Source organism: Sphingobacterium corticis, assembly GCF_042684745.1.
Lineage (GTDB): Bacteria > Bacteroidota > Bacteroidia > Sphingobacteriales > Sphingobacteriaceae > Sphingobacterium > Sphingobacterium corticis.
Genome location: NZ_JBHUMA010000003.1, coordinates 1 through 115343, shown reverse-complemented (window position 1 = coordinate 115343; position 115343 = coordinate 1). Strand labels below are relative to the sequence as shown.

The window sequence follows — 115343 nt, the reverse complement described above, 5'->3', positions numbered from 1 at the left end:
GAGACAAACCAAGCTCCTGCGCGATTAAGATTTCGTGCGACATAAATTAAATAGAATACGTGCGAATGCGGTTTACGCTAGCTTGCTATCAGTTTCACTGTTATTATCTGATGATGCTGTCTCCGCAGGATTAGCAGCGGTTGCACTATGCGGATTATGCTGAAAAGTTCCAGCTGGAGCCGAAAATTTTGGCAAATTAGATTCTGGTTTCTTTTCGATGGATTCTGTTTCCGACGATGCTGTTTCTTCCGTTTTAACCGGTTCGTAGGCACGCATTTCTTCACTTACTGTTGCCGCTACCGGCGAAGATGTGGCAGCTTTGCTTTTTGCAGGCTCCTCAACATCCAAATCCTTTTCGAAATTGTTTATTTGGTCAGAAATTTCTCTTTTGATACCGTCGGAAGCATCTTTGAATTCGCGAATTCCTCTACCCAAACCACGCGCCAATTCTGGCAATTTCTTTCCCCCAAACAAAAATAGGATAACAATGACGATTAACATCATCTCTTGTGTCCCAATGTTTAAAAACGCTAAAGTCATGTTGCTATTTCCTAATGTTAAAGTGCTAAGGTAAGCAAAAAGTAAGAACTATAATCAGGTTTCCCTGTAAAGATATTGTAGCGCTCGCGCTGTGTAAAAGTTAATACAGCGATTCCACCGCTTCTGATTACCTTTGCTCAAATTTTTGTTATGTTCGCTTCTATCCGCAAAGAGAAAGCATTTTATGCTAGCACCATGGCTTTGGCCGCGCCAATTGTCATTTCGCAATTGGGACATACGATGGTGCACACCGCCGACACGATAATCGTGGGTCAATTTGCTGGGCGGATTCCCCTAGCGGCCGTTTCGCTGGTACACGCGGTTTTTATGGTGGTTTTAGTAATTGGCTTAGGAATCGCTTACGGTATCACACCATTAATTGCGCAACATAATGGAAAAAATAATTATGGGGAATGTGCTAAATTGCTCTCCAATAGCTTGTGGCTAAATGTGATTACTGGAGTTTTACTGTTTTGTGCGGTTTATTGGGGTTCTATGTATGCCATGCAGCACACGGATCAAGATCCTTTGGTAGTAGAAACGGCGAAACCGTATTTGTTTATTTTAGGATTATCGATCCTGCCGTTGATGGTGTTTAATGCTTTCAAGCAATTTACGGAAGGTTTAGGTTTCACGCGCCAAGCGATGAATATTACCATTTGGGGAAATGTATTGAATATTATTATCGCGATTATATTGGTTCGCGGTATGTTTGGTTTTCCAGCAATGGGCATTCGTGGTGTGGGAATTGCTACGCTGATCGATCGTGTTTTGATGATGGTCGTTATGGCAACTTATGTATTAAAATCAAAAAACTTCAAACGTTACTTAGCTGATTTTTCTCTTCGATTTATAGAGCGCACACGTATGTGGAATATCTTCAAAATTGGTGCGCCGGTAGCCATGCAATACGTGTTTGAAATTGGTGCTTTTGCAACCGCAGCACTCATCGCCGGAAAGATTGGTGCTTTGCAACAAGCGGCGCATCAGGTCGCCATTACACTGGCGGCGATGACGTATATGATGGCCAGTGGAATTGCTTCCGCGGCGACCATCAAAACCGGAAATGCCTTCGGAACCGGAAACTTCTATCGCTTACAGAAGTTTGCTAAAGTTTCTTATCGGTTGGTTTTGGTATTTATGATCTTTTGGGCAATTGTTTTTGCATTGTTTAATCGCTATTTACCGTTCATTATCACGCAAGATACTGCCGTAATCAGCATTTCGGCCGGATTACTTTTGATTGCAGGCATGTTCCAGCTTTTCGATGGCACGCAGGTGGTTGGTTTAGGCGTTTTACGCGGAATGGGCGATGTCAACGTGCCGACGGCCATTACGTTTGTAGCTTACTGGATTATCGGAGTGCCGAGTGCTTACCTGATGGGAATAACGTTGGATTGGGGCGTTCAAGGGATTTGGTACGGACTTACGCTGGGTTTATTGTCTTCTTCCGTACTTTTATATTGGCGATACAAAACGATTATTGTTCGTAAAATAACTACGCCGGCTATTCTATAAAAGCCGGCGTAGTTATTTCTTAATATAGTATTAAACTCGGGCGCTCTACACGTCACGGTCAACATCCCAGTTCTCTAAATAATCTGCAACGCGTTTGATGAACGTTCCACCTAATGCCCCATCAATCACGCGGTGATCGTATGACATCGTGATGTACATAAAATGACGAATACCGATTAAATCTCCATCAGGCGTTTCGATTACCGCCGGCTTTTTCTTGATCGTACCAACGGCTAAAATCGCGGCTTGCGGTTGATTGATAATCGGCATACCGAAAATATTTCCGAACGCACCAATGTTGGTAAAGGTAAACGTACCGCCTTGGGTATCATCTGGCTTCAACTTGTTTGCCCGCGCACGCTGCGCCAAATCATTTACTGAACGACTAATGCCAACCAAACTCAATTGATCGGCATCCTTAATTACCGGAACGATCAAATTTCCATTTGGCAACGCTGTTGCCATACCGATGTTAATATGTTTACGACGAATAATGTTATACCCGTCAACAGAAACGTTGATCATTGGAAAATCTTTCAGCGCTTTAGAAATAGCTTCGATGATCAATGGCGTAAACGTTATATTTTCACCTTCGCGTTTCTTGAAACCTTCTTTTACTTTGTTTCTCCAGTTCACCAAATTCGTTACGTCCGCTTCTACAGCAGAAAAAACGTGCGGTGATGTATGCACGCTTTGTACCATGTGGTCAGCAATCAACCGACGCATACGATCCATTTCGATGATCTCGTCGCCATCGCCGCGTGGAACTGAAACCGGCTTGCTCGCTTTTTTGTTAGATTCTTGCGCTAAACCTGCCTGCGACACTCCAACATTTTTCGTTGCTACATCTTCTGCATTTTGGCTTGTCGACGATTTAATCTCATCACTATTTTTAGCGGATAGATACCTCAACACGTCATCCTTCGTTACGCGACCGTCCGCTCCGCTACCTTTCACTTGATCAAGATCTGCCAACGAAAGGCCTTCTTCTTGCGCAATGCTACGAACCAACGGAGAATAAAAACGATCGCTATCTCGATGGGTAGAATGCTCGACGTGTGCTTGCACCAGCTCAGCTTCAGCCAATGCACCCAATCCTGGCGCTTCAACCTTTTCAGATTCTACGTCCGCAGTTTTCGGATTTATATCTTCAGGAACGACCTCTTGTTCTATCGATATTTCCTCAGCAAGCTCAACCTTACCGTCGATTTCGATGATCGCGATAGCATCGCCTACTTGCACCACATCGCCTTCTGTGTACAATTTTTCTTTCAACACGCCGCTCACCGGAGCAGGCACATCTGAATCCACTTTATCGGTCGCTATTTCCAATACCGCTTCATCTTCTTGAATTGTATCTCCAACCTCCTTCAGCCAGTTCGTAACAGTTGCTTCCGTTACGCTTTCACCCATTTTAGGAAGGATAAGTTTATGCAATGCCATGATGTATTCCTTTTAGTTGATCACGAATATAGCTAATAATAATAAATTTGGCCGATCACAAAATATAATATTTCTAGATTGCCCTTTTGCAAAATATTACACCGTACTGTTTTGATCTCTTACAACTTCCCATAATAGCAATAAACTATTAGTGGTAGCTCTTTCAATGTTAATTGCACGGTCGTTATGAAAATGAAACAACCTTGCTAGGACACCTTTAGGAGATGCTACTGCAATCCAAATTGTTCCAACAGGCAAATCTTCCGTTCCACCATCCGGACCAGCCAATCCGGAAGTCGCGACTGCATAATCGACATTCAAAGCAGTTCTCGCTCCTATTGCCATCGCTTTTACCACAGGTTCGCTAACCGGCCCGTATGCTGCTAGATCTGTCTCGCTCACGGATAACAGATTCATTTTAATCTCGTTTGCATAAGAAATTATCGAACCTTTGTACACATCCCCTGATCCGGGCACGCTCGTTATTCGCGCGGCGATATTTCCACCTGTACAACTTTCGGCAGTCGCCAAAGTTAACTTTCGAGATGCCATCTGCGACAGCAAAGCGCTTTCCATTTCTACGTTACCAAAGGAAACGAACGCATCATCCACACGCGTTTTTATGCGTTGCGCAAATTCTTCTAACTCCTTATTCAGCACACTCGCATCCGATCCTGTGCCTGTCAATCTCAATCGAACGATTCCCAATTTGGGCAGGTACGCTAAACGAATATGTTCGGGCAGTTCCGCTTCGATATCGGCGATGGATGTTGCTAAATGCGATTCGCCAACTCCGGCCGTTAAGATGTAACGATTTTCGATAAACCCTGTTGAAGTACGCTCCGATAAGCGTGGTAACACATGCTCGCTCATGATATATTTCATTTCGAACGGCACTCCCGGCATAAATATGAATACGACATCTTTATGCTTAAACCATAAACCTGGCGCTGTACCCACTGCATTGAAAAGCACTTCTCCATCTGAAAAAACGTCCGCCTGCATTTCGTTGATGGCTGGCATTTCTCGGTTTCTCTTTGAAAAAATAGATCGCACATGTTCCAGCACTTTTTGATCGCGCACAAGCGAAGTTCCAAAATATTCAGCGGCTGTTTTTTTCGTTATATCATCTTTCGTTGGACCTAATCCGCCGGTCACTAAAACAACTTCTGCCCGTGTTTGCGCCTGCTCGAATGCTTCCACAATAGCTTCCTGCCGATCAGCAATCGTGGTAATCTGCACTACAGACAAATGAAACTGCAACAACTGCTGCGCCATCCAAGCCGAATTGGTATCAACAATTTGGCCTTGCAATATTTCATCACCAATGGTGATGATTTCAATTTTTGTAGCCATAGGTCGGAGTTTTTAGGACTAGAATATGTAATGACTTTGCCGCTTCATAAGCTTCAAGTCTTGAAGAATAGAAGCCTTTGCTCGGATGGTAAAGTTATAACTTTGGAATTGACCGATTGGAACCCATGAAAACGACATTTCCCAACAATGGAGATCACGATAAATGCTGAATTGCGGAATGACGACCTGCATTTGTCCAAAATCATATCCTCCATTAAACTGTACTTTCCATTTCGGTGTAACGTTAAAATCTCCATGAAGCTGAACCGTACTAGTGATATTACTACCCATCCGAAGGTCTTCGGTTCTGAAAACGCTGGCGTAATTAAAACTAAATGATCCGGAAAGGTTCCACGGAATATTAAAATCTACGAAGGCATTTGGATCACGGCTCACGCGCGCCAAGGCATCTGCTTGCTCCTGCGTCATGTTTGGCATATTATTCCGCAAGGAGTCCACGTTATTATTTCTGCTTTTGGACGCATCCGGATTAAAGCTGTAATCAAACGACAATCCAAAACTTTGCAATCGCGCTAATTGCCCTTCTCTGATTGCAAATCGGTTTACCTTTCGTCCGGTTACCTTATCGTAGGTGTATGGATCGAATGATCCATTAAAATTTAAGTTGATCTTTTCATTAAAGAGTGTTGTCCGACCGGAAAAAGAGATATTGGATAGCTTGAGCGAATCCGCAGCGATATTATAATTACCACTAAAAGTTAAGCCCTGTAAGATTGGGATTTTCTTTATTCCTGAACCAGTAGTGTCCTTATCGGATCGAATCTTAGCCTCAATATTATTATCTATTGAAAAGCCGATCCCCATACTTCTTCCCGCTCCAGGTGTGCCATAGATTCCATCTTGAAAGATGGAGTAACGACTAGATAACCCCTGCGGATTTACATAATCGCGATAAAAACCATATCGCGGATCACCGAAATCTGGGCGATAGTTTAGGTTGACAGATGGCGTTACCACGTGACGAATAGCTTCGATGTTTCCAATTTTCGGGTACTGCCCATATACTTTAGTGGAAAGTCCGGAAGAAATGGAGTAATCATAGGCCCGTCTAAAGCCTGATATCGTATCGCGTACTTCGGTAAATCCAATTTGGTTGTTTTCTAATCGATTTCGAGTGCTTTGAAAATACCAACGCTCCGTATAATTAACAGCGGTGTTGAACTGGAAATACTTCATCACCTGCAAAGACAACGCAATAGGAATGGTATGTTGAAATCCATTGGTAAAATTTTGTAGCGTTTCTTTTCGGAACAAAAGAGAATCGCTCGTTACCAATTTATTCTGTCCTTGTACACTGTACCCAACGGTGATGCGTTCGTACCATTTTTCGCCTGTGCTCTCACCAAATTTAAACGGATTGAAGGTAGAAACGTTCAAACTGAAGGTCGGTAAATCCAAATTGATTGCTCCGGTACGAATATCCTGACGATGTCCCAAACTGGATGTAAAATTGACCTTTCCGTCAGCAAACACCTTCCCATAACTGATGTTGGACGACATATTGTTCTGCGTCAACGCTTGGAAGTTAGCCGTTCCGTTTGCCGCCGTATTTCGGAAGTATGAACTTGTACCAAAGTTAACTGATGCAGAAAAAGACGTTCCGGGATTGGCTTCCTGGCGTTGCGTGTGATTCCACGTTACATTGAAATCCTGCGCGCGGTTGTAACTTGGCGTTCCCTCTATTCCAGTCGGAGTGGATCCATAACGAATATTAAATCCACCATTAAATTTATAATTTACGACGTACTGCGTACGAATGGATGCTTCGAAGGCACCTTTGGAAAAAATGTTTGATCGAATTTCGGAATCCCAATAATCGTTGAATGTCAAATACCAGCCCAAATCACGCATCGCAAAACCACGACTGGCATCTTCACCAAATGAAGGAAACAACATCCCAGAGGTCGGTTTATCTTGTTTTGGAAAAAAGCCAAACGGAATTGCCAAAAACTTCATTGGTATATTCTGCACAACCAAATAAGACGGCCCGGCGATAATTTGATTTTTCACCACCAATCCTTTGGAAATCTTAATACCGAAATGGGTGTGCGGCTCGGGTAAATCACAGGTGCTATACAGACCATCGAACAAAGACATTTCCTCGTAAATATTTCGACGTACAACACGCGCTTGAATATACGCGCCATCCATCTCGGTCATCACGCCGAAGGTTTTCGGGATCTGCGTTTTGTAATTATAGATTAAGGAATCCACTGCAATAGGACCTTCGCCCGGCATAATAACGACTGGACGACCTATATATTTATCGTTGTGATCGCGCACGCCGGAAGCAAATAGAAGATTTGTGTTTCGATCTAAACGGATATAATCCGCTGCCAACTCAAAATCTTGGTATTTTACTTTTGCTCCGCCGTAAAGATGCAACCGGTTTAAGCTAACTTCATTAACCGACGAATCGTTCGCAACAATAGTGACAACAGTTTCCAAATCACTTTCAGCGTCTTTCATCACGACCGTATCCTGACCAGTTGCGTCACGAAAATTATTCTGAACCGTATCCGTAGAAACAACCGAAGTATCTCTTGCTGGGATGGTATCCAACACAGGTTTTACATCCTGCGCATTTGCGAATAAAACATTCACAAACAAAAGGATAAGCACACCAAAAAGAGAAGTAGTCGCTCTCAAAATAAAATATGAATGTTACTTTTGTATTAATTTGATTATTATGACGGCAAAAATAGTCAAAAAACCGAAAGAATGCCTGATTTTAACATTCTAAACTGAATGCTATTTATGCGCTTCTTTACGGTAAAAACGAAGGTATGGAGAAACATTAAACAGATGGGTTTGCAAAAAAATGTTAAATTTTTATATATCGTGGTTTTCGCACTGTGCCTATTGGGTACAAACTCCCTAATTAATCGTGCGAAAGCACACCGAAAAACACTCAAAGTTTCTACCGTTCAGGAGCGAACTGTCAAACCTTTTTCTTTGGTAGTCATTGATCCCGGTCATGGTGGTAACAAACTTGGTGCCCAAGGGAGAGTATCTTTGGAGAAGGATATTGCATTACAAGTTTCGATAAAATTGAAGGAACGAGTAGAAAAAGAAATGCCAGGTGTCAAGGTATTGCTCACCCGAGAATCGGATATTGACGTGCCCTTTTACGAGCGCACGGCATTAGCAAATAAGAATCATGCAGATTTATTTATCTCCATTCACTGTAACTCGGCCGATTCTGAACGTCGTGTTAAGGGTAAAAATGGTAGATATACTACGCAATTAACACGTAGGCCTAATGTCAAGGGCACAGAAACATTCGTTTGCGGATACAACAGAATGGCGCAGCAGGATGTTGCAATTCGCGAAAATGCCGACATTTTACTTGAGGAAAATTACAAAGAAAACTATAATGGTTTTGATCCGAATGACCCTTCTACGTACATCGTATTCTCGCTAATGAAACGTCGTTACCGAGATCAGAGCATTAAATTGGCAACTATGATGCAGGATGAATACGTGCAATCGGGACGCGAAAATCGTGGCGTACAAGAGCTTTCTTTAGCGGTTTTAGCCACAGCAGGAATGCCTGCAGTACTTACAGAAATTGGCTTTATCAGCTCGCCTGATGAAGAAAACTTCATGTTGTCTTCAGCTGGCCAAGAAGAGATTGTAAACAATCTGACTACGTCAATAAAACGTTTTAAAACAAGTATGGAACGTTAATTGATAGGCATGATCAGCGTTTACCCAATATTTTACAAAAGCAATTTATAATTCATTACAGTTCGATGATTTCATACAATACTTTTATCTCCTTTTTGAAAACAACTAAATCGTTATTTCTTTTATTTTTTCTATTCATCAGCATTTCATTCTTCGGCAGTTTTCAAGATCCAGTAAGTGATAATCCGCCACAAGGTTTAAAAGTGATCGTACTGGATGCGGGCCACGGAGGGAAAGATCCTGGCGCTGTGGGTGCAAGATCAAGAGAAAAGGATGTGGCGCTACAAGTTGTGCTTAGTTTGGGAAAAAAAATCCAACGCGATATGCCTGGAGTCAAGGTTATTTACACGAGAACCGGAGACACCTATCCAAAGTTGTATGAACGCCCCGCGCTCGCAAATAGTAATCACGCTGATTTATTCATATCTGTGCATTTGAATTCTGCCGGACGATCGGGACGTAGTGCTAGAGGAACAGAAACTTTTGTATTGGGTTTCAATAACATGGTGAATCAGGACGTCGCAATTCGTGAAAATGCTTCCATTTTGTTAGAGGATAATTACGAAGAGAATTATGGAGGTTTTGATCCAAACGATCCTTCCACCTATATTGTTTTCCAATTAATGAAGCGTCAATATCGAGACAAAAGCATTAAGCTCGCGAGTTACATGCAAGCAGAATACACGCGTTCCGGTCGCATTAATCGTGGGGTTAAAGAATTGCCGTTAGCAGTTTTGAAAACTGCAGGAATGCCAGCAGTTTTAACAGAGATTGGATTTATTAGCAATTCCGAAGAGGAACAATACATGATGTCCGGTAAAGGACAAGAGGAAATTGTAGAAAATCTGTACAACGCGATAAATACCTACCGAAAAAACCTGTAACGCTAAACTTTTATTATCTTAGAGCGTTAACAGATAAAAGGATTGAATTTTTCGCCAATATTTAAAGGTCACATATTTTGAAAATTTCCAACGAAACGAAAGTCGGCGCGCTAACAGCAATAGCGATTGCTTTGCTATTTATAGGTTATAGTTTTCTGAAAGGAAACGATGTCTTTACTTCTGAAAACACCTATTATACCGAGTACAACAATGTAGACGGACTTTCCGCATCCAAACCTGTAATGGTAAATGGTTATCAAATAGGTCGTGTTTCCAGTTTGAAAATGCAGGAAAACGGAAAGATTCGTACAGAATTTAAAATTAAAGGCGATTACGAGATTCCTTCTAATACGGTTGCGCGGATTGTAAGTGCGGATTTATTGGGGAGCAAAGCAATTGTCTTCGATTTAGGAAATAGTACAACCATGGCACGCGATGGAGATCCGCTGTTGTCGGATATTCAGGCCAACCTTATGGAAAAAGTGGAGCCGTTGCAGCACAAAGTGGAGAACTTGGTGGTAAAATTGGACTCCGTTTTATCTGCCGTGAATACAGCACTGGATGATGAGTTCCAACGCGATTTCAAACAGAGTTTACGCAGTATATCGGTGTCATTGAGCAACGTAGAGAAGATAACAAACGATGTGGAAGGTTTAGTAGGTTCTGAACGGATGCGTTTAGCACAAATTATGATGAACTTAGAATCCATCACTACGAACTTCAAGAAATACGACGGACAAATTAATTCGATTTTGGGCAATTTAGATACCATGTCCAACAATTTGGCACAAGTTGAGATTAAAGAAACGGTCGATAACGCCAATAAAGCGATGCAGGAAGTGCATGCAATCACTCAAAAAATTCAGAATGGCGATGGATCGTTGAGCTTATTAATTAACGATGATAAGTTATACAACAACTTAAACAACGCTTCCTTGAATCTAGACAACTTGGTGAAAGATTTGAAAGAAAATCCGGGTCGCTACCTTCGTTTAAGCATTTTTGGTAAGAAAGATACGAAGTAAGTTCGCAAAGAATTTACAGCAAATAAAAACGGGTTGTTTCTTATCGGAAACAACCCGTTTTTATTAATAACTGATTAAGTTCCTAAATTGCTTTTTCTTACTTCGTTCTAGCTGGGCGAACTTCAATCTTACTTGGCAATACGTTGGGATTCATTTGCAATAGATCGACGACCATTTCGCCTAAATCTGATGGCTGAATCTTCCAAGCATCTTCCTCACTAGGAACATGATCATTGAAGTGCGAGGTGACCGAACCCGGCATAATGGTGGTGCATTTGATATCGTAGGCACGCAAATCCAACATCGCAGCTTGCGTGAAACCTACAACGCCAAATTTCGACGCATTGTAACCAGCTCCATTTGCGAAGAAATTAGTTCCTGCCAATGAAGCAAGAGAAATGTAGTATCCTTTATGCGCTTTTAACTGATCTACGGTTGCTTTCAATGTATGAAAAACACCCGTAAGATTAGTATCTATCATAGCATTCCAATCTTCCAGCGACAATTGATCTACCGGAGCAAACTTTCCAACTCCTGCATTAGCAATCACCACATCCAATTTACCGAACTTTGTCACAATCTGTTCTACCGCTTTCACTTCATCTTCAAAATTACTGACGTTGGATTGGATAGCTAAGACATTATCGCTTCCCAACAATGCTTTTGCCTTTTCTACATCCTCTATGTTGCGGCCTGATATAGCTACCTTTAGTCCGCTTTCGAGCAGTACTCTGGCAATACCGAAACCAATCCCTTTGGTTCCGCCAGTGATATACGCCACTTTATTTTCTATGTTTTGCATGTGCTGTGTTTTTTGATTTTGGATACGAGTTTTTGCTATTTAACCTTCTAAATAGCCGTATATCCTCCGTCCGCGATGTAATACGATCCCGTAATAAAAGATGCTTGATCGGAACTTAAGAACAAAACGAGATTTGCTACTTCTTCCGGTGTTCCTAACCTATTCGCAGGTGCTTTAGCAGCAATCGCATCTTGCATTTCCTGCGTCAAATTATCCTCCAGCAACGGGGTCAGAATGTATCCCGGACCGACGGCATTGCAACGAATATTTTGTTTCGCATATTCTGCAGCAATGTTTTTAGTTAATCCGACAACGGCATGTTTCGTGGCTGTGTAAGCACTGCTCATTGGCGCCGCAACGGTACCGTGAACCGATGCAATGTTTACAATATTTCCTCCACCATTCTTTGCCATTTGTGCTAGCTGATATCGACATCCATAAAATACACCATTCAAATTCACATTAATGACTTTATTCCATCCGTCAATATCGTATTCTCCGGTAAGCTGTGCCGGCCCACCAATACCCGCATTATTACAGGCGATGTCTAATCTTCCAAAGTGTTCTACCGTAGTAGCTACTAGTTTTTCATTATCTTCCGCACTGGAAGAATCCGCTTTTACGAAAATAGCATCGCCGCCAGCCGATTTTATCTTGTCGACCACACGTTTTCCATTCTCTTCGTTGATATCCGATACGACAACTTTTGCTCCGTTTGAAGCAAAAAGCTCTGCAATAGCCTGTCCGATTCCAGATCCGGCACCAGTAACAATAGCTACTTTTTCATCTAATCTAAACATAATATGATCTTTTAAATTCTAAATAAAGTAACCCACTTTTTGTTTCGCTAACAATCAGCTTTTGTCAGAAAAAGTTAAAAAAACAGTATGCTGAGGTTGGATTCAAAACCATGATTAGGTCTAAGAAATGCACATTTGTTTTCACTATTCAGATACTTTAGCTGTTTTAAATGTTTGGTAAAATTCGCCTTTTATCCAACGATCTCGAATGATATCGTTCAGGCTTTTGCCGATAATATAATCACCATTTTCGGTATTTAGGATGATTACCATGTTGTCGCGAATTTCCGTTGTAAATTTCCCACTTTTCGATTCTTGCTGCGATTTGTTGCTCATAGCTAAGAATGCAACACTTGCTAATAGTAGTCCGATTAAAATGGACTTTACATCTAATACAATTTTCATTTGATTGAGTTTTTATTGAACAATATAATGAAAGGTGCGATGATTTTCATTTTAAAGAACAATTATAAACGCGTCTTTGCGAGCCTAAAAAATCATTGACGGCACGCCATATTATAAAGTAACGTATCAATAAATTCACACATTGATTCGCTTAAAATAGAAGGGATTCGCTTTAAAACAGTCGGCCTGCATAAAACTTACGCAGGCCGATATGTTCGTTTGTTATGTTACGTTGTTTACAACGTTTCGCTTAACCATTTAAAGAATTCACGTTGCCAAACTTGCGCATTATGACCAGATAACACCCAGTGATTTTCGTCCGGCAGATATAACAAACGACTTTTTATTCCGCGCAGCTGCGCTGCTTGAAATGCTTCCAAACCTTGGCCAATCGGCACACGATAATCTTTACCGCCTTGGATTACGAAGATTGGCGTATTCCACTTTTCAATATGTTTGATCGGGTTGAAATCGTTGTACGTTTTTTCATTCGCGGCATCCCAATACGGGCCGCCTAAATCTTGGTTCGCGAAGAATAATTCTTCCGTGGTTCCATACCAAGAAACCATATCAAACAATCCGCAATGCGAAATGAACGATTTGAAACGACCTTCGTGTACTCCCGCTAACATAAATACCGAATAACCGCCGTAACTCGCACCAACAGCACCTAAACGATCGCTATCGACGTAGCTTTCTTTGGATAGATCGTCAATCGCGGATAAGTAATCACGAATAGGCTGTCCGCCCCAATCGCCGGAAATATCTTCATTCCATTTTACGCCCCAGCCCGGCATTCCGCGACGGTTTGGCGCGATAACAATGTAACCTTGCGAGGCAATCAACTGCAAATTCCAACGAATGGAGTACGATTGCGTAACGGCCGATTGCGGTCCACCTTGACAATATAGTAAAGTCGGATATTTCTTTGTTGGATCGAAATCCGGCGGATAAACTACCCAAGAAAACAAATCTAAACCGTCCGTTGCTTTCGTGAAGCGACCTTCCACTTTTGTTTCTGCGATACTGGCATAAGCTTCATCATTTACTGTGGTAATTGGCGTCAGTTGGCGATTTTTAAAATCGTAGCGATAAATCTCGGTTGCGCGTGTTAAGCGCGTAGAACTTACTACCAAACCGCCATTATATTCCCCGACGATTCCCGTAATATCAAATTCGCCTTCACTTATTTGAATAATCTTCGGCTTGCTCTTTGCTGATAGCGATTTTGCCACAGCCAACTCAAATAATTGTACGGTTCCTTTTACGGGCGCGGTAAAGTAGATTTTCTTACCATCTTTGCTCCACACAAAGGAATTTACCGTGCCATCCCAATGTGCGGTCAGGTTAACGCGCTGTTTGGAATCGTTGCTCGCGATGATGATAATGTCATTCTTGTCCGCTTCGAAACCATCTTTTTTCATGCTCAACCACGTTAACCGATCGCCAGCGGAATTGAAAGTTGGATTGGTATCGTAACCATTCATTCCTTCTGTCAGATTAGTGACTTGTCCGCTCGCCAAATCGTGACGATAAATATCAGTGTTCGTGCTTTGTGCATATTCTTTACCGACACGCTTTTTGGCGACATAAAGCACCGCTTTGCTATCGGGCGACCAAGCAAAATCTTCCGCACCACCAAATGGCGCTTGCGGACTGTAGAATGGTTCACCTTCCAGTAAATCTTTCGCTTCGCCTAATTTCCCGTCAGTATAGCTTGCTACAAAAGGATGTGCATAGCGCCCGTCGTTAAACGTATCCCAGTGCCTAAAATCCAAATCATCGTACACGTAAGCATTGCTTTTTGGCAAATCTTTGTATTTATCTGGCCCGTGTGTAGGTGTGATTAGCACAGATTGACTGTATAGAATGTGCTTCTTATCAGGAGATAATTTCACATTCTCCAGCTTTCCTTCTGTATGCGTGATTTGTATTTTGTTGTTCCCGTCGCTAGCCATTTTCCAAAGATCACCCTTGAATAAATAGATAATTTCGCCTTGAGCGGTGATATCTAAAACACTTTCGCTTCCTTTTTCATTCGTAATTTGCTGTGGAGTTCCGCCCATTACCGGAATTGAAAACAGATGACGTTCGGTGCTATTTGATTCCAAATCGTAATTCCCGACTCCGTAAATCAAGTGTTTTCCATCAGCAGTAAGTTGCTCCGCAGAAACACGGCCGAACTTCCACAGGCCTTCGGCAGTCAATGGACTTTTTTCGGATGTTAATTGATTCACGGATTGATCTTTTGTTCTTTGAATACGCATTGGTCCATCTTTACGATTTTGAGCTTGCCCGAAGGAAATACTCATTACCATTAAAGCACCAAGCATGGTTTTGTTGTATATCATTATTGTTGTGTTTCTATTTAAATGATCGGCTTATTCTCCTTGGATCAACTCGCGAGCATGTTGAAGCGCTGCATCGCCCGGTTTCGAACCGCTAAGCATTTTGGCCACCTCTAAAACGCGTTCATCTTGGTTCAGTGCCTCGATTCTCGACAAAGTACGTTCGGCTTGATCTTCTTTGTACACTTTGAAATGGCGTTCACCTTTGGAAGCAATTTGCGGCAAATGCGTAATCGCTACAACCTGCATGTGATTAGCCAAAGATTGCATCACCTCGCCAACTTGGAGTGCAACTTCACCAGAAATTCCGGTGTCTATTTCATCGAAAATAATCGTTGGCAAAGCAGAACTTCGCGCCACCAAAGATTTTACCGCCAACATTACACGCGAAAGTTCACCGCCTGATGCGACTTTATGAATTGCCTGCGGCGATTGTCCTTTATTGGCGGAGAATAAAAAGCTGACTTTATCCGTTCCGTAAGCATTAAACGGTTGATCTTTTATCAATTCGATTTCCAATACCGCATTCGGCATACCCACTTTCAGCAAGGTTTTTTCTATTTCCTTTTTTATTTGTGGAACAATCTTCGTTCGGCTGTCCGACAGCTTTTGAGCCGCTTTTTGCACTTCACTTTCGCTTGTTTCTACTAGCTTTTTCAGCGCCAGCACCTCGGCTTCTTGATTGGTTAATGATTGGATTTTTTCACTTAACTCATTTCTCAAACCGATTAATGCTTCCACATCCGCCACGCGATATTTCTGCACCAAATTATATAAAGTCGATAAGCGCTCAGAAACAAAAGCTAATCGCTCTTCATCCACAGAAACCGTTTGTTCTTGAGTAGCCAATTCTGCAGAAATATCCTTCAACTCAATAATACTGCTGTCTAAACGTGCCAGCAAATCATCACCGCCGGTCATGTAGGACGCAATGCGCTGTATCTCGCTAAGGGATTCTTTTAAGCTTTGCAAGGCATTCTGTTCGCCTTCTTCTAAACTCTGAACTGCATTGAGCAATCCGCGTTTTATATCCTCCGCATTCTCCAGCTGACGCTGTTCCGACTCCAAATCTTCCACTTCATTTTCAATCAGTTGAGCCGATTCCAGTTCATTAACAACAAATTGATTGTAATCCGCCTCCGCATTAGATTGCGCAATTCGTTCTTCCAATTCGCGAAGCGCCGAAACATTTCCCTTATAAGCTTTTAGCTTTTTCGTGTAATCTGCATTTGTTGCTGCATTATTAGCTACGCTATCCAATACCAAAAACTGAAAATCCTCGGTGTTGATTTGGTTGGTCGCTTGCTGCGAATGAATATCGATCAATCGCTCGCTCAACGCTTTCAGCACTTGCAAGGTAACTGGCGAATCATTCACGAACGCACGCGATTTTCCTTCCGAACTGACTTCACGACGAATAATGGTTTCCGCTTCATAATCCAAATCTTGTTCATCGAACAAATCCTTCAATGCATAGTTGCGCACATCGAAATAACCTTCGATAATACATTTACTACCTTCGTTGAACACGTACTTCCCTTCTACCCGATTACCAAGAATCAGCCCAAGCGCACCCATAATAATGGATTTACCGGCACCCGTTTCCCCTGTAATGATATTCAACTTTTCATCAAAATCGATATCCAAGGAATCTATCAAAGCATAATTTCTAATCAAAAGCTTACGTAGCATGCGTCGTCCGGTTATTGTGTATTCAAAGATAAAAAGGATTTGTCACATCCGCTCCGATGCGAATACGTAATGTACCGAAAATTCCTATTTTTGTATGATGCCTGATTTTACCGAATCCTTATCGCGCTACATACCAAAGGACGCTGCTCCCATTATTTCGCAGTGGATTATAGACACCGGTTGCCGTTTTAAGGTTTCTCGATCTAGAAGCAGCAAATTGGGCGATTACCGGGCACCATTTCAGGGCAAAACACATCAAATATCGGTCAATCACGATCTCAATCCGTATTCATTTTTAATCACAACCGTGCACGAGTTTGCTCATCTGAAAACCTATACGCAACATCAGCATCGCGTAAAACCACACGGCACAGAATGGAAGAAAAATTTTCAGGATTTGATGCAGCCTTTTTTGAAGTTGAATGTGTTGCCGAATGATGTTACCGTTGCATTAGTAAAGTATATGGATAATCCGGCAGCTTCCAGTTGTACCGACTTGAATCTCTTTCGGGTTTTGAAGAAATACGATAGCGAATCGGCTGCGAAATCGAATCTGGTTACGGTAGAATCGTTGGATTTGGACAGCGTATTTTCGTTTAAAAACGGACGAGTGTTCCAAAAGAAAGAAAAGCTACGAAAACGTTACAAATGCGTAGAGCTTGCTACTGGACGCATTTATCTCTTCCATCCTATCGCGGAAGTCGTTCCAGCCTAAAAAGCAACGAGCATCAGTTCTCATTTCTTTGCAGAAGCCTTATATTTGGTTATGCACAAAACATTAACCTATGCCGCGCTAGCGTTTATTTCGTTTGCATCTTGCGACCGCAGCGCGCAAAAACACGATACGGAAGGTTTAGATTCCGCCGCTTTATCTGCCATTTCGGAAGATAGTTATCGCGCTCATGTAGCCAAATTATCGTCGGATGAATTTCTAGGCAGAAAGCCCTTTACAAAAGGTGATACCTTAGCGGTGAATTATATCGAAGAACAATTTAAAGCGCTCGGTTTAGAACCCGGAAACGGTGATTCTTACTTTCAAGAAGTGCCGATGGTGCAAATTGATGCGAAACCGACCAGCGATACATGGACATTTTCTAGTGCAAAAGGATCCGTGAATGCGAAATATTTGGATGATTTCGTGGTTACGAGCCCGCAACTTTCCAGCGACGTACAAGTAAAAGATTCGGAGTTGGTTTTTGTTGGTTTTGGTATTGTAGCACCGGAATTCGATTGGAACGATTATGCTGATATTGACGTAAAAGGTAAAACGGTGGTCGCCATGGTTTCAGATCCAGGAAGGTACGATAAAAACCTTTTCAAAGCGGATACTATGACCTATTACGGTCGTTGGAACTACAAATATGAAGAAGCCGCACGCCAAGGTGCTGCTGGAGTAATTTTGATCCATGAAACGGAAGCAGCAAGCTACGGATGGAATGTTGTCCGTTCGGGTTGGTCAGGACCGCAGTTGAGTTTAGTGCCGGAAGAAGGCGCTAAAAATGTTGATTTCCAAAGTTGGATAACCACACCGATTGCGAATCAATTATTTGCGATCAGTGATCTAGATGCCGACGCATTGGAAAGCGCAAAGAAACCGGGATTCAAGCCAAAAGCAATGGGCATTCGTACATCCATGAGCTTGAAAAACCAAACGAGAAAATCTGCTTCGAACAATGTGATAGCTAAGCTTAAAGGATCGAAACGTCCGGAAGAGGTCGTTATTTACACCGCGCACTGGGATCACTTGGGCGTTGGCGAAGCCGAAAATGGCGATGCGATTTTTAATGGCGCTATCGATAATGCAGCAGGTGTTTCTGCGTTGTTTGAGATTGCAAAAGCCTTTCAAGCAGCCAAAGTGAGACCGGAGCGTTCGATCGTTTTTCTTGCCGTTACGGCGGAGGAAGAAGGCTTGTTAGGTTCGCAGTATTATACAGAACATCCTATTTACCCATTGGACAAAACCGTTGGTAACTTGAATATGGATGCATTTAACGCAGTTGGAGCAACCAAAGTTGTTTCCATCGTAGGACGCGGACAAACGGAATTGGAGGATTATGTAGAAAAATCAGCTAAAAAGTTTGATCGTATCGTGATGGATTCGGGAAGTCCGTCTTCGGGAGGATTTTACCGTTCGGATCATTTCAACTTTGTTAAAGTTGGCGTTCCGGGATTATTTATGGGTAGCGGAGGAGATTATTTGGATGCAGACACCGTCGCGCTTAACAAACGTAAAGAAGCATTAGCAGGAACTTATCACACCGTCCGCGACGAACTAAATGAACATTGGGACTTTACCGGAATCTTGGCAGACATTCGTTTGTTCTTCGATATCGGTTACACGTTGAGTATGGAAAGTACTTTCCCTAACTTCAAAAGTAAATCAGAATTCAAAGAATTAGGCGACAAACGATTATCAAAGTAGTATATTTGCCGTCGAGATAATGTAATTTATATTTATAATAACGGGAATGAAACATCTACACTCTACAGTTGCTGTGGTATTGCTAATTGCTTTGCTAGTATCTATTGTGCTTACGCTAGTTAATTACTTAAAATATCGTCCGTACAACAGAAAAATTGCGTTGATTGGTTTGATCAGCGGACACATCCAGATGCTCATAGGAATTACCTACTTCATCACACTTCAATACTACAGCATGTTTTCGGGAGCAGTGATGAAAGACAGCTTGTTGCGCTTCAAAATCATTGAGCACCCACTTATGATGTTATTAGGTGTAGTTGCGATTACCATAGGATATTCAAAAGCAAAGCGAATGACCGACGATTGGAAAGCAAACCAAACTGTATTCATTTTTTACCTAGTTGGTTTGGTATTTTTCCTTTCTCGTATTCCTTGGTCAACTTGGTCTTTATTCGCATAAATGAAAATTTAAAAAGCAAAATATATGAGCGATCAAACAGTGTTTGATCGCTTTTTTGTTATATTAGATAGCAGCTAGTTAAGCCAACACCAATCCTAGTTAACGAACCATGCCAGAAGAATACGTTGAAATTATCCTAATTGACTTGCTTTTGCTGATCGTTTCGTTCGCTTTGTATTTCTTTCCGGCGAAAAAGATCAACTTCATCTATGGCTATAGAACGACTCGTTCGATGAGAAATCAGATAAACTGGCAATTATCGCAACGTTATTTCGCCAAGCAATGGATTTGGGTTGTGCCAACGGTTATGCTCATACAACTTGCTCTCATTTTCTTGACGGATTTCGATTTTGGAAAGAATAATCGTAATTTATTGCACATCTCGATGGCGATCTATTTTGTCGGCTCGATCGTTTGTATGTTTCGAACAGAACGAAAACTAAAGCAGAACATTGATTAGCAGAAAAGGTTGTTAATCAGAAAAGGTGCCGTCGGGCACATAAAACATTTCCAATTCTTTTTTATCGCGAATATTCCTGCAAGAACCGTTTTGCAGCAAAGTAATTTTCGTCGCAATATCCAGCATATAACGATAATCGTGATCAGAGATTACAATGCCTTTTTTATCGTGAAGATGGAGGATTTGAGCACAAACTTCATCCTTCATTATAGGAGAAAGTCCAGAAAATGGTTCGTCTAGCAACATAAATGTCGCAGGCTGATGCAGAATTAACATAATTTCTAAAAACCGACATTCTCCGCCAGATAAGTCGGCAACCAAATTGTCCAGCACGGGCTTAAGAATGGGATGCGACATTATATTTTCTTTCCCGCGATCGTCAGAAATCATGAGATCGATGGCTTTGCGTACGCGCATGGAGGTAAGCAGAAACCTGTCTTGCGGAAGATAACAAACATCTTTCGATTCAAAAGCGTTAGTAATTCTTTCGCCGTTCAAACGAATGTAACTATGATGCGCCTTCAGCGATCCAAACGCTACTTTCATCAATGTTGATTTTCCGCAGCCATTCCGTCCCACTAGCGCCAAAACATCGCCGACGCCGCAAGCTAAATAACCTCCGGTCAAAATATTACGTTGACTATTGTAAGCGAATTGAACGGAATCCACGTAGAACTCCTTTTCTCGTTTCTGATTTGTGATAGCTTTCATAAATCGAAACTTGGATGAAATAGTAGCGTCAGCGCATAAAAAATTCCGCTGAATAGCATGTTAATTCCGAAAGCTCCGAGATGCAAACGCACCCGGCTAAACCCCAAATTGTAGTAGAAATACATGCTATTTTGCTCGAAAATTCGAACCAACCCAGCCGTTAATAAATAGCCAATTGAACCGAATACAAAAGGATAAGCGGATAAAGAAGCAAGCAGGAGAACCAAGCCTAAGCTTAGAAAAACATTAATTAAAAGAATGGTTTTATAAAAATGCCAATAGATGCGCATGGTTAGTCTATCGTCGATTCCTCGACAATATACACATCTTCGTTGGTTCTTTTCATTTTGTACTTTTCGCGCGCTATTTTTTGAATAATGTCCGGATTGGATTTGACATCCTTAATAGCAGTCGAAATGGTGGAAATTTCATTGGTATAATATTCCTTTTCCGCTTCCAACTTATTACGTTCCTGCTGATAATTGTATTGAGTCGTCAGGTCGTAACGATCGAAAAAAGCCATCCAAGCTACGAAAACCGCAACCGCAATGATATATTTATTTCGAACCACGTTGATAAAACGTTCCATAATCACAAAGATATTATTATCCCATTAAAATGAGTGAGTTGAAGGAAATTCTTTTCAAAATTTTTCCTGATAAAAAGTTTGGCAAAACCACGAAGTACTCAGCGAAGCTAAATCAAGACTGCATTCCTCTTTGCTATCCTTCCTCAGCAATCCTAAACAAAACCAAACTCGCTACGCTCAAACAATGTTTTGTTCTTAACGGATTGACTTTCGGTCGGACGACGCAATCGGAACGCTAGGTCGATTATTCGTTCAAGGAAGTTTGTGCTTTACCGAAGCAAATTAATGAAGTAACGAGGTTCCGAGTTACGGAGTGCCACTATCTTGTGCACCCACTCTCCATCTTATTAAAATGCCGCATGAGCGGATTGGCAGTAGTACAGGGATGCACGAAAGTTGTTGCCAATACGGTAAGCGGCGAGTTTTGCATCCTTTTGCGGTCAAAAGGATGATGGCCGCCCGCCATAGAGGGCATAGTTGGAAGATATCTTTACAAACCACGAAGTGCTCACCATAGGTAATCAACAGCTTGCCCCCTATTAATCCTATCAACTTTACTAACTCATTATCAACTCCTTAACCACTTAACACCACCACTACAACCACATAAAACCAAAAAAGCTACAACCGCACTTTTGTACAGCTGTAGCTTTTTAGCATTAATAGCTTAAAAAAGGAATTAACCTTTTTTCGCGTATTTGAAATCGCTTCCGATATATTTCGCGTTGCTACCCAATTCTTCTTCAATGCGAAGCAATTGGTTGTATTTCGCGATCCTGTCTGATCTTGAGATCGATCCAGTCTTGATCTGACCACAGTTCAAAGCAACTGCTAAATCAGCAATCGTATTATCTTCTGTTTCTCCAGAACGGTGTGACATGACCGAAGTATATCCGTTATGTTGCGCCAAAGAAACCGCGTTGATTGTTTCTGTCAAAGAACCGATTTGGTTTACTTTTACCAAGATTGAGTTTGCTGTATCTGTATTGATACCTTCTTGAAGACGTTTTGTGTTGGTTACGAATAAATCATCACCTACCAACTGAACGCGATCACCGATTTTTTCGGTCAACAATTTCCAGCCAGCCCAGTCATCTTCACCCATACCATCTTCGATAGAAATGATCGGATATTTCTCTGTCAATTCTGCCAAGTAGTTTACTTGCTCTTCTGTGGTACGAATCGCACCAGTAGCACCTTCGAATTTCGAGTAATCGTATTTACCGTTTTCGAAGAATTCTGTAGAAGCACAATCCAAAGCCAAGAACACATCAGAACCAGCTTTGTAACCTGCTTGCTCGATTGCTTTCAAAACCGTTTCGATTGCATCTTCCGTACCATCAAAAGTTGGCGCGAAACCACCTTCGTCACCTACTGCTGTAGATAAGTTACGGTCGTGCAAGATTTTTTTCAACGTGTGGAAGATTTCTGCTCCCCAACGCAATCCTTCAGAGAAAGAAGCTGCGCCAACAGGCATAATCATAAACTCTTGGAACGCGATAGGTGCATCCGAGTGAGAACCACCGTTGATGATGTTCATCATCGGGATAGGCAATGTGTTTGCATTCACACCACCGATGTAGCGGTACAATGGTTGACGGCTTTCTTGCGCTGCCGCTTTCGCTACTGCCAAAGAAACACCCAAGATTGCATTTGCGCCTAAGTTTCCTTTGTTTTCGCTACCATCTAACGCGATCATAGCTGCATCGATTGCATTTTGTTCGAAAACATCAATACCTTCTAACGCTTTCGCGATTTTAGTATTTACGTTTTCTACTGCTTTCAACACGCCTTTACCTAAATATTTTGCTTTATCACCATCACGCAATTCAACCGCTTCGTGGGCTCCAGTAGATGCTCCGGAAGGAACCGCAGCACGTCCAACAAAACCATTTTGTGTAGTTACATCAACTTCAATGGTTGGATTTCCGCGCGAATCTAAAATCTGGCGCGCGTGTACATCAATAATTAAACTCATTTTTATTGTATATGGTTATCTAAAAATATGCGTTCACACATAGTGTATCAAAAACACTAAGATACATAAACTTACCTTATTTTCAAAGATAGGAATTCTAGCGTGCTCGCGAAGCATTAACACAAAGATAACGTGCTAATTATCGTAAAATTTTAAAATCAGGTAAAACGTTTAAGCTTGAAGAGTTTGGACAAATTCTTTAATCGCTGTTGATGGATCAGGCGAGCGCATGAAATTTTCGCCAATTAAAAAGCCCGAGAAACCTACTTTTTGCAATGCTTTGATCGTTTGTGGATCAGAAATTCCGCTTTCCGAAACCTTAATATATTGATCCGGAATTCGCGAAACCAAATAGTAAGAATGATCTAGGGAAACCGAAAAATCTTTCAGATTACGATTGTTTACGCCGATTGCATCGATGGTATCAAACAGGCTACGCTCTAATTCTTCCTGATTATGTACCTCCAGCAAAACGCTCAAACCCAACGAGTGCGCGTACGTTGACAAAGTTTTGATTTCTTCCTCCGTCAAACAGGCAGCAATCAAAAGAATGATATCTGCGCCGTAAGCTTTTGCTTCGGTAATTTGATAAGCATCCACAATAAATTCTTTGCGGAGAAGCGGAATTTGCAATACTTCGCGCGCCGCGGTTAAATCGTCCAATGATCCTTGGAAGAAATCTGAATCTGTTAAAACTGAAATAGCCGATGCGCCAGCCGTTTGGTAGCCTGAAACTACTTCTTGCACCGTCACATCGCCATTGATCAATCCTTTCGAAGGAGAAGCTCTTTTAAATTCGGCAATAATTCCGGTTTTTTTGTCATCCAATATAAAATCGCGCAAACGATAACAGGTTCTTCCGAATAGTGGATATTGTTGCAACTCTTCTTCGGAAACTTTTGCTTTAGCATCGGCAACTTCTACTTTTTTTCTTGCTATAATCGTATCTAAAATCGTCATGTTTTTCTATTAAAAATTAGGAAAGCCAATTCGCAATAAGTTGTCGACCGTTATCCGTTAAAATGGATTCCGGATGAAACTGCATACCGCGCACATCGTATTCTTTGTGCGATAGCGCCATGATGATTCCATCTTTATCCACAGCGGTCACTTTCAAACAATCTGGAAGATTTTCTGGCGAAACTGCCCAGGAATGGTAGCGTCCGATCTGCGAATCAGCAGGAAAGTTTTGGAACAACCGTTCTTCCGAATCCACGACCTCAATGCCGGTAGCTACGCCGTGCAACGGCTTTTTCATGTTAAACAAAGTACCGCCATAAACCTCGGCAATAGCTTGTTGTCCCAAACAAATGCCCAAAATCCGTTTGCTGGCTCCGTAACGACGAATCACATCCATCAATAATCCAGCTTCGCTTGGAATCCCGGGACCAGGCGATAGTAACAGGTTATCGTATTGCTCCACATCGTCCAATGTAAACTTATCGTTTCTGACTACCTCATATTCGCGCCCTAATTCCTGCAACAAATGCACCAAATTGTAGGTGAAGGAATCGTAATTATCAATGACTAAAATTTTATTATTGCGCATATTGCAAAGTAGTTTCTGGTGTTTCGTTTTCGATTTCTGAGCCTAAAACGGCAGCTTTAGCCATGTAGACTATTTTTAATTCCACTAACTCCGCAATACGTTGTTCAATGGTTTGCAAAGAATCCATCACATGATCTTTGTTTTCGCAGTATTCTAATGGTCTGATCATAATGTTTCTGCTAAATCTAACGCGCGACGCAATGCCGCAATTTTATTATTTACTTCTTGTAGTTCACTTTCCGGATCGGAATCCAATACAATTCCTGCACCTGCCTGATAATGCAACACATTGCCTTTGCTCAAAAAAGAACGAATCATTATGGCGTGGTTAAAATCGCCATTGAATCCCATAAATCCGATCGCACCGGAATAAAAGGAGCGTTGCAAACCTTCATAACGATCGATTAGCGTTAGCGCCATGTGTTTTGGTGCGCCAGATAATGTTCCGGCGGGAAATGTATCACCAACTACATCGAACGGATTGGAATCTGCATGCAACTTGCCGGAAACTTTGGAAACTAAATGGATGATATGTGAATAATATTGTGCTTCCTTGTAGGATTTTACCTGCACATCCGTGCAATGACGACTCAAATCATTTCGTGCCAAATCAACCAGCATCACGTGCTCCGCAGATTCTTTGGGATCTTCCTTCAATTGCTCCGCGATCTTTTCGTCCAATTCCATATCGCCCGTGCGTTTGAACGTACCTGCGATCGGATAAATCGTTGCTTCGCCCTTGCGAATCGTTAACTGTGCTTCTGGCGACGAACCGAAAATTTTGAAATCACCATAATCGAAATGGAACAGATAAGGCGAAGGATTTACAGATCGCAAAGCGCGGTAAACGTTGAATTCGTCGCCCGAAAACCCAACCGAGAAAGCGCGCGAAGGCACGATCTGAAAGACATCACCGCGTTGGATATGTTGTTTCATGGTTTTAACCAAATCACGAAACTGATCGTCCGTCATATTAGAGGTTTCTGCAGCTTGCTTTTTGAAGTCGTATTCTGGGAAATTGCGGTTTTGAATAATGTATTCCATCCGATCTAAATCCGACTGCTCATCCGCCAGTAAGTTCTCAAAAAGGAAAAGCTGATTTCGGAAATGATCGATAGCGATTACGTATTTATATACATGATATTGCATGGGTGGAATATCGCGTTTTGCATCTTTTTCCACCGTAAGCTTAATGTCCTCATAATGCTCAACCGCTTCGAAAGAAAAATAACCAAACAAACCGTTTGATATCAAGTTGATGTCGGCTGGCGCCTCCGATTCAAACGCATCGCGGAACGCAGAAACTTCTTGCTTGAGGTTGATTGGATGGAGCGCTTTGGTTTCTTTGGGTTGATTAGGGTAATTGATATGCAAACCTTCCCGATTAAGCACAATGCCGGCGATCGGTTGGCAACAAATATAACTGATGTTGTTATCGCGGCTTTGGTATTCCGAACTTTCCAACAATAAGCTATTTGGAAACACATCGCGCAACCGCAAATAGATACTGACGGGCGTGGTCGTATCCGCCAATATCTGTTTGTAATTCGTTTTAAAATTATACTTCATAAATGCAATATTCTGACTACGTATGATGATACAAAAAAGAGGCCCGACATCTGTGTCGGGCCTCTTCTAAATAGGGTATATTTTTATGTTATACACACCAATAGTTATGCTTCCCGACGCTTTCTGCCTCAGGCCACCACCATAATTGATATGTGCTATTGTTCAACATTATAGAACAAATATAAAGTTATTTCCGGAATAACATCATTTTCAATAAAATATTTTTTTCGACCCACATTCACCAAACAAATTCGGTAACTTACGGTTATACTAAGTGTCAATACAACACTGACTCGGCGCCAAGTAAGTGCGTTCCAACACCCAAAGAGTCGAGGTCAACACCATCTAGCATGAGTCCAAAAAACAGCAATAAAGTCATTATCGTATCCAACAGGTTACCTGTAAAAATTGAACGCAAGGAAAGCGGATTGGTTATTAGTCCAAGCGAAGGCGGATTGGCCACCGGCTTGGGATCTATTTATAACGAGGGAAATAATATCTGGGTCGGATGGCCGGGCATTATTCCGGAAAACGAAGAAGAGAAATCATTTATCACCGATGAACTTCGCGAGCTCAATTTGGTTCCGGTTTTCCTTACTGAAGAAGAAATTTTGGGTTACTATGAAAGCTTTTCTAATGAAGTATTATGGCCCATTTGTCATTATAGTCCAAGTTATGCGGTGTACGATTCCGATAACTGGGCAACGTATGTACAAGCCAATGAAAAATTTGGACAAATTGTTCGCGAATACCTAGAACCAGAAGATACCGTTTGGGTGCATGATTATCAATTGATGTTGTTGCCCAACATTCTGCGAAGACAGAATGAAAAATTGTCGATTGGGTATTTTCAGCATATTCCGTTCCCACCGGACGAAGTTTTTCGTAGCATCCCCTGGAGAAACGAATTGCTTTTAGGTATTTTGGGAGCAGATTTAATCGCGTTTCATACGTTTAATGATGCACAGCACTTTCTTGATGCCTGTACGCATATATTGAATATTCCGATTCGAAATAATTATTTGCAAATCCGTGGTCGAAGCGCTTATGTGGAGGTTTATCCGATGGGCATTGATTTCGACAAATTCAACACTTTATCGAAAGACGCGGCGGTAAAAGAACGCGCTACTGAAATCAAACAGTATTTCAAGCAGCGAAAAATCATCCTTTCAATCGATCGATTGGATTATAGCAAAGGTATTATTCAACGGATCAAAGCTTTTGAGGAATTGCTCAAAAATTATCCTGAATTGCGCGAACAGGTAGTTCTTTATATGCTCGTGGTTCCTTCGCGTGATAAGGTGAAACAATATAAAAAACTACGCGACGAGATTGATCGTCGTGTTGGAAATATCAACTCGGTATATGGTTCTACGGATTGGACGCCAATCGCCTATTTCTACAACTCCTACCCTGTCGAAGAACTTTCGTCGTTATATGTTGCGGCGGATGTTTGTTTAATTACGTCGATTCGCGATGGAATGAACTTAGTGAGCAAGGAGTACATTGCCAGCAAGGAAGAGACTTCTGGTGTTTTGGTGCTAAGTGAATTAGCTGGCGCGGCGAAAGAGCTGATTGATGCTGTGCATGTTAATCCAAATTCTATGGATCAAATCAGCCACGCATTGCATTTTGCGTTGCACATGTCGGAGGAGGAAAAACTCAACCGCATGTCCGCGAACTTTGAATTAGTCAAAAAATTCAATATTCACCATTGGGTTGAAATATTCTTCGCTCGAATGCGTGAAATCAAAATTCAACAGAAAAAGGAGTTTGCGCGTAAAATTCAGCCTGAACATAGCGAAGGAATTACCGAAGGTTATCGAAAAAGTCAGAAACGCATCTTCTTTCTAGATTACGACGGAACGCTTATTGACTTTCACAACGAAGCGGACAAGGCCGTTCCAACGGAGGAAGTTTATGCACTATTGGACACCTTACATAATGACCCCAATAACACCGTGTGTATCATCAGTGGTCGTCCACATCAGACCTTGGAAAAATGGTTTGGTGACAAAGGTTATACACTAGTTGGAGAGCATGGTGTTTGGAAGAAGCTTCCCGGCGAAGCTTGGCGAAGCAAATCAAACCTTTCCGACCGTTGGAAACCTGCTGTAAAACGGATTATGAATAAAATTACCAACCGAACAGCAGGTTCGGCGGTGGAAGAAAAGGAATATTCGATGGCATGGCATTACCGCAAGGTGCAATCCGGTTTAGGTCGATTACGCGCGCAAGAATTAATGGATAGTTTGCGTTATTTAATTCCGCACCATGGTTTACAATTGTTGTACGGCGATAAGGTGATTGAAGTAAAAAACAGCGAAGTTAACAAAGGAAAAGCGGCCATTAGTATTGTTGATAAATTACAGCCTGATTTTGTTTTCGCCATGGGCGATGATGCCACCGATGAGGATATGTTTTTGGAACTTCCTACCGAGAAAACGGTTTCTGTGAAAGTAGGCAGTAAAAAGTCCGCCGCGAAATATTATGTCGACAGTCAACAAGATGCTATTCGCCTATTACATTCTATAGCGGATTTAGCAAATAAATCAATCCACCAGTCTTAAAATCATTAACATAAGAAAAAGCATTATATGTCGCAAAAGCATCGTTACGAAAGCGGTATAATAGGAAATTGTTCCTACATCGCGCACATTGGAAAGGACACGAATGTGAATTGGCTGTGTTGGCCATCTTTCGAAGATTCTTTCATTTTCGGTTCCCTATTAGATGACAATAAGGGCGGAGAATTCTCGATTCGACCAACGAGTGAAATCACCCAAAGTCGCCAATACTATGTAGATAATACCAATATCTTATGCACGGAAATCCATAGCGAGGACGGAGCATATCGCATTACTGATTTCGCACCTCGTTTTGAGCAATACGAGCGTTATTACAAACCGCTAATGCTGATTAGAAAGGTCGAACCGCTTTCTGGGCATCCAAAAATCCGCGTCAAATGCGAACCTACATACGATTACGGAAAGCAAACGTTCAAAAAAGATCGAGGTAGCAATCATGTACAATATCATTCGGAGGAAACGAATTTGCGATTGGCGACCAATATGCCGATTAGCCATTTTTTCGAGAATGAAGTTCCATTTCTATTGAATCAAACGGTTTATTTGATTCTAACTTATGGAAGTCCGTTTGAGGCGCCGATTGAGCGAACTGCAGAAGAATTTCAAACACGTACACAGCAATATTGGCAGAAATGGATTAAGAAAGCTTCCATTCCTACTTTTTATCAAAAGGAAGTGATTCGCTCCGCGCTGGTTTTGAAACTGCATCAATACGAAGACACCGGAGCAATTATCGCAGCAAGCACGACGAGCTTGCCGGAACATCCGGGATCGGGAAGAAACTGGGATTACCGCTATTGCTGGTTGCGCGATAGTTATTATGTGCTTACCGCATTGAGTCATATTGGACAATTTGAGGAGATGGAGAAATATGCTTCCTACATTGCTAATATTACGCACATGGATATGGACCGGCTGCAACCTTTGTACGGTATTTTTGGTCAACATAAATTAACTGAAAGCACGTTAGACTATTTGGACGGATATTTAGGGAACCAACCTGTCCGCATCGGAAATCAAGCGCACGAGCATATCCAGAACGATGTCTACGGTCAGGCATTGATTGCCTTGTTGCCACTTTTAACGGACAGCCGATTCAACCACGAATTGCAAATCAATGTTCGCGAATGGACGACCTTTATTTTGGAGAAAATTGGTGCTACAATCGATGAGTTGGATGCTGGAATTTGGGAATTCCGAAATTTCGAGCAACGCCATTGTTATTCCAACCTATTCCAATGGGCAGGAAGTACCGCCGCACTAAAAATTGCTCGGATTTATGGTTTCGATGATATTGCAGAAGAAGCTAGAAAGTTAAAAAACAGGGCTGCTGAACATATTGAAGGTTGTTTCGACGAAGAAAACGAAGTGTACACCAATGCGATCGGCAGTGAGAATTTGGATGCCAGCACCTTGCAGCTTATCATGATGAATTACCTGGATCCGGCGAGCGAAAAGGCGAAAAAGCATTTGGAAATTCTCGAAAAGGAATTAAAAGGCGAGAATGGATTGTTTTATCGCTACCTACATAAAGATGACTTTGGCAAGCCGAAATCAACTTTCCTAGTTTGTGCATTTTGGTACGTAGAAGCTTTGGCTTGCGTTGGTCGCGTCGACGAAGCAAAGGATATTTTCGAGAAGTTGATGCAATATAGCAACCATTTGATGTTGTTTGCGGAAGATGTAAGCGAAGGTGACGGCAGTCAATGGGGAAATTTCCCACAAGCTTATAGCCACGTAGGTTTGGTAAATGCCGCATATCGTATCGCGATTAAACTCGATCAACCTACATTCTTCGAGAAAGAGTAAGTTTGAAACTGATCTATAAATCATAAAGTTTGGTTGCTCTATTGCGAGCAACCGAACTTTTCAAAAAATTAGAATATGGATTTTAAAGTTTATAAATTTCTACATACCTTTGTATCCCAGTAAATGAAAGAAAACCTCTATCTGTCTGACGCCTTCACATCAATGATTTTCATTGATTACATACTAAATTAATTTGCGGCCCATTTGGGCTTTTTTTATGTATGCAAGGCAAAGCGAAAGAGGAAATTAAATAGTGTTTAACCATAGTTATTTTATACAACAATGACCAACTACAGCAAATTACCCGCGGTACTAGTACTGGAAGATGGCACCGTTTTCCACGGAAAGGCTGCCGGAAAAATTGGAACTACCACTGGCGAGATCTGTTTTAACACCGGTACAACTGGATACCAGGAGATTTTTACAGACCCTTCTTATTATGCGCAAATCATGGTAACGACCAATGCACATATAGGTAATTATGGTGTAGATGAGGATGATACCGAATCTAAAAAAATCCAAATCGCTGGTTTAGTTTGTAAAAACTACAACGTGAATTACAGCCGTAAAATGGCAGATGGTTCGATTCAAAACTATTTCGAAGAAGAAAATCTAGTTGGTATTTCGGACATTGACACACGCTCTTTGGTTCGTTATATTCGCGATAAAGGTGCAATGAATGCGATCATTTCTTCGGAAAACTTGAATGTGGAAGAATTGTTGAAACAACTTTCGGACGTTCCTTCGATGGCTGGTTTGGAATTGTCTTCTTTAGTAACGACAAAAGAGCCTTACTACTACGGTGACGAGGAAGCTTCAACACGCATCGCTGTATTGGATTTAGGTATCAAGAAAAATATTTTGCGCAACTTCGACGCACGTCAGGTGTATGCTAAAGTATTCCCTGCTAAAACATCTTTCCAAGAGATGGAAGCTTGGGGCGCAGATGGATACTTTATCTCCAATGGTCCTGGCGATCCTTCTGCAATGGATTACGCGATCAATACCGTGAAAGAAGTGTTGGCGGCAGATAAACCGATGTTCGGAATTTGCTTAGGTCATCAAATCTTAGCTTTGGCAAACGGCATCCGTACAGAGAAAATGCACAACGGTCACCGTGGAATCAATCACCCGGTTAAAAACATCATTGCTGACAAATGTGAGATTACTTCTCAAAACCATGGTTTCGGTGTGATTCGTGAAGACATTGAGAACTCTGACAATATCGAAGTAACACACATCAACTTGAACGACGATTCCATCGAAGGAATCCGTGTGAAAGGCAAGAAAGCATTCTCGGTACAATATCACCCAGAATCTTCTCCAGGCCCACACGATTCTCGCTATCTATTCGATGATTTCGTTGCGATGATCAAAGGATAAGAAAGCTTCAATAAAAGTTTAAAAGCGGTAGCAGAATTGGATTCTGCTACCGCTTTTTTGGTTGGTGAGGATTTTGCGGGAAGATAGTGGATAGATCAGCCATTATCGGTTTGAGAAAGGTTGATAAAACAAAAACGGGCGTTGAAATTTCAACGCCCGTTTGCTTTTAATTGTTATTTAAGCTAGTTGCTTAGATTTCGTTGTTAGACGATCTTTCTGCTGTCGGAATAGGAAACACGTAACGACTATCCGTTACCGGAACAGATTCACCAGCACCAACCGAATTAATCGGATCATTGCGTCGTTGCAAATCTGGAACTCTAAATCCTTCTCCCAATAACTCAATACGTCTTTCCAATAATATAGCATTAACTACACTTTCGCTAGTTGTTAATCCAGTAAAAGTGTAACCAGCATCGGAACGACTACGAACAGCTTGCAATAAAGCCGTAGCGCGTGTCAAACTACCAGCTTCCGCTTCCGCTTCAGCCACATTTAACAAAATTTCCGAATAACGAATTACAGGAACCCAATCAATAAAAGGAGAAACGCCGGCCCATTTTGTTAAAAGCTTCAGCGAACCATTCGTTTGATCAGCTGTTAAACTTGCTCTACGAGCGTCGGTTGCCGGCCAAGCTGTTGTATTTGCAAAAATTCCCGCACCAGCTGCATTCAACGTATATTCCATGTTACCCGAACCTTGATTGTAGCAAAAACCCAATTGGTTTTGAGTTCCCGGAGGATTGATTTCCGCCATTGGGAAAGAAAGAATACTTTCTGTCGTGTTATATGTTCTGAAAACGTTAACAACATTTCCCTGTAGCGCATGGTTTACTCCTGTCGGAGCAGAAAACGGTGCTGCAGCGGAAACAATTTTGTTTCCTTCTGTGATCACATCTTCATAACGTCCCATCGCTAACAAAACACGCGTTTTCAACGCGATAGCAGTGTTTTTATGCGCACGGATCGTATTATTCGTACCTTGCTCTTCCACCAAACCTTGTTCTGCATCATTTAAATCTGCTAAGATTTGTGTGTAGATTTCTGCAACGGTGCTTGAAGGAATGTTATTATTGTCTTGATTTGTTTCCGCTTGCAAACGAAGTGGAATTCCTTTCGATGCACCGTTATCTAATGTATAAGGTTTAGCAAACAACTGCACCAACGCATGATAACACAATGCACGTACGAATTTCGCTTCAATAAGGCTAAGCATTCATCACTAGGAAAAATAATACAATAAAAAAGCTGATCTCTTCAGAAATCAGCTCTTGAAAATCATAGCATCAATCAGTCTAAATGACTGATTGATGCACAAATAGAGTTATTTTCGAACCCAGACACGAGTCTGTACAGGAATTATCTCTTGACCATTGTCTAATGTTACTAAAAACATAAATGCTATCTCTACTTGAGTAGCAGTAGTACTATTGATAAAACTCTGTATCAACGTATTATTCGCTGCATTTTTAGAGCGAAACTCGGCAATGGTCGTAGTGAAAGTTGCCTTTGTGCCATTCCCAGGAATTGGTGAAGCGATGTAGGTCGCCGCACGCACGCCGCCTGCATTTATACTTGTCGCACCACCACTTACGCGAGTAATCGAAGTGATCGTTCTACCAGAACTCTCAGGTATAGATAGCGTGAAGCTAATATTTCCATCGTTAATTGGTACAATAATGTATGGATTGAAACCATGGGTCGTAGCACCGTCAAATGTAACAGGAATCTCCGGCCTATTATCAGAATAAAACTCCGTATAGTCTTTTTCGCACGAACTCATCATAATTACCAAAAGAGCCGTAAGTGTTATGATTAAATTTCTCATATTCAAATCTTTCTAATTAGTTTGCATCCCACCATACTGGCACATTGGACTGCGGTGCTGCACTGCCTTGTGGGAAGTTTGGATTACGTTGTTGTTCTGTAAATAAGTAAATCAATCGTACCGGTCTAGTACCATCAATACCTTGAGCATTTTGGTGTTCCGATAATGTCGGGTAACCAGTTCTTCTCCAATCATTCCACTGCTCCAATCCATTTGAGAATAACGCAATATATTTTTGATTGATAATTTGCTCGATACGTTGTTCAGTAGAACCTGCTAATGTAACAATGGTTGGATTAGCCACGAAATAAGCGTCGATATCAGCCGTTGCTACACCTGCATCCTGCATAGAGGCACGAATACCTCTTTGATATAGTTCAGATGCATTACCTGCCACTCCAAAACGAACTACAGCTTCCGCTAAGATGAATGCTGTTTGGGCATTCGTCAATAATCTAACCGGTCCCTCGCCTCCGACTCCAATCGCATAATTATTATACACTGATCTTGTTGCAACTGCTGGCGGTGTTCCTCTAAAACCATTATCTATTGTGACATAGTTACTTGATGGACGAGTGATATACAAAGGCAAACGAGGATCATTAAGTCCTTGAAGTTTATTAACAAATCTAGTACTGATCATGAGCTCATTCTGAAAAGAAGAGTTTCTAGTCAGCGTCCATAAAGGAGCTTGACTACCTACTTGACCTCCGAATCGAACCGCCAAGTTTTGATCATTAGCATTGATATAATTGTTACGTGCAACAACCTCGTCAATAACTTGTTTAGCTATTTGGGGTTCTATGGCACTGATTTGCATCGCCAAACGTAACAACAATGAGTTACCCGCACGCTTCCATTTTGCTAAATTTCCACCGTACACGATATCACCACTTCCAATGGTTAAGACACTCTCCTTATCAAGATCTGCAAGACCTTCTCTTACTAAATCAAACAAACTTTGAATACCTTGAGCTTCATTTCCAAGATAAATATCGCGTTGCGTATCAATTCGAGGTGTAGTGACTTCCATATCTCCTAAAAGAGCTTCAGAATAGGGAACATCACCCCATGCATCAGTTGCCATCGCAAAGGTGAAAGCCATCATTATTTTACCAACTCCAGCGTATACGGGGCTATTGGCTTTATCGGCTTCTTCAACCATTTTTTTGTAGTTGATCAATGCTCCACCATAGATCTCAAAAGACCATTGATTGCCAAAACCACCGCCATTGATCTCGTAAATATCGTAGGAGGCCGGACTCCCAGAGACACCAGCGGTAACACTCATGATCGTGGAAGCAAAACGGTTCAATTCATTCGAATTTGCAAATGCTGTTCCAGAAAGCCCCACTGGTAAAAGTGTAGCAGCCGGAACTTCTAGAGGATTATTTGGAGTATCATTGACATCCAAAAAATCACTGCAGGATGTCGCCGATAACGCTAAAGCGACAAGCGATAGCTTAAATATTTTATGTGTTATAATTTTCATGTGTTTTCAGATTAGAATGAAGCCCGAATATTAAATCCATAGTTTCTAGTAGTAGGCACACCATTTAAGTCCAAGCCTTGTACATTTCCTGCACCTTGAGTATTGACCTCAGGGTCTCCTGGGAAACCTGGAGCGAACATAAATAAGTTACGACCGCTGAACCCAAAGGAAACTTGGCCAAATGGTGAATTTTCTAACACTCTTGCTGGCAAACTGTAATTAATGGCCAATTCTCTAAGACGGTATGAGGTTGCATCAAATACTGCCGCTTCTGAAGCGATACCTCCCAAACCTGCCCAGTAAGATTGAGCTGATATTTGAATATCGTTTGGTCTATAGCCTGTTACATTTCCGCTTCCATCTTTAACTTCGATCACACCAGGAAGAATCCTTGGTTGAGTACGATCAACACCCGTCAGGTCAATATGACCTGCAGAACGCATATCCACTTGGGTGAATGAAAAAAGCTGACCACCTTTTTGAATATCAACTAATGCCATCAAACTAACACCTTTGTAAGTAAATGTATTCGAGAAACCCAATGTATAGTCTTTCTGAGGATTGGCAACAACACGGTTTCCGATTCCTGGTTGAAATAATCCAGTAGCTGGGTTAATCAAAAGATCGCCATTTTCATTTCTAGGAGTTTGCGTACCTACAATTACTCCATAAGGATATCCTTCTGCGATAGAAGGTGCTATACCAGTGAAAGAGTTAATACCTGGAATTACACTACTAGTCAATTCAGAGCCTCCAACCGGTTCATCGCCAAAGATAGAATAAACATTATTTCGAATACGAGTAAAGTTCACATTCATATTCCAGCTAAAGTTGGCATTACGAATCGGATAACCGCTTAACAATACCTCAATACCACGGTTGGTCATTTCTCCAATATTGGAAGTACGCGTATTGAAACCAGATGAGTTAGCAACTGCCACATTAAAGATTTGGCTCGAACTACGTGTACTGAAGTAAGTAAAGTCTAGGTCAATACGGTTATTAAATAAACCAAACTGTGTACCCACTTCGAATGAAGATACAAACTCAGGTTTCAAATTCGGGTTACCAATACGGCTACCGATTGCAAAACCAGGGATACTGGATCCGCCAACGTTCAATGGAAATTGAATACTGGCAGTATTGTTACCAAATGAGCTGATACTATAAAGTGTCGTAAGCAAGTAAGGATCTGCGTCACGACCTACACGAGCGGCATTAGCGCGCACTTTCCAATAAGACAATACATCTGAACGTAGACTCTCCCATGCCGTAGTTGGGACAAAACTCAACGAAGCCGATGGATAGAAATAAGTATTGTTGCTAGTTGGTAATGTAGATGATTTATCTGCACGGCCTGTCAATTCTAAAAACAAATAGTCATTGTAGCCTAAACTTAACTGCGCATAATGTCCAACTAATCTTCTACGGAAACGATTAGAATAAGAACCTGTAAATACAGAAGCGTTAGCGACGTTGTCAAATCCGAACATGGATAAACCACTAGACACAACGCCAGATTCGCGAGAGTCTCTGCTGTTAAGATTCTGACCTAATAATAATGTCGCATTTAATCCATCTACAAAAATATCTTCTTGCTTAGCTGTGATCATCAAATCTCCATTTAATTCAGAACGGAAACGGTTATCGGCATCAATCGCACCAAGCGGAGCGCGAGCGGCACCAATTCGTAAGACTTGTCTACGTTGATCAAAATACGTATCTCCTGTTACACGGTAGCTTACATTTAACCAATCGCTTATATCATAACCAATATTCAAATTACCAAATACGCGATCCACGTCTGATTCAAAGAATTCATTCTCAACACTCCATAATGGACTGTTTTGACCAGGAAGAAAATACTGACGCTCTCCTGCAGCATTTAGAAGTGGTGTACCATTTAAGTCGTAAGAGACCGGTACACGTGTAATCTGTCCAAAAGCACTACCTCCGTTGCCCATTGTAGCTCCGCGCTGGCTGGTTTTGGAATAAGTGAGCGTTCCGCCAATAGAAATTCCATTATTCAAAACGCGGTTTCCACCTACATTAGCAGTATGCCTGTTGTATTTTGATGTAGGTACGATACCATTTTGGATAGTACTTGATAAACCTGCTGCAAAGTTACTCTTCTCATCACCACCTGCGAGATTTACAGAGTTCTGATAGAATGCACCTGTGTTGTAGAAATCACGAATGTTGTTTGGATAAGCTTGATAAGGAACTGTTAACCCAGTACCTCCTTGGATCACCTCATCCATCGTACCGAATGCAGGTCCCCAAGAGTTTGTACTTTGGTTATTGTAAATATTATTTGCTCCTTGTCCGTATTGAGTTTGGTACTTTGGCAAATATGCTACATTCTGAAAGTTAGCCGATGAATTTAAGGTTACTTCAGTCTTTCCACGCAAACCTTTTCCAGTTTTGGTCGTAATCATCAAAACCCCAGCAGACGCACGTGAGCCATAAAGCGCAGATGCTGCAGGACCTTTCAATACAGAAATAGACTCAATGTTATCTGGTGGAATATCATTCAAACGGTTAGAAGGTTGCGAACCAAACAAAGTGTTTTGGCTATTATCCGTATCATTACTAAAGATAATACCATCTACTACGATTAGGGGTTGGTTATTACCACCAAATGACGTGACACCACGGATGTTGATATTTGTAGAAGATCCTGGCTGACCCGATGAACTTGAGATATTGACACCGGCTACTTTACCTTGCATAGAGTTTAGTACGTTAGTTTCTGATTTCTGAACTAGGTCGTCTCCGCCTACGCGTTGCGTAGCGTATCCAATTGATTTGGCAGTGCGTTGGATCCCTTGTGCTGTAACCACGACTTCTTCAATGGCTTCATCTTCACCCGCAAGCTGAACATTAATTACACTACGATCACCAACAGTAACTGTCTGAGACGTATGACCAATAAGAGAAAAGCGCAAGACAGAACCATTTGTTACATTGACGGAATAATTTCCACTTCCGTTTGTCTGAGTGGATGTCGTTGACCCAACGACTGTGACGGTAACAGAGCCCAGCGGATCTCCGCCTGACACAGATGTCACTTTACCAGTTACGGTTCGATTTTGTGCATTCGCTATCCCAATAAATAGGGTACAAAGCACAAAAAAACTGAGTAATTGTTTTTTCATAAGTGTGTGTGTTTAGTTAATATTGGCCAATAATAGAATTAATATTTGACAATGCAAAAAAATGTTAAAACGTTGTAAATACTCGACTTTGGAACATTTATTGCAAATATGTCTCCCGCAGTAGTTTTTCATCAGCTATTTTTCGCTATTTGAAAATTTTGAAACCACTTTTATGTAAATATGTTATAAAAATAAATTTACATTTTTTTCTTACCATCCTATTTTTGTAAAGAGAAAACAAGAATTTTCCACTTTTGCATCCAGATTTGCAGAATGTAAAGATATAATTCGTCGGTATTATGAATTTATCTAAGACAACCTCGTAAATACTTCAAAAAAACAATTCTCTATTCCCTCCGAATTAAAAAATATTTGCACTTCTGGTGCTACACCTTAATAAACAATAGTTAACATAAAACACTTCAAAGAAATAAAAAGTCAGCATTTGTAATCAGTAAAACGTTTTTGCAAATGAATTTGTATTGCGATATCGCAAATAGGTAATATATTGTAGTATACATAAAAAAGCGTCGCTGACCGTTTGGCCAGCGACGCTTCTTGTAAATTAAAAATACTATTATTTATTCCGAGCCGTCATCAGAGTCTACTGCGTCTTCGCCTTCCGGAGTTGCTTCAACCGGATTTTGATCAGCAACAGTTAATGCATTATTCGTATTGATCTCATCTTCTGGGATAGCAAACAAAAATTTATTGGAATTCGCTGGTAGTGTTAAAACATTTGGCGCAAAATTACTACCGTCATTTCCGTTCAGATTATCGCCTCCGTGATTGCCCGGTCCAGCAGGACGGTTTAACCCACGACCAAGACGTTTAACGTCCAACAATGCAAAACCTTCACCCCATAATTCGATCTTACGTTGCAATAGAATTTCGTTCAACAAAGCTCCACCAACGAAAGTCGTTGCGTCGTAAGCAGCATATCGCTTCGAAACTAATGATTGCAACGTTTGGGTAGCTGCTGCAGCCGCGCCAGTGCGCGCTTCTGCTTCTGCTTTGATCAGATACATTTCACTCAGCCGCATAAATAAATAATCAGACGCCCAATTACCCGCTTGACGTAATTGAAACTTTAATTGACTGTATATTGGCAAGCTAGAACTTGCTACATCAGCGAATAAGGTTTTGCGTACATCTCCTGCTGGAATGCGATCATACAAGGACTTAGTGATTTTCTTCTGACCACCAAGAGCAGCATAGCCTCCCGCGGCAGGACGATTGTCCATGTGTGAGTAAAAGGACGCGAAAATCGTTGATTGATCAACAATCACTTCAGTTCCCCACATCCATTCTGGAGCAGTTAACGTATTGAAGCCTGACGCATTATATTGTGTGGAATCCATCAAGCTCAGCGCACTTGAAGTAATCGCACGTTGCGACATATCCAGAGCAACATTGTAAAACGATGGATCCAAAGCACCATATTGTAAAGCTGCTCTAGCATGAATACCCAAAGCTGTCGCTAAATTGATATGCGAACGGTGAATTCTCGTTTTCCCATCTAACAAAGTTTCCGCTTCCTCCAAATCTTGAAAGATTTGAGCATATACTTCGGCAATAGTTGCTCTTGCTTTTCCTTCTTCGGTTGGCTCCGTATAAATTGGAACACCAGGACCTTGCAATCCACCGTGGCCGAAGAAATTTACTAAATAATAGTAAGAATGCGCACGCAAAGCCAACGACATGCCGCGAATGTTTTCTTTATCTTCGGCTTCGCCTTCCAAATCATCTAAACGAGAAAGAATACGATTCAAGTTTCCGATAATTCTATAATAATAGAACCAAGTGCGATCAGGACGTTGTCCGCTTCTAATATTGCTTAATCCTGAATAGTTATAATCTGTATTGAACCAAGAATATCCTTGCGTGTGCACAACCATGTCCTCGCCCATCAAATCGGAAACTAAGTCATACGATTTTTGACCGAAATTCCCGTGATTGGTCAGGGAATTGTACATACTGCGGTAAACGCCATTCAAGACCACCATTGCACCATCCGTGTCTACAAAAACCTCTTCCTCGGGCACACTAGATGTTGGTTCAGTTTTAAGATAATCCTTGTTGCAACCTACCATCGCTAACGACACAGCAAGAATCAAGGAGTATATATATTTGTTATTTCTAATCATGTCTTTCTTTTTATAAACCTATGGTTACACCAAAAGTAAAGTTTCTCATTGCTGGAAACGTAAAATCAGAAGTTCCTCCGAATGAACGTTGTGGATCCATTCCCTTGCGAGAAGTGAACAAGAAGGCATTGTCGACGTTCGCAAATACCCGAAGACGTGATAAGCCTGTATTTTCCACCCATTGTTGCGGGAAGTTGTAACCCAATGTGATGTTCTTGATATTTACGTAAGATGCATCGAATAAGAAACGGTTGGACTGTGAGTTTCCTGCTGCACTTGCATCAATCGCATTTTGCAAACGAGGAACATCCGTAATATCGCCAGGTTGGGTCCATGCATGTAAAATATCAGTATGCCATGCGGATCCGTAGCTTCCTTGATGCATCAAAGCAGCGTAGTTACCATCGTAAAACTTACCTCCTAATTGAGAAGTTACCAAAACAGATAATTCGAAACCCTTATAGGCAAATGAATTGGTGATGCCACCGTATAAATCAGGAATCGCAGAACCTTGCTCATACAATGTTGCTTGATTCACATCGGTAGTTGTTTCACGCTCTCCGGTAGCGACACCATCTGCACCAATAACATCTCTATACCAAAGTGCGTCACCTGTAGCAGCATCAACACCTGCGTAATCTCTCAAATAAAACTGATAAACGTCGGAACCCTCATAAAGACGTTTTGTACCACTGACAATACCGTTAGCGCGATTTCCCTCTGCTAAACGTGTAATTTTATTTTTGTAATGGCTCAAGTTTAGATCAACTCTCCAGTTGAACTCTCCGTTGCGAATAGCGTTATATCCCAATTGCAATTCGATACCGCGGTTATACATCGTTCCAACATTTCGCCATACGGAGGCACCACCGGTAGCTAAGCCACCAGTCGATAGCGCTAAAGGAACGTTGAACAATAAGTTGGAAGATTCCCTATGGTACCATTCTACGCTACCATCCAAACGGTTATCAAATAATCTAAAATCTAAACCAACGTTGAAGTTTCTGTTTTTCTCCCAAGTCAAACCGCTGTTTGGCAAACTCCCTAACAATACTCCAGGAAGGTTCGCATTGTTCCAACCGAAATCGTACAAACTTTGCCAAGCATAGTAATTATCGATGTTGCCATTCATCGGGTTTTCAGAGTCTCCTTCATCAGAAGAACGCGTACGTTGAACACCTTCATTACCTTGTTCACCGTAACTCGTTCTTAATTTCAGATCATTTACCCAACTAACATCTTGCATAAAATCTTCGTTGGAAATACGCCATCCTGCACCTACGGAATAAAATGTACCCCATTGATTGGTCGACTCGCCAGCTGCTCCAGGAAAGAACCGCGAAGTACCATCACGACGAACTGATCCTGACAATAAATAACGCTCTTTGTAGCTATAGGCAACTTGTGCGAAATAACCTTCGATGCGGTGATAATCCTCGTACGACGTCGCTCCTTCTAAGGTTGCCCCAGGCGCTAGTTGTGGATTGCCTGGAAAGGGAAATCCTGTGCGCGTAGCTAGGTTAAAGTTGTTTGTACTTTTGTAGTTCTCGTGACCGACTAATGCATTCAAATAATGATCGTCTCCAAAGTTCTTATCGTACGTCAACACTTGATTGAATGTGTATGTCAAAGCACGCATTTGAGTTTGCGTAGAACGACCAGCGACATTTGCCGCGTCGCCAAATTCAGGATTTTGAAAATCAATACCTAAGCGGTTGAAATAGTTACCACCCAATGTTGTTTTGAAAGAGATGTCTTTTGTAATATCCGCCTCCAAATACGTGTTAAAGTTTAAATTGCCTGTTTTTCCCGAACGTTCATCGAGGGCTAATGAACCAACTAAGTTGGAGTTACCTGCATAAGGACGAGCACCCATTTGAGATGGAACACCCCAATCTAAAGCGCGTTCTCCAGTACGTGGATCGATAACGAAAGCACCATCGTTCTCGCGTTGCCAAATCGGATAAATAGGCCCCATAATACGTGTATAATAGAATGGATTTGTCGTTGACGTACCACCGCTCGACATATTTTGTTGGTAACCTAGAGCTCCATCTGTATTCAAGCCCAAACGCAACCAATCTTTAACCTTTGTGTTTACATTTACACGACCAGTAAAACGCTCGTATCCTGTGAATTTTACATAACCAGGTTCATTTAAATAACCCATCGAAACGTAATAATCACTTTTATCCGAACCACCACGCACGTTTAAATTATAATCCTGACGGAATGCTGGTGCAAACAGTTCGCGTTGCCAATCATCTTGATATAGGATTCGTGCTGCCGGATTAAATGTTCCGTTTGGTAACACAACCTGATTATTTGCTTGATCTGTAGCATTGTAAACAACACCTGCAATTAAGTTATTCGAAGCTGCTTGTCCAGCTGCTTCTGGAGTAGGAAATTGCTCGTTTTCATCACGAGTTCTCAAAATACGATTATATGTAGCTTGCCACATACCCTCGTAATATTGTGGGATATCAACACGGTCATATTCTGGGATAGCACGGTTTGTGAATCCGGTACGCGCGGTCAAAGTCAATTCTGGATCACGATTCGTTCCGCTTTTGGTTTTAATCATGATTACGCCATTTGCCGCTCGAGCACCGTATAATGCAGTCGCCGCAGCATCTTTTAAAACCGTAGCACTTTCAATATCATCCGGAGAAATAGATACGGCTGAACCTACATAAGGAACGCCATCGACCACATATAGCGGACTAGAATTCGCATTGATAGATCCAATACCGCGAATACGCACATCCGTGCTAGTTCCTGGCGCACCGCCTCCATTGGTGGATTGCACGCCTGGAGCAACACCTTCTAATGCTCGAGTAAAAGAAGAAACTTGTTGACGCTCAAAATTCTTCGAAGAAATTGTTGACTCAGAACCTGTAAAGGCGGTTCTACGAATCGTTCCATAAGGAACTTGAACGACAACTTCTTCGATTTCTTCGCCGCGAGAGGTCAGTTCAACATTGACAACCGCTCGGCCGTTTACGGATACATTCTGTGAATCAAATCCCAAGTAGGAAAAACGTAATACAGCATCAGCTGCGGCGTCGATAGTGAATGATCCTTGATCGTTGGTTTGCGTGGCAGAACCACCAACAACGTTGACGGAAGCGCCACTAATGGGCTTTCCATCACTAGCTGCTGTTACTCTACCAGTAATACGATTACTTTGTGCCCATGCTGTACCCGTAAAGATAAAACATAGCAAAAGCAAGCTCAATACTTTTTGCTTCATAGTGTAATAGTCTGTGTGTTTTAATAGTCAGAAGGGTGCAAGTTTAACAAATTTTTAACTCGTAAAAAAATGTTAAATAAGAAACTGTCTTTTCGATAACCAAAGTCGAAAAGTCATCACTGCATTATGAACTGGATAATTTTCGCCAAAACATCGTGTAACTGCACACTGGACCCAAATTATGTCGAACACTGAATTCAGTTATCGTAAAGTTTTACTTTTTCGATTTTAAGAGATTGCTTTGTAACAAATCAAAAACTTAGGTTACTTTGTTAATGCCATTTTTCAGCTACCTTTGCAGCATGCGATTTGATATTATAACGGTTCTCCCTAGTTTGTTGGAAAGTCCTTTTGCGCATTCTATTTTGCAGCGCGCACAAAAGAAAGGCTTAGCTGAAATACACGTACATAATTTGCGCGATTATGCTTCGAACAAACAGAAATCTGTCGATGATTATCCCTATGGTGGTGGTTCGGGCATGGTGATGCAGATCGAACCTTTTGCGAATTGTATTGAGAAATTAATGGCGGAGCGCCATTACGACGATGTTATTTACATGACTCCGGATGGAGAAACCTTAAATCAGGATATTGCAAATGGATTCTCTTCTAAAGAGAATATCGTCATCTTGTGCGGACATTACAAAGGGATCGATCAACGCATACGCGATATATTTGTCACGAGAGAGATTTCGATTGGCGATTACGTATTATCGGGAGGAGAGTTGCCTGCGGCTATTTTGGTAGATTCCATTATTCGTCTTATCCCGGGCGTACTTTCTGATGAAACCTCCGCGCTATCGGATTCCTTCCAAGATGGTTTGTTGGATGCGCCAATTTACTCGCGGCCTGCGGAATGGCGGGGACATCAAGTACCGGATATTCTATTGAGTGGAAATGAAGCGAAGATCGCTGCGTGGAGACACGAACAACAGCTTAAACGCACATTGGAACGTCGACCGGATTTATTGGAAGATTCGGAATAATCTCCAGCTATAGAAAAAAGTCCCGCATCAATAAAAATTTGATTGCGGGACTTTTTTATTCTACAGAAAATATGTTGAATGCGCTATTGCACAAGCTTGAAAATATCGTTTCCGAAAACGAAGATCATTAGTGCCACTAGAATGAAGAAACCAACCATTTGCGCACGCTCCAAAAACGTGTCGCTCAAAGGTTTACCTTGAATCATTTCTATTAATAAAAATACCACATGACCACCATCCAGCGCCGGAATCGGCAATAAATTCATAAAGGCTAATGCCATCGAAATCAATCCGACCAAACTCCAAAAGCGAGCCCAATCTACTTCCGTTCCAAACATGGTTGCAATACCAACCGGCCCGGATAAGGCTTTATCTGCTTTAAGGTCGCCGCTGAATATTTTCCCAAAACCCTTGATATTATCCGTGATGACGCCAAACGCCTTACTTGCTCCCAAAGGAAATGCTTCCAAAAAGCCGTATTTGTAGGTTACAATAGGCAAATTGATCTTACTCATATCATATCCAACCCCAATTGTACCTTCGTTAGAAACTGTTCCCGTTAAAGTTAGCGGCTGTCCATCGCGAATCACACCGATTTCTACCGGTTTGTTAGACTGAGAAGTCAATATGCTGGAAACCTGATCTTGGAATTGAACCGCTTGTTGGTTCACGCTCACGATACTATCTCCAACTTGAAAATTCATTTTCGCAGCTGGATTATCTGGAACTATTTGCGCAACGGAAGTAATACGAATGCGTGGTTGCACAAACTCATTTCGTTTATGTTCAGCTACCATATTACCCATATCGGCAGGCATTTGCAAATCGACCATCGCGCCGTTGCGCTCCAAAGTGAGCGTTGCACCGCCGAAAAGCACATCCGTATTCAAAACATCTTGCTGGAAGTTTTGAGGAACTACACCGTTAACTTTAATAATCCGATCTCCCGCCTCAATGCCTACCGCTTTTCCAACAATTCCGGGCACAACGCCATCCGTCAATTTGGTATTATCATAATCGGTTACGCCATAGCTGAAGGTCAGCATCCAGAATACAAAAACGCCAACGATAACATTCACAATAATTCCACCCAACATCACAATCAGACGCTGCCAGGCAGGCTTTGATCGAAATTCCCAGGGTTTCGGTTCTTCTTTCAATTGCTCGGTATCCATGGATTCATCAACCATTCCGGCAATCTTCACGTAACCACCTAATGGCAACCAACCGATTCCATATTCAACACCTTTGTGATTAAATTTGAAAAGCTTAACACCCCAAGCATCGAAAAACAAGTAAAATTTTTCTACTTTAATACCGAATGCTCTCGCGGCCAAAAAATGCCCCAATTCATGCAAAACGATTAATAAAGACAGTCCTAAAAGAACCTGCCCGATCATTATTAAAATACCCATTGAAAATATAAAATCATTTATTCATTAAAACCTCTCCGAGGTCATACATTTCTACACAGCAATATAAACGACAATTATTGCAAAAAAGTCTGCGCAACGCGCCGAGCTTCTTGATCACATTGCAGATAATCGTCCAGCGAGCTGAGCACTTGTTTACCAATGATAGACAGCGTTTTTTCAATCACATCGCTCATTCCTAAAAAGGAAACACGATCCTCCAAAAAAGCAGCAACCACTACTTCATTGGCTGCATTCAATACGCAAGGCTGATTGCCTCCCTGTTCCATAGCGCTGTATGCCAGCTGCAAGTTACGAAAGGTTTCCAAATCCGGCTTATGAAAATCTAAACATCCATATTTTGCGAAATCAAATCGCTCAAATTGGTTGGCGGCACGCTCCGGATAAGTCATCGCATATTGGATAGGCAATTTCATATCTGGAAGTCCAAGTTGTGCTTTGATGGATCCATCCTCGAATTGCACCATGGAATGAATAATCGATTGCGGATGCACCACCACATCAATTTGGTCGGCACGCAAATCAAATAACCATTTCGCTTCTATCACTTCCAAACCTTTGTTCATTAGCGATGCGGAGTCAATGGTGATTTTAGCGCCCATGCTCCAGTTCGGATGTTTCAGCGCTTGCGCTTTCGTCACTGTAGCTAAGAAATCGCGACCTTTGCCTCGAAACGGACCACCAGAAGCGGTGAGATAGATTTTTTCAATTGGATTCATCTCCTCGCCGACCAAGCATTGAAAAATAGCCGAATGCTCAGAATCAACGGGAAGCATTTTGACGCCGTGTCTCTTCACCAATCCCATCACCAATTCGCCCGCCACCACCAAGGTTTCCTTGTTTGCCAATGCGATATCCTTGCCACATTCGATCGCTTTGCAAGTCGGTCCTAATCCGGCGGAGCCAACAATAGCGTTTAAAACTAAATCAATTTCTGGATCTTGAACAACTTCCAACAACCCTTCTTCGCCAGTCAATACCTGAACATTCAATTTGGCGAGTTGTGATTTAACTTGTTGCAGTTGCTGGTGATCAGCAATAACCACATATTTGGGTTGATAACGCAGCGCTTGTTGCACTAATAAGTCCACATTTTTCCCACCGGAAAGTACACTTATTTTAAAGCGATCTGGGAAAGCATCAACTACCTCCAACGCTTGCGTTCCAATACTTCCGGTAGCGCCTAAAATGGCAATATTCTTTTTCTTCAAATCAGCAAACCTAAATTATATTGTCCAACAGGGACGGATCATCACTACCTGCGTAGTTCTTCATCATATCTACGTAAACCACCGACATTACGATACTTACCATGGGAATCATCACAAAGGAATTGATAACACTGAATATCTTTGCTACCAATACATAGCCAAAATATTCCGCACTTACCATCAGTAAATGAGTGAATGCTACTGCTAGCACAATCAATGCCAAACGAATTACATTTCCGCGCGTTAATGCTAAACTAAACTTGTAGGCACGAAAAGTACTGGCTTTTTGTTCGATGATGAAAAATGGATAAAAGATAGTTCTCAACACCACTGTTAACATCACCAAACCTGTTAAAATCGGATGAATCTCATTACGTACCGTATCGATTCCCAATCCTAAATACAAAAGCGGAAAACATAATACATACATCAGCAGATAAACAATTCCCGCTAAGATGGAGTAAATAATTAGCCCAATAATGTATTGCGAAAATTGCCAAAATGTGGGAAGATACCGCAGCAAACCGATCGAAGGTTCTTCTTTCACAATGTGAACCGCACGTTTAAGCAACACCAATTGCAAGCTGAAGTACAAAAATACAAACAGCAACAGCATCGAAACTTTGAACAAGTCCGAGTACTCCACAAAATAAATAGACAAAATGGTGGACGAATTCGACACCAAAAAAAGCAGTAAACACAGCCCGGCAATAGAAATGTAATGTTTACTTAGAATGCCTATGCTTCGCGTAAAAACTTCATTGGCTCGGAACGTACTTTCCTTTAAAAATTCTATCATTGCTTAAAATACGCTACAACTTACTTCAACGCTTCCGGAACGGGCTTTTCTAGTAAATATTCGTAATAGAAACGCACACGCTCTTTAAAATCATACCCAGATTTACGACGCTCGAAACCGTGCCTGCTACCTGGATAAATCATAAATTCAAATGGTACGTCACGATCCGTCAATGCATCTACCAATTGAATGGAGTTTTGTAAATGCACATTATCGTCCAAATCGCCATGCAACAAACGAAGTCCACCTTTGTATTGACCGACATGTGTTAATACCGATCCCGATTTGTATCCTTCCGGATTATCTTGCGGCGTATCCATCCAACGTTCTGTGTAATGTGAATCGTACAATTCCCAGCTTGTAACTGGAGCTCCCGCGATACCGTAATCGAAGTTATCGGCACCTTTTGTCATGGCCATTGCAACCACATATCCACCATAGCTGTGTCCAGTGATTAACAACTTATTTTTAGCCACGTAAGGTTTAGCTTTCAGCCATTGTGCGATTGCCCCGTAGTCGACCATTTCCCAGTGACCCAAATTCCGGTGCATCAAAGAAACACCTTCTTTACCAAAATGTCCGGAAGCTCGGTGATCACATTCGATCTGAATAATGCCTTCGTTTGCCCAATACTGTTTTGCTGTGCCTTTCCACGTATTGCGAACGCTACCAGCATCCGGGCCACCATAAACACTCATAATCACTGGATAGGTTTTGCTCTCGTCGAAATCCCTTGGATAAGTTATAATTACAGGTAAATCGTATTTTCCGTCTGCGGAAGGAATCGTAAAGTATTCCGTTTTGCCGACGTTATATTGGTCAAAATCTACTGATTTACTGTCCTCCAATTCACGAACGATCTTTCGATTCACATCTACCAAAGCAACTTTAGTCGGTGTTTTCACGTTCGAATATTCCGTGATGAAATGCTTTCCGTTCGGAGAAACTTGTACACGATGCGTATAATCGCCGAAGGTTAAGCGTTTGAATTTTTTACCGTTAAAATCTACACGATACAAATCCGACGTCGCAGAATTCTCTTTCCGTGCATTAAAATAAAATACTTTATTTTTTTCGTCGATATGGGCAATCGAACTGACTTGCCATTTCCCCGACGTCATTGGATTAACCAATTTACCGTCCAATGTGTATAGGTAATAGTGCGCCCAACCAGTTTTGTCGGACTTTAATATATAATGTTTGTTATCGGCTAGATACGTAATACGCTCATCGTGATCTAGGTTGATCCACGTAGGTTGTGTTTCGTCGTAGGTGGCGACTTTTGCACCATCGATTGGATTAACCTGATAAAACTTCAAATTCGTTTGGTCACGATTCATCCATTGTACCATGATGGATTTACTGTCGAAACTCCAATAAGGTTGTCCGAAATATTGATCGTCTTTCTCATTGAAATCTGCCCAAACAACCGAAGATCCTTCTACTTGCACAAAACCTACTTTTACTTCCGGATTTTTGTCACCCGCTTTGGGATAGCGTGTTTTTTCAACGTAGCCATGTTGACCAGGCGAAGCGTAAATCGGAAACATCGGCACTTCCGAATCGTCGAAACGCATAAATGCCAAGCGTTTGCTATCTGGCGACCACCAAAATGCTTTGTAATTCGTAGAACGACCTAAAATTTCCTCGTAATAAACCCAAGATGACCAACCGTTGTAAATGACATCTGTTCCGTCGTTTGTATAGCGGATTTCCTTTCCTGAAGCCACTTCCACCGCATACAAATCATTATCGCGCGTAAATGCGACGTATTTTCCATCCGGCGAAAGCGTCGGATTTTTTTCTTCTTTATCTGGCGATTGCGTTAATTGTTTAGACTGACCGTCTACAAACGTGATGACTACATCTTTGTCCTTTACCGCAACCTGAGTAGACTGATCTGCAGGGTAACTATAAGCGCTCTCGACTCCCGTTTTTGCGTTCACTTTCGAAAGGCCATTTTTATCATTCACGATATAGTGATCGGCATCTGCCCAGCCTTTATATTGTCGAATTGTTTTTGTCAACGAAGGTTCCTGACCCCAAGACTGCGCAAAATTTAACGTTTTGGTTTGTGCATTAGCTCCACCGATCGCTATAAAACATAGCGCTAGCGTAGCAAAAGATGACCACTTATACATATTGAAATTTTAAGTTATGGTACGAAAATAGAAAAAATTAATGCGCTAATGATAGCATTCGACAAATATCTACACAAAAAAAGCCACACCGGCTAGGCGTGGCTAATATCTTTTAGGGAAAGATCACTTAGAAAGAGAAGTTTTCTTTAGCTCCATATGTTCCGGTACGCTCAAAAGTTTCCTCTTCTTGCGGACCTTCATATCTTTTTTCTACTACCTCTTGGTTGTTTTTGATATAACTTACGACATCTTGCAAACCTTCAGCGAATTTTTCAAAGTCCTCTTTGTAAAGGAAGATTTTATGTTTGATGAATTGTCCGTCCTCGAAACGTTTTTTACTTTCTGTAATCGTCACGTAGTAATCGTTTGATCGAGTAGCTTTGACATCAAAAAAATAAGTGCGTTTTCCCGCTCTCACCTTCTTTGAAAATACCTCTTCGCGCTCTTTGTTTTCAAAATCTCCCATTAGATTAGTAAATAAATTAAGTTTATCCTTTATTTTATGCTATAAATATATAATAAATAAAATGATACTCCCAAACTTGGCTCTAAAAAAACCAAATAATTTTTTACATATTCGCGATATTAAAAAGGTACTATAGTTTACTTCTGCAGATTATTTTACCGAGTAATTGCGCGCATTCGCCGAAAAAATAACCTATGATGCCTAGTTGCACTCGTGTAGCGTCTTATTTCACACTAGTTTTGAAGCATCAAAGGAATTAAAAACACCACGTCATGAGCACAAAAAAGATGAATAACGACAACCGTCCGCCAAAAACGAATAACACCACAAATTTCGCTGGTGCGTTCATTATATTTTTTGGTTTAGCACTACTATTCAAAAACATGAATATGGACGTTTTTCCGAATTGGTTGTTCGGATGGGAAATGATACTGATTGTCATTGGTTTGGTAATCGGTGTAAATTCCAAATTTCAGAAGAAATCTTCTGTGGTATTAATCGCTATCGGTTCGATTTTCTTGCTAAAAGATATCATCGGTGTGTCGTTCGGAAAATTTATTATCCCGGCAGTGGTTATTGCGGTAGGTGTCTATTTGATCAAGCGCAACCGTGTAGCTCCACAACCGCCACAAGGTCCTAAAGATCCGGAAGATGAGTTCGATTGGGATAAGCGCGTCGATCATTTCTATACCGTGGACAACGATTACCCAACCGAAAACACGGAAAGCCACAAACCTGTAAATGCTTCGGCATCTACAGGTTTCAAGGGTTCTTATGGAAACTTCGCTCCGCATCATGAAAGCTACTTGAAGGTGGACACGATTTTCAGTGATACGAAAAAAGCGTTGTTAACAACGAATTTTTTGGGCGGCACGATTACGAGTGTTTTCGGAAGCACAAAGATCAATTTCCTACAAGCGGATATCAAACAGCCCGTTGTGTTGGATACCTTTCAACTATTCGGCAGCACCAAAATTATTATTCCAGCGCATTGGCAAGTATCCAGCGATGTCGCATCGGTTTTTGGCGAATTGGACGATCGCCGTCCGATGATGGATATCACGACAGATAAAAACAAAAAAATATACATAACAGGAACTTCTATTTTTGGTGGGTTAACCATCAAAAACAGCTAATCGTTTTATGCAAAACACGCAATATCCTAAATCGAAAAAATGGCTCATCCACACCTCGTCGTGGATTATTTGCATTTTGTATTTCCTGCTGGTGTACGGACTACTGTGGTGGGTAAAAATTCCTTTTGAAACTATTTTATATGATGGCGTCATCAGTGCGCTCGTGATTACCGGAACATCATACCTTATTTACACATCGTTACAATTTTATTTACCTAAAAATAAACAGTTTTGGAAGCTCTTCAGCTTCGCAATTATATTCAGTGCGTTAAGCGTTTTCTGTACGCGCTTTCTTCTTTTACAATTTTTCTCGCCGGAGCAAGTCGTTTATCTCACGTTCAGTATGCCGTTTCGCTTCGTCATCAACTTTTTGGTCATTACATGTATTATGATCATCAACATTTTTTGGAACATTCAGGAAGAATACGAAGAAAATAAAGAACGTAAAGAACAATCGGAACGCATGGTGCGCGACGCGGAACTGTACAATTTACGGCAGCAGTTGCAGCCACATTTTTTGTTTAATAGTTTGAATTCGATTATCGCATTGATTGGCAGCAAGCCAGCTGAAGCGCGGAATATGACTTTTCAACTTTCGGATTTCCTCCGCGGAACGTTGCGTAAGGACGAGAAACAATTTATTCTCTTGGAAGATGAATTGAAACATTTGCGGCTGTATCTAGATATTGAGAAAGTACGTTTTGGCCATCGCCTCAAAACAAGTTTTGATTATGAGGAAGAGCTGCTGCAAGCGAAAGTACCGGTTATGATTATCCAACCGATTTTAGAGAATGCCATTAAGTTTGGTTTGTATAATGTGACGGGCGACGTGATGATTACCTTGGACGTGGAGAAAGAGGACAATATGTTGGTTATTATCATCACGAACCCATTTGATGTTGACCAATTTGAGAATAAACGTGGCACCGGATTCGGGCTTTCCAGCATACAGCGCCGTTTGTACCTCCTTTTTGGGCGCACCGATCTATTGACTACAAGCACAGAAAATAATATCTTTATATCTACTTTACATATTCCTCAATATGATTAAAACTATCCTAATCGACGACGAACCTTTAGCTAGAAGCATTTTAGTAGAATACCTGCAATCACATCCGGAGTTCGATATTGTTGCAGAATGTAACGACGGATTTGAAGGGGTGAAAGCTATTCAACAGCACCGTCCTGATCTAATATTCTTGGATATCCAAATGCCAAAATTAACCGGATTCGAAATGTTGGAATTGTTGGACGAACATCCGCAAATCATTTTCACGACGGCTTTTGACGAATTTGCTATTAAAGCCTTTGAAAAAAATGCGATTGATTATTTATTGAAACCGATCAGTCCGGATCGTTTCAACAAAAGCATGGAAAAATTCAAAGCCAATTTCACGCCGAGTAATTCAGGTGGTACTTCATCGCAAAACACCAAAGAGAAGATTCAGGAATCGATGGAAGAGCAGAGTTTGGAACGCATTGTTGTGAAAAACGGTTCGCAAATCAAGATTATTCCCGTACATCAAATCAAATACTTGGAAGCTTACGATGATTATGTAAAAATACATACGACAGATGGTATGTATTTGAAAAATAAAACTATGAGTTCTTTTGAAAAACAACTTGATTCAAAGCAATTTGTGCGCATTCACCGATCATTTATCATCAAGGTTGATCAGCTTGCGAAAATGGAACCGATGGAAAAAGATAGCTACATCGCGATTTTGCATTCCGGCGATAAAGTGAATATCAGCAAATCGGGATACGCCAGATTGAAACAGGTGATTGGTTTGTAGAGATCGTCACAGAAAAAAATAAATAACTAAGAAAGGTCAGGATTATTCCAAATCACTGACCTTTTTATGCTTTCGTGTTGGTATCACGCAACGAAGTTCTATCTTTTATTACTTCCTAACAGAAGTTTAATATCGTCTTCGAATGATTGTGGTTTTGTATTTGGCGCATATCTTTTGAACGGTTTTCCATTTCTATCCACCAAGAATTTAGTAAAATTCCATTTAATACGACTACCTAGGAATCCACCTAATTGGCTTTTCAAATACTTAAAAACTTCATTGGTATTTTTGCCATTAACATCCGACTTTGCCATGAGTTGAAACGTAACACCATGATTTACTCGGCAAGCCTCCTCCACCGTATCATTCGTTTCGGGTTCTTGTCCCAAGAATTGATCACAAGGAAATCCTAAAACAACCAAACCCTGCTTCCCATATCGTTGATGCAACGCTTCTAAGCCATCGAACTGCGGTGCAAGTCCGCATTTGGTAGCTGTATTTACAATAAGTATTGCTTTACCTTCGAAATCACGCATTGAAACCCGACTCCCCTGCGGCGTCGAAGCAGATAAGTTATAGAACGGACTATCCATGACTTTTGAATATATTTTATGCTTAGCAAATTAGTAAAAAGAAATGAAGCTAGAGCGGGTGTTTGAAATCCGCAGCCTTTGCGGATCAAATTGACGAGCTTGGGAGGAGTAACGGGATTGAGTTGTGAGGTTGTGATTACAAAATTTCGAGATTACTTCACCGCTCGTTCCTCGGGTTCGTAATGACGCATTTATCAACCTGATGAATTGACGGAATAGTGCTCACTAGTCGACATAAAAGAATAACTTTACTCAAACGTAAACACTTCCTAAAACCCAACATTCCAGTAATAAAGATTGTCTTTCAGCAATATTTGCTCATCATCAAGTAGTTCACGAAAAACTTCCAATTTCGCTTTTTCTGAACCCATGGTTAAGCCGTCGATTAATGCATGCAACGTGAGCGGTTGCGCAAGCAATAATTCTCGAATCTGCTGTTTTATTTTTTTGGAAACATCGCCTCGATGGGCACGCATCAAACATAGATCACAAACTCCGCAATGTTGCGCATTTTTTTCACCGAAATAATGGAGTAACTGCGTACTCCGACAATCTTTAGCATCTAGATAGCGATAAATCGCTTCGGTTTGACTTTCCTTTACTTCTCGACGTTCCCGAATAAACTTCGTATCAATATGCAGGTTTTTGCGATCAATGCGCGCACGAAGAAACTGCAATTGTGGCTCGTCGGTCTTAGCAACGTAGGTAAGTAGTTCCATCTGCTGCATAGCTTTTAACATCGTGACAATCTCTTGATAAGGAACCATCAACGCTTTCGCCAATTCGTATTCATTTATCGGAACGAATAAATCGAATACGCCGCCATAGCTCCGAAGTAAACGTTTAATCAATGGATCGTATTTGGCAGATTGTACTTGAAACTTGTACAATTCCTGATAATCTACATCAAAATTTATGCGCGATGGAATAAAAACCGCTTCCGATAAGCTCAGCCATCCATCGCGTTCCAAAAACTTTAGCGCACTTAAGGTTGGCAAAATAGCCAGTTTGTATCGTTTTGTAAATTCTACTATATCAAACGAAAAAACAACGTCTAATCCCGCGCCGTAAGCAATTTGAAAGAAATTGCACAAATGGTGATAAACTTCCTGAATAAAGGCCGGTTTCGGAAATGCTGCTTCCAAATTCTCCCACAATCGATCGCGATCCTCCTGATTGTATAGCAACACTGGAAACGCCTTCTTGCCATCTCGACCTCCGCGACCAGCTTCCTGATAATACGCTTCCAGCGAATCCGGTATATCTAGATGAATCACAAAACGCACATCCGCTTTATCGATGCCCATTCCAAATGCATTTGTCGCCACGATTACACGCGTGGCGCCGGTCGACCAGCGCTTTTGCCGATCATTTCGCATCTCCATATCCAAGCCAGCATGATAAAACTCCGCAGAAACGCCGTGGTTGACTAAATAGCGCGAAACTTCCTGCGTTTCGCGTCGATTTCTTACATAAACAACACCACTTCCGCCCGTTTTTTGAATAATGCGCAACATACGTCCCATTTTATCTTCCTCCGGAATCGCCATGTAAGCAAGATTTTCGCGACGAAAACTTTTGCTGAGTACGTTTTGCTTAGCAAAACCAAGCTTATCTTGTATATCCGTAATTACGCGCGAAGTTGCTGTAGCGGTTAACGCTAAAAATGGTGTTTTTGGATGCAATTCGCGTAAGCGACTGAGGTTCAGATAAGGCGGACGAAAATCATATCCCCACTCCGAAATACAATGCGCCTCATCGATAGCAAACAAATTGATATTCATGTGCTTCAGGCGTTCCCAAACAATATCCGAATAAAGACGTTCCGGCGCGAGATACAAAAACTTGATATGCCCGAAGATGCAATTATCCAACGTAATATCCACTTCGCGTTTACTCATACCGGAATAAATCGCGACCGCCTGAATATTTTGCTGGCGCAGACGCTCGACCTGATCTTTCATCAGCGCAATCAACGGAGATATCACAATGCAAATTCCTTCCTGCATCATCGCAGGAACTTGAAAACAAATGGACTTTCCACCGCCTGTGGGCATCAGCGCCAGCGTATCCTGTCCCGTTAAAACAGATTGAACAATCTCTTCCTGAAGCGGGCGAAATTGATCGTATCCCCAATATTGTTTCAGTATGGAAAGGCTCGTCGGATTCATTTAGTTTGTCTTCCAAACATAAGCATAATTATCTTTCAAGGTATAATACTTTGCTCCTTGAGCGGTCAAATACGTTTCATTTTCGACAATTCGAGTATCACTACTGCTTCCATCCAAAATATAAAAGGAGGAATCGCGAAGCACTTGTTCGCTTAAAGCTCGATTGTTTCGAATCAGGATCAAGTCGGATTCCACATTTGGCAGAACACGTTCTGTATTCCAAATCGAAATACGTTTCTTACCCATTTTCAATAAGATGTTTTCTTTAGCAGGTAATGGCTGAAAGCGAATGGATTTCGCTCCGCGATAATGCTTCAAGTTCGCCATCACTTGATATTGTATTGTGGAATGGTTAAGAGAATCGAAGGTACTAAACAGCGTAACCTCATCACGATCAAACCAAGCGATCGCAAGCTGATGTCGAGTTTGATAGATATGGATTCCTCGATAATTCTGCTTTTGGATGTATTGCCAGGAAAAGCTGCTTCCCACGATAAAAAGTAAAATTGTACCGATAAATAGCATCATTTTCCGACGATAATTAAATGCAATAAACAAAGTGATTAGCGCGCTGAAAAGTAAAACAAGTTGAATACCGTCGATGTGAACACCTTGCGTGATAGCCCCTGGGAGATTGCTAATCCAACGCAGGACGCCAACCATATTTGTTACCGCAACGCGTTCGATTTCGCCAAACAGCTGCGAAACAAAATCAATCGGAATCAGCATTAATCCTACGCCTGCGTACATGATTAATGTGGCTGGAAGGCTTACCAATAAATTTGCCAACAGGAAATAATTGGGGAATTGGCCGAAATAAAACAGCGTTAATGGTGTAGTGATCATTTGAGCAGCGATTGAGATGTAGCAATAATCTACCAACGTTTTCCACCATCGCGACCGCGGTAAATACAACGCCCGCAACATGGGAAATATGACAAAAATGCCGATCATCGCTAGGTAAGACAGTTGAAATCCGACGTCGAACAAGCTCTTCGGGTTGAAGAATAGCAACAACAAGGCAGAAACAAATAAAGCATTCAAACTCCACGTTTGCCTGCCAATCCATTGCGCCAAAAGCATACAGCTAATCATGATGCCCGATCGCATAATTGGCGGTGCCATTCCCGTTAGTATCACATAGCTCCAAATTAGAAGCAGTGTTAATGCGAAACGCGTATTTTTGCCTTGTCGATAGTGATCAATTGGCTTTAATAAAAAGGAAAGCATGATGAAAACCATGCTCACATGCATACCTGAAACGCTTAAAACATGAATTGTTCCGGTATCTACAAAAGCGTTATACACCTCGGGATTCATTTCAGCGCGATAACCAAAAACCAAAGCGCTCGCCACGGAAAACGCGTCGTGATCGGGAATACTGCGTTTAAATTTTTTTACCAAATGTCGTTTTGCCATCAGAACATAGCTGTACCAATCTTTTTGTGATTTGATGATTCGCAGTTGATCAGAAGGCAGTCGTTGCTGATGATAAATTCCTCGGTTCGCTAGAAAAGCTTTATAATCAAATTCATGCGGATTTTTGGGCGATGGAGCCGCGTTCAGTGATCCAGAAAATTGAATAATATCTCCATATTGCGTTGTCAAATTTACGCTGCCGGTATCCGGATAGACCGTGAGCATAACCTTTCCAGAAACAGCAATAAACTTTCCTAAGGAATCTAATGCTCCCCTTAACTCCACAGGAAAACGGCAAGATGTCATTTTGCAGATCGGCTCATCTGTGATACGACCTATCCATTGTTCGCCTGCGCTATTTCCAACAAAATGCGATTTGCTCTCTGGCATCGATCGACCAAATTGTATGACTGCCAAAGCGAACCAAATGAGATATAAAACGATCTCCATCCATCTTCTTAAGAATTTGAAAATAGCCGTTAGGAAAAGAACAATGAATAATACCGCAGCGATGATCCAACAATAATGTAACAACGTTGGCGTCCAAGTTATCGCGCGTGCCAATACGATGCCGATTATAAAAACTAAAAGCATTTTCACGAACGGCATTTGCTTCGTGCTGAGGTAGATGATCGGGGTGTTTACCATCGGAATCGCACTTGAAGAACGAGATCACTCCGTTTGTTTCCATTGATTTTGTCGAGTTGACTACCAATATTTTCTTCTTTTGGAAAATAGGTGATTGCATATCGCGCCCAAAAATCAACATGTCGATTAGCGCGCCACCGCAAATTGCTGTAAGCCCGCCATCCTTGATTGTAAAAGACTGGAAAAGAAGCTGCGTATAACACATTTTGCTCATACGCGTAAATGCGCGATTGAAACGAGTCGGTATTAAAGTAAGCTAAACGTCCATTTCCAGATAATTTTTGTCGCGAACTCGTCCAAATCAAATCCTGAAAAAACATATAACCAAAATCACGTGAAGTAAACTCTTTGAAATAATAGCTCATTTCTCCGCGTGAACGAATCGCCCACCGATTATTGAGCTTATACTGAAAATCGATTCGACCTTGATTTCGAATGGCATTACCTAGAAGATATTCATTTCGGCCTTCTAAAATCGTATTTTCTTGACGCAACCGATGTCTAAAACGGAAAGTAAGCCGCCCTTTCTTGTACCAAATGTAGGATAGCTGTGAGAGGAAATCCATTCCTTTTGTTGGCGCATTTGCGCGGAATCGCAACCATGGAAAGCGAAACACATCAAGGTAGTTGACGAACTCGATTTTTCGATCCAACTGATACATCAATCCTGTATACAATCCAGATTCATTCCCCAAAACGGAGGATTCACCAATCGATTGCCCGAAAAAATGATGATAATCTTTTCCGTAATAGCGATGATTAATGAGCAACGTAAACTTGGGATGCAAACTCGACATAAGTCCGTTGTTGATCGCGTAACCATTGCCGATACTGTGAGCAGATTCACCATAGAAGTAGGTGTTTCGCCAATTGTGATGATAATGTACGCCGACATTTTGCATTTCCCGTCCGGTAAATGCGTAGCGATTTCTCAACTCTTCACGAGGTTGAAAGGTACGATTGAAGGAATTTGCTAAATAACTAGCGCCAATTTGCGTGCGATGTTTCTGATAAGAAATATTTCCTCCATAAACTAATTGCCCAATGGTTCGCCTGCCCGATAATTCTGCCGGAGTACGGTGGTAGCCGGAATAATTGATGCTACTAAATATCCTTTCACCTTCCGCTGTCTCACTGACGTTTCCAGACAATTTATTCAAAGAAAAAAACGGCGTAAACGTCCAATTGTCAGAAGCTATGGATGCCGAAGCTCCGCGCAGAAAATTAGATTGGATGAGCGATTTATAAGGTAACAAGCCCGCTCCTTGTCGCGCCACGCTACCAAGCCAAGCGCCTTTTCCGAAATGCAAACCATTCCACACCACCAAACCTTGCCCAAACTGCAATGCATAATCGCCAATGACCAAACGTTTAATTGGTCCAACATCCTTAAACAAGATATTGCCGGAATAGAAATCGAAACCATATTTTCTATCATGTTGAAAAAATGGCTCGCCAGCATGCTTATTCATGTTAATAGACAATAGAAATTTATCATCATGATTCATGCGAATTCGCGTGGCAATCCGATCTGCTGAGCCCAAATAGCGCGAACGATTTTCGTCGGCAATATGATAACCTTCCTGCGCTTGCAAAACGCGACCATACCGAAGGATCACTTCGTATTGACTTTCTTTTACGATTTGCTTTGGTGAAAATCCGTAACCTGTTTGGCTCTTCACCTGCACAAAACGTTGCAGCATCTTGGCGGTGTTCAAATCCATACCGTCCACCGCCTGCAATTCCAAAACAGAAACATACGCGCCGCTGAGTTCCCGATGTTGCAGAATATTTTGAATTTGTATGGGATTTAAAAACAGTAATGCAGCAAAATCTGCTTCCGTTGCTTTGTTTAGGTCAATTGGACGTGAAATAATTTCCCGCAAATTCTCCAGCACTTCACTCACATCCATATCCGATGGTAATTCCTCCATCAACTGTTCAAGCAATTGCTCTTCAAATCCTATTTCTTCAGATGTTTGTGCGAAACAAACACCAATCATCATCAACGATACGAGGAACGATATGACGATTTTAGCGCAGCGCATATCCCATGGCTACTTGTGGCGAAAAACCTAAATCACGATGAAAGGAAGATGCCAAATCGATCCGAAAGTTTCGGATCAGTACAGATGCTCCGGCATAGTGCTGCAAAGGATTGGATGATATTCCACCGAGTAAATAAAAATTTCGGACAACCTGATAACGCAATCCCGCTCGAAAATCTGGCCGTTGCAATTCCTCTTTACTAAGATCTGCGGCCAAATGTAATTGATCAGAAACGCGGTAGCCAACACCGATAACGAGTTCGCCCAATTGTTTGTAGTATGCACCCGCCGAAAAGTGCTCGCCGTGATATTGCAAACCTACATTTGCAAGAAATCGATGTTCGGAATCGTTTTCGTAATTTTCGGTTTCAAAATCTTTCCAACGCACAACTTGTCGATCAATCCCCGCTCCTACATTCCATTTTTTGAGTATAGAATATCCGTAACAAATCCCAACGGATGAGCTTGCTATGGCGCCGGAGAGCTGACTGTTCGCATACTGAATACCTGCTACACCGAAATTAGCGATTGACTTAGTTGCTACACCGGCATAAGAATAAAATGCGCTAGAAATAAAATGACTTTGAAAAGCAATTCCTGCTTGAGCCGATGACAAGCGCGCAATGCCGGCTGGATTTCTCCATACGCTATACACGCTTTCTTTCGCAGCCGCTGTGTTTCCCATACCCAGCATGGCAGGACTTTGCATCGTCTGTGCGGACGCTTGTACGATCGAAAAGAGAAACAGTAGGCACCGTAACATATCCACAATTGGCTAGTACAACTGTAAATATATTTCTTTTTAATTAAAATTTATAATTTTAAATGCTATTTGTAGATGTCTGCGTTCAGAATTTGTGGCATTTTATCTCCAGAAATGACCGCGATCAAGTTTTTAGAAGCCATTTCCACCATCGCTGTCCGAGTTTCTACGGTTGCAGAGCCGATATGAGGCAGCACACAAACGTTCGACATTTGCAACAACGGACTTTCCGCCGACATGGGCTCAGGATCCGTAACATCCAATCCGGCTCCCCAAATCTCACCATTTTGCAAAGCAGCCGTCAAATCGGCCTCATGATGAATCGACCCGCGCGCGGTATTGATGAAAATAGCGTTTGATTTCATCTTCTTAAATGCTTCCGCATTAAACTTATGAAGTGTTTCCTTAGAAAGATTGGTATGCACGGAAATGACATCGCCTTCGGCAAGCAATGTGTCGAAATCCACATATCTCGCTCCTAGCAATTGCTCAGCTTCTTCGTTTCGATTCCTGTTATGGTAGATAATCTCCATATTGTAAGCACCTTTTGCTTTCTTCGCCATTTCAATTCCAATCCGTCCAAGACCGAGAATCCCCAACGTTTTCCCATTGAGCTCCTGCCCCAATTCTTGGGTAAATCCGAATCCTTTCCATTTTCCATCTAGGATTTCGCGACCGCGAGCAAAAGCTTTGCGCGATACAGCTAACATGAGCAAGAAAGCAACATCCGCAGTCGCGCCACTAAGCACATCCGGTGTATTCGAAACTGGAATATTCAACGCCGTAGCGGTAGCAAGGTCAATGTGATCATAACCAACGCTAGCCAAAGCAATTCCCTTTAAATGTTTGTTGTCCTCCAAAAATGTTTTAGATAAACGATATTGACCAACGTTCATCAATAAATCCACTTCTTTACATTTTACGCTCAGTTCCTCATCTGTCAGACTAGATTCTCCTCGGTAAACGGAAACTTCCAAACCTGCTTCTTCTAACAATTCGACACCTTTAGAAGGGATATCTTTCGTGATCAAAACTTTTTTCATGCTCATCTTTTTAAAATTTCAGTTTGTTTTTGGAGGTTTCTTATCAATCTCGAAAGAATCCAAAGGAAATGCTTACTTTCAGAACAAATTAGCTAATTTATACCGAGCATGCAACACCAAATTTTATCGGCAACACCATTAATCACCGACCAAGCAGTCATTGTGGGCATGCTAATGATCATTCTTGGTGTAGTATTTTATACATCTGGATTACAAAATCGATTGATCAAAGGATTTTATAATATCATACCGCCTTTGTTGCTATGCTATTTCCTTCCGGGATTGTTAAACTCGGCAAACGTGTTCGATGGAGAAAGTTCGCCATTACCGGCAATCGGCAGTCGATATTTCCTTCCAACTTGCTTGATTTTATTTCTATTGAATTTGGATTTGAAAGAATTGTGGACGCTTCGCAAAAATGCCGGAATTATGTTTGTCACTGGAACAATTGGCATCATGCTCGGCGGACCCTTAGCGGTTTGGATGATCGGTACAATTTCGCCCGATACAGTCGGCGGATCGGGCTCAGACGCAGCTTGGCGCGGTTTAGGCACGTTGGCTGGCAGTTGGATTGGCGGCAGCGCAAACCAATTGGCTGTGCGCGAAATCGTTCAACCGTCAGCAAAGCTTTTTTCGGCGATTATCGCTGTTGATGTTTTTGTTGCCTACTTGTGGATGGCGCTATTACTTTATGGCGCTTCGCGCTATGAAAAAATCGATCGTTGGTTTCGTGCTGAAAGCAGTGATGTGAAATTACTGAGCGAAAAACTGGAGCAAAAAAACCGCAACAATCGGCGTTATCCAGAAGTGAAGGATTTTATCATTATGCTCAGTATAGCCTTCGGCGGAACAGGCTTAGCAACCTGGTTAGCGAAGCCGATCGCAAAATACATTCAAGAAAATCATCCAACGTTGGCCAACTTATCGTTGACCAATGAATATTTCTGGATCATTCTTTTCGCAACAATCGCCGGAATCGCATTGTCATTCACTTCCGCAAGAAAACTAGAATTTGCCGGAGCATCCAAATTAGCTAGCGTATTTCTCTATCTGCTGATTATTACCATCGGTATGCAAATGGATATCTTGGCCATCAGCGAAAACCCCGGATTATTCATCGTCGGATTTATTTGGCTCATATTTCACGCGTTGCTATTATTTGCTGTAGGACGCTACTTTAAAATTCCATTCTTCTATTTCGCACTCGGCAGCATGTCGAACGTGGGCGGCGTAGCGTCCGCATCCGTTACAGCATCTGCTTTCCATCCGTCATTGATTTCAGCTGCAGTGTTGCTTTGTGTATTTAGCTATGCTATTGGCACCTACGCTGGCTGGTTCACTGCTTTGCTTATGCAAATGGTTTCACCTTAACGGTTATCCAACAAGTACGCTTTAAACGAATCGTGATCTACATTCAAATCCGCTGCTTGTTTTTGCTTTGCGTCAAATGCTTCTGCACCTTTTGGCAGCTCCACCTGATCAAAAATTTCTGCAGGAATGGCGTCAGGGAATTTACAAGCATGCGCAGTCGACAAAAGAATGGAGGCATACTCGCCAGGATGATCCGCGCGATTTTCTTTTGCAGCTAAATAGGCAATTGCTGTATGCGGACAAGCGATGTAATGGAACTTATCGTACATTTCTTGCATGCCTTTTTTCGTTGCCTCATCGTCGTACGTGTATGTTTTGATCAGCGCGCGCAATGCGTTTAAATCCTGATCAAATAAATCTTGGATACGCACCCAATTGCTCGGGTTACCGACATCCATCGCATTAGCCAACGTTTGTACGGATGGTCGAGGTTCGTAATTTCCGGAATCTAGAAAACGCGGAACGGTATCGTTGGCGTTTGTTGCGGCCACAAAACCAGAAACAGGCAATCCCATTTTGTAGGCCAATAAACCAGCTCCGATATTTCCATAATTTCCGCTCGGCACCGTGAAAACAACTTCATGAATACCTTGAATTCTCAACTGTGCGTAAGCCCAAAAATAGTAGAACGTTTGTGGAATTAATCGGGCAATATTGATGGAGTTGGCCGATGTCAATCGCAGCTCTTTATTCAATTCCGAATCGTTAAAGGCTTGTTTCACCAAAGCTTGACAATCGTCGAAAGTGCCATCAATTTCGATCGCTCGGATATTTTGGCCGTTGGTCGTCAGCTGTTGTTCTTGTACTTTGGAAACTTTTCCTTTTGGATATAAAATCGTGACGCGCGTTCCGGCTACGCCGAGAAATCCCAATGCAACTGCACCGCCGGTATCGCCCGATGTAGCTACCAAAACATCCAGCAACTGATCTTCTTCTTGCGAAAAATAGCCCATCACGCGACTCATAAAACGCGCACCAAAATCCTTAAACGCGAAAGATGGCCCATGAAAGAGTTCCAAAACTCCCGTTTCGCGATCCAAAAACTTAACCGGAGCTTCGAAATTGATCGCTTCGTTTACGATCTTCTTTAAATCCGCTGACGGAATATCATCTTTCAAAAATGCATAAGCAATTTCGAAGGCAATATCTGGCAACGAATATTGAGCAATATTCTTGATAAACATCGGATCCAGCTTCGGAATATATTCAGGCATATACAATCCCTTATCGCTAGGCAAAGAATTGAAAACGGCATCTTTAAAATCGGTACGTAAGGTTTTATTATTGGTGCTATAAAATTTCATGGTGTTATTTGTTCGAAGATGTATAGAAATAAAGTTGAAGGCTGCTGCTTAATCCAAAATACGTGGGCCTTGTTGGTTAACATTCGAAACGTATGTATTGCAATCAATCTCCAGTTGATTTAAGTGTTCCTGAATCTTTCGTGTAATAGTCGCGGCTTGATCTTGATCGCGCGTGATCGCGACAACCGAAGGACCCGATCCGGAAATACCGAAACTTAAGGCGCCATTTTCTAATGCAATCTGTTTCATTTCTGCAAACTGCGGAATCAAAATCGAGCGAACAGGTTCAATCAACACATCTTGCATGCTCCTTCCAATCAACTCAAAATCGTTACGATACAATCCAGCAATCAATCCGGCCACATTTCCCCATTGTACGACGGCATCTTTCAGTAAAACGCGTTCCTTAATCAATTGTCGCGCATCACGCGTTGGCACATCCACATGAGGAAAAACGATTCCGGCGCACAAACCTTCTGGCACGGGAAGCGAAATAATATCCAAGGGATCGTACGAACGAATCAAGGTAATTCCGCCCATCAATGCCGGCGCGACGTTGTCCGCATGACCATGTCCGCAAGCCAATTTTTCACCAGCAATACAATAAGGCAACAATTCATCTTTGGAAAGCGGCGACCCCAACAAGGCATTTATCGCGAATACGCCCGCAACGGTACTTGCTGAACTTGATCCTAAACCGCTACCAATCGGCATATGCTTTACCAATTCGATTTCCACACCAAATTCCTCCGTCAAACCTAAATCCGACAAAATCTGTAAGGCGCAAGCGCTTACCGTATTTTGCGCTGCATCCAAAGGCAATCTTCCGTCATCGCCTTTGATGGAGACGATTCTGACGCCCGGCTGTGCCACGCGTCGCATCGTCACTTCATCGCCCGGTGCTTCCACCGCAAACCCCAGAATGTCGAATCCACAAATCATGTTTGCAACGGTCGCCGGCGCAAAAACGCGCACCTGCTGTAATACTTTATCTAGATCAATACGTTTGTCTAAATCGGCTGAGATTTGATTGCTTTCGCTCATATCGTTGTTTTGAATTTTCTTTTTATCAAATGTTATGCACCTACGTTCACTAAATCGGCAAATACACCGGCCGCAGTTACCTCCGCTCCCGCTCCGGGACCTTTTACCACCAATGGTCGATTTTTGTATCGTTCGGTAGTAAATGATATAATATTATCGCTTCCGGATAGCGCGTAGAATGGATGATCCGCTCCGACCATTTCCAGCGCGATGGTTACTTTGCCGTTTGCCAACTTACCGATATAGCGCAACACTTTGTTTTCCGATGTAGCTTGATCTCTTAACGCATTGAAATAATCATTCGATTTTTTCAACTCTTCATAAAAATCATCTACGGATGATGCTGCTAAACAATTTTCAGGGAGAATATTTCCTAAATCCACATCTTCCGGTTCAATTATATGTCCGGCATCCCGCGCCAAAATCAACATCTTACGCATAAAATCGACGCCACCTAAATCATCACGCGGATCGGGTTCTGTATATCCCAAATCTTGTGCTTCTTTTACCACATCGTAGAAGGAAACGCCATCCACGAAATTGTTGAAGATATAGGAAATGGTTCCCGACAAAATCGCTTCAATTTGAAGTAATCGGTCGCCGCTCATCATCAAATCTTTCAGCACACGTACGATCGGTAATCCAGCTCCAACATTCGTTTCATAATAAAAGTCGACGCCATATTTTCTGGCAGTATCACGCAATAGCTTATAATTCGCGTAACTGCCGGAATTTGCAATCTTATTGCAGGTAACGACAGAAATATTCGATTCAAACGCTTCTACATAATAAGTTGCTGGCAACGCACTCGCGGTATTGTCGATGAACACGCAATTCGGCAAGTTCATAGCTTTCATTCTTTCTACAAAACGCGACAAATCGGCTGGCTCCCCAGCGTCTGCCAACTGTGATTCCCAAGCATTTAGATTGATACCATCCACATCGAAAAACATTTGCCGTGAATTGGCGATGCCGACCACTTTAATATCAATATCATTGTTTTCCAACAAGAAATCGTGCTGATTTAGAATCTGATTGTAAAGCGTTTTACCAATATTGCCTGTGCCTAAACTAAAAACATGCAACGTCTTATTTAGCGCAGCGAAAAAAGCATCATGAACCGCATTGAGCGCTTTTTTCAAATCTTCTTTATCCAAAATTACGGAGATATTCAATTCGGAAGATCCTTGAGCAATAGCACGTACATTGATACCATTTCGAGCCAATGCATGAAACAACTTTCCGGACATTCCCGGAGTTCGTTTCATATTTTCACCGACGATCGCCAAAACGGACAGACCTTCTTCCGCTTCCGGAAACACCAATTGTCCGGCACCAATTTCCAACTCAAATTCCTGATGAATCAGCTGCTGTGCTTTGTGCGCATCCTGCGGACTGAGTGCAAATGTGATACTATGTTCGGAAGAAGACTGCGTGATCAAAACCACATTGATACGCTCTCGCGCCAATAAATTAAATAATCGACCGCTGAATCCGGTTTTACCGATCATTCCGCTTCCGATCATGTTAATAATAGCGATGTCGGCGATCGATGAAATACCTTTTATTGGAAAAGCAGATTTTGCAGCTTCAAACTGAATTATCGTGCCCGGAAAATCGGGCGCAAACGTGTTACGAATCACAATAGGAATTCGCTTGCTGAACGCTGGGAGCATGGTTGGTGGGTAAATCACTTTCGCACCGAAATAAGACAGCTCCATTGCTTCCGTGTATGTAAGCGATGGCAAAGGAAAAGCTTTAGAAACCATGCGCGGATCAGCAGTCAACATACCATCCACGTCTGTCCATATTTCAATACTATCTGCATTCAGCGCAGCGCCAAAGATAGCTGCTGTATAATCCGAACCACCGCGTCCCAGAGTGGTTAATCGACCGCTTTCATTAGCACCAATAAATCCCGTAACCACGAATAGTTGCTCAGCTTGCGTTTGGTAAAGCGCCTGAATCAGTGAATCAGTCAATTCTTGATTGACTTCTGCTTGTCCGAAATTATCATCGGTTTTCACGTAGAGCGAAGCATCAATAAAAGAAGTTTGCGAGATATGAAGTTCTAAAATCTTGGAAAGCATATACGCCGAGCAACGTTCCCCATACGATGTAACCAAATCTTTGCTTTGCGCACTAAGTTCTTGTAGAACACTTATTCCTTGAAGCAAAGCCTCTATTTCGTTAAACAACAGTTTCAGTTTGGTTAAAACCGGATTTTGCGATTTTACAGGGATTAATTGTTTGACGACCTCAAAGTGGCGGCGTTCCAACTCGAGCATCGCATCCTCAAAGGTGTTTCCATTCGCAGCATCCTCCGCCATTTTCTGCAAAATATTTGTCACTCCAGACATCGCCGACACTACCACCAATGGCTTTTCGCCGGCTTGATGCGATCGTTTAACAATCTCTAAAACGAAACGAATACTTTGAACCGATCCTACGGATGTACCCCCAAACTTTAAAACTTTCATAGTTGTTGCTCGATTAATAAAATAAAAAAAGCCTTCCCCGATTCGGAGGAAGGCTTTCGTATAATTTAAGCGATCAGACTGCTATCATACAAGAACTTCCTCCGAGAACCTAATCCCGGTGGTAATAATTGTAATGATGGAAATCGATAGCTGCATTTTCAAATGTTATTATGACAACAAATAAAAACTATTATTTTCATATTCCCAAATAATCATTCGTTTTTTTATAAAAATATCTATGCGTGACGAATCCATCATTGTGCCGAAAAATAAAAATGAGGAAAATACGTGTTTATGCAAAATATTACAAAATAGGGATAATCCGCTTGCAAGTCGCGTATCTATACGTTACATTTGTGTTAAATACATGGCGAATGGTGGTTAACACCAAGTACATTTACCCATTAAGCGAAAACGCGATTTAATGAAAACAAAGAAACTAGTAGCAGCAATGCTTTTCATAGGCTTATGTCTAGTGTCGCAGGCACAAACGAATCAGACGAAATCTTCTGATCCTGATAATTTAGCCAAAGAATATTTCTCCCAAATTATGGGTGTTGCCAAAGATGCAACGACAAACACAAAACTTTACCAGTTTGTATATGAGTGGTTAGGAACTCCCTACCGATTAGGAGGTGACTCCAAACACGGTATCGATTGCTCCAAATTTTCTTTAGCTGTTTACGAAAATGTATTTAATACAACCATCGGTTATAACAGTCGCAATCAGTATGCCAATGTTACTCCGATAGAAAAAGAAGATTTAAAAGCAGGTGATTTGGTGTTCTTCAAAATCCGTAGCAAAAGCATTACGCACGTAGGTGTCTACTTAGGCGATGATCGATTTGCTCACGCATCGTCCAGCAAGGGCGTGATGGTAAGCAACCTGAGCGAAGCATATTGGCGTCGATATTACTACAATGGTGGACGTCCTAAAGTAGATCATGAACGCGTGATGATGGCAAACATCGGCAATGATGATGACAATAACTCCAATTTAAATTAAGCGTTCTAACGTTTAGTTTCTCGATATTTAAAGTCTGAATGTATAGCACATTCAGACTTTTTATTTTGAAAGATTTGCTACTTTTACATCATACAATAAAATGTCATTATGTCCGCTAAAAAGACCCTTATTCTAAATAAAGAACAAATACACCAAAAGTCGAAGCGTATTGCCTATCAAATTATCGAGGACAATTTCGATGAGAAAGATATTGTTCTAGTTGGAATTGCGGAGCGTGGATACGTGTTTGCGCAGCGGTTGCAAGTAATGTTACAGGAAATTGCTCCAGATAAAAACATTATTTTGATGCGCATTACCATTGACAAACTGAAACGCCAGCTTGATGCTAGCATTGATCAAAATATCCATAATGCAGAGGAAAAAGTAGTGATCTTGGTAGATGATGTCCTGAACAGCGGACGTACTCTCGCATATGGACTTGGCTTGTTTATTAATGTTCCATTGAAGAAAATGCGTACGGCGGTACTTATTGACCGCAGCCACCACTCCTTCCCCATTTTCAGTGATTATTATGGTTTAAAGCTTTCTACAATTTTGAAAGAACATGTAGAAGTGGAGTTCGAAGAGCACGATGGTGTTGCATCCGATGCAGCCTACCTCGCTTAGATAACAACCTGAGTCCCCAAATAAAGCAAAAAAATCCGCCTCATATATGTTATGACGCGGATTTTTTATTTTACTAGTTAGATTAGGTTATACCAAAAATTACTTTCTATTTTAGCTTTGCGCTTGAAAGACTTTTATTTTTTGTCCAATAGAAAGGTGGCTTGTTTTGATATTGTTATCGGCTTTTAATCGATTTATTGATGCTCCACGATATTTAGATGCAATGCTCGACAACGTATCTCCTTTTCTTACAACGTGCAACACATAAGCCATTTGTTTCTTAGCAATTCCTTCTTTGGCCTTCGCCTTATTTACGTTATTTGCCAAACGTGCACTTATAATATTCTCTGAAGTTTCCTTTTCAATACGTAAAGATTTTCCGACAGGAACGCTTGCCACTGGCAAATCATTCCACGTAATTAAATCAGATACCGAAACACCATTTGCCTTAGCGATTGTCGCCAATGTTTCTCCTGACTTTACGATATACTGAAAGCTTTCTTTTTCTTGAAATGGCACCGTTTGATTATTCAATGCCATATACAACAACGAATCGTTCAATCCTTGCTTCACTGGGACAATTAGTCGCTTCGGATCGGCCGCAGAACCATTTACCTGCGTTTTCTTGAATGCTGGATTGTATGCTTGTAATATGTCTAACGGACAGTTTATAGCTGAGGCAATACGGCTCATATCAACATGTTTGTCTACCATCATTACTTTATATGGCAAGGCTAGATCTGTTGTTCGTGCGGTAAGATGATGCATATCTGGATGTTGTAAGACATATGACATCGCTATGAACTTCGGAATATAGTTTCTCGTTTCTTGAGGAAGGTAAGGCGATAATTCCCAGAAAGTTGGTGCTCGCATGCCTGAGCGTTGTATTGCACGACGAACACAGCCACGACCACAATTGTATGATGCTAATGCTAATAGCCAATCGTTGAATTCATCGTGCGCTTCTGTTAGATATTTGGAAACCGCGTAGGTCGATAAATACACATCTTTTCGTTCATCAACGTAGCTATCCATGGCTAAATTGTAACCTTTCGCGGTTCCATAAATAAACTGCCATGGTCCTAAAGCACCTGCGGATGATAGAGTATGTGGATTAAGCGAAGATTCTACAACAGATAAAAACTTAATTTCATCGGGGATATTGTTTTCCGCGAAAATCTGTTCGTAGATCGGGAAATAGTATTGGCTCAATCCCAATAATTTCTCCATGTAAGGTTGGTAGTTCCGCGAAACGTATTTATCGAGATATGCTTTGACCAAATGGTTATATTCCATAGGAATGGACTTCTGCATGCGCTGTATACGCTGCCCAATAACGATATCATCGTACGAAAATTCAATCGGAGTAATGGTTGCTTCCTTGATAGAATCTAGATGTGCAATAACGGTTTCTCTTTCCTTTTCTAACTGCTTTTGGACAGCTTGTTGCATCGGTTTTCTTAAGACATTTCTTACTCGCTTTTGCTGAGCAATAGTAATTTGGCTAGCTGTTAGTAATATAATGAACAGCAAACTAATTTTATTAAACATTCCGAACGAATATCAAAAAGACATACAATAAAAAGCCAAAAAGTTTTATCACGTGGGTGATAAAACTTTTTGGCCGTTATTTAACGTGTAATCCGACTATTTTGGATTGTTGATTGAGTCATTTCTTCCTGCATGTGGAGCATTAGAATCTTCAGCGGTAGGATCTTCGCGTTGTCCCTCTTTGAATTCCTTAACCCCTCTACCTAAACCTCGCATCAATTCTGGAATCTTCTTACCCCCAAATAATAGAAGAACGATTACCACGATGATAATAATTTCTTGCGTTCCGATAAACGCTAATGGTGTTGTATACATATACATAAAATCTGTTCCTAATTTCCCTTTACACTAATACCAAATGTAGTCACTATCAGGCAATAAAACTAATTTATTAACTAATTTGTTACTGGCTCATACATCTTTATCGCGCTAACCAACCTGATGGGTCCTGCGCATTTTGTCCTTGATATACACCAAAGTTCAACACTGGATATCCACGATCTGGGTCGTCGTCTACCGTTCCGATGGTTTGTCCGCGTGATACTTTCTGCCCCTGACGTACAGAATACGACTTCAGGTTGGAATATGTTGTAAAGAATTCACCGTGACGAATAACGATAAGACCAGGAAGTGCTTGCGCCACTTCGCCGTCAAACACCGCTTTTACGGCCGCATTTGATGCTGTACGAATACCCACATCTGGATCGTCAATTGTAACACCGCGTTCCACCGTTTTGCGACCAAATGCACTGACAATATTACCCTGCCCTACCGGCCACGGCAAACGACCGCGATTGGATTTGAAATCTGCAGATAAACGCGTTGCCTCCGGTGTATTGTTCAGGACGTTCGACCCGGTCTTTTTCTCAATCTTTTTCTCCGCTTCCGCAACGGACGTTCCAGAACGTTTTGCTTCTGCTTCGGCCAACTTGCGTTGACGCTCTTCTTCCAATCGCTTCGCAGCCTCTACTTCACGGGCAATTGCGTTACGTATCGCCGCATCTAAACGCTTCTTCTCTTGTTGTTTTGCTGTAAGCTGACTTTGGAAACCACGCTCCTCACGCACTAGCTTGTTTAACTCTTGCTGATGTTGCGATCTGTCTTTTGCGATAACGTCGCGCTCAGCACGTTGTTCCTTCAGCAACTTAGCTTGTGTTTCCTTATCGCGTTCTAGCTGTGCCAACTTCAACTGAATCTGCTTTTGCGTTGCTTCAATTTCCGCAGCTTTGACTTTTCTTGCATCATTAAATTGCTGCAAGTACTTTACGCGTTTAAATCCTTGATTGAAATCTTTGGAGGCGAAGATGAACATCATCTTGTTGTACGCATTCTTATTACGGAACGCGAAAAGAATCATCTTCTTGTAATCGCGGCGCATTTTGTCTAACTCGGCCTCTAGTGCCGCAACTTCGCGGGTATTTTTGGCGACTTGGTTGGAGATAATCTGCAGCTCTTTATTAATCGTCGTGATTTTATCTTCGCGAAGATTTAATTGTTTACTTAGTGCAGAAACCTCATTTTGAGACAATAATTTTTCCTTTAGTTTCGCTCGTAAACCTTTCTGAAGTTGAATAATTTCGGCATCAATTCTCTCTCTTTGTTTCTTCAATTCAGCACTGCTTTGCCCAAAAGACAGGATGGCACCGAAACAAACAAACGCTATGCTGAAGATTATTTTTCTGATCATACGAGTTACCGAAACTAGCTATTGCATCATTAGTAAGAGAGCAAAATTAAGGATATTAATTAGTTATGCAGATATGCACTGATTTCTTTTTTTAGATTTCACGATTTTTAACAGTCGTTAAGCCGTACATTTTAGAATGGCATGTCGACTTTTTCATTGAAAGTCAATCGATTGTAGCGCAAATCAGCTTGCAAACTCAAACCTTCGCCTTTCACCTTTAAAACGCAGTGTTGCGGAAATAGGTGTCCATTCGTCGAAACGTATTCTTGATAAGCAACATCAAGAACCTGCGCCAACTGTCGATCCTCCATTTTCGAAGCATAAGGACGATTCTTTTCATTCATCCCATATTGGAAATTCAAACTATTTTTTGCGCCTACAATAACCACATCTTCACCCGAACTTGCTACTTGAACCTGCCCTGCACGTAACAATTCCGTAGAAAGGTTTCCTACTAAAATATCTTGTAAAGATTTAAATGATAAACTTGGGTTGATGAAGTTGTACACGTAGGAAAAGCGTTTCGCAATCAGTTCCTTCTTCGGGTATTTCGTCTGAATCTTAATGCTATCCGGCGTAATTAATACGCGAGCAACTTCGATATTAAGTAATGCAGTCACCGAGATCCAAATGGATTTATCGCGTTCAATCCGGATGTGCGCCGTTGCGTCGTGTGTTGCTTTATCAAATGCTACTTTTGCTTTTGCTCTACCCGAAAACGTCAGATAATCGAGATTGCTCATCTCAAACGTTTTAATCGAATTATCCACGGCGACCGTGGTCGTTTTGTCCAAGTCTTCCTGCTTTTTAGCCAACTTTCTTTTTGAAGAACAAGCTGATGTAAAAACAGCGACAAGTAATAATAAAGCAATTGATTTATTCCACATATTTTTTCTCACGGATTTTCTGTTTCAACTTATCTATGTCTACAGACTTATCGCCAGCAGCAAGGTTTAATGCTTTTTCCCATTGCGCAACCGCAAGCTTCGTTTTGCCCTGTTTTGATAGAATATCGCCATAATGCTCCAAAACTACTGCTGTTGGTTGCACGCCTTTCAATGCCTTTTCTAACCAAATCTGTGCTTCCGCATATTTACCTTGCTGGAATAACACCCAAGCATAAGTGTCCATAAAAGTTTTAGATTCGGGATCGATAGTTGTAGCTTGCTTGGCATATTCCGCGGCCTGATCTAAATTTTTCTTGCGCAATGACCAGTAATACGCCACATTATTTAATGCCGTTGCATTTGTGCTATCTAGCGCGATCGCTTCCTGATATGCGGCGTCAGAAACTTTTATCATATCCAATTCATGATACAAATCGCCCAGCGATCCGTAGATCATTGATTTGACAAAATCCGTTTCTTGCTCACTGTAATTTAGTGCTGCTTCCAAATATTTGCGTGCTTCTGCCGTATTGTGATCCATATAATATGCCACTCCGGTAAAATAAAACAAGATCGCATTATCTGGAAAATGAATCAACGCTTCTTGTCCGTGCATGATAGCTTCTTTCAATTGATTGGCTGCTAACTCCACATTTAGCAATTTACGCCAAGTATCTGCTTGACTTGGATTTATGCCGAGCGAGGTCAGATATAAGGATTTTGCTTCCGCCAGCTGTACTTGCTGCCAAAGAATATCTGCTTTGAAGTTATAGTTTTCCGCAATGCGTGGATATTTCAACACCAAGGCATTTGCTAAGTCTTGCTTTTGTGGCAAAGTCAACATGGCTGGGCTCGCTGAAATCTGCATCATCACGCGATGCTTCTCGGGATAAGGGATACTTTCGGAATTAAAAGCACTTTTCAACGCTTCGAACGCCAACCTAGAATTTTTCTGCGTGATGTACACGTCCGCTAAGTCCAAATACAGCAAATCGTTCTTCGTAACTGTTAAACCATTTTCGACCACACGTACAGCTTCCTTCTTCTGCCCTAACTTATTGTGCACAAAAGCCAGCGTTCCATAAACTTCACGAATTTGCGATTGGCGGTTGTACCATTTCTCTAGCAACACTTTTGCATCCTTGAAGCGACCCATATCTACTAGCACTTCCGCTTTCACCATATCCAGCGTATCGGATTCACCGATCGCTTTGATGGCATCGTCGTAAACTTGAAGCGCTTCTTCCGGCTTTTCGGAAGCATTTAGCATCAAGATCTTTTCACGAAGAATCATCGAATTGTTTGGATAATATTCCAAAAGATTGTTCAATGTTTTCACGATAGAATCTCCATCGCCAGTCGATTTATACAGCCCCAACAAATGATTGTTGTAGGTCAAATCTTTAGGCTTTAAACGTATAGCATCCTTTGCGAGGGCAAGACTAGATGCTAAATCTCCCATTTGTCCATATACCAATGATTTGGCGTAGTACGCTTCCGAGGAGTCAGGATAATGTTGTATTAAATCGTCCAGCAACTCGATTCCCTGATCAAGTTGCCCACTTTGCAACAATTGCTGAAAATTGACTAGCTTTTGGTGATATTCGGACGTATTTACTTTTTGCTGAGCCGCAACTTGTGAAAAGAAACTGGCTACAAAAACGATAGATAGGCTAAGAATTCTTGCTAAAGAATTTGAGAACATATATGAGTTTCGCTTGGATTTAGAAATAAAAACCGCTTTCGGCTTCGTTTAATCGTATTAAACAAATGTAAAACAATAAAGTTCTAAACGGCGATGGTTTTAAGTTTTAGCAAAAAATTTACAGAAGGAGCCTTATTCCCACAATTTAATGTTTATCGGATTCAAAAAAGGCTTCGCTGATAAACGAAGCCTTATGATTAATCAATCTTCTTGTGTGTATTCACCGATTATAGCGTAATATCCGAATACCCCAAGCCCTAATACAATGAGCGGCATGAGCACAAATAAGATGATGATACCAAATACCACTCCGTCTTGCGTTCCAGAAATAAATTTTGGCCAACCAAAAGTGACTAGAAAATATCCCATCGCCACGGCCAACAAAATCCAAACTATGCCTAAAAATCTTTTTATTGCGTTCATAATAGCTTTTTCTAAGTATTAAAAATCGTTTTCTACCTTGTTTTAATCTGCGTATCGCGTTGTCATCTTTTTCGAGATGTAAATAATACCGATTACGAAACAAATCGCTCCGATGATAATCGGATACCAAAGTCCTTCTAGATAGAAATCTGCTTTGCCTTCGGTTTGCGCATTGGTAACAAAGTACGTCGAAATTGCCGGCAGCAATCCTCCAAATATCCCATTACCGATATGATACGGCAGCGACATAGAGGTATAACGAATGCGCACTGGGAAAAGTTCTACCAAGAATGCCGCGATCGGCCCGTAGACCATCGTTACAAATAAGACTTGAATAAATACTAAAAATGTCAATCGCCACTTGTCACTATCGTTTACCTCGATCGATTTCGCTTTGACGATTTGGGCTTTGCCGTCCACCACCTTTACCAATCCATTTTCTAAATGTTTGGTCTCCGTCTCCTTCACGATTGTCCCATCCGCATAATGCATTGTAGTTACGTAAACAGAATCTTTTACATCGCCGATTTCCTTAAAACTTACTGTACTGGTTCTTTGATCAACCAATTCCGACTTATTTTCCAAATTCGTCGTTTGGTACATGTTTTCGTAAATACTTCGGTATGACAAGATCGCTATTAACATACCAGTCATCATCACGGCTTTACGTCCAATTTTATCGCTCAGCCAACCAAAGAAAATAAAGAAAGGCGTTCCGAACAATAAAGCCATGACCAAAATCGTAATCACTTGTTGGGAATCGACCGACATTACTCGCTCTAGAAAGCTCATGGCATAAAATTGCCCGGTGTACCAGATCACGCCCTGCCCCATAGCCGCACCAAATAGCGCAAGCAAAACGAACTTCAAGTTATAGCGATTACCAAAACTTTCTTTTAATGGATTGGCTGAGGTTTTACCTTCGGATTTTGCTTTCGCAAATGCCGGAGATTCGCTCATATTTTTACGAATCAGATAAGAAACGTACACCATCAAAATAGATACCCAAAACGGAATACGCCATCCCCAAACATCAAATTGTTCTGGAGTCAACATCGTTCTCGTAAAGAGAATAACTAAGAGCGAGATGAATAGACCGACTGTTGCTGTCGTCTGAATCCAAGATGTCCAAAATCCTTTTTGACCTTTCGGCGCGTGCTCGGCGACATAGGTTGCCGCTCCGCCATATTCTCCACCTAACGCGAGCCCTTGCAACAAGCGCATAATTAACACCAGAATTGGCGCCGCATAGCCAATTGTTTCAAAAGCAGGCACACATCCGATAACAAATGTAGCTCCACCCATAAGCAATAGGGTGACCATAAACGTGTACTTACGACCGATGATATCACCTAATCTTCCGAAAAACAGCGCGCCGAATGGGCGCACAACAAACCCGGCCGCAAAAGTGGCCAACGTGGATAAAAATGCTGCCGTGGGATTATCAGAAGGGAAAAACTTGGTGGAGAGTACGACAGCAAGACTTCCGAAAATATAGAAATCGTACCATTCGATTAATGTGCCCATGGAAGAAGCGGTAATAACGCTCCAAATTCCACTAGGTTTCTGAGTGTTGGTAGTGCTCATATAGTTTAATTTTGGTTACGTGAATTCATAGATAATAATAGAAATGATATTATAAGTAGATATGTAATTGAAGAAGAAACTCACCTTTCGATCCATTTCGATCTCCGATACCGCGATAAATTGGACGAGTAGAATATTGCCCGGTAATCTTCGCATGATGTCCGTCTAAAAACAAGTTAGCGCCAATGTCAAATTGGGAACTTGGCGCTTGCAATTGTTCGAAATCCTTATACGTGTACGCACCAAACGGTTGCAAGCGCACTTTTGGATTTTCTTTTGCAGTCGGAATTAAATAACCGGCTTGGGTGTACCAAATGTTTCCTGTGCCAATCGTTGGTTGCGCGTTTCCCGGTCCTGCCAACGCACGCGATCCAGTAAAATTTTCGTCGTTGGTGGCTATATTCATAATCCCAATATTTCTCAGATAATTTGGTCCCATATTATAGTTGTAAAATGCGGAGTAGGCCGTGAATGCTCCTTTCAACTCGGGCGAACCAATTGGCAAGTCTAAAAATGCATCTACGGAATACAAACGCATATCGTGCTTACTCACATTCCCCGCCACGGAACTGCGCGTTGCATCTGGCGCATTGTAGAAACCCGCACCGATATTAAAAACTTTCTTTGTTCCTAAATATGATCCAACTTTATAAGGCAGCAAATTCGATTCCGTATCGAAGAACTGGTACTCAACGTAGCCAGCTTTCGATAATTTTGTATTTCCGTTGTGATCTACAGCAATAGCCAAATCTTGTTGCGCAACATCGGTCGGCGTTAGGTTTGTAGCAAACGGCTTATTTAAACTGAAGCGATATTCCAACTTGCCATACTTACCTTTTGCGAAAACCCCCATTTGTCGTGCGAACTGATCGGAATTGTCTATTAATGGCCAATTGAAAATAGGCGCATCCGCCGCCAAGAAGTTCAATGTAGAAGTCATTGTCATTCTAGACAACCCCATATAATAATGCAATCCGCCACCCACAGATAAGCTAAATTTCCTATCTTTTTGCGGCAATACAATAGCGTATTCATTCCAAGCATCGTGGAAGAACAAACCGGGCTTTTTTCCAGCACCATATCCACCGGTACCCTGAGAGCCGGCCGCGCCACCGTTGGCGAACGTTTGATTGTTGATTCCTACGTGCGTAACTACCATATAACGTGGAGATATTTGCGCGTAGGCTAGAAAGCGTAAACGGCGATTCCCAAAATCGAAACTACTTTCGGCGGATTCTCCATTTATACTGGAGCCTGGATTTTGCTGAGTTGATCGTGCCCATATTTGGTTCCACAAAATAAATCGTACATACTTCGACCCATCCTCGTTAAGATCGAGCTTAAGTCCAGATCCATACTCTGAAGAACCTTGTGCAAATAATTGTTGAGAAAATAACACAAGGCATAAGACGCTTAATAAATACTTCATAGCACTTGGGAATTGGTTTATAACAAAACTGGTTACAAAAAGAGATTTCGAAATGCATCGAGCCTCACACATTATCTAGTTTCGAATCCGCCAGTATCTTATAAAGGCAAAGTTCTATTGGTTGTAAATGTCTGATGAAAATAAGAAAATTGTCAGAACTATACAACACGCATCAAAAAAAAGGAAAAAAATTTTCTCACTGTGTGGCGCGATCACCACAATGGAGAGCGATAGTAGAAGTTGATGTTTAACAATAACTTACCATAATAAATAATGAGTTGTTTATTACCAAAATAATTTCTACTTTTGCAGACCTTATTGTAGTGAGTACAAAAAGGAATAATTATCAATTAATTTATAAAAACAAAAGCAAGTGAATACGTTAAGTTACAAAACTGTCTCTGCTAACAAAAACACCGTGAACAAGGAATGGATCGTTGTTGACGCTGAAGGAGAGATTTTGGGGCGCTTGGCAAGCCAGATTGCGAAAGTAATCCGTGGTAAACACAAGCCTACATTTACCCCACACGTAGACTGTGGCGATAATGTGATCGTTATCAACGCAGACAAAATTAAGTTGACAGGAAACAAATTGGGCGACAAAGTATATGTTCGCTACACAGGCTACCCAGGTGGTCAACGTTTTGTTTCTCCAAAAGAATTAATGGCGAAGCACCCAGAGCGCATCATCGAGAAAGCGGTACGTGGTATGCTTCCTAAGAATCGTTTGGGTCGTGAATTGTTCAGAAACCTATTTGTATATGCAGGTCCTGAGCACAAACACGAAGCTCAAAATCCAAAAATCGTTAAATTTTAAGGAGATACATTATGTCAACAACTAACACTTCAGGTAGAAGAAAAACTGCTGTTGCCCGCATCTACTTAGCTGCTGGTAGCGGAAACATTACTGTGAACGGTAAAGACTACACGGTATATTTTCCAACATTGCCATTGCAATACATCGCTACGCAAGCATTGAACGTAGCGGAGTCATTGGCTAACTTTGATGTTAAAGTAAACGTACAAGGTGGAGGCGTTAAAGGACAAGCAGAAGCTGTTCGTCTTGCAATCGCTAAAGCATTGGTAGAATTAGACCCGGAAGTAAAACCTGCTTTACGTGCTAAAGGATTGATGACGCGTGATGACCGTATGGTTGAGCGTAAGAAACCAGGACGTCGCAAAGCACGTAGAAGATTCCAATTCAGTAAACGTTAATCAAAGGAGGATCACAAAATGGCAAGAACAACATATCAAGATTTATTGGATGCAGGTGTGCACTTTGGTCACCTTACCCGTAAATGGGATCCGAAAATGTCTAAGTACATTTTCATGGAGCGTAATGGCATCCACATCATTGACTTGAACAAAACCCTTACGAAATTAGAAGAAGCTGCTTCAGCTATCAAACAAATCGTAAAATCAGGTCGTAAAGTATTATTCGTAGCAACGAAAAAACAAGCTAAAGAGATCATTGCTCAACAAGCAAAAGATGTTAGCATGCCTTTCGTTACAGAGCGTTGGTTAGGTGGTATGCTTACCAACTTCGCTACAGTACGTAAGTCTATCAAGAAGATGTCTAACATCGACAAGATGCAAAAAGACGGTACTTACGACGTATTATCTAAGAAAGAAAAATTAATGATTCAGCGTGAGCGTATCAAGTTAGAGAACCTTTTAGGAGGTATCGCTGACCTAAACCGTCTTCCTGCTGCATTATTCATCGTAGACGTTAAGAAAGAGCACATCGCTGTTGCCGAGGCAATGAAATTAAACATTCCTACTTTCGCGATGGTAGATACAAACTCTGATCCTACGAACATTGATTTCCCAATCCCTGCGAATGATGACGCGACTAAGTCGATCAACCTTATTGCAGAAGTAATTGGAAAAGCAATCCAAGAAGGTCTTGATGAGCGTAAACGCGATAAAGAAGATGAGGCTGAAAAAGAAGCAGCAGCTTCTAAAGCAGCTATCGACAATGGCGCAGAAGTTGCTGAAGATGCAGCTGCTGGAAAACGCACTCGTAAAGCTAAAGACGTAGAATAATATTCTACCGACAAAAGCCGGACAGACAAGTGCTCGTTTCTGGAAGCTTCCGCTTCTTTAAACTAGCTTGGCTCTCCGGTTTTTACTTATTTATCACAGGGCTAACATTCAGTTTACATCAATAAACGATTTTGTTGGCGCTTAACAGAACAAAACTCAAAAAATAAACATATCATGTCAGTACAAATTTCTGCATCAGATGTAAACAAATTGCGTCAACAAACCGGCGCAGGTATGATGGATTGTAAAAAAGCATTAGTAGAAGCTAATGGCGATTTCGAAGCAGCAGTAGATTACCTTCGTAAAAAAGGTGCTAAAGTTGCAGCTAGCCGTCAAGACCGTGATTCTAACGAAGGTGTTATCATTGCTAAATCTACTGCTGATGGTAAATCAGGTATCGTAGTTGAAGTTAATTGTGAAACTGACTTCGTTGCTAAAAATGCTGACTTCATCGCTTTCGCGGAAAAAATCGCTGATTTAGCATTGAATAGCCAACCTGCTTCTTTGGAAGAATTGAAAGGTTTGGAATTAGATGGTCGTCAAGTAGCTGAATACCTAATCGAGCAAACTGGCGTCATCGGTGAGAAAATCGATGTTTCTAAATACGAATTGGTAGCTGCGGATAAAGTTGTTGCTTACATCCACGGTAACTACCGTTTAGGTGTATTAGTTGGCTTATCAGCTGATGCTGCTGGTGTAGAAGAAGCTGGTAAAGATGTGGCTATGCAAATTGCTGCAATGAATCCAGTAGCTATCGATAAAGATGGTGTTGATTCTAAAACGATCGAGCGTGAGTTGGAGATTGCTAAAGATCAAATCCGTGCGGAAGGTAAACCAGAAGAAATGGTTGAAAAAATCGCTTCTGGTAAATTGAACAAATTCTACAAAGACAATACGTTGTTGAACCAAGAGTTCGTGAAAGATTCATCTAAATCTATCGCTCAATTCTTAGATAGCGTATCAAAAGGTTTGACAGTTACAGCTTTCAAACGCGTACAATTGGGTGCATAACACCACTTTTTTGTAAGTATACAAGAAAGGCACATCTGATTAGATGTGCCTTTCTTCGTTTGTAAGCATACTTACTCGTCTAGAATATCTTTAGACCAATAATACCCACCACGATCAATAAAGCGGATAGCATCCGCGGCAAACTGGCCGAATCTTGAAAGAACAGTATGCCAACAAACAGCGTTCCCACCGCTCCTATTCCCGTCCAAACAGCATAAGCTGTACCAATCGGGATCGACTTCTGTGCAAAGTACAATAGCGAACCGCTAACAGCTAAGGAAAGAATGGACATCATTATCCAAGGAAGCTTATTTAGACCGGGGTTTTGAGCCATCTTCAAACCAATAGGCCAGCCAATCTCGAAAATACCTGCAAAAATCAATGCTATCCAATTCATAGGTTCTTATTTAATTTGAGAGCAATAATCGTTAATAAAAAGTAGAAATAACGCAAAATAATGACTGAAGCTGTCAACTTCATTGCTTAAACGTTATACTCACCGCCTAAAATATATTGATAGCTAAAATTAGGGCAACAGGTTCCTATTAGCTTAAAAATGCACACCTTGCTTGCAGCTTCCAATTAGTTAGACACGATGCTAAACTTTCGATTGACAAATTGCAGCAAAACTATCATCGATGCTTCTTTTGCTTTTCGCATGCACTGATTATCGTTTAACCTCTGTGAGAACAACTGCATCCAAATTTAAATCAAAATACCATTTCGGAGAGCCAACTCCGCTAAACAGGTAACAGTAAAAGATTACTCGAGCTATGTTGAAATCTTAGCTATTATGTCAGCTAAACACTACATTTTCGCGAATGAGTTTGAATTTACGCAAACGGTTGACTAATACTGAAAAAGCGTTTTAGCACAGATTTTGAGTTTACTACCCAATGCAGTACGACTTGTGAAATATAAAATTTAAAACTGTTTTATATAGATTTGTAAAATAACAATTGGCAAAAAGACAACTAAACCAAATTTTATATATTTAGCAGTACGATCAACAAATTAGTCACATTCTTTATCGGGGGAGAAAGAATAAAAGTTAAGCATCATGGGATTAAAAGAGCCAAACAAATTACTCCAGCTACCTAGGGTGTTGGGAGAGATTAGAGCAAAGAGTATCCAAGAGCCCGAAATGAAGTTTGGATATGGTAAGAAACATGTACTTCTATATGAATCAAGAACATTGTTAAAAGATAGTGGTAATGCTATGTTGTACGCTGGTTTTTGCCCCAAAGAGAAGGAAGTGATTTATGGCTTCAAAGATGGTATTTTACAATCCTGTATTGTTGTTTTCAATATTGATATAACGACTATTGCTACTGATGTCGCACGCTTCTATGCGGAAAATTACCGACTTACAGGGGTGGTACAAAACACCTATCTTTTTGAGTCGTACGATAAAAAAATAACCGTTGCCGTATCCACTAACGAACACATGGGACTACACGCGATCTACTATAAAAATAAAGTAGACGTCAATGTAAATTAATTACAGATAATTTGTCAACAATAGGTATATTAGATTAACCTATTGTTGACAAATGCTTAAAATTATAATTAGTTACCTCTTTGGACGTTCTTTGTTTGAATCAGAATCTAATAACAAAAACGCACAGCTACTCAAAGGCAAAGTAATCGTTGGCGATCGCCTCTACCGTATTGACGATTTAAAAAAACAGTTAGCTGAATTTCTTCAGGTGCCGCAACAAAGTTTACGGTTCAACGAACAAACGAACATTTTCTATATTTCAGGATCAAATGTTACCTATTCTGCTGAAGAGATCGTAAACAAATTTTCGCCTTTATAGACGGAATAATATTGGGAAATTTGACGAATATTGCTATCTTGTGAAGTAACACAATCAGCTATTCTATCAACTAACTACGCTATGAAACCGACTCTTCAATTTGCAGGAAGCATCTTAAGTCTATTATTGTTACTATGCGTTGGATGTTCCACGCAATACGTGGCTACCATGCAAAGCGACGGTATGCACAAGCGTTATCCAGACAGTACATTTTATAGCGGTGGCGACACGCTTGGCGTTTCCTACAGTTTCAACAATCACGACGGATCAATTCGAATTCGTTTAGAAAACTACAGCGATCAATCACTGATGATTGATTTGGAAAAATCTGCTGTAGTAATAAATGGAGAAACTAGAGGCTATTTGAACGGCACTTCATTTGTTCAAGGTCGCATTACGGGGGACGCCATCACATGGGCGAACGGCAATAATCGCGATCGATCGCGGTACACGACTATGTCTGGTGATTTTAGTGCTTCCATTCAAAATGAACGAGATAGATTATTCATTCCTGCGCAATCATTTCTCGAGGGAACATACATCAATCTTGCTGACGATGTGAGAAACCTATTCAAAGAAAATTTCACAGGAAATAAAGGTCAAATATTTTTATTTGACCAATTTTATCCGACCTATACCATGCAATATGGATTAAACAATTCACCTTTGAAAATACGGAGCCATATTAGCTATGAAGTGCTAAACAAAGAAAATCAACTTATGGCAAGTGCAAGTAACGTACAAACATTTTATGCATCCGAGTTGATGCAAATTCGTCAAGCCAGTAAGAATCGACTCCATAGTTTGTTGGATACCCGAGCAGATATGTCTGGGACGAGCGTAGCGAGCAAATCCGGCGCAGTTTTCGGCACAATCGGTATTTTAGGTGGACTCGTCGGCTTAGCAGTTTTATTGAAGGACGTGCCGGTTGATCAGAATTAGTGACAAGTGCTAATACAATTTACATTTTCGCGATTAAGAAACTCACGTCAATCTGAGCACTAAACATTTCTAACTATACATTTTATTAACATGAACAAAATCTGTTATCTAACGGCTACTATCGCTGTTTTCACATTGACACTATTTTCCTGCGGGAAAGACGATTCTACACAAACTATTGAAGAGAGCAATACCATTGTAGGCGAATGGCAATTGTTGACTTCCACATTCTCCGTTAATGAAGACGGTGATACTAGCACCGATGTCACAGATCACGAAAAACTAGGAAAACCATCCATTGTCACGTTCTCCGATGATGGGAAAGTAGATATAATCATTTACAGTATGCTTAATGACACACTTTCATCTCATAGAGAAACTGGAAGGTACACTAAAAAAGATGACACAACGCTTAGCCTAACTTTAACTGAAGTTGGAGAAGATGAGCCGTACGCGATAAATTTTGAAAGATATAAAATTGAGGGGAAACAACTTACTTTTTACACTGTTGAGCGATATTCAAATATTTTTATCGAAGGATATTTTGTAGCTCGAAGAATAAAATAAAATCCTACTCGCCATAAATCGAAAGACCATATTGTCAATCGACTATATACTTACTTCTGCTCAAAAAAACTGCACACAATTAAGTAATAAAAATCTGATTGCTTTTTCGCTAAAACAGCATCCTCGTAAAACAAAATAACCTCAGAAGAAATAAGTTGTTTAAAAACAAAAAAGCTTGTCTTTCGACAAGCTTTTTTCGTAGCGGGGAGCAGGCTACGAATTACTAACATTAAAAGCTGATTTATATATGTTTATAAAACCAAGTACCTGAACTGCTCACAAAATCGCTCACACTTTTGATCAACAAGCTCCGATATAATAATATATGTATATATTTGTGCATGACATTTAAAGAGTTGATCGAAAAACATCGCGACAAGTTGAATATGGTTGGTATATCATACCACATGTATCCAAATTTAACGCAGAATACTGCCAAGACAAAATTGTCAAATAAATTATCCGAGTTGCAAGTTGGATCTGGAAAGCAAAGAATTTTACCCCGTGACGAGGACGCTGCACGTAAGGCGTTACTTTCGCTAAAAGATGACCTTACAAAGTTTATCGACCAAGAATAAGCAAATTATAATTAATAATTATATAATATAATATTATTATATATAGTTTTTAGTTTATATCTTTGTGTAAAGTAACACACACAGAAGATATGAACACATACGCTGAATTTTGCCCTAATGTTTTCGTAGCAAAGTGCACCGAACAGCACGAAAAAGGCTCGATCATTAACGTCACTACAAAATACGGAAAAGAGAACGAAAGTGAAGTTCACAACTTCGTTTTTGAAAAGGATGGCCATTATTACTACTCGATTACTCGCGCAGATGGCTTCAACACACAACAGCGCGCAAAGAATAAAGCCGACCGCCTAATATCAGCAAGTAGCAACGCTACCAGCAAGAGCAACCATTATTACGAAGCATCTCAAGAAGGTAGAGATTTTCTCGCTTTAGCAGAGCCTATTAAAATCGGCCACCATAGCGAAAAGAGACACCGCGCACTCATAGAACGAAATCATAACCGGATGGCTAACGCCGTCAAATTTGCTGACAAAGCTGAAGAGTACGATCAACGTGCTGAATATTGGGAAAAGAAAGCAAATGACATCAACTTGTCTATGCCCGAAAGTTTGGATTTTTACGAGTTTAAACTTGAGCAAGCGAAGAAGCTTCACGAAGATATGAAATCTGGAAAGGTTGAAAGGTCACACTCGTTTTCATTGACCTATGCGAAGAAAGATGTTAACGAGCTGACGAAAAAACTTCAATTAGCTCAAAAGCTTTGGGCTTAAAAATTACGAACATACAGGATAGAGCCATCAATCGGCTCTATTCTTTTTTTGCGCACAAAATAATATGTGTACTTTATATAGTATTACAAAATACGTCACCAATTTCTTAACCATTAATTTTATACCATCATGAGTAACTTAACGCTTTCAATCAAACAAACCTATTTTGATCAGATCAAGTCTGGTAAAAAAACGTTTGAAGAGCGAGAAATCAGACCTAACAACATCGCGAGATATTGCGAAGTCGATGATGAAGGATTTGTTTTAGAGAATGAAGATAACGAGCCGATAACTCGTCACTACGACACGATCACTTTCTTGACTGGCGCCTACAAAGGAACTAGAGAAAAGATGATTGTCGAAGTGAAAGAGAGCTACACAATCATCCTCTACGACGAGGAAACGAAAGAAGAAGTTACTTATGATCATAACGGCGAAACTTACACAGCCGCACTTATTCGTTATGAATTAGGCAAAGTCATTAGTTAACTAAATTTTATAGAATGAGACGAAGAACAACAAATGCTACTTCCAACTATCGAGGGGGAATGCGTGCAGCTTCAAACTCTAGTGGTGGCACCGTAGGGCGAAATGGTAGATTTATCAACCGCCGTCAGCGATATGGCGATATGCGTAGAGCTTTCGGCATGGCATCTGGCTAGTACGTATGAACATCATTCAGCACGCAAAACAAGTTATCAGCACGGTTAGCAAACAGACTAATCGTGCTATACTTTTTTACAGCTGTGGAAAGGACAGCATCGCGCTACTGGATCTTATGTCAAAAGAGTTTGATGAAGTTGTATGCGTATTCATGTATTTCGTTAAAGGACTGGACCACGTCGAAATTTACTTGAAAGATATCGAAGTTAGATATCCGAACGTCCGGATCATCCAGAAGCCTCATTGGAACCTTACTTTCATTCACAAGTCTGGTACATACTGTATACCGGACAAAAGTGTTAAGCTTAAAAAACTAAAGGATATCGATGACGAGGTAAGAGCAGAAACCGGGATTGAATGGTCTTTTTTCGGAATGAAGAAAGCCGACAGTCTTCATCGTCGCGTTATGCTTATGGGTTATGAACTCGAAGGTATCAACGAGAAAACAAAAAAGGCGTATCCGCTTAGCCTTTGGAAAAACGGCGAGGTATTGACATATATCAAAAGCCATAACCTTCCCTCCCCGATCGTTTACGGCAAAAAGGCAAGTAACGGGATTGGCTTCAATGTCGAATGCTTGCTATTTCTCCGCAAACGTTTTCCCCAGGATTATGCAAAAATAATAGCAGCCTACCCTATGAGCGAAGTAATACTATATCAATACGATCAACAGCATGCAGCTAAGTAAATACATATCATCTGAATCGGTTCAAATTCAACGATCCGAAATATCCTTCGCCGACTACAATCCGCGAAAGATAAGCGAGTCCGCGAAAAAGAAGCTCAAAGCTAATATCAAACGCTTAGGTGTGATGGGCGGCATCGTATGGAACGAAACCACGCGAAACATTGTCGGCGGTCACCAAAAGGTTAAGATTTTGGACGAACTCCATGGCTATTCGCCAGACGAAAACAAAAACGACTACGTCTTGACTGTCGAAAAAGTCAAACTTTCCATCAAAGAAGAGAAAGAACAAAACCTATTCTTAAATAACAAAAGCGCGCAGGGCGAAACAGATAACGATCTGCTTGCACGGATGATCACGGATATTGACTACGATCTAGCGGGATTGGACACATTTGACTTGCAGCTTGCTGGTATAGAATTACCATCGTCGACCGATATCGCGGATGATGTTGATCCATTCGAAACAATGCGCGAGCTTGAAAAGGTCAAATCTCCAGCCGAAAAGAAGCAGGACATCCAATCCAAAAAAGAAGCTGTTCGAGAAAAGGCAATTGATGATATGGCTGATCGCGAAACGTACGTGACACTATTGTTCAAATCTGCTAAAGCAAAAGAGCAGTTTATGCACCGCTTCAATTTCAATCCCACTGATAACATCATTCAAGGAGAGACGTTGGACGACATGGTAGAAATAGTTTATTAATAACGTAAAAATTATGGCAGAACAATCCGAAGATAATCTTGAATACATGAGACAAATCATGATAGGCAAATGTAAAATCAAATCCGTAAAAGAAACGCTTCGTCAAAAGGACGCTGTGAAAAAAGAAAACATAGAATCAACTCCCAGAGTGATTCTTAAAACGTGTTGTCCAATGAATGAAAACATCAAGGGAGAAATTGTTTTAACACGCTACGAATATGAAGCTGTATTGGAAGCAATAGAGCAGATTCTAATTGTTGGCACAACTCATTAGCGAGTCTCCACCGCGTGGCAAAAATATAACTAGATATAAATAGATATAGAATATGGCAAAAAAGGGCAGAGATCCGAAACATGATTATAATGATGCCATGTTTCTGCTGAAAGTCGAAGGCTGGGCAAGAGATGGTTATGATGACTGCCAAATAGCTGAAATGCTTGATTTGACCGCCAACTACTTCTCTGAACTAAAGGGGAAATTAACAGTATTATCCGTAGCTCTTAAAAAGGGTCGTCAGCCATTGGAAGTGCTCGTTGAAAACTCCCTATTCAAACGGGCAACCGGATTGAAAGTTAAGACAACTGTTCGCAAATGGGTGGTTATGCCTAACGAGGATGGAGAAGATCAGAACGTCGAAGTAGTTCAAGAAACCGAAACGGAATTACCTCCAGATACCGGCGCTGCAATGGCGTGGCTGAAACATAAAAAACCTGAAATGTGGAACATTGCTACCAAAATGCAAATGGAGCAAGATATAAACATGAATGGCAGTATATCAATAGATAGTTGGCTAGATGCAAACAACGAGGGGGAAGATTCAGACGATACAGAAATCGAAGAAGATTTCGACGGCGAATAAACGGCGAGTAGGTCGAACGCGTCCTAAAATAAAGGTTGCATCTCCATTTATACCGCTTTATGAGGATAAGAAGAAATTCATCATCCTCATTACTGGTGGCCGTGGTAGCGGAAAGTCGTTCAACGGTTCCCTGTTCCTTGAAAGATTGAGTTTTGAGAAAGGTCACAGCATTCTTTTCTCTCGTTATACGATGGCTTCGGCTGCTGATTCTGTTATTCCGGAATTTCAGGAGAAGATCGATCTGGAAGGTACAACCAAGTTTTTCACAGTCAAGAAAAACAATGTCATCAACAAACGGTCTGGCGTTCCGATTATGTTCCGCGGTATCAAAACCGGATCTGGAAACCAAACCGCCAAGCTAAAATCCATTCAAGGTCTAACGACGTTCGTTGGTGATGAGATGGAGGAATGGACGGATTTTGAAAGCTACGAGAAGCTTATGCTCTCAATCCGTCAAAAGGGAATCCAGAACAGGATTATCCTGATCATGAACCCTACAGATGATAGTCATTTCGTTTATGAGCAGTATATCAAAGACACGCATCGAGTTGAAACGATCGACGGCGTAGATGTTCAGATAAGCACGCATCCGAACGTGCTTCACATACATACCTCCTACCTCGACAACGTCGAAAACCTGTCTGCTAACTTCCTTGAGCGTATCGAACAGATCAAGCAAGAAAGCATAAAAGAAGCTACTGATGCACAGGGAAATTTTGACCGGTCTAAGTTCCAAATGACCAAGTATGCCAACGTTGTTATTGGTCGCTGGGCAGATATTAAAGAGGGTGTTATCCTTCCTAAACAAGAAGAAGGCGAATTCAACGAGTACCTCCACTACTGCTATGGTCAGGATTATGGTTTCTCCGTCGATCCAGATACGCTTATGCGCGTTGCTGTTGACACGAAGAAAAAACGCATCTATGTAGATGAGGAATACTATGACACCAAGCAGCTAGGAACCGAGGAGATTATCGCGCTCAACAAATCGCGAATACTTAAATCAAATGATCTAATTGTGGGCGATAGCGCGGAGGACCGGCTAATCAAGGATATTGAAAAGCTGGGTAAGGTCAACATTCGGCCATGCTGGAAAGCGCCTGGTTCTGTGTCCGCTTCGTTATTGAAGATGGCTGATTACACGATCGTCTACACTCCGCGAAGCCGAAATGTACGAACCGAACTCAAAAACTACATCTGGAATGATAAAAAGGCAGGAATACCGATCGACAAATGGAATCACGCGATAGATGCGATTCGCTATGCGTTCGACTTTTTAACGAAAAACGATCCGAATGCTGCGCAGAAAACTAAACAGGCTATACAATCAATCAGAACTCCTAAACGAAGAGTAAGACGATGACAACAGAACAAATAAAAGAATTACTGGACGGCGACTACAACACGCTATATGATGTTGTGCGCAAGTCCGAAAAGGTTATTAAGCTAGGCACAAAAACAATCTCTGTTACTGATGCTATCCGGCAGTATGATCCTTATCATCACGACGTGAATGATCCAGCCGTCAGAGAGAAACGAAAACTTGAAATTGAAGGGGAAGAATATACGGATAGTATCACTCAAGAGACGAAAACATCCGTGCAGTACGATGAAGTCGAAGTAAACAGGCTCCAGTTAGCAAGGCAAAAGCAAATCGTTCAATCAGCGGTTTTCTTTGAGTGCGGATCAAGCATCACGCTCGATTTCACAGGAGAAAACGAAAAAGAAAATGAGTTTTTTGAACTGATCAAAAAGGTTTGGGATGACAATAAACTTTCATTTAAAACAGAGGATATCGTTGAGCGCCGAATGATTGAAACACATTGCGCGGAGTTGTGGTACGATTACACCAATGATGAGTACTGGTCTGAAACAATGTTGAATGGCAGCACGCGTAAGCCGGGCATGATGTTGCTGTGCAAAGAGAATGGAGATGATATCTTTCCTGTTTGGAATGAGCACGACGAGCTTGTAGCATTCGGCCGTAGATACGAAAGCACAAATCCCATCACAGATATAAAAACGCTTCACTTCGATTTCTATACTGCCGATCTAATCGTGCTAGGTAAACAAGAAGATGGCGGTGAATGGCAGCTTGATCCAAAGGATGGTTACGGGTTCCTCCCTATCATCTATCATTCACAGAAACGTCCGGAATGGTCCGACATCCAACCGCTGGCCGACCGCGAAGAAAATAATACCTCCAACCTTGCCGATACTAACGATTACTACGGGGATCCTGCAATGGTTGTAGAAGGAGAAGCGGAAAGCCTACCATCCAAAGGAGAAGTAGCTAAAGTTATTCAGGTCAAAGGAACTTCGGACGGTGGACGCGGAAGTGTTTCTTTCGCGCAGCCGGATGCAATGGTTGAATCGAAAAAGATGGAGTTTGAGAAACTCAAGCAAGAACAATTTGATATCACCAATACTCCAGATATTAGTTTCAATACGATGTCCCAGCTGATGAGCAACGGAACGTCCGGCATTGCGCTACGTCTCCTATTCATGGGGCCGCAATTGAAAGGAAACAAAGCACAAAAACGTTTACACGAAATGCTGGTTCGCCGGATCAATGTTATCAAAAAAATGCTGATCAGTTTTTCTGAAGCAGAACTTAGCGAAATGAAGAATGTTAATCCGGCAATCAATTTCAAAGATGCTCTTCCTGTCAATAAACAAGAGTTGATCGGCAACGTCACATCACTTGTTAATGCGAAGCTGCTTTCGCGTAAAACCGCTATCACTATGCTAGGCGAAGTTTCAGATGTCGAAGCAGAATTGAATCAGATTTTAGAGGAAACAAGAACAGAAGCCAAAACCGAATTATAATTAATAATTATCAAAATTATATAATAATATTTGTATATATAATTTGTTGTTATTATCTTTGTTTAACACAAAAAGAAATAAGAATAGATCTTATTTCCCCAATCTTCGAGAAGATTAGCGACACGTAGTCGGTTGGGGATTATGCAAAAGCAAGTTTATCGAATCAGGCGGTAATTAAATAAAGCCTCTATTCACAGTAATAGTGTTTTAGCTTGCTTTAAAATATAAAATACAACCGTTACCCACGAGTTGGGTTGAGTGAATCAAAACACAATAAGAGATCGTAAATGCTCGATCATGGATGATACTGCATCATCCTATTAATCTGCGACGGTTGTTTTCTTTGAAATTATAAATGAGTACTGGGTGTAAAGCCTTCGTCTGCTGTTCGGTTACGTAGAAACGGGCAGAGTAAGCGCGAAATGATGGCGGATAGCGCTACACCCAGTGTTCAATAAAAATATATCACTCCGCATTTTGTGATGGCTGTTGTAAGCGGATAGAGCAGCTCCTAAACATCTTAAGGTTATCGCGGGGATAAACAATATCCTCAGAAGGATGCAAATACAATCGTGACAGCTCGGAAAGACGAGCATTTGGAGAGGTGGCGGAATTGGTAGACGCTAGCAATGATCAGTGTAAGAAGTTCAAGAAGTTTCTAGAGCTTAGTTGAGTCCATTCGGTAGGGCTATTCAATGCTTAAGCATTTCTTCGTACAGGTTCGAATCCTGTTCTCTCCACTCAGCAATGTGAGTTACAAGATTTCCTGTACTAGTGATAAAGGATTTCGGGAAGACCTACAGCATTGCTCTATTTGACAGGATGACTGAATGGTAAGGTGTCGTTGCCCGTTGGGTAGGTAGTAAGATCGAACTTATCATTCATATTGCTGCAAAATGACGGCCTAGGTTGATATATCCTAGTACAAATAATGGGTGTTCGATCCACCCTCCTGTCACTCATATTTTAGGTTAGTTAAATTGGTTAGTGTTACCGCGAGATTCTCCCCGTTTCTCGCGGTTTTTACAAAGGGGAAAAACTAAAGGAGTATGAACAAACAATTATAAATTCAATAACAAAACAAATATGGTACACAAGAACGTAAGATTCGGTAAAGTTGAAAACGTTTGCTTGGCTGAGTTTGGTAAAGGTTCAGTGATCTTAAACCACACAACTCCAATTGATGGTGATGACGGAACTCTGTGTGTTTTAATAAAGACAGCTACGCAATCAGGTGTCGCTAATCAGCTAGTTCCGGAGGGTCATCCAGACTATGTTTCGCACGATCGTAAAGATTACAATTCCGATGAATTTGAACCTGAAATGGTTCTAATGTTCAACAATATCGAGGGTGTTGAGGCTTTGAAGGGAAATCTGGAGGATATCATTAAGTTATTTCGGTCAAAACTTGGATAAGCAATCAATCAAAACAACATTCGCCGCTAACTTGAAAGCATATCGAGCTATCAAAGGCTACAGCCAGCAGCAGTTAGCTGAAATGTTCGGGATCAAAAGATCATCGCTCGGAGCTTACGAAGAATGCCGTGCGCTTCCGAGGGTTGACGACTTCTCTCGTATTGCTAGTATCATGGCGGTCAGCATGGAGAGTTTGATCAATAGTGAAATCAAATGGATTCCTACCAATTAAACTTTGTGCTATGAAAATAGGGAATAGGATAATTCAGAACAGGATGATCGAGGTTAATACGCCTGATCATTTCGAAGCTAAATACAAAGGTTTGCATATCTATGTTTCGTCTGATCATGGCTACGGAAAATCTGCTGATCCATGCTTGACGCGGTACTGGATGGAAATTTGGAACTGGGAAAACGGGATATGTGACTGTCAAACTTGGGAAGATTGCAGAGACATCAAAGAAGCGATATATAAAGCGATAGAAGGAGCCTGTCTGTTGTAATGAGGGAGATCTGGAAAGACATACCCAACTACGAAGGCTTATACCGGATATCCAGCAAAGGCAAGATCCTTGGCATCCGGAGAGGGAAAGTAAAGCGACCGACGATCACAATATCTGCTAACGGATACACCTCGCAAGTTGTATCGTTATCAGTGAACGGAGTTCAGTCGCGGCACCATGTTCACATCTTGGTCTACACCACTTTCCGCGGCAAGCCGAACGGCATGGTTGATTTCAAGGATGGAGACAAGCGAAATATGAGCATTGATAACCTGATCGATGTACGAGCGACAAATAAATTTAGAAAAGCACATTGTATATGACCATCAAAGAACTTAAAAAAGCAATTGAGAATCTGCCCGATCACATGGAGGTTTTCGTCGATGAAAGATCTACTGAGTTTAGATACGGATTAGTCAATTCGGCATTAGTCAAAGAGATACCGTTTTCGGAAGATCCGGACGGCAAAGAATTGAGTAGAGACAGCGTTTTCATTTTAACGGAGGAATAAGGATGACAATACACTTAACATGGCACCTGATATTGATGATAGTGATAACGATCCTGTTCATCTTTTGGATCATAAGACAGTTTGACGACAACGGAGATTGGGGAATACTTACGGCATTCCTAACATTGTTATTTCTAATAATTATCTGGGCAGTTTACGGAGGTATTGTATGGTGGTAGCAAACGAATTAAGGATTGGGAATTGGGTAAATATTAATGGAAATAATATTCAGGTAGACACCATTGCAAATGTTGGAATTTGGTACATAGATAAATATTTTAAGCTTTCTGCTGAATTCATGAGCAATATAAATCCCATACCCCTAACAGAAGAAATACTTTTGAGGTGTGGTTTTGAACAATCATCTTATGGCTTTAAACTTGGGTGCATTCGATTTGATTATCAAATAGATTATAAACTATATCCAAGACTATACGATCACGTAACAATACATCGTATAGTTATGCTCCATCAACTCCAAAACCTATACTTCGCGCTTACTGGTAAAGAATTGGAGGTGGAGTTATGAGAAAGAACAGATTCAAATTCAAACGTTTTTTTACACTTAACAGATGGCGACAACCTAAATACGCCCGACATTCCAACTGGCTAATATTTGGCGTTTACAAATGGTGGTCTGGTTACGACTCCTACTGCTACATGGTATCTTTTTTTGGTCTGGAGATTAGATTTTGGTTTGAATTAAGGGAGGAGAACAATGAATAAGAAACTTAGTGAAGATGATCGCATATTGAAAGAATTCTTAGATGATCATTTCGATTTCTATACCTTACGGAAAGTAGGATTCTTTAAAGGTTTAAAGAAATCAGACATTCATCAGCAAGCAGAAAGGATATGTAAGTTTTTCGGATACGAGACGCTTTACGAATATGGAGCAAAAGCTATTTATGCTCACATTTCGTATGCGGATGGTCATAGACCAACATTTGTTAAAGAAAATGGGCAATTAGAGCAAACTCCGTTCGTTGAAAAGTTCGGTGGATGGATGGAGGATATGCTATGATCCACGCTATCTACATTTACTTTATCATAAATGCATTTATTGCTGGCAGAGTTTCCGATAACTGGAAGCAACTATTACTGTATTTCCTTTTTGGAATACCATACGGAATCGGTTTGGCTTTATTTGAAAGAGCTATAAATCCTATATTAGAAAGACTAGAATTGATCACGCTATGCCGTTTTTATTTCACCAAACACTTTGAAGGCGAAAATCATACAACATGGAAAGATATTCTATTAGATATTTATCCAAAATCTTCGAGCTACCGCAAGTGGGTGATCCGTAGGATAGCTAGGAAGTATGGGTGGGTAATAAAATAGCTGGGGATATTTGACCCCAGCTATCGTGACTACCAAATTTTAACGCGGATATTAATTTTCACGCAAATTTTAACAGATAGTAATACCATTATACTTAGTATTAATATTTCCATTTTTATAAAATTTATAATTGTCTCCAGATTGGAATTATAGATCTAATTCCAGTCCCGATTTTTCACAGCTTAGTAGGAGTTTCAGTCGTAATTCTAAGCCGCTTGAGCCCTAGTCATAATATCAAGGAGGGTACCTACACCCCTCATTGTGTAGGTCGTATATAACTAATATATATTATTTTTTAAAAAAATCAAGTCTAAAATAAAATATTATGCATTTTTTTTGATTAGTTATGGAGTTTAATCATGATTGATTTCAAGCTTTAAAAGCTTGAAAAATTCCACTATTCGAATCACTAAGAGATTTCTGTTAAGGGAATGTTCTCTTCGCTGTGCACAACAGTCTTAATGTTCTCATAATCTGTATCACCGTATTCAGTTGAATTTTTAAAATGGCTAAGATCTATCATATATTTCGACAATCGACCCAAAGAATTATTTCCCGCGAAGTAAAGGCGAATAAAAAACGGCTCATCTTTTTCATTAATATCATTTTTATTAAAATAAATATCAATTTCTGCTGACCTCTTCATACCAAAATGTACTGGAGTTTGCCCAAAATTATTGAAGTAGGTTTCATCATTCACAAACACTCCTCTTTCAGTATCTACTGACATTGTTAGTAAAGGCTCAATTGCATATCTTGATAAATTATCTATTTGAATAAGCACCGTTACTTTAAGCCTATCATCTTCAAATGCCATATCTACAATCTTCAAACTACCCCTTAATTCACTAAATTTTGTTTGTCTAAATAAAGCTTCAATTATGTAGTGAGGTGCAGGTTTGGTCTGACCATCTAGCCTGATATAATACATTGAATTACTAGTGCATTGATGTGGCTTTGTTAGGCTTTCCAGAACTTCGAATATATAAATGTATTGATCATCTTTCTGAAGTTTTTCGACCTTTATACCTATAGGCATATAAGAAATTGATGTACAAAGTTTATTTATCAAATCATCCTTGCTTTTGGATATTTTCAGGGGCACTAAATCTCCCTGAGTAATTTTTGGTTTACCTTTTTCTCGAGACGTTTCTCGCGGAGCACCCCATATCAATAGTCCGCCTGAGGAGTTCAAGAATGCAGCAGTTGTGCGAATAATGTTTTTTACAAAGCTCTCATCAAAATCTCCGTCACCACTTTTGAATTCCAAATATTCAGTTTCTTCCCGTGGCTCCATAAAATAATTTTCAATATCATCAAACTTCAGCTCTCTGATATCCTTATTAAGTATTCGTTCGCAAAATGACATATCGCAGTATTAATCAGTATTTGATTATAAATATACAATGCAATCTTTTATCCCCGATACGGGAAACCCTATTTTTTATTATGGAGAAATGGCGTAGATTAGATCATGAATAAACTAATTATTATTGGGAATGGTTTTGATCTCGCTCACGGACTAAAAACTAGCTATGGACAGTTTTTAAAGTCATATCTCATGCAAAATATTGAGGATGCTTTATCAGAAGATCGTAATGATGATCAGAGAATTTTTAAGATACAAGTGTCGCGATCCTACAGTTCTTACGGCAATGGTGTGGATGTCTATAGAACACCGGAAGATGTATACAATATCTTTATGAAAGCCCCCACCTCATTTAATTCCGGAGTTACTTTAGGGGTCGGACATCAAAGTAGAAGCATGATAACGCACTTTGTTAATTTTAAGATAGCAACTCAATCAAAAATAGTTACAAAGTTAATTGAAGCAGGACCAACATTACTTTGGGTAGATATAGAGAAAATATTTTACAATGAACTCAAAGTGATTTTGGCGCAAAATATTTCTGATCGATCGGCTGTTGAAAAATTAAGGATTCTTAATCATGAACTTGAGGTTTTGAAAGTAGTATTACTTGAGCATTTAAAGAAAGAAACCGAAGGGGCGAAGATAAATAAGGAATTTGAAAAAATTACGGAGGAGAAAATTTATAGTTCTCAAATTTTGGAGAGGGACTTCGTTGCAGCCAGCTATTTTGAAAAGGAATATTTGAAATTCGAAAAAATTATATTTTTGGACTTCAATTATACTTCGATTGTTTCACAATGTTACCCAAACGAAACCGAGTCTAAAATCATTCCTATTCATGGAGTTCTATCTAACGATGACTTCCCGATAATATTTGGATATGGGGATGAAATCGACGACGTGTATCAGGATATTGAGAAAACTAATATTAATGAATACATGACCAATATCAAGTCTTTTGGCTATTTTAAATCGCACCATTATTCTGATCTAAAAAGAACGATAGATAGCGATCCTTTTGTAGTTTACATCTGGGGACATTCTTGTGGACTATCTGATAGAACATTATTAAATATGATTTTCGAGAACGACAACTGCGTAGGTATAAAGATTTTTTACTACAAGAAAGAAGATGGTATTGATAACTATGACGAGATAACTCAAAATATTTCTCGTCACTTCAAAAATAAGATGAAAATGAGAAATCGAGTATTAAATAAAACACTATGCGCAGAGATACCTCAAATCACTCAGTAAACAATAACCATTTACAAGCCTTCCCGCCAGAAGGCTTTTTTTATTTCCACCTATCTCCAAACAGTTGACAACACCCCACTTGTCAACCCCTAACGTTTTATCATATCACAACCCATAAATACTTTTGTGCTATACAATACAGCAAGTAATCGTTAGATTTATAAAAACATAAAAAATTATGAAAAGAGGTTTTTCAATTATTACAGAGAAGGAGCTTAATGATGACATGAATGATAGATTCATAAATGCGTACAATGCCGATCATATATTAAGTATTCAGGAAAACAAAAGCAATCAGGGGATAGGCAGCATAATTACGATGGTTAACGGAGAGATATTTTATGTTCAGGAAACAGTAAAGTTAGTTTTTGATAAAATAACAGAACTTAAAGATGAAGACCTAGTATCCTTTATCCAGTATCCAAATGTTAATGGGTTAACTTTGGACGAACTAGACGGTTTATTCCATTGAAATGTATACAGAGTTGAACACCCAATATATAAAGGGTGTTCAACTTTAATTTAAGCACATTCCAAAACGTGCAGATATAACCTTCCCAATTATACCAAACACGTATAAGCTTTAGAATATTTTAGCGTTTAAAAATTTAAGCGCACAAATGAATATTCAGGAACGAGTTTTAACAGCTCTGAAACCTTTGGTTGCAAGCAAAGGGTTTGGAGAAAAAACAGTCGAAGGGTTGGCAACAAACCTAGCAACAGGACTGACAGAAGAAAGCACGGACGAGGACATTACCGCTGCAATCAATGGTGCTTCTCCCTACTTCAATCTAATGCAATCGGAAAACACCCGATACATTAACGAGTACAAAAAGAAGAACCCTACCCCAGCAAACCCAGATCCAAATCCCAACCCAGCAAATCCGGCTAATCCCGAACCGAAAAGTTACGAGGAGAAATTCAAGGAGTTGTCTGACAAATTCGATAAGCTTCTAGCACACAACGACACCCTTTCTTTGAAACAGAAATGGGAGAAACTTGCAGAAGCTAACGGCATCGTAAACGAAACACTTATCCAAAAGTGGCAGCCATCCAAAGAAGAGGACTTTGACGGAGCGATCGAGGAGTTGAAAAACTTCAACACCTCATTTATCAAGCAATCTGCTAATGATAAATCAACCGGCAAACCAAATTCGGGCGATCGTGGCGATGCTGATGACAAAAAGCCAAAAGCATTATCTGCTAAAGGCAAAGAAGCAGTAGAAAGCTTCAAAAAAGCGCAGGAACGCCACGCTAAGAGTAAGGCGTAATTTTCAAAATTCACATTACAAACATGAACATTCAAAGAAGTTCTTATAACGCTGGTATTCCAGTGTTTCAGCACGATAAGTCTTTGCAGATGCTGACAGGCGGTTTTGTGCTGAATGTTTCAGGATATGCAGCCGGAGCTGTGATCGGTGCCGGTACCGCAATCTTGGTCGACGAGGTCAATCGCACGGCCGTAGCAGTTAAGACTGCTACAACCACCAAAGCGATTGCGACTGCCAATACGGAGATTGAAGTGGCAAAAGGTCATTCGTTAGTTGTTGGCGATCAATTGAACGGCAAAACCATTGCAGAAATTGACAAGTCGGACGCGTCGTTTGACAAAATCACTTTGGCTGCTGCATACGGAGCAGCCGTAGCGACAAATACCGCTATCGGTACCGGAAATGGCAATGCATTGCTTTACAATCCTGTTAAAGTCGTACCGGGCAACACGCATTCGGTAGATGCAGTAGTCGGAGGATTGGTGTACGCACGTCGAATTGGTTACATCTCAGCGCAGACGAAAGCCAACTTGCCGAACGTAATTTTTTCACAAACTAAATAATCTGGCAAATGGAATTTCAAAGATCAGAATTATTAACTTTTCTGGCTAATGAGGGAATCACGCCAGATGTAATGTTAGAAGCAGCTGAAGCGCGATTTGCTCCACTGTTTTTCCCTCGCTTTTTTCGTACGTTAGACCCAACGGTGTCGCTAGAATACGAAACTATCTTGAGCAATGAAACATTGGAAGCAATGGCGACAGTAGGTTCAAGAGATAGCGAATATCCATTGCACTCACGTCAAGGGATTGACAAATTGAAGGGTGAAGTCCCTCCTATCTTTGTTCGTCGAAAATTCAACGCACAAGAGCTTCGAAACCTCGAAATCATCTTGGGATCGAATGCTTTAGGTTTGCCGGAACGTTTGCGTCAGGTGATGGCTCGCGAAGTAGACGATTATGTTTACTCTCGGAATGCTGTATTACGCCGTTTGGATGCAATGGTAAAACAAGCCGTGTTCAATGGCACAATCTCCATTACCTTAGACAACAACCCTAATGGTGTGGTTTTCGATGTTCCATTGATTACAGATGCTAACAGATTAAATGCGTCTGCTGACTGGGATAACGTTGATTCGGATATCGTCAAAGATTTCGAAACCGTACGTTTGAAAAGCTTAATTACTGGTGTTGGATTTGAGCGTGTGTTGATTAGCGAATCCAAGTGGTTCAAAATCATCAATAACAAATCGTTGCAAAACCTTTTGAAAGGATTTTTCAATCCGGGATCAAATGCTCGTTATGCGTTCACATTAGAGAACATCAACGCCGTGTTGACTGCAAACCGTTTCCCAGTATTCGAGATCATCTCCGACTTAGCGTACGTTCAGGTGGATGGCAAAAAACAGGTGACGACTTCGATTAACGTCGATAACGCGGTATTCATTCCGGCTGGCGATTTGGGAGTAATTCACAACGCTTTGGCAGACGAGCAAATCACTCAAATTCCGAATGTTACATACCTAACATCAGAAAACGTGTTGTTGTCTCGCTGGAGAGAGCAAAAACCATTAGCAGAGATCACTGAAGCTGTTTACAATGCTTTCCCTGGTCTTACTCAGGCTAAAAACATTTTCATTCTAAACACTAAAGGAGCGTAAGGAATGACGATCAAAGAAGCCTTTCAGCAGTTTTTGGGAATTGATGTAGATGGTCGCGCGATTGACTTGGCATTGTTGAACTCCAGTCTTGACGGATCGGGCAAATACGATGCTTCATCACGCGCCGCTGTTGAGCGTAGCACCATCGACCTGTTATTTCAGCAAATTGCTGTTGTATCAGAAAGTGAGTCGCAATACTCCACGTCAAAGGACGCAAAAATAATGCGCGAAAGGCTTCTTTATCTTGCTCGTAAGTATGGTAGAAAGGATATCGTAAGCGCGCTAACTGGATCCGTAAAAATCAGTAACAAAAGTCGCATGCGATGATCAAAAAAAGAATCCACACGCTCAAGGCGGAGATCAAAACGTCTGCTTCCGGACCAGTAACCGATGAACATGGAAAAATCACATTTCCCGAATCAGAAACAAAAAAGGTTGAGAGAAGCTGTAGAGCAGAAAGCAATACGGTTGACGGCCGGACAGTCGTTGAGGATGGTGTGAATTACGATTACAGTTATCTCGTGTTTACGGATATAGAAATCGAAAGCTTGCCCGTCAATACGAGTGTAGAGATTCTTGACGATTTAAGGGGCGACGTTTTTGGCAAAGGCGTTGTCGTGAAATTCGAACGAGGACAGCGAGTAACCAGAATATGGCTAAAGTAACATTCAAACCGATGTTCAACATGTCAGAGGTCAAAGAATACATCAACGACTTTCGGACGCAGATTAATGATCACGTCGTAAGTGTTTTGATCGACTTAGCCACAAAGGCAGCAAATGACGCAAGAAGCCATGCTGAATTCATCAACCATACGCATAATTTGCGAAGCTCAATCGGAGCTGTTGTGTTCAAAGATGGTTTGATAGTTCACAGCAATTTTAAACTATCCGGAAACGGTGGTGACGGTATGGCAAAAGGCGAAAACGTGAGCAGGGAAAACATACCCCCAAAAGGAATTGGGATGATGTTGGTGGCAGGAGAAGATTATGCTTTGTACGTGGAAGCGAAAGACAACAAATGGGTAATATCAGGTAGTTCCATGCGATTAGAAAAAGTTTTACAGCAATTAGTATGACGTCAACAGAAGCATTAGATCACGTTTTTTCATTAATATGGACTAGCAACCTAAAAACGGGCATAAGTGGTCAAGTGCGTCGCTACTTGCGACCAACGAACAGCGATAAGGAAGATGTTACAATCAATGTGCTCGAAACGGATTTTGATCAATTGCAGGGCGGAATCATCAACGTGAATGCGTTTGTTCCCAATACGGAGTACAATCAAACAGTCGATGGCAAAGTTATGCGTTTGAAGGATATTCCCAATCACGCGCGGGTTTCAGTAATTGCCGCTTTACTGCACATCCTTTTCAAGTTCAACTATGACTTTAAAAAGGGAGTTTTAATCGAGATCGTAAACCAGCATATCATCACGGAAAACGAGCAAACAATTATTAATAATAGATTGAAGTTAACCATTAAAAATATTTAGCAATGGCAGTAGAAAAATCAAGCTTAGGATTAAAATACGTCGGTATTGCTGACGTGAGCGCAAATCCTTTTGAAGCCACTTATGTAGAGTTGGAGGATGCGCAAATTGACTCGGCTAGTCTAACCGAATCCGAGCCGACAACTGAGGATATTTACATTGAACAAAAATCCAATGTCTATCGAAATATCACAACCCAAATGGGCAGCACAGTATTCACGGTGCAATTATATGATGTTTCCGCGGATACTTTGAACCGCTTGAAAGGTGGTACGGTGTCGGCTCCAGCAGCAGGCGCTGGAAAGCGGTGGTCGAATAAAGATGCAAATTTCGAGGTGTCTAAAGCTTTGAAGCTGATCACTCTTGATGGCTTCATCGGTTACATTCCTAACGGAAAGGTAACAGCAAATGTGACATTCAGCTTAGCAAAATCAGCTTTAGCCACCGTTACTTTGACAATTACCGCTCAAGATCACGAAGAAGGTAGCGTAATTTGGGAAGAGCCAACAGCATAATCGACTGAAAGTTCAAAATCCTATCCATTTTAAAGCTTCTACTACGGTGGAAGCTTTTTTGTTTAAGGGGAAACCGTAATTACTCCTAAATATCATTTTCCTATATTTGAAAAAAATCAATTATGAAAAGACTTTTGTTATTCTTCGTTTCGATTGCTGTACTAACATCTTGCTCAAAAGATGATGACAAATCCAATCAAGATTACAGCACTCAAATATTGGGAACATGGGAAATGACCCATTACGATGGTCGTAAGGTTTCGGATAATCCAGAAGTTTTCCCGGACAGAACTACAATAACATTTCAGTCCGGAGGAACATATTCTGGTAGTGGCATGTTTGGCGACGGATCCGGAACTTATACATTAAGCGGAAACACGATCACTACAAAAGTTGACGGTTTGACATTCATAACTTACAAGATAAAATCTATCAACGGAGACACTGCCGATCTAACAATGAACATCGAGCAGACTAGTGCAGACATACGAGCTGTTCGCGTAAGATAGCGTTACAGATTCAAAGTTTTTTAATCACATAATATAATGGGAGGGTATTAATACCCTCCCTTTTTTGTGCGCTGAAATCTTATTCTAAATTTTGAAATATCATTGTCGATTATCAAAATTATATGAACGCTTCACGCATAAATGATGCTATTTCGGAGGATAAGATGGAGTTTACATTTCATCTGAAAGTCTCAAATTGGCTTGAAAAAATGTTGGTCAAGTTTAAGCTTCGACCATTAAAAAAGATAGTCCACATCTCCCCTATTACGCTTGGCGCCAGATTCCTTTATAGCAAATACGCACTTCAATTGGATGTTTTGGAAAATGGAAAAGGTCTATCGGCGGAGCGTACTGGCCTAATCATGTCCAAGAAACACACAGATAATCTTGTAATGGCCATAGCTATCGTAATAAACAATTGCGAAAGCAAGCCGCCTAAATGGATGGTCAGAGAGATACGAAACCTGAATCAACAACAACTTTTGGAACTGATCGGGTTCGTAAAGAAAAGCTTAGATACTGATTCTTTTCTAAATTCTATCATCTCTCTGAACGGGATGAGCCTACAAACGGAGGAGATAATAGCCGCCGAAAACGAAAGCCCGGTAAGTACAAAATAAATTATTGGGAAATAGTAGGTAATGCCATCAAATACTGGCGACTTACCTACAAACAAACACTTTGGGATATCTCGTATCAAAATTTGATGATGCTGAACATGAGCATCCCTAGATTCGATAAGGATGGAAATAAACTAGAAGCTCCAGCAGAATTAAGCGGTCAGGATTTAGTAAACAGATTCGGTAAACGAAAAAAGTGATCATGGAAAAGGAAAGAGAGTATGTTTTGAAACACATGAATAGACTTTATTCATGTGGTTTTGGTATTGATGAAGCTAAATCGGCTCAAAGCATCGATGATCTTATCAATATCATGAAAACTCCTAAAGGGGTTGAACATTGCATGAAATTTCAATTCCCTGATATGAACATCTTACTACAAAACGAGCGTCATTTGATGGAAAACAATGTTTTCGTTGATGGCCATCACACTATTGAAAACCCATCGTTAGTATTGGCCTTCGGTGGCACCGTTTCCATATTGGTTGACAATTACAACGTTTGTGAGGTGTATGCTACAAACGATGCTATCGTGAAGTTGATAGCAAAAGACAATGCTTTTGTGACTGTTGAAGTGTATCACGAATCTACGGTGGTCGAAACGCAGAATGACAAATCTAGAATCAGAATATTCAAGAAGTAATGGCGATAGAATTAAACGGTAAACCACTTAAATTCACCGCCGAGTTTGACAGCAGACAGGCAGAACAAAGTATTGAGCAATTTTTGGGAAAGCTTAAAAAAATGAGCTCCAAAAACATTGCTACTGATTCTGTGGACAAAGTTGCATCGAAAGCTTCCGAAAAATATGAAACGATTTTAGCTGGAGCTACATCGGCGTTCAATGCTTTTTCAAATTCGTCAAAAGATTTCTACACAAATATTGCTCAAGGAGAAATGCAACTGCAGAAGATCCGCAATGAGCAAAATGCGTTGAACAAAGAACTTCGTCAGGGTCTGGTAACTGATGAAGAATACATCAAGAAAACAGCACAATTAAACAAAGTTCGCGAGGAATTCTCCAGAACAATCAAACAAAATAAAGCTGATCTGCAACAACTGGCAGCCGCGCAAAATGCTAACAAACCGAAATTTACCCGACAGGACACATTAAACGAGCTTGCAGGCGCGCATACAGCTGGTGGCGGAGGGCAGCAATTAAATGTATCAGATGCTCTTGCTAAGGCTACCCAACAAAGCCTTGACAAACTAAACCGTGAGTTATTGGAATTGGATAAAAATCTTAAAAAAGGTTCTATTACCAATGAGGAATATGCTAAAAGTGCTGCAGCGATAAATAACAAGATTAAAGAGGTTACTTTAAATCAGGAATATTATAATCAAAATGCTCGAAAAAACGTCGTTCCAGCTAAAGAATTACAAGAGCAAAAAACTATTCTTGATGTCATCTCAGAAGAATACAAAGAGATGGTTGAAGATGCTACTAGTGCATTTCAGACTATTAGTGCAGATGCTAAATTTTTAAACACTAAACTTGCCGAGCTACGCCAAGAAAGCCAGAATTTAAACAGTGCGCAGAAGCAACTTGATTCGGCTTACAAGAACGGCGAAATCTCCCAGCAACAATATCTACAAGGTAGTCGTGACTTAGGTGTACAGCAAAATGAAGTTCGAAAACGTATTTCCGAAACTCGAAATGAGATCAATCAGCTTGAGAATGCTGAACGTAAATCTATTGGGTCACTTGCAGAAAAAACCGCTCGACTTACCCAAATACAGCAGAAATATAGCCAGCTATCTCAAGCTCAAAGAGAAAATATTAATGTTGGCGGCAAGCTGCGCGAAGAATACAGGAAATTAAGTGCCGAAGTTCAGAAATTAAACAATGAATTATCTGGCACAAAATCTCAGGGAATTGGAAATGTTTTCAACTCTATCCGAGGAATCGCCGGAGCGATGGGTATCGCATTTGGGTCACAGCAATTAATTTCCTTCGGAAAAGAGCTATTCGATATTGCTAAGCAAGCGGAAGGTATCGAGTTGCGCTTTGCTCGTATTGGAGATACACAAGGTCTAGAAAAACTGCGTCGCGCGACAAGAAATACTGTCTCCGACCTTGAACTAATGAAGCTTGCGGTAAATGCCGACAACTTCCGCATTCCTATGGATGTTCTGGCTAAAGGATTAGATTTTGCTACTCGCCGTGCTACTGAAACAGGCCAAAGCGTTGACTATCTAGTAAATTCATTCGTTACAGGTTTAGGGAGAAAATCCAAGCTGATACTTGACAACTTAGGCATATCAGCAAGTGAGCTTAACGATGAGATTGCTAAAACAGGGGATTTTGCTACGTCCGTCGGTAATATTATCGACCGAGAGATGGAGAAATCAGGAAGGGCCGTAGATGGATTGACCGAGAAAACCAATCGACTTTCTACGGGATGGCAGCATCTAAAAAAATCTGTTGCTCAAGCATTCCAAGCAATATTTGATCCTAATGCGATAGAAGCGAGTAAGGTGGAGCAAATGACGGAAGCTTACAGGACAAGTTTTGATGCTATCAAAGGTTATAGTAACGATGCTAAATCAACATTCATCAAAAACACGCAAGATCAACTCAAAAGTGTTAACGATAATCTTCGCGGTCTTACGCTAGATAGTCCAGCTTTTAAGAAGATGTACGATGATAGGCGCAAGAATACCAGCATGTACAAATATGAAACACCCGACGACTTCCTTCAACTCCTGCAAAAACCGTTAGTTGAACAACAACAAGCTTTGCAGGCCTCTTTGACTTACGCCAAAGGTATAACCGAGGAAATGTCAAAGCAAGAAAGACAATCAAAGAATATTTTCTCTAAGGCTGAAATAGATGAAAAGCTCAAAGAAGCAAACAATGATTACGATAACGCTATCGGCAATCAAGCCAGATCTGTTGCGAAAAAAGAAGTAGAGAAATGGCAAAAGATGCTTGACGACGTTTCTTTGAAGTCAATATCCGCATCGAATAAAAAGTCAGAATCAGAAGCTAAAAAGCTCGCCAAAGAAATTGAAAAAGATAATGCAGATCGCTTAAAACTGCTAGATCAATGGGCGAAAACTGACGCTAATTATTTGAACAAACAAATGTCCCGCGATGAGCAAGAAGTACAAAGCGTAAAAGATAAGTACGCGGAAATTAAGAAAGCAATTGAAGAACACAACAAAACTACAAAGGGCAAAAAGATCACTCTAGTAGGCTTTGATGAAAGCATCAATCTGTCTATTGCTGGAGTTAAAGAGCGTCAGGTTAATGATAAAAAACTTAAACAATACCAAGAAGATTATCAGAACTACTTGCGTTACGAACAGCTGAAAAAAGAAACTAGTCAAAAATATGCTGATGAGCAATTTGGCACTTTCAAAAATGTTGTCACCAATATGCAACAGGAAATGAATGCTTTGCAAGGCAAAAAGTTTACTCAAGGCCTATCTCCTATCGAGGAATCATATCTGAAAGAGTTAGAAGAACAGCAAAAGGCGCATCTAGATAGAGTCAAAGAGGAAACCGTCCGACAGTACACTGAGGCCCTCCAGCTTTCAATGGGATATGACGAAAAATTGTTGGCTACTCAAAAAAGGTATCAAGATGCGTATGCTGCTCTTGGAGAATCCGCTACGGAATCGCAAAAAAAAGCACTCGAAGAAGGCTTGAAAGAAGAATTTTCAGTACTTACCATAGCAAACTTAGAGAAAGAAACCAACTGGGAGAAAACATTTGGCACGTTACAGTTCCTTAGTAAAAAGGCTTCGCTTCAGGTGCTTAAAGACATCCAAACTCGTTTAGATGCAGAATTAAAGGCCGGCAAATTAACGCGACAAGACTATGACAGGGCAAGTAATGAAGTGGCCACTGCCGGCGCAAGCATTAATCTTGAAAAATCATGGTCAGCTTCTACTGGTGCGTTAAATAAATACCGAGAAGCGATTAAGAAGTATGGTAAGGAATCTGTTGAAGCCAAACAGGCGCAAGCCGGCATGTTTACAGCCTTATCGCGCGATTTGCAAATGGCAAGTCAGGCTATTGGAGAAGTTGGAGGTCTTCTAGGTTCACTAGGCGCAAGCGATGGTTTGCAGGAAACTGTTGGCAAAGTGAGTGGATTGGTCGGTAGTATGGGAGAACTTGCAGCCGGAATAGCTACAGGAAATCCGATTGCAATCATTTCCGGATCGATATCGACCTTGACGAAAGTGATTGATCTTTTTAACACGAAAGACAAGAAAATTCAAAAACAGATTGAGCTTTACCAAAAGAGATTAGATAGCCTTTCTAAAACGTATTCAAAACTTCAAGATCAGATAAATAACAGCGTTGGAGAGAGCTTCTACAAAGACAGCCAGGAAGCTATTAAAAATCTTAAAGCTCAACAGAAAATTCTGGAACAGAGTGCCCGTGCAGAAAGTAGCAAAAAGAAAGCAGACCAAAACAAGATAAAAGAATACCGCGATCAAATTGATGAGAAGCAGCGTGAGATTAAAGAAATCGAACGATCAATAACCCAGAACCTCGTTCAAACGACCTTTAAAGATCTTGCAAATGAGCTAACGAACGCTTTGGTGTCAGCATTTGAAGCTGGAGAAGACGCTATCGGAAGCATGGATAAGGTTTTCGACCAATTTATTAAAAATGCTCTTGTGAATAGCTTGAAACTGAAAATGATCGAACCGATAATCAATGACATGATCGATCAAGTGGCGGATTACATGGAAGACAATGACAATAGCATCGAAGGGTTTGATTTCGAAAAATGGAAGAATAAATTGAGCGATTCTTCAGAGGATTTTACCAAAGCGCTTGAAAAAGCGTATGAAGGTTTAGGTCTTGAAAAAGATAGTCAAAAAAGCGGAAGCGCTGGAGAACTTAACAAAGGGATTGCTTCGATAACGGAAAACACAGCAAACCGCTTAGAAGCTGAATTTGGCGGATTACGGATTGCGCAGCTGCAACTTTTAGAGATAACGAAACTTCAACACAGCAGCTTTATAAGTATTTCCAGTGATCACCTCGCAAAATTGAACGCCATCGAAAACAATACATTCCGAACTGCCAATAACACGGATAAGTTGACTGGCATCGAAACGGCCATCGTCGAACTCAACAAGAAAGTAACTAACGGTGATATGCTACGGAGGGGCGCAGGATTATAATGGCGAACTTTCTAATTAACGGCCAAGACACTGTTGCAGCTTTTGGTCTACATTTCCTCAAAGGAACTTACAGCCAGCTGGACGCGATGCCGGAACTGAAAGATAACGGCCTATCCATTGATTGGGCGGGTGAAAATGGTGTAGAAAGGTACCACGGAGCGAAGCGATTCCAAAGCATCACGTACAATTTGCCTTGCGCCATTCTAGCAAATAGCACTACGGATTACGAAACGAAGCTGCGTGCATTGCAAACGTTGTTTATTACCGCTGGAGAATTTACTCTGGACCTCGTAGGTCGCAATCGCCGATTCAAGTTGTCCTACCAAAACATGACAGGATTCAGTAGAACTGGAAATAACGCGCGATTCACTTTAGTGTTGATCAATGATCATCCAACAGAAAGATTTACCATACCAGCATAGCATGATATACGAAATTAAAAGAGGTGCTCAAATAGTTTGGTCCGGAAAAGCCGAGGGCAAGCAATCGCGCGTGATCATGCAAGCGGATATGGTGGAGGTTACCGTCAAATCGCCAGCAGCTATTGCCTTCCAGAAAGGGGATACTATTAAGGTTTATGGCGAAACGTACAAACTCAATCGTCCTGAGAATATTGCCAAAGTGCACAGCCAAATTGGCTACACATACACAATCGAGTTCGAAGCATTATACTATGATTTGGGTAAGTGGATTTTGTACACATTGGATGGGGCGAATAAGCTAACACAACCAGATGTTTATCTTCAAGGGGAAGCACGTACTATTCTTGGACTTTTAGTGCTGAATGCTAATCGAGCGTCATCTGGATGGAGTTTAGGTATTGTAGATGATACGGATGTAATCCAATGGATGTATTCCTCTGCAAAATTATTAACCGTTCTCCAGGATATCGCCGATCAAACGAATCTAGAATTTTGGGTAGATGGAAAAACGATCAACCTTACACGCCGTCAAAATAATACAGGTCTTTCACTTGCTTATGGAAAAGGCAGGGGGTTATACGAACTCGCTAGAGCACGCCGCGAAGATCCTATTGTAACGCATTTGACAGTCGCGGGAGGTTCGCAAAACATTCCCAATGGTTATGGTCATCGGAATATTCAGCCGACAGGTGGAAACCCTATGGTTAACCCGTCTTATAAAGCCGGACAAGATCGTGTCGAAGGAGTTATCGTTTTTGAAAACATCTATCCGCGACTAAATGCTAAAGTTACTGCCACAAGCGCGATCAATGTTATTCGTTCAACGGACATAGATTTCGATTTGAATGCACACTTGCTTGATGACGGAACCAGCGCACAAATAGCATTTACGTCTGGAGTGTTGAACGGATTTACGTTCACAATCGCTAAAGATGGATACACGCATGCGAATAGACAAATTCTATTCAATGCCATTGTAGACGACAATGCTTATCCGCAAGGCATCCCCAATGCTCAGATGAAACCTGCAGCTGGAGATACTTTTGTATTGCTCAACATCAATATGCCAAATTCTTACAAGGATCAGGCAGAAGCTCGCGTGAAAGAGCTGGGCGATCAATATTTTGCAGAGGAAGGGATTGAGCAGTACGATTGGACAGGTAAGCTTACGCCTAAATTCGTTTTGGAGAATAATGTTGTGCTAACGCTCGGTGGGCTTGTCACATTGCAAGCGGAGGATATTGGTTTTAATGGAAGCATCCGTATTGATAGCTATACACGAGATTTGCAAGAGGAGTATCTGTATGATTTCACGCTAAGCAATGTTATTACCATTAACAAGATGGTTCGCGAGCGCAACATGTCCGATCGTTTGGCGAATACCATAAGTAAAGGTATTTCGCAAGATGGATTATCTGCCAAAGCAACTTACGCCGAACGCGCTGGATTTGCAACAACAGCTGGCCACGCTAATACGGCCACTAGCGCAGCGACAGCTTTGCGCGCCGATCATGCTACGAATGCGGATAATGCTAAAAAAGCAGAACATGCGAATACCGCTGATCTTGCTCACAATTCGACAAAATGGAATGGGTTGCTACAACCTGACTACCTAGATCAACCAGTCCGTAAGAGTGACGTTGTAGCATTTCAGGGATTAATCGCTAACGAGATTGCCGCTACACAAACAATGCGCATCCCGGAAGTTGCAAACGCAGCAACTAACACAATTTCCAAAAATGGCAGCTACCTATACATGGGGGCAACTAAGGCTTGGGCTGGCCGCGCTGATCTTTGGAATGGATATGCTCAACCCGACTACCTAGATCAACCAGTTCGCGCCAATGATTCTCCAGTATTTGCCGGAATTAGCTCGCCGAGTTTCGCGAGTGGTTTTACTGGTCATGGCTACAGAATCGGCAAGGATGCTAACGGCAAGTATATGGCGGAGTTTGACCGCCTGACGGTTCGTCAAGACTTCAATGTTTACGAACTTATCGTTAACCAGCTTCGTTCGACTAATGGTTCTTTAATTGTTTCAGACGGAATCAAGATCACGGGTGCAACTCCATCCGGGATAAACTACCTCTGCACGATCGATACTGATGGCGGTACTATAGGCGTGCCGTTCAGAGTTGATGACATTTTGCAAACTCAAGTATACAACGGTAGTAGCATGAAGTATTTCGTCGCTCGCGTTTTGTCAGTAGGCAGTGGAGATTTCACTATAAGCATCATTGATGGATCAAGCATCCCGGAAGAAGGTGACGACCTAGTGCGCATTGACAACTTCACAGATGCCAACCGCAAAGGAATTGTTTACATCGCAGCTAGTGACAGCGGAGCGCCATACATCGATACGGTGTTCGGAAAATGGACTGATCCTCAAAATAGTGTGCGTGTTCGTACCGGTCGACTTGACGGTATCGTAGACGCAGATCTAGGCGCATTATCAGGCTACGGCCAATACACCCAGAACGGTTATTTCAAAGGTATTTTCCAAGTGCAAAACGGGTCGAATGTCTACACGAAAACCCAAGCGGACGGAAATGTTTCCTCAGCTAAATCAGAAGCAATCAGTGCGGCTGCCAGTGATGCGTCTGCTAAAGCCAATAGCGCACGTGATGCTGCGATTAATTCGGCTAACCAGATTGCTCAGGATGCAGTAAGTTCCATCAACATAGGAGGGCGGAATCGATTTTCACTGAGCCAAACACCTATAACTATCGTTAACGTCACTGATTTTACTATCGATAAGCCGAATAAAGGCTTTTCTTTAACCGGAAATTCTACACCGGGCTATATCCGAATGGAAAGCGTGATTGACGGTAACGGATGGTGGACAGTGTCTGGTTATGCAAAATCATTACATAATCAAATTATCGGGTTTGACACTCAGATCTGTGACCAAGGAACTAAATCTCATCAAACCGCTTCAGACGGATCTTGGGTCTACTTTGAAAATAAAGTTAATGTTACGAATTATAACATAGCCACATCTCGACATTTTGTTGACTTTATTCGATTCTCATGGGCTCAATTTGTTTTTAAAAATATTAAAGTCGAAAAGGGCAATAAAGCAACGGATTGGACGCCTGCTCCGGAAGATGTGGATAATGCATTAGACGTATTTCGAACAGAGACAGAAACAAATTTCTTTGTGCAGCAAGGGTTGATTGCATCAAAGGTCGCGCAAAATGATTTCAATGCGCTAGGTCAGAGAGTTTCGACCGCTGAAAGTAATGTTACTCAGACCGCCAATGAACTTAAATCCAAAGTTTCGCAGACTGCATTTGATAGCTTGGAAAACTCTATGAATGGAGTGTCTGGAAGGATTACTGCTGCAGAAACTGAGATTAGTCAGCAGGCAGGCCAGATTGAGCAAAGAGCTACGAAAACCGATTTCAATACGTTAGGTCAGCGCGTGGGTTCGACAGAGACTGGAATCACCAATCTATCTAATGCTCTTACACTGCAATCACAAAGTCTTGATAATATTACGGGTCGAGTTCAATCTGCTGAAGCCAAAATAACTCCCAATGCAATAAACTTAGTTGTTGGTGAGCAAATTGACGATAAGGTTAAATCTATTGACATAGGAGGGCGGAATCGATTTTCACTGACACAAACAACTGTAACTATCGTTAACGTCACTGATTTTACTATCGATAAGCCGAATAAAGGCTTTTCTTTAACCGGAAATTCTACTCCGGGATATATCAGAATGGAAAGTGTGATTGACGGTAACGGATGGTGGACAGTGTCTGGTTATGCAAAATCATTAAATAATCAAATAATCGGGTTTGACATTCAGATCTGTGACCAAGGAACTAAAACCTTTCAAACCGCTTCAGACGGATCTTGGGTCTACTTTGAAAACAGCGTTAATGTTACGAATTATAACATAGCCACATCTCGGCATTTTGTTGACTTTATTCGATTCTCATGGGCTCAATTTTCTTTTAAAAACGTCAAGGTTGAAAAAGGCAATAAGGCGACCGATTGGACACCTGCTCCGGAAGATGTAGATGCGGAGCTAGCGAAACGTCCAACGGAAGCACAAACAAGAGCCGGATTGACTATAGTGCAAGACGGCATCAGCTTCTTTGGACAGACTTTTTCTTTTGAAGGAAAGATTACTGCTAAATCTCTTGTCGCGGGATCAATCGAAGCAAAACAAATAGTAACCAGC

106 protein-coding genes and 1 tRNA gene (1 of these 107 running past the window's edge) are annotated in these 115343 nt (G+C 41.1%); 59 read left to right on the top strand and 48 right to left on the bottom strand.

The window, feature by feature from the left end:
• Together ACFSQ3_RS00560 and ACFSQ3_RS00555 are read right to left on the bottom strand one after the other, a co-directional pair.
• Positions 1 to 43, bottom strand: partial view of a Tex family protein gene (locus ACFSQ3_RS00560; protein WP_380866581.1) — the 5' end (the start) only. It extends 2195 nt beyond the left edge of the window; 43 of the gene's 2238 nt are visible here — the first part of the coding sequence; its start codon is at positions 41 to 43; its stop codon lies off the left edge, out of view.
• Positions 44 to 72: 29 nt separating this feature from the next.
• On the bottom strand, positions 73 to 540 hold the full coding sequence (locus ACFSQ3_RS00555; protein WP_380866580.1) for a Sec-independent protein translocase subunit TatA/TatB: 468 nt from the start codon (positions 538 to 540) through the stop codon (positions 73 to 75).
• A gap of 150 nt (positions 541 to 690) precedes the next feature.
• Here ACFSQ3_RS00555 and ACFSQ3_RS00550 point away from each other — a divergent pair, with 150 nt between their 5' ends.
• Positions 691 to 2058 carry an MATE family efflux transporter gene (locus tag ACFSQ3_RS00550; RefSeq protein ID WP_380866578.1) on the top strand — a complete coding sequence of 456 codons (1368 nt, stop codon included), beginning with the start codon at positions 691 to 693 and terminating at the stop codon, positions 2056 to 2058.
• 45 nt (positions 2059 to 2103) lie between these two features.
• On the opposite strand, the gene ACFSQ3_RS00545 is transcribed toward ACFSQ3_RS00550, so the two are convergent.
• The 3 genes from ACFSQ3_RS00545 to ACFSQ3_RS00535 form a co-directional block, all read right to left on the bottom strand.
• Positions 2104 to 3501, bottom strand: coding sequence for a dihydrolipoamide acetyltransferase family protein (locus ACFSQ3_RS00545; RefSeq protein ID WP_380866576.1), 1398 nt, complete (start codon positions 3499 to 3501; stop codon positions 2104 to 2106).
• 96 nt (positions 3502 to 3597) lie between these two features.
• On the bottom strand, positions 3598 to 4857 hold the full coding sequence (locus ACFSQ3_RS00540; protein WP_380866574.1) for a CinA family nicotinamide mononucleotide deamidase-related protein: 1260 nt from the start codon (positions 4855 to 4857) through the stop codon (positions 3598 to 3600).
• Between the two features lie 18 nt (positions 4858 to 4875).
• Positions 4876 to 7482: a putative LPS assembly protein LptD gene (locus tag ACFSQ3_RS00535; RefSeq protein ID WP_380866572.1), complete on the bottom strand. Its 2607-nt coding sequence runs from the start codon at positions 7480 to 7482 to the stop codon at positions 4876 to 4878.
• 201 nt (positions 7483 to 7683) lie between these two features.
• On the opposite strand from ACFSQ3_RS00535, the gene ACFSQ3_RS00530 reads away from it, so the two are divergent.
• From ACFSQ3_RS00530 to ACFSQ3_RS00520, 3 genes are all read left to right on the top strand, one after another.
• Positions 7684 to 8568 carry an N-acetylmuramoyl-L-alanine amidase family protein gene (locus ACFSQ3_RS00530; protein ID WP_380866570.1) on the top strand — a complete coding sequence of 295 codons (885 nt, stop codon included), beginning with the start codon at positions 7684 to 7686 and terminating at the stop codon, positions 8566 to 8568.
• Between the two features lie 95 nt (positions 8569 to 8663).
• A complete protein-coding gene (locus ACFSQ3_RS00525; protein ID WP_380866568.1) occupies positions 8664 to 9452 on the top strand; it encodes an N-acetylmuramoyl-L-alanine amidase family protein in 789 nt (262 codons plus the stop codon).
• A 77-nt stretch (positions 9453 to 9529) separates the two neighbouring features.
• Positions 9530 to 10477 carry an MlaD family protein gene (locus tag ACFSQ3_RS00520; RefSeq protein WP_380866567.1) on the top strand — a complete coding sequence of 316 codons (948 nt, stop codon included), beginning with the start codon at positions 9530 to 9532 and terminating at the stop codon, positions 10475 to 10477.
• 97 nt (positions 10478 to 10574) lie between these two features.
• On the opposite strand, the gene ACFSQ3_RS00515 is transcribed toward ACFSQ3_RS00520, so the two are convergent.
• The 5 genes from ACFSQ3_RS00515 to recN form a co-directional block, all read right to left on the bottom strand.
• Positions 10575 to 11279, bottom strand: coding sequence for an SDR family oxidoreductase (locus ACFSQ3_RS00515; protein ID WP_380866565.1), 705 nt, complete (start codon positions 11277 to 11279; stop codon positions 10575 to 10577).
• Positions 11280 to 11326: 47 nt separating this feature from the next.
• On the bottom strand, positions 11327 to 12079 hold the full coding sequence (locus tag ACFSQ3_RS00510) for an SDR family NAD(P)-dependent oxidoreductase (protein WP_380866563.1): 753 nt from the start codon (positions 12077 to 12079) through the stop codon (positions 11327 to 11329).
• Positions 12080 to 12223: 144 nt separating this feature from the next.
• Complete coding sequence (locus tag ACFSQ3_RS00505) at positions 12224 to 12484, bottom strand: hypothetical protein (protein ID WP_380866562.1); 261 nt, start codon at positions 12482 to 12484, stop codon at positions 12224 to 12226.
• A 236-nt stretch (positions 12485 to 12720) separates the two neighbouring features.
• Positions 12721 to 14835, bottom strand: a complete 2115-nt coding sequence (locus ACFSQ3_RS00500) for a S9 family peptidase (protein ID WP_380866560.1) — start codon at positions 14833 to 14835, stop codon at positions 12721 to 12723.
• Between the two features lie 30 nt (positions 14836 to 14865).
• The gene (gene recN / locus ACFSQ3_RS00495; protein WP_380866558.1) at positions 14866 to 16524 is read right to left on the bottom strand and encodes a DNA repair protein RecN; all 1659 of its coding nucleotides are present in this window, start codon (positions 16522 to 16524) and stop codon (positions 14866 to 14868) included.
• 97 nt (positions 16525 to 16621) lie between these two features.
• On the opposite strand from recN, the gene ACFSQ3_RS00490 reads away from it, so the two are divergent.
• The 4 genes from ACFSQ3_RS00490 (at position 16622) to ACFSQ3_RS00475 (ending at position 19866) form a co-directional block, all read left to right on the top strand.
• Positions 16622 to 17239, top strand: coding sequence for a SprT-like domain-containing protein (locus tag ACFSQ3_RS00490; RefSeq protein ID WP_380866746.1), 618 nt, complete (start codon positions 16622 to 16624; stop codon positions 17237 to 17239).
• A gap of 51 nt (positions 17240 to 17290) precedes the next feature.
• Entirely contained in the window at positions 17291 to 18946 is a 1656-nt protein-coding gene (locus ACFSQ3_RS00485; RefSeq protein ID WP_380866557.1) for a M20/M25/M40 family metallo-hydrolase, read from the top strand.
• A 46-nt stretch (positions 18947 to 18992) separates the two neighbouring features.
• Positions 18993 to 19406, top strand: a complete 414-nt coding sequence (locus ACFSQ3_RS00480) for a hypothetical protein (RefSeq protein WP_380866555.1) — start codon at positions 18993 to 18995, stop codon at positions 19404 to 19406.
• A 109-nt stretch (positions 19407 to 19515) separates the two neighbouring features.
• Positions 19516 to 19866, top strand: coding sequence for an SdpI family protein (locus ACFSQ3_RS00475; protein ID WP_380866554.1), 351 nt, complete (start codon positions 19516 to 19518; stop codon positions 19864 to 19866).
• Between the two features lie 12 nt (positions 19867 to 19878).
• On the opposite strand, the gene ACFSQ3_RS00470 is transcribed toward ACFSQ3_RS00475, so the two are convergent.
• The 8 genes from ACFSQ3_RS00470 to ACFSQ3_RS00435 all read right to left on the bottom strand — a co-directional run bounded on the left by ACFSQ3_RS00470 (position 19879) and on the right by ACFSQ3_RS00435 (position 26262).
• Entirely contained in the window at positions 19879 to 20577 is a 699-nt protein-coding gene (locus ACFSQ3_RS00470) for an ATP-binding cassette domain-containing protein (protein WP_380866552.1), read from the bottom strand.
• Positions 20574 to 20867 carry a hypothetical protein gene (locus ACFSQ3_RS00465; protein WP_380866550.1) on the bottom strand — a complete coding sequence of 98 codons (294 nt, stop codon included), beginning with the start codon at positions 20865 to 20867 and terminating at the stop codon, positions 20574 to 20576. The genes ACFSQ3_RS00470 and ACFSQ3_RS00465 overlap by 4 nt, the downstream gene beginning before the upstream one ends.
• Before the next feature lie 2 nt (positions 20868 to 20869).
• Complete coding sequence (locus ACFSQ3_RS00460) at positions 20870 to 21166, bottom strand: FtsB family cell division protein (protein ID WP_380866548.1); 297 nt, start codon at positions 21164 to 21166, stop codon at positions 20870 to 20872.
• A gap of 679 nt (positions 21167 to 21845) precedes the next feature.
• The gene (gene eno / locus ACFSQ3_RS00455; protein WP_380866546.1) at positions 21846 to 23144 is read right to left on the bottom strand and encodes a phosphopyruvate hydratase; all 1299 of its coding nucleotides are present in this window, start codon (positions 23142 to 23144) and stop codon (positions 21846 to 21848) included.
• Between the two features lie 171 nt (positions 23145 to 23315).
• Positions 23316 to 24104 carry an indole-3-glycerol phosphate synthase TrpC gene (trpC, locus tag ACFSQ3_RS00450; protein WP_380866544.1) on the bottom strand — a complete coding sequence of 263 codons (789 nt, stop codon included), beginning with the start codon at positions 24102 to 24104 and terminating at the stop codon, positions 23316 to 23318.
• Between the two features lie 16 nt (positions 24105 to 24120).
• Positions 24121 to 24693 (bottom strand): anthranilate synthase component II, encoded by a 573-nt coding sequence (locus tag ACFSQ3_RS00445; RefSeq protein WP_380866543.1) that lies wholly within the window; start codon positions 24691 to 24693, stop codon positions 24121 to 24123.
• A complete protein-coding gene (locus tag ACFSQ3_RS00440) occupies positions 24683 to 24862 on the bottom strand; it encodes a hypothetical protein (protein ID WP_380866541.1) in 180 nt (59 codons plus the stop codon). Before ACFSQ3_RS00440 ends, ACFSQ3_RS00445 begins: the two co-directional genes overlap by 11 nt.
• Positions 24859 to 26262, bottom strand: coding sequence for an anthranilate synthase component I family protein (locus ACFSQ3_RS00435; protein WP_380866539.1), 1404 nt, complete (start codon positions 26260 to 26262; stop codon positions 24859 to 24861). The genes ACFSQ3_RS00440 and ACFSQ3_RS00435 overlap by 4 nt, the downstream gene beginning before the upstream one ends.
• Before the next feature lie 350 nt (positions 26263 to 26612).
• Between ACFSQ3_RS00435 and ACFSQ3_RS00430 the strand changes: the two genes are divergently transcribed.
• From ACFSQ3_RS00430 to carA, 3 genes are all read left to right on the top strand, one after another.
• The gene (locus ACFSQ3_RS00430) at positions 26613 to 28832 is read left to right on the top strand and encodes a bifunctional alpha,alpha-trehalose-phosphate synthase (UDP-forming)/trehalose-phosphatase (RefSeq protein WP_380866537.1); all 2220 of its coding nucleotides are present in this window, start codon (positions 26613 to 26615) and stop codon (positions 28830 to 28832) included.
• Positions 28833 to 28859: 27 nt separating this feature from the next.
• Positions 28860 to 30659 (top strand): glycoside hydrolase family 15 protein, encoded by a 1800-nt coding sequence (locus ACFSQ3_RS00425; protein ID WP_380866535.1) that lies wholly within the window; start codon positions 28860 to 28862, stop codon positions 30657 to 30659.
• 282 nt (positions 30660 to 30941) lie between these two features.
• Entirely contained in the window at positions 30942 to 32042 is a 1101-nt protein-coding gene (gene carA, locus ACFSQ3_RS00420; protein WP_380866534.1) for a glutamine-hydrolyzing carbamoyl-phosphate synthase small subunit, read from the top strand.
• 190 nt (positions 32043 to 32232) lie between these two features.
• Here the strand turns inward: carA and ACFSQ3_RS00415 are convergent, their stop codons facing one another.
• The 6 genes from ACFSQ3_RS00415 to ACFSQ3_RS00390 all read right to left on the bottom strand — a co-directional run bounded on the left by ACFSQ3_RS00415 (position 32233) and on the right by ACFSQ3_RS00390 (position 43920).
• Positions 32233 to 33258 (bottom strand): RagB/SusD family nutrient uptake outer membrane protein, encoded by a 1026-nt coding sequence (locus ACFSQ3_RS00415; protein WP_380866532.1) that lies wholly within the window; start codon positions 33256 to 33258, stop codon positions 32233 to 32235.
• A 108-nt stretch (positions 33259 to 33366) separates the two neighbouring features.
• Positions 33367 to 33828 carry a hypothetical protein gene (locus ACFSQ3_RS00410; RefSeq protein WP_380866531.1) on the bottom strand — a complete coding sequence of 154 codons (462 nt, stop codon included), beginning with the start codon at positions 33826 to 33828 and terminating at the stop codon, positions 33367 to 33369.
• A gap of 58 nt (positions 33829 to 33886) precedes the next feature.
• Positions 33887 to 35362 carry a SusD/RagB family nutrient-binding outer membrane lipoprotein gene (locus ACFSQ3_RS00405; protein ID WP_380866529.1) on the bottom strand — a complete coding sequence of 492 codons (1476 nt, stop codon included), beginning with the start codon at positions 35360 to 35362 and terminating at the stop codon, positions 33887 to 33889.
• Between the two features lie 11 nt (positions 35363 to 35373).
• Positions 35374 to 38520, bottom strand: a complete 3147-nt coding sequence (locus ACFSQ3_RS00400; RefSeq protein ID WP_380866527.1) for a SusC/RagA family TonB-linked outer membrane protein — start codon at positions 38518 to 38520, stop codon at positions 35374 to 35376.
• A 581-nt stretch (positions 38521 to 39101) separates the two neighbouring features.
• On the bottom strand, positions 39102 to 40667 hold the full coding sequence (locus ACFSQ3_RS00395) for a RagB/SusD family nutrient uptake outer membrane protein (protein ID WP_380866526.1): 1566 nt from the start codon (positions 40665 to 40667) through the stop codon (positions 39102 to 39104).
• Between the two features lie 10 nt (positions 40668 to 40677).
• Positions 40678 to 43920 (bottom strand): SusC/RagA family TonB-linked outer membrane protein, encoded by a 3243-nt coding sequence (locus ACFSQ3_RS00390; RefSeq protein ID WP_380866524.1) that lies wholly within the window; start codon positions 43918 to 43920, stop codon positions 40678 to 40680.
• A 302-nt stretch (positions 43921 to 44222) separates the two neighbouring features.
• On the opposite strand from ACFSQ3_RS00390, the gene trmD reads away from it, so the two are divergent.
• The gene (gene trmD, locus ACFSQ3_RS00385; protein WP_380866522.1) at positions 44223 to 44906 is read left to right on the top strand and encodes a tRNA (guanosine(37)-N1)-methyltransferase TrmD; all 684 of its coding nucleotides are present in this window, start codon (positions 44223 to 44225) and stop codon (positions 44904 to 44906) included.
• An 83-nt stretch (positions 44907 to 44989) separates the two neighbouring features.
• Here trmD and rseP read toward each other — a convergent pair whose 3' ends face one another.
• The 5 genes from rseP to ACFSQ3_RS00360 form a co-directional block, all read right to left on the bottom strand.
• Positions 44990 to 46321 (bottom strand): RIP metalloprotease RseP, encoded by a 1332-nt coding sequence (gene rseP, locus ACFSQ3_RS00380; protein WP_380866520.1) that lies wholly within the window; start codon positions 46319 to 46321, stop codon positions 44990 to 44992.
• 74 nt (positions 46322 to 46395) lie between these two features.
• A complete protein-coding gene (locus ACFSQ3_RS00375; RefSeq protein ID WP_380866519.1) occupies positions 46396 to 47550 on the bottom strand; it encodes a 1-deoxy-D-xylulose-5-phosphate reductoisomerase in 1155 nt (384 codons plus the stop codon).
• A 10-nt stretch (positions 47551 to 47560) separates the two neighbouring features.
• Complete coding sequence (locus ACFSQ3_RS00370) at positions 47561 to 48349, bottom strand: hypothetical protein (RefSeq protein WP_380866517.1); 789 nt, start codon at positions 48347 to 48349, stop codon at positions 47561 to 47563.
• A 20-nt stretch (positions 48350 to 48369) separates the two neighbouring features.
• Positions 48370 to 50490: a S9 family peptidase gene (locus tag ACFSQ3_RS00365; protein ID WP_380866515.1), complete on the bottom strand. Its 2121-nt coding sequence runs from the start codon at positions 50488 to 50490 to the stop codon at positions 48370 to 48372.
• 127 nt (positions 50491 to 50617) lie between these two features.
• Positions 50618 to 50956, bottom strand: a complete 339-nt coding sequence (locus ACFSQ3_RS00360) for a DUF3276 family protein (protein WP_380866513.1) — start codon at positions 50954 to 50956, stop codon at positions 50618 to 50620.
• A 272-nt stretch (positions 50957 to 51228) separates the two neighbouring features.
• On the opposite strand from ACFSQ3_RS00360, the gene ACFSQ3_RS00355 reads away from it, so the two are divergent.
• Genes ACFSQ3_RS00355 through ACFSQ3_RS00345 form a run of 3 tightly spaced genes read left to right on the top strand, consistent with a single transcriptional unit; the run spans position 51229 to position 53888 of the window.
• The gene (locus tag ACFSQ3_RS00355) at positions 51229 to 52092 is read left to right on the top strand and encodes a LiaF transmembrane domain-containing protein (RefSeq protein WP_380866512.1); all 864 of its coding nucleotides are present in this window, start codon (positions 51229 to 51231) and stop codon (positions 52090 to 52092) included.
• A gap of 7 nt (positions 52093 to 52099) precedes the next feature.
• Positions 52100 to 53143, top strand: a complete 1044-nt coding sequence (locus ACFSQ3_RS00350) for a sensor histidine kinase (RefSeq protein WP_380866510.1) — start codon at positions 52100 to 52102, stop codon at positions 53141 to 53143.
• Positions 53136 to 53888, top strand: coding sequence for a LytR/AlgR family response regulator transcription factor (locus ACFSQ3_RS00345; protein ID WP_380866508.1), 753 nt, complete (start codon positions 53136 to 53138; stop codon positions 53886 to 53888). Before ACFSQ3_RS00350 ends, ACFSQ3_RS00345 begins: the two co-directional genes overlap by 8 nt.
• Before the next feature lie 98 nt (positions 53889 to 53986).
• Here the strand turns inward: ACFSQ3_RS00345 and ACFSQ3_RS00340 are convergent, their stop codons facing one another.
• The 6 genes from ACFSQ3_RS00340 to ACFSQ3_RS00315 form a co-directional block, all read right to left on the bottom strand.
• Entirely contained in the window at positions 53987 to 54481 is a 495-nt protein-coding gene (locus ACFSQ3_RS00340; protein ID WP_380866506.1) for a glutathione peroxidase, read from the bottom strand.
• A 269-nt stretch (positions 54482 to 54750) separates the two neighbouring features.
• Positions 54751 to 56652 carry a RecQ family ATP-dependent DNA helicase gene (locus ACFSQ3_RS00335; protein WP_380866504.1) on the bottom strand — a complete coding sequence of 634 codons (1902 nt, stop codon included), beginning with the start codon at positions 56650 to 56652 and terminating at the stop codon, positions 54751 to 54753.
• Complete coding sequence (locus ACFSQ3_RS00330; RefSeq protein ID WP_380866503.1) at positions 56653 to 58719, bottom strand: ComEC/Rec2 family competence protein; 2067 nt, start codon at positions 58717 to 58719, stop codon at positions 56653 to 56655.
• Complete coding sequence (locus tag ACFSQ3_RS00325) at positions 58713 to 60767, bottom strand: ComEA family DNA-binding protein (protein WP_380866501.1); 2055 nt, start codon at positions 60765 to 60767, stop codon at positions 58713 to 58715. Before ACFSQ3_RS00325 ends, ACFSQ3_RS00330 begins: the two co-directional genes overlap by 7 nt.
• Entirely contained in the window at positions 60754 to 61530 is a 777-nt protein-coding gene (locus ACFSQ3_RS00320; RefSeq protein ID WP_380866499.1) for a hypothetical protein, read from the bottom strand. Before ACFSQ3_RS00320 ends, ACFSQ3_RS00325 begins: the two co-directional genes overlap by 14 nt.
• 65 nt (positions 61531 to 61595) lie before the next feature.
• Positions 61596 to 62573: a 2-hydroxyacid dehydrogenase gene (locus ACFSQ3_RS00315; protein ID WP_380866498.1), complete on the bottom strand. Its 978-nt coding sequence runs from the start codon at positions 62571 to 62573 to the stop codon at positions 61596 to 61598.
• A gap of 108 nt (positions 62574 to 62681) precedes the next feature.
• On the opposite strand from ACFSQ3_RS00315, the gene ACFSQ3_RS00310 reads away from it, so the two are divergent.
• Positions 62682 to 63944: a DUF819 family protein gene (locus ACFSQ3_RS00310; protein WP_380866496.1), complete on the top strand. Its 1263-nt coding sequence runs from the start codon at positions 62682 to 62684 to the stop codon at positions 63942 to 63944.
• On the opposite strand, the gene thrC is transcribed toward ACFSQ3_RS00310, so the two are convergent.
• The 3 genes from thrC to thrA are packed head-to-tail and all read right to left on the bottom strand — an operon-like array spanning position 63941 to position 68772.
• Positions 63941 to 65248, bottom strand: a complete 1308-nt coding sequence (thrC, locus tag ACFSQ3_RS00305; RefSeq protein WP_380866494.1) for a threonine synthase — start codon at positions 65246 to 65248, stop codon at positions 63941 to 63943. The genes ACFSQ3_RS00310 and thrC overlap by 4 nt on opposite strands.
• A gap of 48 nt (positions 65249 to 65296) precedes the next feature.
• Positions 65297 to 66292, bottom strand: coding sequence for a homoserine kinase (locus ACFSQ3_RS00300; RefSeq protein WP_380866493.1), 996 nt, complete (start codon positions 66290 to 66292; stop codon positions 65297 to 65299).
• A gap of 32 nt (positions 66293 to 66324) precedes the next feature.
• Complete coding sequence (thrA, locus tag ACFSQ3_RS00295; RefSeq protein ID WP_380866491.1) at positions 66325 to 68772, bottom strand: bifunctional aspartate kinase/homoserine dehydrogenase I; 2448 nt, start codon at positions 68770 to 68772, stop codon at positions 66325 to 66327.
• 424 nt (positions 68773 to 69196) lie between these two features.
• Here thrA and ACFSQ3_RS00290 point away from each other — a divergent pair, with 424 nt between their 5' ends.
• Complete coding sequence (locus ACFSQ3_RS00290; protein WP_380866489.1) at positions 69197 to 69778, top strand: C40 family peptidase; 582 nt, start codon at positions 69197 to 69199, stop codon at positions 69776 to 69778.
• A 108-nt stretch (positions 69779 to 69886) separates the two neighbouring features.
• Entirely contained in the window at positions 69887 to 70405 is a 519-nt protein-coding gene (locus ACFSQ3_RS00285; RefSeq protein WP_380866488.1) for a phosphoribosyltransferase family protein, read from the top strand.
• Between the two features lie 111 nt (positions 70406 to 70516).
• Here the strand turns inward: ACFSQ3_RS00285 and ACFSQ3_RS00280 are convergent, their stop codons facing one another.
• From ACFSQ3_RS00280 to ACFSQ3_RS00245, 8 genes are all read right to left on the bottom strand, one after another.
• On the bottom strand, positions 70517 to 71857 hold the full coding sequence (locus ACFSQ3_RS00280) for a lytic transglycosylase domain-containing protein (RefSeq protein ID WP_380866486.1): 1341 nt from the start codon (positions 71855 to 71857) through the stop codon (positions 70517 to 70519).
• Between the two features lie 195 nt (positions 71858 to 72052).
• Entirely contained in the window at positions 72053 to 72271 is a 219-nt protein-coding gene (locus tag ACFSQ3_RS00275) for a twin-arginine translocase TatA/TatE family subunit (RefSeq protein WP_380866484.1), read from the bottom strand.
• A gap of 106 nt (positions 72272 to 72377) precedes the next feature.
• On the bottom strand, positions 72378 to 73643 hold the full coding sequence (locus ACFSQ3_RS00270) for a murein hydrolase activator EnvC family protein (protein WP_380866483.1): 1266 nt from the start codon (positions 73641 to 73643) through the stop codon (positions 72378 to 72380).
• 131 nt (positions 73644 to 73774) lie between these two features.
• Complete coding sequence (locus ACFSQ3_RS00265; RefSeq protein ID WP_380866481.1) at positions 73775 to 74530, bottom strand: DUF4292 domain-containing protein; 756 nt, start codon at positions 74528 to 74530, stop codon at positions 73775 to 73777.
• Positions 74520 to 76235 (bottom strand): tetratricopeptide repeat protein, encoded by a 1716-nt coding sequence (locus ACFSQ3_RS00260; protein ID WP_380866479.1) that lies wholly within the window; start codon positions 76233 to 76235, stop codon positions 74520 to 74522. Before ACFSQ3_RS00260 ends, ACFSQ3_RS00265 begins: the two co-directional genes overlap by 11 nt.
• A gap of 201 nt (positions 76236 to 76436) precedes the next feature.
• Positions 76437 to 76658 carry a DUF6814 family protein gene (locus ACFSQ3_RS00255; RefSeq protein WP_380866477.1) on the bottom strand — a complete coding sequence of 74 codons (222 nt, stop codon included), beginning with the start codon at positions 76656 to 76658 and terminating at the stop codon, positions 76437 to 76439.
• A gap of 42 nt (positions 76659 to 76700) precedes the next feature.
• Entirely contained in the window at positions 76701 to 78245 is a 1545-nt protein-coding gene (locus ACFSQ3_RS00250) for an MFS transporter (protein WP_380866475.1), read from the bottom strand.
• 49 nt (positions 78246 to 78294) lie between these two features.
• On the bottom strand, positions 78295 to 79674 hold the full coding sequence (locus ACFSQ3_RS00245) for a hypothetical protein (RefSeq protein ID WP_380866473.1): 1380 nt from the start codon (positions 79672 to 79674) through the stop codon (positions 78295 to 78297).
• A gap of 373 nt (positions 79675 to 80047) precedes the next feature.
• Here ACFSQ3_RS00245 and rplM point away from each other — a divergent pair, with 373 nt between their 5' ends.
• The 4 genes from rplM (at position 80048) to tsf (ending at position 82731) form a co-directional block, all read left to right on the top strand.
• Positions 80048 to 80491, top strand: a complete 444-nt coding sequence (gene rplM, locus ACFSQ3_RS00240) for a 50S ribosomal protein L13 (RefSeq protein ID WP_380866472.1) — start codon at positions 80048 to 80050, stop codon at positions 80489 to 80491.
• An 11-nt stretch (positions 80492 to 80502) separates the two neighbouring features.
• Positions 80503 to 80889, top strand: a complete 387-nt coding sequence (rpsI, locus tag ACFSQ3_RS00235) for a 30S ribosomal protein S9 (RefSeq protein ID WP_380866470.1) — start codon at positions 80503 to 80505, stop codon at positions 80887 to 80889.
• A gap of 18 nt (positions 80890 to 80907) precedes the next feature.
• On the top strand, positions 80908 to 81720 hold the full coding sequence (rpsB, locus tag ACFSQ3_RS00230) for a 30S ribosomal protein S2 (RefSeq protein WP_380866468.1): 813 nt from the start codon (positions 80908 to 80910) through the stop codon (positions 81718 to 81720).
• A 174-nt stretch (positions 81721 to 81894) separates the two neighbouring features.
• Positions 81895 to 82731 (top strand): translation elongation factor Ts, encoded by an 837-nt coding sequence (tsf, locus tag ACFSQ3_RS00225; protein WP_380866466.1) that lies wholly within the window; start codon positions 81895 to 81897, stop codon positions 82729 to 82731.
• Between the two features lie 79 nt (positions 82732 to 82810).
• Here the strand turns inward: tsf and ACFSQ3_RS00220 are convergent, their stop codons facing one another.
• Entirely contained in the window at positions 82811 to 83128 is a 318-nt protein-coding gene (locus tag ACFSQ3_RS00220; RefSeq protein WP_380866464.1) for a DMT family transporter, read from the bottom strand.
• 663 nt (positions 83129 to 83791) lie between these two features.
• Here ACFSQ3_RS00220 and ACFSQ3_RS00215 point away from each other — a divergent pair.
• The 21 genes from ACFSQ3_RS00215 (at position 83792) to ACFSQ3_RS00115 (ending at position 96566) form a co-directional block, all read left to right on the top strand.
• Positions 83792 to 84232 (top strand): hypothetical protein, encoded by a 441-nt coding sequence (locus ACFSQ3_RS00215; RefSeq protein WP_380866462.1) that lies wholly within the window; start codon positions 83792 to 83794, stop codon positions 84230 to 84232.
• Positions 84233 to 84284: 52 nt separating this feature from the next.
• Entirely contained in the window at positions 84285 to 84551 is a 267-nt protein-coding gene (locus ACFSQ3_RS00210) for a hypothetical protein (protein ID WP_380866461.1), read from the top strand.
• Positions 84552 to 84632: 81 nt separating this feature from the next.
• A complete protein-coding gene (locus tag ACFSQ3_RS00205) occupies positions 84633 to 85493 on the top strand; it encodes a hypothetical protein (RefSeq protein ID WP_380866459.1) in 861 nt (286 codons plus the stop codon).
• A 90-nt stretch (positions 85494 to 85583) separates the two neighbouring features.
• Entirely contained in the window at positions 85584 to 86060 is a 477-nt protein-coding gene (locus ACFSQ3_RS00200) for a DUF5004 domain-containing protein (protein ID WP_380866457.1), read from the top strand.
• Positions 86061 to 86401: 341 nt separating this feature from the next.
• Positions 86402 to 86638 carry a hypothetical protein gene (locus tag ACFSQ3_RS00195; protein WP_380866455.1) on the top strand — a complete coding sequence of 79 codons (237 nt, stop codon included), beginning with the start codon at positions 86402 to 86404 and terminating at the stop codon, positions 86636 to 86638.
• Positions 86639 to 86727: 89 nt separating this feature from the next.
• Positions 86728 to 87369, top strand: a complete 642-nt coding sequence (locus ACFSQ3_RS00190; protein ID WP_380866453.1) for a DUF3560 domain-containing protein — start codon at positions 86728 to 86730, stop codon at positions 87367 to 87369.
• Between the two features lie 129 nt (positions 87370 to 87498).
• Positions 87499 to 87858 carry a hypothetical protein gene (locus tag ACFSQ3_RS00185; RefSeq protein ID WP_380866451.1) on the top strand — a complete coding sequence of 120 codons (360 nt, stop codon included), beginning with the start codon at positions 87499 to 87501 and terminating at the stop codon, positions 87856 to 87858.
• Between the two features lie 14 nt (positions 87859 to 87872).
• Positions 87873 to 88031: a hypothetical protein gene (locus ACFSQ3_RS00180; RefSeq protein WP_380866449.1), complete on the top strand. Its 159-nt coding sequence runs from the start codon at positions 87873 to 87875 to the stop codon at positions 88029 to 88031.
• A 5-nt stretch (positions 88032 to 88036) separates the two neighbouring features.
• Entirely contained in the window at positions 88037 to 88720 is a 684-nt protein-coding gene (locus ACFSQ3_RS00175) for a phosphoadenosine phosphosulfate reductase domain-containing protein (protein ID WP_380866447.1), read from the top strand.
• Positions 88707 to 89423 (top strand): hypothetical protein, encoded by a 717-nt coding sequence (locus tag ACFSQ3_RS00170; protein WP_380866445.1) that lies wholly within the window; start codon positions 88707 to 88709, stop codon positions 89421 to 89423. Before ACFSQ3_RS00175 ends, ACFSQ3_RS00170 begins: the two co-directional genes overlap by 14 nt.
• 13 nt (positions 89424 to 89436) lie before the next feature.
• On the top strand, positions 89437 to 89697 hold the full coding sequence (locus ACFSQ3_RS00165; protein ID WP_380866444.1) for a hypothetical protein: 261 nt from the start codon (positions 89437 to 89439) through the stop codon (positions 89695 to 89697).
• 52 nt (positions 89698 to 89749) lie between these two features.
• Positions 89750 to 90283: a hypothetical protein gene (locus ACFSQ3_RS00160; protein ID WP_380866442.1), complete on the top strand. Its 534-nt coding sequence runs from the start codon at positions 89750 to 89752 to the stop codon at positions 90281 to 90283.
• Complete coding sequence (locus ACFSQ3_RS00155) at positions 90219 to 91646, top strand: PBSX family phage terminase large subunit (RefSeq protein ID WP_380866441.1); 1428 nt, start codon at positions 90219 to 90221, stop codon at positions 91644 to 91646. Before ACFSQ3_RS00160 ends, ACFSQ3_RS00155 begins: the two co-directional genes overlap by 65 nt.
• Positions 91643 to 93112: a phage portal protein gene (locus ACFSQ3_RS00150; RefSeq protein WP_380866439.1), complete on the top strand. Its 1470-nt coding sequence runs from the start codon at positions 91643 to 91645 to the stop codon at positions 93110 to 93112. Before ACFSQ3_RS00155 ends, ACFSQ3_RS00150 begins: the two co-directional genes overlap by 4 nt.
• Positions 93113 to 93710: 598 nt before the next feature.
• Positions 93711 to 93852, top strand: a tRNA-OTHER gene (locus ACFSQ3_RS00145).
• 346 nt (positions 93853 to 94198) lie between these two features.
• The gene (locus ACFSQ3_RS00140) at positions 94199 to 94528 is read left to right on the top strand and encodes a hypothetical protein (protein WP_380866437.1); all 330 of its coding nucleotides are present in this window, start codon (positions 94199 to 94201) and stop codon (positions 94526 to 94528) included.
• A complete protein-coding gene (locus ACFSQ3_RS00135; protein ID WP_380866436.1) occupies positions 94521 to 94760 on the top strand; it encodes a helix-turn-helix transcriptional regulator in 240 nt (79 codons plus the stop codon). Before ACFSQ3_RS00140 ends, ACFSQ3_RS00135 begins: the two co-directional genes overlap by 8 nt.
• Before the next feature lie 10 nt (positions 94761 to 94770).
• Positions 94771 to 95031 carry a hypothetical protein gene (locus ACFSQ3_RS00130; RefSeq protein WP_380866434.1) on the top strand — a complete coding sequence of 87 codons (261 nt, stop codon included), beginning with the start codon at positions 94771 to 94773 and terminating at the stop codon, positions 95029 to 95031.
• Entirely contained in the window at positions 95031 to 95354 is a 324-nt protein-coding gene (locus ACFSQ3_RS00125; protein ID WP_380866433.1) for an NUMOD4 domain-containing protein, read from the top strand. The genes ACFSQ3_RS00130 and ACFSQ3_RS00125 overlap by 1 nt, the downstream gene beginning before the upstream one ends.
• Complete coding sequence (locus ACFSQ3_RS00120; protein WP_380866432.1) at positions 95351 to 95542, top strand: hypothetical protein; 192 nt, start codon at positions 95351 to 95353, stop codon at positions 95540 to 95542. The genes ACFSQ3_RS00125 and ACFSQ3_RS00120 overlap by 4 nt, the downstream gene beginning before the upstream one ends.
• 718 nt (positions 95543 to 96260) lie before the next feature.
• A complete protein-coding gene (locus ACFSQ3_RS00115; protein ID WP_380866430.1) occupies positions 96261 to 96566 on the top strand; it encodes a hypothetical protein in 306 nt (101 codons plus the stop codon).
• 729 nt (positions 96567 to 97295) lie between these two features.
• On the opposite strand, the gene ACFSQ3_RS00110 is transcribed toward ACFSQ3_RS00115, so the two are convergent.
• Complete coding sequence (locus ACFSQ3_RS00110) at positions 97296 to 98255, bottom strand: AlbA family DNA-binding domain-containing protein (RefSeq protein WP_380866429.1); 960 nt, start codon at positions 98253 to 98255, stop codon at positions 97296 to 97298.
• Positions 98256 to 98360: 105 nt separating this feature from the next.
• Between ACFSQ3_RS00110 and ACFSQ3_RS00105 the strand changes: the two genes are divergently transcribed.
• From ACFSQ3_RS00105 to ACFSQ3_RS00030, 16 genes are all read left to right on the top strand, one after another.
• Positions 98361 to 99515: an AbiH family protein gene (locus ACFSQ3_RS00105; protein ID WP_380866427.1), complete on the top strand. Its 1155-nt coding sequence runs from the start codon at positions 98361 to 98363 to the stop codon at positions 99513 to 99515.
• Positions 99516 to 99693: 178 nt separating this feature from the next.
• Complete coding sequence (locus ACFSQ3_RS00100) at positions 99694 to 99987, top strand: hypothetical protein (RefSeq protein ID WP_380866425.1); 294 nt, start codon at positions 99694 to 99696, stop codon at positions 99985 to 99987.
• A 148-nt stretch (positions 99988 to 100135) separates the two neighbouring features.
• On the top strand, positions 100136 to 100786 hold the full coding sequence (locus tag ACFSQ3_RS00095) for a hypothetical protein (protein ID WP_380866424.1): 651 nt from the start codon (positions 100136 to 100138) through the stop codon (positions 100784 to 100786).
• 23 nt (positions 100787 to 100809) lie between these two features.
• Positions 100810 to 101349, top strand: a complete 540-nt coding sequence (locus ACFSQ3_RS00090; RefSeq protein WP_380866422.1) for a hypothetical protein — start codon at positions 100810 to 100812, stop codon at positions 101347 to 101349.
• 8 nt (positions 101350 to 101357) lie between these two features.
• A complete protein-coding gene (locus ACFSQ3_RS00085; RefSeq protein WP_380866420.1) occupies positions 101358 to 102446 on the top strand; it encodes a major capsid protein in 1089 nt (362 codons plus the stop codon).
• A gap of 3 nt (positions 102447 to 102449) precedes the next feature.
• Complete coding sequence (locus tag ACFSQ3_RS00080) at positions 102450 to 102773, top strand: DUF6706 family protein (protein ID WP_380866419.1); 324 nt, start codon at positions 102450 to 102452, stop codon at positions 102771 to 102773.
• Positions 102770 to 103111 carry a hypothetical protein gene (locus tag ACFSQ3_RS00075; protein ID WP_380866417.1) on the top strand — a complete coding sequence of 114 codons (342 nt, stop codon included), beginning with the start codon at positions 102770 to 102772 and terminating at the stop codon, positions 103109 to 103111. The genes ACFSQ3_RS00080 and ACFSQ3_RS00075 overlap by 4 nt, the downstream gene beginning before the upstream one ends.
• Positions 103099 to 103524 carry a hypothetical protein gene (locus tag ACFSQ3_RS00070; RefSeq protein ID WP_380866415.1) on the top strand — a complete coding sequence of 142 codons (426 nt, stop codon included), beginning with the start codon at positions 103099 to 103101 and terminating at the stop codon, positions 103522 to 103524. Before ACFSQ3_RS00075 ends, ACFSQ3_RS00070 begins: the two co-directional genes overlap by 13 nt.
• A complete protein-coding gene (locus tag ACFSQ3_RS00065) occupies positions 103521 to 103940 on the top strand; it encodes a hypothetical protein (protein WP_380866414.1) in 420 nt (139 codons plus the stop codon). Before ACFSQ3_RS00070 ends, ACFSQ3_RS00065 begins: the two co-directional genes overlap by 4 nt.
• Positions 103941 to 103942: 2 nt before the next feature.
• A complete protein-coding gene (locus tag ACFSQ3_RS00060; protein WP_380866412.1) occupies positions 103943 to 104452 on the top strand; it encodes a hypothetical protein in 510 nt (169 codons plus the stop codon).
• Positions 104453 to 104574: 122 nt separating this feature from the next.
• On the top strand, positions 104575 to 104961 hold the full coding sequence (locus ACFSQ3_RS00055; RefSeq protein ID WP_380866410.1) for an META domain-containing protein: 387 nt from the start codon (positions 104575 to 104577) through the stop codon (positions 104959 to 104961).
• A 122-nt stretch (positions 104962 to 105083) separates the two neighbouring features.
• The gene (locus ACFSQ3_RS00050; protein WP_380866408.1) at positions 105084 to 105581 is read left to right on the top strand and encodes a hypothetical protein; all 498 of its coding nucleotides are present in this window, start codon (positions 105084 to 105086) and stop codon (positions 105579 to 105581) included.
• A 235-nt stretch (positions 105582 to 105816) separates the two neighbouring features.
• Positions 105817 to 106224, top strand: coding sequence for a hypothetical protein (locus ACFSQ3_RS00045; protein ID WP_380866407.1), 408 nt, complete (start codon positions 105817 to 105819; stop codon positions 106222 to 106224).
• On the top strand, positions 106224 to 110729 hold the full coding sequence (locus ACFSQ3_RS00040; protein ID WP_380866405.1) for a hypothetical protein: 4506 nt from the start codon (positions 106224 to 106226) through the stop codon (positions 110727 to 110729). Before ACFSQ3_RS00045 ends, ACFSQ3_RS00040 begins: the two co-directional genes overlap by 1 nt.
• Positions 110729 to 111151, top strand: coding sequence for a hypothetical protein (locus ACFSQ3_RS00035; RefSeq protein WP_380866403.1), 423 nt, complete (start codon positions 110729 to 110731; stop codon positions 111149 to 111151). The genes ACFSQ3_RS00040 and ACFSQ3_RS00035 overlap by 1 nt, the downstream gene beginning before the upstream one ends.
• Before the next feature lies 1 nt (position 111152).
• Positions 111153 to 115343 (top strand): hypothetical protein (locus tag ACFSQ3_RS00030; RefSeq protein ID WP_380866401.1); only part of this gene is annotated, 4191 nt, incomplete at its 3' end.

Bases quoted from the DNA above. Each gene is read 5' to 3' on its own strand.
- ACFSQ3_RS00555 (WP_380866580.1), bottom strand. From the start codon at position 540: ATGACTTTAGCGTTTTTAAACATTGGGACACAAGAGATGATGTTAATC.
- ACFSQ3_RS00550 (WP_380866578.1), top strand. From the start codon at position 691: ATGTTCGCTTCTATCCGCAAAGAGAAAGCATTTTATGCTAGCACCATG.
- ACFSQ3_RS00545 (WP_380866576.1), bottom strand. From the start codon at position 3,501: ATGGCATTGCATAAACTTATCCTTCCTAAAATGGGTGAAAGCGTAACG.
- ACFSQ3_RS00540 (WP_380866574.1), bottom strand. From the start codon at position 4,857: ATGGCTACAAAAATTGAAATCATCACCATTGGTGATGAAATATTGCAA.
- ACFSQ3_RS00530 (WP_380866570.1), top strand. From the start codon at position 7,684: ATGGGTTTGCAAAAAAATGTTAAATTTTTATATATCGTGGTTTTCGCA.
- ACFSQ3_RS00515 (WP_380866565.1), bottom strand. From the start codon at position 11,279: ATGCAAAACATAGAAAATAAAGTGGCGTATATCACTGGCGGAACCAAA.
- ACFSQ3_RS00510 (WP_380866563.1), bottom strand. From the start codon at position 12,079: ATGTTTAGATTAGATGAAAAAGTAGCTATTGTTACTGGTGCCGGATCT.
- ACFSQ3_RS00505 (WP_380866562.1), bottom strand. From the start codon at position 12,484: ATGAAAATTGTATTAGATGTAAAGTCCATTTTAATCGGACTACTATTA.
- ACFSQ3_RS00500 (WP_380866560.1), bottom strand. From the start codon at position 14,835: ATGATATACAACAAAACCATGCTTGGTGCTTTAATGGTAATGAGTATT.
- recN (WP_380866558.1), bottom strand. From the start codon at position 16,524: ATGCTACGTAAGCTTTTGATTAGAAATTATGCTTTGATAGATTCCTTG.
- ACFSQ3_RS00490 (WP_380866746.1), top strand. From the start codon at position 16,622: ATGCCTGATTTTACCGAATCCTTATCGCGCTACATACCAAAGGACGCT.
- ACFSQ3_RS00485 (WP_380866557.1), top strand. From the start codon at position 17,291: ATGCACAAAACATTAACCTATGCCGCGCTAGCGTTTATTTCGTTTGCA.
- ACFSQ3_RS00480 (WP_380866555.1), top strand. From the start codon at position 18,993: ATGAAACATCTACACTCTACAGTTGCTGTGGTATTGCTAATTGCTTTG.
- ACFSQ3_RS00475 (WP_380866554.1), top strand. From the start codon at position 19,516: ATGCCAGAAGAATACGTTGAAATTATCCTAATTGACTTGCTTTTGCTG.
- ACFSQ3_RS00470 (WP_380866552.1), bottom strand. From the start codon at position 20,577: ATGAAAGCTATCACAAATCAGAAACGAGAAAAGGAGTTCTACGTGGAT.
- ACFSQ3_RS00465 (WP_380866550.1), bottom strand. From the start codon at position 20,867: ATGCGCATCTATTGGCATTTTTATAAAACCATTCTTTTAATTAATGTT.
- ACFSQ3_RS00460 (WP_380866548.1), bottom strand. From the start codon at position 21,166: ATGGAACGTTTTATCAACGTGGTTCGAAATAAATATATCATTGCGGTT.
- eno (WP_380866546.1), bottom strand. From the start codon at position 23,144: ATGAGTTTAATTATTGATGTACACGCGCGCCAGATTTTAGATTCGCGC.
- trpC (WP_380866544.1), bottom strand. From the start codon at position 24,104: ATGACGATTTTAGATACGATTATAGCAAGAAAAAAAGTAGAAGTTGCC.
- ACFSQ3_RS00445 (WP_380866543.1), bottom strand. From the start codon at position 24,693: ATGCGCAATAATAAAATTTTAGTCATTGATAATTACGATTCCTTCACC.
- ACFSQ3_RS00440 (WP_380866541.1), bottom strand. From the start codon at position 24,862: ATGATCAGACCATTAGAATACTGCGAAAACAAAGATCATGTGATGGAT.
- ACFSQ3_RS00435 (WP_380866539.1), bottom strand. From the start codon at position 26,262: ATGAAGTATAATTTTAAAACGAATTACAAACAGATATTGGCGGATACG.
- ACFSQ3_RS00430 (WP_380866537.1), top strand. From the start codon at position 26,613: ATGAGTCCAAAAAACAGCAATAAAGTCATTATCGTATCCAACAGGTTA.
- ACFSQ3_RS00425 (WP_380866535.1), top strand. From the start codon at position 28,860: ATGTCGCAAAAGCATCGTTACGAAAGCGGTATAATAGGAAATTGTTCC.
- carA (WP_380866534.1), top strand. From the start codon at position 30,942: ATGACCAACTACAGCAAATTACCCGCGGTACTAGTACTGGAAGATGGC.
- ACFSQ3_RS00415 (WP_380866532.1), bottom strand. From the start codon at position 33,258: ATGCTTAGCCTTATTGAAGCGAAATTCGTACGTGCATTGTGTTATCAT.
- ACFSQ3_RS00410 (WP_380866531.1), bottom strand. From the start codon at position 33,828: ATGATGAGTTCGTGCGAAAAAGACTATACGGAGTTTTATTCTGATAAT.
- ACFSQ3_RS00405 (WP_380866529.1), bottom strand. From the start codon at position 35,362: ATGAAAATTATAACACATAAAATATTTAAGCTATCGCTTGTCGCTTTA.
- ACFSQ3_RS00400 (WP_380866527.1), bottom strand. From the start codon at position 38,520: ATGAAAAAACAATTACTCAGTTTTTTTGTGCTTTGTACCCTATTTATT.
- ACFSQ3_RS00395 (WP_380866526.1), bottom strand. From the start codon at position 40,667: ATGATTAGAAATAACAAATATATATACTCCTTGATTCTTGCTGTGTCG.
- ACFSQ3_RS00390 (WP_380866524.1), bottom strand. From the start codon at position 43,920: ATGAAGCAAAAAGTATTGAGCTTGCTTTTGCTATGTTTTATCTTTACG.
- trmD (WP_380866522.1), top strand. From the start codon at position 44,223: ATGCGATTTGATATTATAACGGTTCTCCCTAGTTTGTTGGAAAGTCCT.
- rseP (WP_380866520.1), bottom strand. From the start codon at position 46,321: ATGGGTATTTTAATAATGATCGGGCAGGTTCTTTTAGGACTGTCTTTA.
- ACFSQ3_RS00370 (WP_380866517.1), bottom strand. From the start codon at position 48,349: ATGATAGAATTTTTAAAGGAAAGTACGTTCCGAGCCAATGAAGTTTTT.
- ACFSQ3_RS00365 (WP_380866515.1), bottom strand. From the start codon at position 50,490: ATGTATAAGTGGTCATCTTTTGCTACGCTAGCGCTATGTTTTATAGCG.
- ACFSQ3_RS00360 (WP_380866513.1), bottom strand. From the start codon at position 50,956: ATGGGAGATTTTGAAAACAAAGAGCGCGAAGAGGTATTTTCAAAGAAG.
- ACFSQ3_RS00355 (WP_380866512.1), top strand. From the start codon at position 51,229: ATGAGCACAAAAAAGATGAATAACGACAACCGTCCGCCAAAAACGAAT.
- ACFSQ3_RS00350 (WP_380866510.1), top strand. From the start codon at position 52,100: ATGCAAAACACGCAATATCCTAAATCGAAAAAATGGCTCATCCACACC.
- ACFSQ3_RS00345 (WP_380866508.1), top strand. From the start codon at position 53,136: ATGATTAAAACTATCCTAATCGACGACGAACCTTTAGCTAGAAGCATT.
- ACFSQ3_RS00340 (WP_380866506.1), bottom strand. From the start codon at position 54,481: ATGGATAGTCCGTTCTATAACTTATCTGCTTCGACGCCGCAGGGGAGT.
- ACFSQ3_RS00335 (WP_380866504.1), bottom strand. From the start codon at position 56,652: ATGAATCCGACGAGCCTTTCCATACTGAAACAATATTGGGGATACGAT.
- ACFSQ3_RS00330 (WP_380866503.1), bottom strand. From the start codon at position 58,719: ATGGTAAACACCCCGATCATCTACCTCAGCACGAAGCAAATGCCGTTC.
- ACFSQ3_RS00325 (WP_380866501.1), bottom strand. From the start codon at position 60,767: ATGCGCTGCGCTAAAATCGTCATATCGTTCCTCGTATCGTTGATGATG.
- ACFSQ3_RS00320 (WP_380866499.1), bottom strand. From the start codon at position 61,530: ATGTTACGGTGCCTACTGTTTCTCTTTTCGATCGTACAAGCGTCCGCA.
- ACFSQ3_RS00315 (WP_380866498.1), bottom strand. From the start codon at position 62,573: ATGAAAAAAGTTTTGATCACGAAAGATATCCCTTCTAAAGGTGTCGAA.
- ACFSQ3_RS00310 (WP_380866496.1), top strand. From the start codon at position 62,682: ATGCAACACCAAATTTTATCGGCAACACCATTAATCACCGACCAAGCA.
- thrC (WP_380866494.1), bottom strand. From the start codon at position 65,248: ATGAAATTTTATAGCACCAATAATAAAACCTTACGTACCGATTTTAAA.
- ACFSQ3_RS00300 (WP_380866493.1), bottom strand. From the start codon at position 66,292: ATGAGCGAAAGCAATCAAATCTCAGCCGATTTAGACAAACGTATTGAT.
- thrA (WP_380866491.1), bottom strand. From the start codon at position 68,772: ATGAAAGTTTTAAAGTTTGGGGGTACATCCGTAGGATCGGTTCAAAGT.
- ACFSQ3_RS00290 (WP_380866489.1), top strand. From the start codon at position 69,197: ATGAAAACAAAGAAACTAGTAGCAGCAATGCTTTTCATAGGCTTATGT.
- ACFSQ3_RS00285 (WP_380866488.1), top strand. From the start codon at position 69,887: ATGTCCGCTAAAAAGACCCTTATTCTAAATAAAGAACAAATACACCAA.
- ACFSQ3_RS00280 (WP_380866486.1), bottom strand. From the start codon at position 71,857: ATGCAACAAGCTGTCCAAAAGCAGTTAGAAAAGGAAAGAGAAACCGTT.
- ACFSQ3_RS00275 (WP_380866484.1), bottom strand. From the start codon at position 72,271: ATGTATACAACACCATTAGCGTTTATCGGAACGCAAGAAATTATTATC.
- ACFSQ3_RS00270 (WP_380866483.1), bottom strand. From the start codon at position 73,643: ATGATCAGAAAAATAATCTTCAGCATAGCGTTTGTTTGTTTCGGTGCC.
- ACFSQ3_RS00265 (WP_380866481.1), bottom strand. From the start codon at position 74,530: ATGTGGAATAAATCAATTGCTTTATTATTACTTGTCGCTGTTTTTACA.
- ACFSQ3_RS00260 (WP_380866479.1), bottom strand. From the start codon at position 76,235: ATGTTCTCAAATTCTTTAGCAAGAATTCTTAGCCTATCTATCGTTTTT.
- ACFSQ3_RS00255 (WP_380866477.1), bottom strand. From the start codon at position 76,658: ATGAACGCAATAAAAAGATTTTTAGGCATAGTTTGGATTTTGTTGGCC.
- ACFSQ3_RS00250 (WP_380866475.1), bottom strand. From the start codon at position 78,245: ATGAGCACTACCAACACTCAGAAACCTAGTGGAATTTGGAGCGTTATT.
- ACFSQ3_RS00245 (WP_380866473.1), bottom strand. From the start codon at position 79,674: ATGAAGTATTTATTAAGCGTCTTATGCCTTGTGTTATTTTCTCAACAA.
- rpsI (WP_380866470.1), top strand. From the start codon at position 80,503: ATGTCAACAACTAACACTTCAGGTAGAAGAAAAACTGCTGTTGCCCGC.
- rpsB (WP_380866468.1), top strand. From the start codon at position 80,908: ATGGCAAGAACAACATATCAAGATTTATTGGATGCAGGTGTGCACTTT.
- tsf (WP_380866466.1), top strand. From the start codon at position 81,895: ATGTCAGTACAAATTTCTGCATCAGATGTAAACAAATTGCGTCAACAA.
- ACFSQ3_RS00220 (WP_380866464.1), bottom strand. From the start codon at position 83,128: ATGAATTGGATAGCATTGATTTTTGCAGGTATTTTCGAGATTGGCTGG.
- ACFSQ3_RS00215 (WP_380866462.1), top strand. From the start codon at position 83,792: ATGGGATTAAAAGAGCCAAACAAATTACTCCAGCTACCTAGGGTGTTG.
- ACFSQ3_RS00210 (WP_380866461.1), top strand. From the start codon at position 84,285: ATGCTTAAAATTATAATTAGTTACCTCTTTGGACGTTCTTTGTTTGAA.
- ACFSQ3_RS00205 (WP_380866459.1), top strand. From the start codon at position 84,633: ATGAAACCGACTCTTCAATTTGCAGGAAGCATCTTAAGTCTATTATTG.
- ACFSQ3_RS00200 (WP_380866457.1), top strand. From the start codon at position 85,584: ATGAACAAAATCTGTTATCTAACGGCTACTATCGCTGTTTTCACATTG.
- ACFSQ3_RS00195 (WP_380866455.1), top strand. From the start codon at position 86,402: ATGACATTTAAAGAGTTGATCGAAAAACATCGCGACAAGTTGAATATG.
- ACFSQ3_RS00190 (WP_380866453.1), top strand. From the start codon at position 86,728: ATGAACACATACGCTGAATTTTGCCCTAATGTTTTCGTAGCAAAGTGC.
- ACFSQ3_RS00185 (WP_380866451.1), top strand. From the start codon at position 87,499: ATGAGTAACTTAACGCTTTCAATCAAACAAACCTATTTTGATCAGATC.
- ACFSQ3_RS00180 (WP_380866449.1), top strand. From the start codon at position 87,873: ATGAGACGAAGAACAACAAATGCTACTTCCAACTATCGAGGGGGAATG.
- ACFSQ3_RS00175 (WP_380866447.1), top strand. From the start codon at position 88,037: ATGAACATCATTCAGCACGCAAAACAAGTTATCAGCACGGTTAGCAAA.
- ACFSQ3_RS00170 (WP_380866445.1), top strand. From the start codon at position 88,707: ATGCAGCTAAGTAAATACATATCATCTGAATCGGTTCAAATTCAACGA.
- ACFSQ3_RS00165 (WP_380866444.1), top strand. From the start codon at position 89,437: ATGGCAGAACAATCCGAAGATAATCTTGAATACATGAGACAAATCATG.
- ACFSQ3_RS00160 (WP_380866442.1), top strand. From the start codon at position 89,750: ATGGCAAAAAAGGGCAGAGATCCGAAACATGATTATAATGATGCCATG.
- ACFSQ3_RS00155 (WP_380866441.1), top strand. From the start codon at position 90,219: ATGCAAACAACGAGGGGGAAGATTCAGACGATACAGAAATCGAAGAAG.
- ACFSQ3_RS00150 (WP_380866439.1), top strand. From the start codon at position 91,643: ATGACAACAGAACAAATAAAAGAATTACTGGACGGCGACTACAACACG.
- ACFSQ3_RS00140 (WP_380866437.1), top strand. From the start codon at position 94,199: ATGGTACACAAGAACGTAAGATTCGGTAAAGTTGAAAACGTTTGCTTG.
- ACFSQ3_RS00130 (WP_380866434.1), top strand. From the start codon at position 94,771: ATGAAAATAGGGAATAGGATAATTCAGAACAGGATGATCGAGGTTAAT.
- ACFSQ3_RS00125 (WP_380866433.1), top strand. From the start codon at position 95,031: ATGAGGGAGATCTGGAAAGACATACCCAACTACGAAGGCTTATACCGG.
- ACFSQ3_RS00120 (WP_380866432.1), top strand. From the start codon at position 95,351: ATGACCATCAAAGAACTTAAAAAAGCAATTGAGAATCTGCCCGATCAC.
- ACFSQ3_RS00115 (WP_380866430.1), top strand. From the start codon at position 96,261: ATGAATAAGAAACTTAGTGAAGATGATCGCATATTGAAAGAATTCTTA.
- ACFSQ3_RS00110 (WP_380866429.1), bottom strand. From the start codon at position 98,255: ATGTCATTTTGCGAACGAATACTTAATAAGGATATCAGAGAGCTGAAG.
- ACFSQ3_RS00105 (WP_380866427.1), top strand. From the start codon at position 98,361: ATGAATAAACTAATTATTATTGGGAATGGTTTTGATCTCGCTCACGGA.
- ACFSQ3_RS00100 (WP_380866425.1), top strand. From the start codon at position 99,694: ATGAAAAGAGGTTTTTCAATTATTACAGAGAAGGAGCTTAATGATGAC.
- ACFSQ3_RS00095 (WP_380866424.1), top strand. From the start codon at position 100,136: ATGAATATTCAGGAACGAGTTTTAACAGCTCTGAAACCTTTGGTTGCA.
- ACFSQ3_RS00090 (WP_380866422.1), top strand. From the start codon at position 100,810: ATGAACATTCAAAGAAGTTCTTATAACGCTGGTATTCCAGTGTTTCAG.
- ACFSQ3_RS00085 (WP_380866420.1), top strand. From the start codon at position 101,358: ATGGAATTTCAAAGATCAGAATTATTAACTTTTCTGGCTAATGAGGGA.
- ACFSQ3_RS00080 (WP_380866419.1), top strand. From the start codon at position 102,450: ATGACGATCAAAGAAGCCTTTCAGCAGTTTTTGGGAATTGATGTAGAT.
- ACFSQ3_RS00075 (WP_380866417.1), top strand. From the start codon at position 102,770: ATGATCAAAAAAAGAATCCACACGCTCAAGGCGGAGATCAAAACGTCT.
- ACFSQ3_RS00070 (WP_380866415.1), top strand. From the start codon at position 103,099: ATGGCTAAAGTAACATTCAAACCGATGTTCAACATGTCAGAGGTCAAA.
- ACFSQ3_RS00065 (WP_380866414.1), top strand. From the start codon at position 103,521: ATGACGTCAACAGAAGCATTAGATCACGTTTTTTCATTAATATGGACT.
- ACFSQ3_RS00060 (WP_380866412.1), top strand. From the start codon at position 103,943: ATGGCAGTAGAAAAATCAAGCTTAGGATTAAAATACGTCGGTATTGCT.
- ACFSQ3_RS00055 (WP_380866410.1), top strand. From the start codon at position 104,575: ATGAAAAGACTTTTGTTATTCTTCGTTTCGATTGCTGTACTAACATCT.
- ACFSQ3_RS00050 (WP_380866408.1), top strand. From the start codon at position 105,084: ATGAACGCTTCACGCATAAATGATGCTATTTCGGAGGATAAGATGGAG.
- ACFSQ3_RS00045 (WP_380866407.1), top strand. From the start codon at position 105,817: ATGAATAGACTTTATTCATGTGGTTTTGGTATTGATGAAGCTAAATCG.
- ACFSQ3_RS00040 (WP_380866405.1), top strand. From the start codon at position 106,224: ATGGCGATAGAATTAAACGGTAAACCACTTAAATTCACCGCCGAGTTT.
- ACFSQ3_RS00035 (WP_380866403.1), top strand. From the start codon at position 110,729: ATGGCGAACTTTCTAATTAACGGCCAAGACACTGTTGCAGCTTTTGGT.